Origin of the sequence: Bordetella genomosp. 13 (genome assembly GCF_002119665.1) — a bacterium.
Taxonomy (GTDB): Bacteria; Pseudomonadota; Gammaproteobacteria; order Burkholderiales; family Burkholderiaceae_B; genus Bordetella.
In genome coordinates this window covers 4,643,060-4,757,536 of sequence record NZ_CP021111.1, presented here as the reverse complement: position 1 = coordinate 4,757,536, position 114,477 = coordinate 4,643,060, and the positions used below count along the sequence as shown (strand labels likewise).

Genomic DNA, 114,477 nt, shown 5'->3' with positions numbered 1-114,477 from the left:
GGCCCAGCACGTGGTCCGCATCCAGGCCGAGCGCTGCGCCGTCGCCATCGACCAGGCCATGCCGGGCATCGGCGCGGTGGCGGCCGCGGTGCGCGATCCCGGCACCGGCGAACTGCGCGGCCTGTGCGTGTCCTTCGTGTCATTCCAGGCCGACGCCGCGCGCGTCGCCGAGCTGCGCCAGCTGGTCCTCGAACAGGTCGGCGGCCTGGGCCGCGACCTGCACGATCCTTTCTGGCAGGTGTAGGCGCGCCGAATCTTCCAGTCTGTACTCGCGGCCGCGCCGCGCACAACCGACGTTTCACTACGGAATTTCTCGATGAATCTTCTGCTCCTGAGCAACTCCAGCAGCGAGGCCGGCTACCTGGTCCACGCCTTGCCGGCCATCCGTGAACTGGGCCAGGCCCTGCCCGCGGACGCGTCCGCCGTCTTCGTGCCCTTCGCGGGCGTGACGCGCGACTGGGACGATTACGCGACGCTGGTGGGCGATGCGCTGGCGGACCTGGGTTGGAACATCCAGCCGCTGCATCGTGCCGAGGACCCGGTAGCGGCGCTGGAGGCGGCCTCCGTGATCATCGTCGGCGGCGGCAACACGTTCAATCTGCTGCGCGAGCTGCGCCGCCGCGAGCTGATGCCGCTGATGGCGCGCCGCGTGCGCGAGGGCGCGTCGTACCTGGGCTGGAGCGCGGGATCGAACCTGGCCTGCCCCACGATCTGCACCACCAACGACATGCCCATCGTCGATCCGGGCAGCTTCGACGCCCTGGCCCTGGTGCCCTTCCAGATCAATCCCCATTACACCAACGCCCATCCGCCCGGACATCGCGGCGAGACGCGCATGCAGCGCCTGGCGGAGTTCTGCGCGGCGAGCCCGGCCATGCCCGTGCTCGGCTTGCCGGAAGGCACCGGCCTGCGGGTGCGCGATGACGGAATGGAACTGGTGGGCCCGCACGACGCGACGCTGTTCCTGGGGCGGCGCGAGCCCGCCGTGCTGCGTCCCGGCAAGGTGGAGGTGTCGGCATGAAGCACGTCATAGACACCATCGAACTGCTGTCGTCGGCCTACGTCACGGGCGAGTCGGTCGCGCAGGTGCTGCGCGCCGCGGGCCGCTGCGAGGTCGAGGTCACCCGCCTGGAGCGCGGCGAGGCCGCCACGGACTTTCTGTCCATCGTCATTCCGGGCGCCGACGAGTCGGCTCCGCAGTTGGGCATCGTGGGCCGGCTGGGCGGCATCGGCGCGCGGCCGGCGGTTACCGGCCTGGTGTCGGACAGCGACGGGGCCGTGGTGGCAATCGCGGCCGCGCTGAAGATCATGGCCATGGCGCGGCAGGGCGACCTGATGCCGGGCACCGTGCGCATCCGCACGCACATCTGCCCGCGCGCCGGCACGCGTCCGCACCACCCCGTGCCGATGATGCGCTCTCCGTTCCCCATGCGCGAGATGATGTCCCACGAAGTCGACCCGCGCATGGAAGCCATCCTGTCCGTCGACACGACGCGCGGCAACCGGCTGGTGAACCAGCGCGGCGTCGCGCTGACCCCCGTGGCCAGACAAGGCTATCTGCTGCGCATTCCCGAAACCATGCTCGATGTGATGGGCTGGGTTAGTGGCCAGCTGCCCCTGACGCTGCCGCTGACCACGCAGGACATCACGCCGTACGAGAACGGCCTGTGGCACGTGAATTCGTTGATGCAGCCCACCATCGTCACCGATGCGCCGGTCGTCGGCGTCGCGCTGACGGCCCAGACCACTGTGCCCGGCTGCGCCACCGGCGTGACCAACGCCGTGGACGCCGACGTGGCCATGCGCTTCTGCATCGAGGTCGCCAAGCTCTACGGGCAGGGCGTGCTGAAGTTCTTCGACGAGCAGGAATGGGCCGCGCTTCAGCAGCGCTATGGTTCGCTGGCGCACCTGCAGACCGTCGGTCATGAGGTTCAGTCATGAGCGTGACGACGCGCCGCGTGGCGTTCTTCACCATCGGGCAGTCGCCGCGCAGTGACGTGGTGCCCGAGATGGCGCCGCTGCTGGGCCCGCACGTGGCCATCGACGAGTTCGGCGCCCTGGACGGCATGGACGAGGCGCAACTGCAGGCCATGCGGCCCAAGCCGGGCGCCTACCGCTTCGCGTCGCGCATGCGCGACGGCGCGCAGGTGGAACTGGACAAGCATGCCGCCGAGGCCAGGCTGGCGGAGATCATGGGCCGGGCCGATGCGGCAGGCTACGACGTGCTGGTGCCGCTGTGCACCGGCACCGCCATCGCGCCCATGCGCACCCTCGTGGTCGAGCCGCAGCAAGTGGTGGATCACCTGATCGCCGGGCTGGCTCGCCATTGCCGGCGCATCGGCCTGGTCGTGCCGCTGGCCGCGCAGGTGGATGCCTTCCATCTGGCCACGCCGCTGGGCTGCGAGACGCGCATCGTGCACGCCTCGCCTTATGAGGCCGATCCGGCGAAAGCGCAGGCCCGCTTCGAGGCCGCGGGCCGCGAACTGTCCGATTGCGATCTGATCGTGCTGCATTGCATGGGCTATGCCGAACGCATGCGGCGCGCCACCGCGGCCGCCTCGGGCCGGCCGGTGCTGCTGTCCAACCGCATGGTGGCCCAGGCGCTGTCGCAGATCCTGGAATGAATGAATAACGACGTCCGCGAGAAAAGAGCGGCGAGTGGAGACATGACAACTTCGTCAATGACTCACTGGAGAGTGTGATTATGTTTGTTCGTAACCTGCGATGCGCCCTGGGCGCAGTCCTCGTCGCCGGCACCGCGGCCGCCGCACCGGCGGTGGCCGCCGACGCCTGGAAGCCCACCAAGCCCGTGCGCCTGATGGTGGGCTTCGCCCCCGGCGGCTCGGCCGACACGCTGGCCCGCCTGCTGGCGGACCCCCTGTCTCAGCGCCTGGGCCAGCCCGTGGTGGTGGAGAACGTGGCGGGCGCCGGCGGCAACATCATGGCGATGCGCCTGTCCCAGGCGCGCCCCGACGGCTACACCATCGGCATCGGCGCCGCCGGCTCGATGGCCATCACGTATGTGCTGAACCCCAAGGGCACGCACTACAAGCCCACCGACTTCACTCCCATCACGCAGGCCGCGACGCAGCCCAACGTGCTGATCATCAACAAGGACGTGCCGGCCAATAATCTGACCGAGCTGAAGGAATACTTCCAGAAGACGCCCAGCGCCAGCTACGGCATCGCGGGCGTGGGCATCTCGAACCACCTCATCGCCGAGACCATGCTGCACCGTCTGGGCGTGAAGGTGCCGGTGGCCGCGTATCGCGGCGCCGCGCCGGTGATCACCGATCTGCTGGGCGGCCACATCGCGATGACCATGGACAACATCTCGACCGCGGCGCCCCTGGCGCAGCAGGGCAAGGTGAAGGCCATCGGCGTGGCGTCGCTCAAGCGCGCGGCGCAATTGCCCAACGTGCCGACCCTGGACGAGCAGGGCCTGAAGGGCTTCGACATGCCCACGTGGCAGGGCGTGTTCGCGCCGGCCGGCCTGCCGGCCGATGTGCTGGCCACGTATCAGGCCGCCTTCCGGGACGTGCTGGCGCAGCCGGCGCTGAAAGAGAAGATGGCCGGCCTGGGTTCCGAGCCCGTCACGGGCGTGACGTCCGAGCAGTTCGCGCAGTTCCTGGAGAAGGATCGCCAGCAGTGGGCCGACATCGTGAAGGCCGCGAACATCAGCATCGAGCAGTAAGCACGCAGCAGTATCGGCGCCGTCCCGCCCGTCATGGGCGCGACGGCGTTTTCACGTCCGGGCGCCGTGGCGGGGGAACGGGGCGAAGAGGCTCGGGCTGGCTTGCAGGCCATCGGCCGCGGGCATGCCCGGCAGTCCCGCCTCGAACAATCCTTCCAGCAGCTTCTTCACCGGCGCGGGCAGGGCGGTGGACGGCAGCTCGGCGGCAGCCATCCAGCGCGTCGCCACGCCCTCGGCCGCCGCATCGCGCAGCGCCGCCGGCGCCTGCACGTGCACGTACCACGGGCTGATGTTCAGCTTGTAATGCGTGAAGGTGTGCGAGAAGTCGGCCAGGCGATAGTGCGCCGCGGGCTCGTGTCCCAGCAGCCGGGCCGCATCCAGCGGGTCGCCTTCGGCGGCGAATTCGGGCAGGCTCCACAGGCCGCCCCAGATGCCCGACTGCGGCCGCTGCTGCAGCAGCACCGAGCCGGCGTGCTGCAGCACCAGCATGCCGGTCTGGCGCTGCGGCACGGTCTTGCGCGCCTTGGGGCTGGGCAGTTCCTGCTGCCGGCCCTCGCGGCGGGCCACGCAGGTGTCGGCCACCGGACAGCGCTCGCAGGCGGGCTTGCCCCGCGTACAGACCGTGGCGCCCAGATCCATCAGGCCCTGCGTATAGGCGCGCATGTCCAGTTGCGGCGCCGCGGCCACCTGCGCGTCGGCCAGCGCCCACATGCGCTGCTCGACCTCGCGCCGCGTCGGGTCGCCTTCCACGCCGAAGTGCCGCGCGAATACGCGTTTGACGTTGCCGTCCAGGATCGGCGAGCGCTCGCCGTAAGAGAACGCCGCGATGGCCGCCGCGGTGGAGCGGCCGATGCCGGGCAGCGTGGCGATCTGTTCGGCGGTAGCGGGAAAGCGGCCGCCCCAGTCGCTGACCACCTGCTGGGCGCAGCGATGCAGGTTGCGCGCGCGGGCGTAATAGCCCAGTCCGGCCCAGTAGGGCATGACCTCTTCCTGGCTGGCGGCCGCCAGCGCGGCCACATCGGGGAAGCGTTCGAGAAAGCGCTGGTAGTACGGGATGACCGTGGACACCTGCGTCTGCTGGAGCATGATCTCGGACAGCCAGGTGCGATAGGGGTCGGCAGGCCCCTGCCAGGGCAGTCCATGGCGGCCGTGTAGCGCCTGCCAGGCGGCGATGCGGGTGGCGAAGTCCATGCCGGATTATCGCATCGCCCTATTGCGGGGACGTATCCGGCCGGGTAAAAGGGAAAGAAAACAAAAGGCACCCCAGTGCCCGGGCCTGTCGCCGGCCGCTCCACAAGAGCTTTCTCGTGCGGCCGTCCCGGAGATCCCATACCAACGGAGTAGACATGAATGCCCCTCTTACGCCCGCGCAGCACGCGGCGCTTTCGTCCGTCCAGCTGGACGACAGATACACCCTCGAAACCGGCCGCGCCTGGATGAGCGGCATCCACGCCCTGGTACGCCTGCCCATCATGCAACGGCTGCGCGACGTGCGCGCCGGCCTGAACACCGCTGGCTTCGTATCGGGCTACCGCGGTTCGCCGCTGGGCGGCGTCGACCAGAACATGTGGAAGGCCGCCAAGTACCTGAAGCAGCACCACGTCGAATTCCAGCCCGGCGTCAACGAAGACCTGGCCGCCACCGCGGTATGGGGCTCGCAGCAGGTCAACCTGTTCCCGGGCGCGAAGTACGACGGCGTGTTCGGCATGTGGTACGGCAAGGGGCCGGGCGTGGACCGCTGCGGCGACGTGTTCAAGCACGCCAACGCCGCGGGCACCTCGAAGCACGGCGGCGTGCTGGTGGTGGCGGGCGACGACCACCCGGCCAAGTCCTCCACGCTGCCGCATCAAAGCGACCACATCCTCAAGGCCTGCATGATTCCGGTGCTGTTCCCGGCCAGCGTGCAGGAAGTGCTGGACTTCGGCCTGCACGGCTGGGCCATGAGCCGCTATGCCGGCGTCTGGGTCGGCCTGAAGACGATCACCGACATCGTCGAGGTGTCGGCTTCGGTCGACGTGGACGTCGATCGCGTTTCCATCGTGCTGCCGCAAGACGTCGTGCTGCCGGCCGACGGACTCAACATACGCCTGCCCGACACCCCCCTGGCGCAAGAGGCGCGCCTGCTCGACTACAAGCTGTACGCCGCGCTGGCGTACGCGCGCGCCAACAAGCTCAACCGCGAGATGTGGCACGTGCCGCAGGCCGACGCCCGCTTCGGCATCATCACGTCGGGCAAGTCGTACCTGGACACGCGCCAGGCCTTGGTCGACCTGGGCCTGTCCGAAGACGTATGCCGACGCATCGGGCTGCGGCTGTTCAAGGTGGGCATGGTGTGGCCGCTCGAGGCCGCCGGCATGCAGCAGTTCGCCGAAGGACTGGACGAGATCCTGGTGGTGGAAGAGAAGCGCCAGGTCATCGAGTATCAGCTGAAGGAAGAACTGTTCAGCTGGATCGGTTCGGGCAAGAAGATTCCCCGCGTCGTCGGCAAGTTCGACGACAAGGACGGCGGCGAATGGTCGGTGCCGCAAGGCAACTGGCTGCTGCCCGCGCACTACGAGTTCTCGCCCGCCATGGTCGCGAAGGTGGTGGGCCAGCGGCTGCTGCGCTTCGCGCTGCCCGACGACGTGCGCGCCGGCATCGAGGCGCGCCTGGCGTTCATCGATGCGCGCGAGAAGGCGCTGTCCAGGCCGCGCATCACCGAAGAGCGCAAGCCCTGGTTCTGTTCGGGCTGTCCGCACAACACCTCCACGCGGCTGCCCGAGGGATCGCGCGGCATGGCCGGCATCGGTTGCCACTACATGGTGACCTGGATGGGCCGCAATACGCAGGTCTTCACCCAGATGGGCGGCGAGGGCGTGCCGTGGCTGGGCCAGGCGCCGTTCACCGAAGAGAAGCACGTGTTCGCCAACCTGGGCGACGGCACCTATTTCCATTCGGGCCTGCTGGCGATACGCGCGGCCGTGGCGGCCAAGGCGCCCATCACCTACAAGATCCTGTTCAACGATGCCGTGGCCATGACCGGCGGCCAGCCGGTGGATGGGCCGATCAGCGTGCCCATGATCACGCGCCAGGTGGCGGCCGAAGGCATCGAGAAGATCATCGTCGTCACCGACGAGCCCGAGAAGTATCGCGACATGTCGGGCCTCGCGCCCAACGTGCCGGTACGGCACCGCGACGAGCTCGACGAAGTCATGCGCGAGCTGCGCGAATACGCCAACGTGTCGGTGCTGATCTACGACCAGACCTGCGCCACCGAGAAGCGGCGGCGCCGCAAGCGCAACGCGTATCCCGACCCGGCGCGCCGCGTGCTCATCAACGATCGCGTCTGCGAAGGGTGCGGCGACTGCTCCGAGAAATCGCACTGCCTGTCCGTCGAGCCGCTGGAAACCGAGTTCGGCCGCAAGCGCACGATCAACCAGTCCAGCTGCAATAAAGACTTCTCGTGTCTGAAGGGCTTCTGCCCCAGCTTCGTCACCATCGAGGGCGGCAAGCTGCGCAAGCCGCGCGCGCTGACGCAGCAGGGCGACATCGCCGCGGGCCTGCCCGAGCCCCGGCCCGCCGGGCTGGGCGAAGGCGGCGCCGACCATTACGGCGTGTTCATCGCCGGGGTGGGCGGCACCGGCGTGGTCACCATCGGGCAACTGCTGGGCATGGCCGCGCATCTCGAAGGCAAGGGCTGCTCGGTGCTCGACATGGCGGGTCTGGCCCAGAAGGGTGGGGCCGTGTACTCGCACGTGGTGCTGGCGCCGACGCCGGGCGGGCTGTTGAACACCCGTGTCGCGATGGGCGAGGCCGACCTGGTGCTGGCGGGCGACCTGGTGGTGGGCACGGGGCAAGAGGCCATCGCCCGCATGCTGCCGGGCCGCACGCGCGTGCTGCTGAACAGCGACGTCGCGCCCACCGCCGCATTCGTGAACAACCCCGACTGGAGCCTGCCCGGTTCGAACCTGCAGGCCGATCTGCAGACCGCCTGCGGCGCGGGCAACGTCGACACGATAGATGCGGCCGAACTGGCCGTGGGCCTGCTGGGCGACGCCATCTACGCCAATCCGCTGATGATGGGCTATGCCTACCAGAAGGGCTGGCTGCCGCTGGGCGAGGCGGCGCTGCGGCGCGCCATCGAACTCAACGGCCAGCAGGTGCCCAACAACCTGGCGGCGTTCGCCTGGGGGCGCCGCGCCGCGCACGACCTGGCCGAAGTGCAGCGGCTGATCGGCGCTCCGGCCGCTTCTGCGGGGCAGGCCGCCGACGACGGCATCGTCGAAGTGCGGCGAGGCCAGGGCGCGGTGGTCGACTTCAAGCGGCCCGCCGGCGAGCTCGACGAGCTGGTCGCCCGCCGCAAGGCGTTTCTCACCGACTACCAGAACGCCGCCTATGCCGACCGATACGCGGAGCTGGTGGAGCGCGTGGCGCGAGCCGAACGCGACGCGACCGGCACCACGCGGCTGGCGACGGCGGTGGCGCACTATTACTTCAAGCTCATGGCCTACAAGGACGAGTACGAGGTGGCGCGTCTGTACACCGACGGCGAATTCCTCAAGCGCGTCGAGGCGCAGTTCGAAGGCGACTGGAAGATCCATTTCCATCTGGCGCCGCCGCTGCTGGCCAAACGCGACGCCAAGGGTCACCTGGTCAAGCGCAGCTATGGCCCAGGCACGCTGCGCATGTTCCGCATGCTGGCGCGCCTGCGCGGTCTGCGCGGCACGGCCCTGGACGTGTTCGGCTATACCGCCGAGCGGCGCGCCGAGCGCGAACTGATCCGGCAGTACCGCGACGACATCACGGCCATTCTGCCCAAGCTGAGCCGCGGCAACCTGGAACGGGCGGTGGCGCTTGCCAGTCTGCCCGAGCAGATCCGCGGCTACGGTCACATCAAAGAGGCGGCGATGGAGAAAGCCGCCGCGCGGCGCGAGCAGTTGATGAAGGACTTCAGCGCCCAGGTGGTGTCGCTGGACGGAGCCCGGGCGGCGTAGCTCGCCCTGGTGCAGGAAGCCCGCGGGCCGGCTCATCGCCGGCTTCGCGCGGCATCGGCGGTTGACATGATGCGCTTCGCAGATATATCGTACGACATATCGTACGATATGCGAGGCACATGATGCATTTTCCTTTTCACGGTTTTGCGGTGGCCCATCGGGCCAAGCATTGGTTCGGCCCCGGCGGGCCGCGCGGCGGCCGGCCCGGTCGAGGCTGGATGGGCGGCTGGGAAGGCATGGGAGGCGAGGGCTTCACCCGCGGCCGCAAGTTCGGCGCCGACGAGCTCCAGCTGATGCTGCTGGCGCTGCTGGAAGAGCAGCCGCGCCATGGCTACGAATTGATCAAGGCGCTCGAAGCGCGCTCCAACGGCTTCTACAGCCCCAGTCCCGGAGTCATCTACCCCGCGCTCACCTATCTGGAAGAGCTGGACTACGCCACGGTCGAAGCGCACGGCAATCGCAAGCGCTATCACCTGGCCGAAGCCGGCCGCGCGCACCTGGACGCGCACCGCGAACAAGCCGAGTTGCTGTTTGCCGCATTGAGCCATGCGGCGCGCAAGATGGCGTGGATGAAGCAGGCCTGGGGCGGCGCGGACAGCCCCGACGGGGCGAAGAACGATGCTGACGCCGAGGCCGCGAGCGGCTGGCTGAAAGAACTGGTGGAGGCTCGCCACGCGCTGAAGCGGGCGCTGCTGCGCCGTACGGATGCGGATCACGCCGAGCAGCGGCGCATAGCCGCCATCCTGCGCCGCGCGGCGGCCGAGATCGAGCAACAACCGAACCGGACCTCCGGCCAGGAGGGCGAGGCATGAATGCGCCGATCGATTCGTCCGCCGCCGATGCGGTACGCCCCGCGGTGCGAAAGGTGCAGCATGCGTTGAAGGCGCGCCTGCTGCAGGTGCGCCGCAAGGTCATGCTTACGCCGCACATGGTGCGCATCACGCTGGCTGGCGAGGACCTGGCCGGGTTCGTGTCCGAGGGCTTCGACGACCACGTGAAGCTGTTCTTTCCCGCCCAGCCCGATGCGGCGGTGCAGTTGCCCACCTTCGGACCCAAGGGTCCGCAATGGCCCGAGCATGCTCCGCGCCCCGTTGCCCGCGACTACACGCCGCGCCGCTACGACGCGCAGGCGGGCGAACTGGACATCGACTTCGTGCTGCATGGCGAGGGGCCGGCCACCACCTGGGCCGCGCAGGCCCGGCCGGGCCAGTTCCTGGGAGTGGCCGGGCCGCGCGGTTCATTCGTCGTGCCGCTCGAGTACGACTGGCACCTGCTGATCGGCGACGAGACCGCCTTGCCCGCCATCGCGCGTCGCTTGCAGGAACTGCCCGCCGAGGCGCGTGCGATCGTGGTGGTCGAGACGCGCGATCCGTCTGCGCGACTGGCACTGGAAAGCGCGGCCAGCATGAAGCTGCAATGGGTGCATGGCGCCGCGGACGCGAACGACGGGCCCAGTGCCCTGGAGACCGCCGTGCGCGGCCTGCTGCTGCCCGAAGGCATGGGCTACGCGTGGGCGGCGGGCGAGTATTCGGTGATCCGCGGCATACGGGAACACCTGGTGCGCGAGCGCGGCATTGACAAGGCCTGCGTGCGCGCCGCGAGCTACTGGCGCCGCGGACCGGGCGCCTCGCACGAGGTGTTCGCCGACTGAATGGGTGATACAGTTTTCGGCTCGAGCAAGACTGAACCTACCTGAGCCTTCCTATGACCCAGGCGCTTGATGCCGAGCCGCGACACGCCGGTGCAGCGGATTTCCCCACGTTCGAATCCACGGACTTCGCCGGCGAGGGCTCTTTCTATTTCGACCTCGTCCGGCTGCAGAGCCGGCCCGAGATCCCGCGCGCGTTCCCGCATCGGCACGCGTACTACCACGTGCTCTGGATGACGCGCGCGCAGGGCAGCCACATGCTGGATTTCCAGACCCTGGAGGTGCGGGATCATTCCGTGTTCTTTCTCGCGCCCGGCCAGCTGCACGCCTGGACGTCGTCGGTGCCGCCGGAAGGCTACGTGATGAACATCAGTACGGCGTTCTTCACCCACATGTTTCCTCGCGCCGACGACATCGCCAAATTTCCGTTCTTCCATCCCACTAGCGGCCATCCCGCGCTGTACCTCAGCGCCGAGCAGCACGACGGCATGCTGCCGCTGCTGCGGGCGATGGAGCACGAAATGCGCGAGCGCCAGCTGGGGCGCTACGACGTCGTTCGCTCGTATCTGCTGATCCTGCTGACGCAGCTGCGGCGCCTGTATCCCGTCGACGAACGCACGCTGACGGCCGGTCCCAATTATTCGCTGGTCAAGCGCTTCACGCTGCTGGTCGAAGAGCGCTACCTGCAGTTCGGCAGCATCCGCGACTACGCGGACGCGCTGTTCGTCAGCGATCGGCAGTTGAACGAAGCGGTGAAGCGCACCATGGGCCGCACTGCCGGCCAGGTGATCCAGGATCGCGTGGTGCTCGAGGCCAAGCGTCTGCTGACGAACACCGAATCGGGAATCGCCGAGATCGCGTTCCAGCTCAACTTCGAAGATCCCGCCTATTTCACGCGCTTCTTCAAGAAGCACACGTCGATGACGCCAGGCGAGTTCCGCAAGACCGTACTGAGCCTGCGGCATTGAGCCAGCGCAATCGTGCGCGCGAAAAAGTGCAATTCAGGCACTGATACGTCCTAACGCTGCAGAGCGGTCCCTGCGTACAGTGTGTCCTGCGGCCGCCGCCTATGCCTTGCACGGCAATCGGCGCCGCATAGACCACACATCGCCATCCAAGAATGGCGAGACAGGAGACAGACATGAATCGGACCATGGGGCGCATGCTGCGTCCTTTGCTGGCCAGCGCGCTGGCTTTGTGCGGCACTTTGGCCAATGCGGCATTTCCCGACCATCCCCTGCGCATCATCGTGCCATTCGCGGCAGGCGGCGCCACCGACGTGATCGCGCGCACCGTTGCACAAGAGATGAGCAACCGGCTGGGGCAGCCGGTGGTCGTCGAGAACCGCGCCGGCGCCAACGGCAATATCGGAGCCTCGGCCGTTGCCCGCGCCGATGCGGATGGCTACACGCTGCTGATGGCCACATCCAGCCACGCCATCAACGCCACGCTGTATCGCAACCTCGACTACAGCCTCACCAAAGATCTGGTCGGGCTGTCGAACCTGGCTTCCGTGCCCTTGCTGCTGGTGGTCAATCCTCAGGTGCCTGTGAAGGACGCCAAGGCGATGTCGAACTATCTGCGCGAGAACGGATCGCGCATGGCATATGCATCGGGCGGCACCGGCACCGCGGCGCACCTGGCCGGCGCCCAGTTCAACTCCCTGTCCGGCGGCAAGGCCACCCACGTGCCTTACAAAGGCGGCGCGCCGGCGATGAACGACCTGATCGGCGGGCAGGTGCAGTTCATGTTCGCCAATCTGCCGGAAGTGTTGTCGCAGGTCCAGGGCGGACGCCTGACTCCCATCGCCGTGACGGGCGCGCAGCGGCATGCGGCCCTGCCGGACGTTCCCGCCTTCGCCGAGACTCCCTACCAGGAAATGATGGCGCGCTCGTGGTTCGGACTGTTCGTGCGCGCCGGCACGCCGCCGGACGTCGTGAAGCGTCTGTCCACCGCCATCGCCGAAAGCGTGGCGGCGCCGCCGGTGCAGACCAAGTTGAAAGAGCTGGGCGCCGACCCGGTCGGGGATGGCTATCCGGCGTTTCACCTGTACGTGCAGCAGGAAGTCGAGCGCTGGCGCACGCTGGTGCAGGCATCCGGCGCCTCCGTCGACTGAACTTTCCGGCACGCGCCTTTCCTTCGAGATGAACCGCCTGGCCGGCTCGGATGAGTCCGGGCAGGCCCCGACTCGTCCGCAGTTTCGCGGAACTCCTACCTGACAGATGATGAGTGACCATTCCAAGCTCCGCACCGGCGGACAACTGATCGCCGAGGCGCTGCTGGCGCAACGCGTGGACACCGTGTTCTGCGTTCCGGGCGAAAGCTACCTGGACGTGCTCAATGCGCTGTATGCCCACCAGGACGCCATACGCGTCGTGACCTGCCGCCACGAGGGCGCGGCTTCCTTCATGGCCGAGGCCCACGGCAAGCTGAGCGGCCGGCCGGGCGTCTGCCTGGTGACGCGAGGCCCCGGTGCGACCAATGCCAGCATCGGCGTGCATACCGCGTTCCAGGACTCCACCCCCATGGTGCTGCTGGTGGGCCAGGTCGGCCGCGACATGATGGAGCGCGAGGCTTTCCAGGAAATCGACTACCGGCGCATGTTCGGCCAGTTCGCGAAATGGGCGGCGCAGATCGACGACGCCGCCCGCATTCCGGAGTTCCTGGCGCGCGCATTTTCGGTGGCCCAATCCGGCCGTCCGGGGCCCGTCGTGCTGGCGCTGCCCGAGGACATGCTCACCGAATCCGCCTTTCCTGTCGAGACCGCCCAGGTTTCCGTGCCGCAGGCGCATCCTGCGCCCGACGCGATGCAGCGCATGCACGAGTGCCTTGCGCACGCGCAGCGGCCGCTGCTACTGCTTGGCGGCGTGGGCTGGGAGGCCGACGGCCGGGAAGCCATCACACGCTTCGCGCAGCAGAACGGCCTGCCCGTGGCATGCACTTTCCGCAGGCAGGACCTGTTCGACAACCGCCATCCCAACTATGTCGGCGAGGTCGGCATAGGCCTGAACCCGGCCCTGGCCAAGGCCGTGCGCGAATCCGACCTGCTGATCGCGGTGGGTACGCGGCTGGGCGAGATCGTCACCAGCGGCTACACGCTGCTCGACGTGCCGGCGCCGCGCCAGCGGCTGGTCCACGTGCTGGCCGCGCCGGAGGAACTGGGACGCGTGTACCAGGCGACAGTGCCTGTGCTGAGCCACATGAATCCATTCGCCCGGGCGGCCGCCGCGCTGGAACCCGCAGCGTATTCCGCGGCACGCGCGGACTGGCTGCAGACCCTGCGCGCCAGCTATGAGAGTTATGTCGAGCCGCCTTTGCGAGAGGCCAGAGTGGACCCTGCCCAGGTGATCGTCGCGCTGCGGGACACGCTGCAGCGAGACGCGATCCTGACCAATGGCGCCGGCAACTACAGCGCATGGGCGCATCGCTATTACCCGTTCTCGCATGCGCGCAGCCAGCTGGCGCCGACCAGCGGCGCCATGGGTTATGGCGTGCCGGCCGCCATCGCGGCCAAGCTGCGCCACCCCGAACGGCAGGTCGTCTGCCTGGCCGGCGACGGCTGTTTCATGATGACGGCGCAAGAGCTCGCCACCGTGAAACGCTACGGACTGGACATCGTGTTCATCGTGTTCAACAACGGCATGTACGGCACGATCCGCATGCATCAGGAAACGAACTACCCCGGCCGGCCCATCGGCACCGATCTGTGCAATCCCGATTTCGTGATGTACGCCCAGTCGTTCGGATTGCGTGCCGAACGCGTCTCGCGCAGCCAGGACTTCGCGCCCGTGCTGCAGCGGGCGCTGCAAACCGGCGGGGCGGCCCTGATCGAGCTCGAGATCGAGCCGGAGATACTGACCCCGCGCGCCACGCTGACCGAACTGCGAGAACGCGCATTGCGGCAGACCGCCTGACGACTCACAACGACGAGAACAGAGAGGAGACTCGACATGCAATCCAAACCCTATCGGCGGCTGGTACGCCTGGCGTTGGCGGCGGGCATGGCCCTGTCGGTCTGCGCGGCGGCGCAGGCCAAGACCACGCTGAAGTTGGCGCATTTCGCGGCGGAGTCGCACCCCGCGCATACCGCGGCGCTGCAATTCAAGAAGAATGTCGAGGCGCGCACCAACGGCGAGGTGATGATCGAACTGTATCCCGCCAATCAGCTGGGGTCGCCGCCTGACCAGCTGGAGCAGACGACGGTCGGCGTCATCGACATGAACCTTCCGACCCAGGGTGCGCTGGACAAGTACGAGAAGGCCTTCGCCACCGTCATGACGCCCTATGCGTTCGCAAGCTATGCGGACGCGCATCGCGTGCTGGACGGCCCCTTTTACGACTGGGTCGCCCCGCGGCTGGAGAAAAAGGGCCTGGTGCTGCTGTCGACCTGGGAATACGGATTCCGCAACGTCACCAACTCGCGGCGCCCCATCGACGGCCCGCAGGACATGAAGGGGCTGAAGCTGCGCACGCCGCCCGAACTGCAGATCATCGCCGCGCTCGAGGCCGCGGGCGCCTCCACGGCCCAGATCGCCTTTCCCGAATTGGTGGCCGCGCTGAACCAGGGCGTGGTCGACGGCCAGGAGAATCCCATCGGCGTCATCTATCACTTCAAGCTGCACGAGGTGCAGAAGCACCTGGCCTTGACGCAGCACGTCTACAACAGCATGACGCACGTCATCAGCCGCTCCACCTGGCAGAAGCTCAAGCCCGAGCAGCAGGCCGCGGTCCGCGAGGAAAGCCGCTCGGCCGGACTGCTGATGCGCAAGCTGGTGGCCGAGCAGGAGGCCGACGAACTCGCCAGGATGGAAGCGGCCGGCGTCGCCATCACCCGTCCCGACATCGCGAAGTTCCGCGCCGTCATGCAGCCGGCCTACGACCGCGTGTCCGCCTATGCGGGCAAGGAAAACATGAAGACCTTCCTCGACATGCTGGCGAAGTAAGCCATCTTGCGGGCGGGCCGGGGCGTCGCGCGCCGGCCCGCCTCGTGGCGACAAGAGAGAAAGCTATGCAAGCCATATTCGTCATGGGCGGACTGCTCGCCCTCATCATGTTCGGCGTGCCCATCGCCGTGGCCCTGGGCGCCACGGCGATCATCAGCTACGTGCTGGCTGGCGAAATGCAGGCCCTGACCATGCTCGCGCAGCGCATGTTCTCGGCTTCGTCCGGCTTCACCCTGCTGGCCATTCCCTTTTTCATCCTGGCCGGCAGCCTGATGAACACCGGCGGCATCACCGACCGCATCTTCCGTTTCGCCCACGCCCTGGTGGGCCACTTTACCGGTGGTCTGGCGCAGGTCAACGTGATGGGCAGTCTGATTTTCTCCGGCATGTCCGGCACGGCGGTCGGCGACGCGGCGGGCATGGGCCAGGTCGAGATCAAGGCCATGACCGACGCCGGCTTTCCGGCGCGTTTCTCGGCCGCGGTCACGGCCGCCTCGGCCACCATCGGGCCGGTGTTTCCCCCCAGTGTGCCGATGGTGATCTTCGGCGGCCTGACCGGCGTGTCGGTCGTGCAGCTGTTCATCGCCGGCATCATCCCCGGACTGGTGCTGACCGCGGCGCTGATGATCGCCGTGTGGGTGGTGTCGCGGCGGCGCGGCTATCCGGTCGAGCGTCGCGCCTCGCTGCGCGAACTGCGCGAATCCTTCATGGGCGCGCTGCTGCCCATACTGGCGCCGGTCGTCATCATCGGCGGGATGGCGAGCGGCCTGTTCACCCCCACGGAAGGCGGCGTGGTAGCGGTCTGCTACTGCCTGGTGCTGGGCATGTTCGTCTACAAGGAGATCCGCCTGTCGGACCTGCCCGGGGTGCTGTGGAATACGCTCCAGCACTCCATCCGCGTGCTGTTCATCATCGCCTCGGCAGGCTTTCTCACGTGGTTCCTGGTGCACAAGCGCATTCCGGACGCCATGATCCAGGGCGTCATGTCCCTGTCCACTGTGCCGTGGGAAATCACCGCCCTCATCATCCTGGTGCTGATCGCCATCGGCCTGTTTCTGGAAGGCGTGGCCGTCATCATCATCACCGTTCCGATCTTCATGCCCATCGTTACCCAGATCGGCATGGACCCGGTGCAGTTCGGCATGTTGATGGTGATGTGCTCGATGATCGGCCTGCTTACTCCGCCCGTGGGCATCCTGCTGTTCGCGGTCAGCGGAGTGTCCGGCGTCAAGGTCGGCGAGATCGTCGCTGAACTCTGGCCCATGCTGGTCGCCATCGTGATCGTCACGCTGATGGTCGCGTACTGGCCGGCCGTTTCCCTGTGGCTTCCAAGGACACTGCTATGAATCCCTCTTTGATCGCCCGTATCGACCGCTCATTGGGCATGGCCCTGCGCGCGTTCTCGATTGCCTGCCTGCTGGCGCTGATACTGCTGCTGCTGACCAATATCGTCAGCCGCGCCACCGGGTGGTTCGGCATGAACTGGTTCGACGAGGTCGTGACGACGATCTTTGCCTGGCTGGTGTTCATCGGCGCCAGCGCGCTCTGGCGCGAACGCGACCACTTCGCCATCACCTTGCTGGCGGAACGGCTGGCCGGCCGGAAGACGGAATGGCTGCACCAGCTTGCGATCGCGCTGCTGGGCCTGTTGTTCGCCGCGGTGCTGCTTGGCTATGGCGCGCTGTTCGTGTCGCGCACGACCGCCACCACGCCTGTGCTGGAGCTGCCGCAGGCATGGGCATACGCGTGCCTGCCCATCGCCGGCCTGCTGATGACGCTGTACGCGGTCCGCGACGTGTGGTGCGCGATCCGGGCCTCGCGGCCCCGCATGCCGGCCGTCGCGCCGCAAGGCCGGGTCCCGGCCCAGGCCCGGTGATCGGCACGCACTTTCATTCCTCCAAGGAGACTTCCATGCTTTACGACGTAAGAACCTACACTTGCTCGCCGGGCAAGATCAAGAAGCACCTCGCGCTGTATGCCGAGCATGGCTACGACGTGCAGCGCCGCCATCTCGGCGAGCCGCTGGCGTACATGCAGACCGAGACCGGCGACGTCAACAGCTATATGCACATCTGGGCCTACGCGGATGCGGCGGACCGCGCCCGCAGGCGAGCCGCGCTGCAGGCGGATCCGGAATGGGCGCAGTATCTGGCCCGCAGCAGCGAGGCCGGGTATCTGATTGCACAGCGCAATCAGCTGATGACCTCGGTGCCGTTCTTCGCTCCGCAGGCGTGACGCGCCTTCCACTTATCCAGCCCAACACGTTTCCACTATGCAGAACTATCGCCAACTCTTCGACCTGAGCGGCAGGATTGCCGTCGTGCTCGGGGCCGGCTCGGGCATCGGGCAGGCTTCCGCCCATGCGCTGGGCGCGCTCGGCGCGCACGTGATATGTGCCGATCGCGACGAGCAGGCCGTCCAGGCGACGGCCGGACAGATCGCACAGTCCGGCTCGGCCGAATGGCATGTGACGGACGGCGCCAGGGGCGAGGACATCGCCGCCCTTGCCGCGCGGGCGCTGGAGGCGCATGGCCGCGTCGACATCGCGGTCACCACGCCCGCGCTCAACATTCGCAAGCTCATCGTCGACTACACGGAAGACGAGTTCGATCAGGTGATGAACCTGAACCTGAAGGGAGCCTTCCGGTTCCTGCGCGCCTTCGGCGGCCCCATGATGAAGCAGGGCAGCGGCAGCCTGGTGCTGTGCTCGTCGATGCGAGCCGTCACCATCGAGCCGGGCCTGGGCGTGTATGCGGCATCCAAGGCCGGCATCGCGCAACTGATCAAGGGTTTCGCCGCCGAAGCGGGGCCTTACGGGGTGCGCGTCAACGCCGTAATGCCCGGCGTGATCGAGACGCGCCTGACCGCGCCGCTGAAGGAGCGCAGGAACATCTACGACACCTATGCGTCGCATACCGTCTTCAACCGCTGGGGCCAGGCGTCAGAGGTGGGTTCGGCCGTCGCCTTCCTGGCTTCGGATGCGGCGAGCTACATCACGGGCAGTTCGCTGTCTGTGGATGGCGGATGGACCGCGATCGACGGCGCGCCCACGGGGCTGACCGCGACGCGCCCGTCGGAGTAGGCGGCCGGCAGGCCGGTCAGCTCTTGTCGAAGCGCTCGACCCGCATGGGGCTGGCCGGCTTGTCGAAGCGTTCCACGCGCATGCCGGTGCCCGTTGCGGGCTTGTCGAAACGCTCGACCCGCATGCCCGAGCCCGCCGGCTTGTCGAAGCGCTCGACGCGCATGCCGCCCGTGGCGGGGTTGTCGAAACGTTCCACCCGCATGCCGGCGCCCGGTCTGTCGAACCGCTCGACGTGCTGCGGCGCGCGCGTTTCGGTCTGCGCGAACTGCGCGGCGATCTGCTCGCGCTTGGCGATGAGTTCCTCGGCCTTCTGGTGGTGCGGCGCCATCTTGCGCACCATCACCCGGCCGTCGCGCGGGAAGTAGTTGATGCGGCGCGCGTGCACGTCGCCCAGGTCTTGCGCCAGCACGGGAATGCCTTCCGTCTTCAGATAGTGCAGCACGAACTGGCCGTTGCGCTCGCCGATGTTCATCTGCTGCATGGCGCTGAGCACCGCGCCGCCGCCGAATACCTTGGCTTCGAGACGCTCGCGAGCCGCGCCGGCCTTCAGCAGTTCGTTGATCAGCACTTCCATGGCAAACGAACCATACCGCATGGTCGCCGAGGCGGGCGACGACGCATCGCCCTCGGGAAGCATGAAGTGATTCATGCCCCCGATGCCGTTGGCCGGATCGCGCAAACAGGCAGCCACACACGAGCCGAGCACGGTCGACAGCATCAGGTTCTCGCCCGCGCTGGTGACGTAATACTCGTTCGGCAGAATTTTGACGGCGTCGCTTTTGAAGGCGCTATCGAAATAATGGCGTGTGGCGCGGGCTTTGGAAGCGGAAGGCATGGGATGCGGAGTAGCGCGACCAGAAATTAAGCGACAGCAATTGGAAGGACTGGTTACGTATTTAACAGTTTATACCGCAAATGTTGCATCGCGCCCATCTTCGGTATGGCCACTGTACCGCTGCACGGACACTCCGATCCCGGGATTAGCGGACCTAAAAGCGCGTACTACGCGTGACTGACCAGCGGGCGGATAGGGCACCCAGCACGCCCGCCGCCGCCACGGCCAGCACCAGCACCGGGGCGCCGGGCAGGTGCAGCGCGAACTCGGCGCCATAGCTGCGCGCCAGGCCCAGCAGCGCGCCGTTGAGCGGTTCGAGCGCCAGCGCGGCGGCGCCGATGGCCAGCAGCGCGGCCACGACGCCGGTGAGGGCGCCCAGGTACAGGAACGGACGGCGGACGAAAGACTCGGTGGCGCCCACCAGCCGCGCGACCGCGATCTCCTCGCGCTGCGTCATCGCCTGCAGCCGCACGGTATTGAAGACCGTGGCCAGCACCACCACCGCCACGCAGAGCGCCAGGAAGCCCAGGCCGATGCGGCCGAAGCGCAACAGCGCCTCGAGCCGCTGGACCCAGGCGCTGTCCAGCTGGACCTGGTCGACATGGCTCCAGCCGCGCCATTGGGCGGCCAGCGCGTCGGCGCGCTGCGCAAGATCTTCGCCGTCGGCCAGCGTGGCCACCACGGCATCGGGCAGGGGATTGCCTTGCAGTACGGCCAGCGCTTCCTGCCAGGCGGGATTGTCGCGCAAGGCGTCGAGCGCTTCGCCACGCGGCACGACCCGTACCGCGGCGATCTGTTGCTTGAACTCGCTGTCGATGCGCTTGGCCACCGAAGCGGCGGCGTCGGCGGGCGCGCCGGGTTGCATGAACACGGTGAGTTCGGGAGCCACGGACACCTGTCGCGCGACGGGCTGCACCGAGACGAGAATGGCGGCGCCCAGCAGCGGCAGGGCCAGGGCCAGGGCCATGACGAGCAGGTTCGCCACGGAGGAGAAGGGCTGCGCCGCAAGGCGTCGCAACGTGATGATCAGCGCATAACGGTGCTGGCGCAGCCAGGCGCCGAACGAGGCGCTGTCGCGCTGGCCGCCGCGGAATTCGGTCCTGGGCCGGGCCTGCGCGCCCGCGGCCGAGCTGCCGGCCGCACTTGCCGCCGCACTTGCCGCCGCACTTGCCTCCGTGCGCGCGGCGCCGGTGTCTCCCAGGGAAAACTCGTTTCTGGAGCGATCCTGCGGCTTCTGGCTCATTGGCGGCCCCCGTGCGAATCCTGGAACCTGCCGGGTTCGATCAGCAGGACGCGGTTGGCGTAGCTGGCCATCAGCGCCTGGTCGTGCGAGGCGATCAGGGTGGTGACCCCGACGCGGTTGAAGTCGCGGAACACGTTCATGATCCGCTGCGCGTTGCCCTGGTCGAGGTTGGCGGTGGGTTCGTCTGCGATCAATATGGCGGGGCGGTTGACGATGGCGCGTGCGATGGCCAGGCGCTGCTGCTCGCCGCCGGACAGTTCAATGGGGTTGAGGTCTTCCTTGCCCGCCAGGCCGACCTTGTCCAGCGCCGCGCGGGCGCGGGCGCTGGCCGCGTCGTGTGGCTGGCCCACCACGGCCAGCGGCAGCATCACGTTCTGCAGCGCGCTGCGGTCGTACAGAAGATGGGTGTCCTGCAGGATGACGCCGACCGCGCGCCGCAGGTACGGCCGTGCGCGCGTGGGCAGCTTGTCCAGCCGTTGCCCGTTGACCTGGATGGAGCCCCGCGAGGGCGGCTCGAGGCCGCCTATGAGTTTGAGCAGGGTCGACTTGCCGGCGCCCGAAGGGCCGGATACGAAGACGAATTCGCCGGCCGTAACCCGGAAATTGATGTCGGCCAGGATGTTGCGGCCGCGTCCGTACGATTTGAAGACGTGCTGGAATTCGATCATGGCGGGGCAGAAGTGAAGCCGCAATAGTAACTCCCCGCGCCGCGCCGCTACACCCCCGTTTCAGGGCACCCGGGCGGCGGCCTCTGCGCCGATATGACGTGAAATATCGCGCATCGGCCGATATATGTCCCCCATTTGCCACAATTCTGCAAAGGGATTACCCCCATGTCCCCAAATTTAAGCAAACGCTACCATCGCGCCAAGCGTGTCCATCAGACGCGCGCAGCATCAGTCGTACCTACACGGGAGATCACATGAAAGTACTGAAACTCGCCGCACTCGGCGCCGCCCTCTTCGCAGCCGCATCCGCTGCGCACGCGGGTGCGACCTTCGATAACGTCAAGAAGAAAGGGTTCGTCCAGTGCGGGGTGTCCACCGGCATCACCGGATTCTCGATCGCCGACAGCAAAGGCCAATGGCAGGGCATCGACATCGACATGTGCCGCGCCATCGCGGCCACCATGTTCGGTGACGCCAGCAAGTTCAAGGTCACCCCGCTGAACACGCAGCAACGCTTCACCGCCCTGCAATCGGGCGAAGTCGACGTGCTCACCCGCAACACCACGCAGACCCTCACCCGCGACACCACGCTGGGCCTGATCGGCGCCGGCGTCAACTACTACGACAGCCAGGGCGTCATGGTCTCGAAAGACCTGGGCCTGAAGAGCGCGAAAGAACTGAACGGCGCCACCATCTGCGTGCAGCCGGGCACCACCACCGAACTCAACCTGGCCGACTGGTTCCGTGGCAACAAGATCGAATTCAAGCCGGTCGTGATCGACAAGTTCGACGAGATCGTGCGTGCCTTCGCCTCGGGCCGTTGCGACGCCTTCACCACCGACAAGTCGCAGCTCGCCTCGATCCGCACCACCCTGAACGAGCCGGACAAGTACGTCATCCTGCCGGAAGACTTCTCGAAAGAGCCGCTGGGCCCGATGGTCCGCCAGGGCGACGAGCAGTGGTTCAACGTGGTCCGCTGGTCGCTGAACGCGATGCTCGAAGCCGAGGAGTACGGCATCACCTCGAAGAACGTCGACGAGCAGACCAAGAGCGCCAACCCCAACATCCAGCGTCTGCTGGGCACGACCCCGGGCATGGGCAAGAACCTGGGCGTGGACGACAAGTGGGCCTACAACATCATCAAGCAAGTGGGCAACTATGGCGAGAGCTTCGAGCGCACGCTGGGCCAGGGCGGTCCGATGAAGCTCGAGCGCGGCCTGAACGCCTCGTACAAGCAGGGCGGTCTGATGTACGGCTGGCCGGTGCGCTAAGCTAGACGCGCCTGCCGCGCGCCATGGCCCGCGGGCCGGTGCGCGCGGCCCCGCCCCTGGCGGGAATGGCAGGCAAGGGCAGGGGCGGCGCATGGCGTCGCCCCTGCCGTGTTGTCCGACCTCTGTAGAAGCACATCATGGCAACTTCCCCAAAAAGCGCCCCCGTACAGGCTCCCGCGCGACGAATCAGCTGGAATGATCCCGGCGTGCGATCGGTGGTCTACCAAGTCGTGGCGTTGGCAGCCGTCGCCCTGGCGGTCTGGTTCCTGGTATCGAATACCCTGCACAACCTGTCCCAGCGCAACATCGCCACGGGCTTCGGCTTCCTGGGCCGCGAAGCCGGCTTCGCCATCGGCGAAACCGCCATCGCCTACTCGCCCGCCGACACCTATGGCAAGGCGATCTGGGTCGGCCTGTTGAATACCCTGCGCGTGGCAGTGCTCGGCATCATCCTGGCCACCATACTGGGCACCATCATCGGCATCTGCCGGCTGTCCAAGAACTGGCTCATCTCCAAGCTCGCCTCGGCCTACGTCGAGGTGATGCGAAACGTTCCGCTGCTGCTGCAGCTGTTCTTCTGGTACGCGATCATCACCGAAAGCATGCCGGGACCGCGCCAGGCGCACAATCCGCTGCCGGGCGTGTTCATCTCCAACCGCGGCCTGAAAGTGCCGGGGTTGACGGGCGATTCGTTCGACTGGATCCTCGTCGGCGTGGTGGCGGCCATCGTCGCCATCGTGCTGGCGCAGCGCTGGGGCGCCAAGCGCCAGCAGGCCACGGGCCGTCCGTTCCCGCTGGGACGATGCGCCATCGCCTTCCTCATCGGCTTCCCGGTGCTGGGCTGGCTGCTCAGCGGCGCCTCGCTCAGCCTCGACATGCCCGAGCTGCGCGGCTTCAACTTCACCGGCGGCTGGACGCTGTCGCCCGAATTCACCGCGCTGCTCGCAGGCCTGGTGATCTACACCGCGGCCTTCGTCGCCGAGGTGGTGCGCTCGGGCGTGCAGGCGGTCAACAACGGCCAATGGGAAGCGGCCGGCTCGCTGGGCCTGAGCCGCGGCCTGGTGCTGCGACTGGTGGTGCTGCCGCAGGCGCTGCGCGTGATCATCCCCCCGATGACCAGCCAGTACCTCAACCTCACCAAGAACAGCTCGCTGGCGGTGGCGATCGGCTATCCGGACATCGTCTCGGTGGTCAACACCACGCTGAATCAGACCGGACAGGCCATCGAAGGCATCCTCATCATCATGGCGGCGTATCTCACCGTCAGCCTGTCGATCTCGATTTTCATGAACTGGTACAACAAGCGCATCGCGCTGGTGGAGCGTTGACATGAGCGGTACTACGCACACTCCCACCGAAGCGCTGCCGCCGCCGTCCAGCCACGTCGGCGCGGTGGCATGGGTCAAGACGCGCCTGCTGTCGTCGCCGCTGAACATCCTGCTCACCGTCCTGGCGGTGTGGCTGGTGCTGCTGGCGGTGCCGGCCTTCATCGAATGGGCCTTCATCCAGGCGAACTTCACGGCCGCGTCGGCCCAGGAGTGCCGCGCCAGCGCGGGCGCCTGCTGGGCCTTCATCGCCGAGAAGCATCGCCTCATCCTGTTCGGCACCTATCCCTACGATGAACAGTGGCGCCCGCTGCTGGCCACCTTCGTGCTGCTGGCCGTGATCGTCTGCAGCGGCATGCGCCGCTTCTGGCGGCCCGTGCTGGGCCTGATCTGGCTGGTCGGTCTGACGCTTGTCGGCATACTGATGTGGGGCGGCATACTGGGCCTGGAGTATGTCGAGAACTCGCGCTGGGGCGGCCTGCCGCTGACGCTGATTCTCGCCACCTTCGGCATCGCCTTCGCCTTCCCGATCGGCGTGCTGCTGGCCCTGGGCCGGCGTTCGCGCATGCCGGCCATCAAGGCGCTGTGCGTCGTGTACATCGAGCTGATCCGCGGCGTGCCGCTGATCAGTCTGCTGTTCATGTCGTCGGTGATGCTGCCGCTGTTCCTGCCCGAGGGCTACTCGATCGACAAGCTGCTGCGCGCGCAGATCGCCATCATCATGTTCGCGGCGGCCTACATCGCCGAGACCGTGCGCGGCGGCCTGCAGGCCATTCCCAAGGGACAGTACGAAGGCGCCGACTCGCTCGGCCTGACGTACTGGCAGCAGATGCGCAAGATCGTGCTGCCGCAGGCCCTGAAGATCGTGATCCCGCCGCTGGTCAGCATCTTCATCGCGCTGTTCAAGGACACGTCGCTGGTGGTGATCATCGGCATTTTCGACCTGACCCTGGCGGCCAAGGCGGCGCTTTCGGATCCGGCCTGGCGCGGGTTCAGCGTCGAGGCCTACATCTTCATCGCGTTGATCTACTTCGTGTTCTGCTTCTCGATGTCGAAGTACAGCCAGAAGCTCGAGAAACGGCTGCAAACCGGCCATCGATAAAACAACAGCCGCGCCGCAGGGCGGCGCGGCCTCAGCAATTACGGGAGTACAGGCATGTCTGATGCCATCATCCGGATGCAGGACGTGAACAAGTGGTACGGCCAGTTCCACGTGCTGCGCAACATCAACCTCGAAGTCGCTCCGGGAGAGCGCATCGTGGTGTGCGGCCCGTCGGGCTCGGGCAAGTCCACCATGATCCGCTGCATCAACCGGCTGGAAGAACACCAGGCGGGCAAGATCATCGTCGACGGCACCGAACTGACCAACGACCTGAAGCAGATCGAGACCATCCGCCGCGACGTCGGCATGGTGTTCCAGCACTTCAACCTCTTCCCGCACCTGACGGTGCTCGAGAACCTCACGCTCGGGCCCACGTGGGTGTTGAAGAAGCCGCGCGCCGAGGCCGAAGCCACGGCCATGAAGTACCTGGAACGCGTGCGCATTCCCGACCAGGCCAAGAAATTCCCCGGCCAGCTGTCGGGCGGCCAGCAGCAGCGTGTGGCCATCGCGCGCTCGCTGTGCATGAGCCCCAAGATCATGCTGTTCGATGAGCCCACCTCGGCGCTCGACCCGGAAATGGTCAAGGAAGTGCTGGACGTGATGGTCAGCCTGGCCCAGGAAAGCGGCATGACCATGCTGTGCGTGACCCACGAAATGGGCTTCGCGCGCAAGGTGGCCAACCGCGTGATCTTCATGGACCGCGGCGAGATCATCGAACAGAACAGCCCCGACGCGTTCTTCGACAACCCGCAGAACGAGCGCACGAAGCTGTTCCTCAGTCAGATCCTGCACTGATTCGTTTCGATCCTAGTGCCTTCCAGGGGGCCGCCCTTGTTCGTGCATGGGCGGCCTTTTCAGTGCCGCGATGGTCGGCATTCTCGGCGTGCATCGGCGTGGCACACGCATGTTTCGCTGTCAGCCGCAAACAACGCCCGCCCGCTCCTGCTGCATAGGCAGAAGCTCCCGCCAACCGATCATTCAATAGAATCGAAGGCGCAGAAATCGAGATTCGTCGCAATATTTAGCTAATAAATAGGCGGTTCGATTCTGAGCCCTGCCAAAAACGACAAAAATGGCCGCCTCTGTAACTGAGTTATGCTGGCGCCGCTGATAACTGGAGACCTCCGCTCATGTCCCGTTCCGAAACCGTTCGTTCCACGGCTCGCCGCGCCCTGCTGGGCGGCGTCGTGGCCCTGGCCGCTGCCGTGTCCTCGCTGGCTCCGATGGCCGCCGCGCAGGCCGCCGAATTCCCCGGCAAGCCGCTGCGCTTCATCGTGCCCTATCCTCCCGGCGGTCCGCTGGACACCATGGCCCGCCTGCTGGCCGAGAAGGTGCGCGCGTCGCTGGGCCAACCGGTCATCGTCGAGAACAAGGCGGGCGCCGGCGGCAACATCGGCGCCGACCTCATCGCTCGCGCCGCGCCGGACGGCTACACCCTGGGCATGGCCGCGGTGGCCACGCACGCCATCAATCCGTGGCTCTTCTCGAACCTGCCCTACGATCCGGTGAAGGACTTCGCGCCCGTCACCATCGTGGCCTCGGTGCCCAACGTGCTGGTCATCAACCTGGCCTTCGCCGAAAAGAACGACATCAAGACGCTGGGCGACCTGATCGCCTACGCCAAGAAGAACCCGGGCAAGATGAACTATGGCTCGGGCGGCAACGGCAGCGCCGGCCATCTGTCGGGCGAACTGCTCAAGGCGCGCGCCGGCATCTCGGTCGAGCACATTCCCTACCAGGGCGCGGCGCCGGCGCAGCTGGCGCTGCTGTCGGGCCAGTCCGACTTCATGTTCGACAACCTGGCCGCCGCCGCTCCGCTGATCAAGGACGGCAAGGTCAAGGCGCTGGCCGTGACCACCGCCAAGCGTTCTTCGCTGCTGGCCGACGTGCCCACCGTGCAGGAGTCCGGCGTGCAGGGCTTCGACCTGGGCACCTGGTTCGGCGTGGTCACCACCGGCGGCGCGCCGGCGGACGTGGTCGCCAAGCTGAACAAGGCCTACTCCGAAGCGCTGAACCAGCCCGACGTGCGCCAACGCCTGCTGACCATGGGCTCGGAAGCCGCTCCGATGTCCTCGCAGGCCTTCGCCGACTTCGTCAAGAGCGAGAAGGACAAGTACCAGGAAATCGTCAAGCTGTCGGGCGCCACCCTGAACTGACGAGCTGTAGAGGCAAGTTGCAGTGGCCTGGTATCCCTCGCTGTTGATGCTGCACGTCGCGTTCGCCGCGACGTGGCTTGCCGGGATGCTGGTCGTTGCCGCGGCCTGCTTCCCGGCCGCCGAGCCGGCGGGGCCCACGCCTTTCCTGCGCGGGCTGGCGCGCTGGAACCGGCGTCTCATCTGGCCGGCCATGCTGCTGGCGGTAGGCGGCGGGGTGGCCCTGGCCACGCTGGCCGGCTGGTTCGGACAGGGCTGGCTGCATGCCAAGCTGGTCCTGGTGGCGCTGCTGGTGCTGCTGCAGGTCGGCCTGACCGTCGTGCTGCGGCGCCTGGCCAGCCGGGCGGCCTATCGGTCGCCGGGCTGGGTGCTGCCCGGGTGCATCGGCATCTTCATGGGCGGACTGGGCGTGATCCTGCTGGCGGCGGTCAAGCCGCAGTTCTAGGCGCCGCCTGCTCTCGCAGGCGGCGGCCGAAGCCACGGCGCGCGCTACCAGCTGTACCGGTATCCCACCTGTCCCAGCAGCCCGCGCCGTTCCTCCCCGCCGATGTTCTTCGACACCTTCACCACCGCGTACAGGTGGCCCGACGCTCCCACGCTGGCGCTCACGCCGCCACCCACTTCGAGCCAGGTGCGGCCCATGTCCGGCCGTATGGTCACGTCGTCCACGCGAACCTTGCGTGAGGGCAGCAGGTCGCGCAGCACGTCGACGGTCAGGTAGGGCGTGGCCTCGGCGGCCCCGCCCGCCGCGCCCAGGCCGGGCACGAACAGGCGCACGCCCAGACGGCCGCGCAGCGCGCTGCCGTCGCCGCCGGACACGCCCGAGATGCCATCGTCGAAGTCGTTCAGCCTCAGATACTGGTAAAGCAGCTGCGCCTGCGGCTCGATGGCCAGCTTGTCCATCAGCGCGAAGGGTTTGCCGACCTCCTGCGACAGCGCCAGGCCGTAGCCATTCTGCGTGGCGCTGCCGCCGTAAGCGTCGTAGTACTTGTTGCGATAGTGCGTGGCCTGCGCCACCGAGTCCCAGTAGGTTGCGTCCTGCCAGTACCGCGTGTAGTAGCCGCCGATGCTTTGCGCCTGCGTGGTGGTGCTGCCGGTATCGTCGGACAGCGTGTCGTTCAGGCTGCGCTGGCGGTCGCGGAATCTTGCCTTCGAGGTCCCCAGGCTCGCCGTCACGCCCGCGTGCGTGCTGCCGCCCTCGGGCTGCCGCGACAACGTCCAGTCGCGGCCGAACTGCATGAAAAACGTGTCCTGGTCGGCCGCGTAGCGGCTGCCCGAATCGACGTCCAGGCCGGCGCCGCCGATGCGGCCCCACACGCCATCGTGCCCGCCTTTCTGCCTGCGTTCGGTGCTGGCGATGTCGCCCACGCGCTCGTGCAGGCGGCCCATGTTCGAGAAGCCGTAGTCCAGGTTCAGGGCAGGCGTCAACGCGTAGCCCGTCACCGCGGGGCGGTATGCCACGGGCGACGAATCCGAGCCGTCCTGGCCCAGGTACGAGCGCAGGTAGAAGTCGTTTGGCGTGGCGGCGCCGCCGCGATACAGCAGGTATTCGTAGGGGCCGGACTGCACCGGCGAGGCCAGGCGGAAGGCCCCCGGCGCCGTCGTGCCGCCATTGATCATCTCGACCACGTTGATGCCGTCGCCGCTGGTCAGCACGCCATGGCGGCCGGTCTTCACGATCCGCAGCCCCGTCGTGCCCGTGGCCGTGCCGCCGTCGACCACCAGGCGGTCGCTGGGCCTGCCCCCGCCGTCCAGATAGGTATTCAACGCGATCGTGCCGCCGTTGCCCACATAGTTCGTCACCGTCACCGTCTTGTAGCTCGCGGGCTGCGCGGGGTCGCCGATGGGAGAGACGAACACGACCGCCCCCGCGTTGCTCAGGGTGGTGGCATCCGAGTCGGCCGTGACGTTCCAAGTGCTGCTTGTATCGATGTCCACGGCCACCGGATCGATGCGGCCGGTCAGCATCGAGCCCGCGCGCAGGTTCACTGTGCCGCGGCTGGCGGCGTCGGCGATCACATCGCCCACCAGCGTCGCGCCCTCCATGGTGAAGTCGACCAGGCTTGCCCGCGTCAGGCTGAGCAGGGTGCCCGATCCCGCGGTGATCTCCGCGCCCCGCACGGTGATGGCGGCGTGCGCGCCGTCCACGTCGATGGCGTTCCCCGTCCGCGCCGCGATGGACCCGCCCGTCACGTCCAGCCGCGATACCTGTCCGCCGCCGCCCGTGCCGGTAATGGCGATGCCGCTGGCCACGCCCTGTATCGTGGACCCTTCCAGCGAGACCTGGGCCCCGGCGCCCGATGAACGGATGCCCACGCCGCCGGGCGCCGTGGCCGTGACGGTGGTATTGGACAGTGCGATACGGGCGTCCGGCGCGCGGTTGTCGATCGCGGCGCCGGCGCCGTGTGCCTCGATGCGGCCTGCATGGCTGCTGATCGCGCCACCGGCATTGGTGTCGTCCAGCAGGACACCCGCCGCGCCGCCGTCCGCGCGGATCAGCCCATTGCCGCCGATGGCCACCGAGGCGCCGGCGCCGGTCAGGCGCACCGCGGCCGAGCCGTCGTCCGCCCGGATGAGGCCTTCGTTGACCAGCACGGCGCGCGCGCCGCGTACCTGCACGCCATCGCCGTCGGCGACGTGGACCAGACCGCGATTCAGCACCTGGCCGCGCGCGTCGGCCACCACGCCCACCGACGCGGCGCCCGACAGCGACACGGCGCCGTCGTTGACCAGCGTGCCCAGGTCGCGTGCCACGAAGCCGGTCACGCCGGCCGTCGATGACGTGATCCCGGCCTGATTGTCCAGCGTGGTGGCAACGGGCGTGCCCCGCGCCGCGCCCGTCAGGTCGTGTCCCTGGCCATCGACGATGCCGGCCGTCGCGCCCGCCGCCGACAGGTTGATCGTGGTGGACGCCTCGATGACGCCGGCCGCGCCGCCCTCGACCACGATGGCGGCCGCGCCGCCGTCGGCCCCCGCCGCGCCCGTCACGTCGTACGTGGACGCGCCGGTCGACAGCACGGTGCGGAGTCCCGTCGCCACCACGCCGCGCGCGTCCGTGCCGGCCACCGTCAGGCGCAGCGCGCCGCCCGTCGTCGTACCCGAGAACGCCGCGCCGTCGGCCACGCGGAACATGGTCGACCGGTCCGTGGTCACGCTCATGGTGCTGCTGTCCACGTCGATGGTCGAGCCCGCGCCGGAGGCGTAGAAGGCGATCTGGTCGGTGCCAGCCAGGAAGCGCGGCACCGCGCCGGCGGACACGTGTATCGTGCCGCCGTCCTGCGCGTGAATGCCGATGGCGCCGGTGCCCGACAGGTTCACCGCGCCTCCTATCCTGGCCACGCCCAGCGCGCCGTCCACCCACACGCCGAAGTTGCGCGTGCCGCTGGCGATGTCGACATCGCCGCTCACGTTGATCGTGCCCGTGGATTCGGCATTGGCCGCGGTGCCGGGGTTGGCGTTGACCATGATGCCGATGCCGTTGACGCCGTTGACGTTGATGATGCCCGCGTTGCGCGCGATGGCTCCCGTGCCCGCGGCGCCGTTGTCGTCCGCCATCATGCCGATGTTGGCGAAGGGAGTGCCGCCGGCCGCGCCCTCGATCGTGATGGTGCCGTTGTTCTGCAGCAGCGAGTCCAGCGGCGCGGTCGAGTACATGGCCACGGCGTTCTGCGTGAGCGACCCTATCGTGATCTGCCCGTCGTTCACCGCGCGGTCGCCGGTGTCCATGACGCGTATGCCGTAGCTGGGCCCGGCCGCGGCTACGTCCGGCGGAGCCTCGCCGGGTTCATACTGCGCGGCGCGGCCGATGTAGATGACGCCCGACGCCGAGTTGGCGAAGCTGCTGCCGCCGCTGACGTTCACGCCCACCACCTTGCTGACGTAGCCGGGATTCACGCCCACGTTGATGGCGCCATCGTTGTTGCCAGACGCGCCGGCGTCCAGTCCCATGCCGATCGATGTGTTGTGCGCGTGCGCGAAACCCGCGGTGTTGATGATGCCGCTGTTCTGCACGGTGCTGCCCGCGCCGGTGGCCAGGATGCCCGAGCCGGTGTAGTAGTAGGCCGGATCTTCCGCCGTGTTCAGCCTGTCGCCCGCCAGATAGCCCGACGAGACCACGCCGGTGTCCTCGTTGACGAAGCGCGCGCCGCTCTCCACGCGTACGACCTGCTGGACGATGTGGCCCGACAGCGTGCCGCGGTTGCTCGCCGTGGCGCCGTCCGTGGCCTTGATGGCTCCCGATGCCCGGACGACGTCGATCTGGGCATTGCGTTCGATGACGGCCGAGCCGTTCGCGCCATGGGCCAGGACGACGTAGCGGTCGCCGTTGGGCGTGCGCGCCAGATCGCCCGCGCTGGTGTTCGTCTGGTAGCGAACTTCCATGTCGGTGGTGGTGTAGGCCCGCGCGAAGGCCTGGTCGTACTCGGCCTGCGAGGTCAGCACGCCGCTTTTCAGCGCGGCCACCAGCGCATCGTTGTAGCGGGCCATCTCCGCGGCATTGGTCACGGTATAGGTCGTGCCGTTGAATGCCACCGATCCCGCGTAGGTGGTCACTGGCACTTGCACGGTGATGATGCCGTTCTCGTCCGGCGTGGGCAGGCCGGGATCGATGCCCATGTCGATCAGGTTGCGCGACTGCCAGTTCACCGAACTGGCAGCATCGCCGCTGCCGTCGGCCGAGGTCAGGTACGTCTGCTTGGACACCATCACGATGGCATTGTCGGCCGGCGCACCCATGGGGGCGTCGCCGAGCTTCACGTTCAGCGTTCCGCCGCTGGCCTCCACCTTGCCCAGCGACGCGCGGTAGTACATGTCTCCGTCGACGTCCTCGAACTGGTTCACAGGCGTGTTGGCATTCGAGCGTTCGACGAACGCGCTCGAGTCGTACACGCGATACACCACGTTGACGCCGGCTGCGTCGTTGGGCCCCGCCACCGCCACGCTTTGACCGCCCGTGACCAGCGCGCTGGACTGGAATGTGCCGGACACCACATTCACCGTGCTGCCGTCCACGGTGGTGTTGCCGCTGTAGCCGGTACTGATCGGCGACGTGCCATGCAGCGTGACGGTGTCGCCATCGGTCACCACCGCGCCGCCTAAGCCTTCGTTGCTGCCGGGCGGATGGTAAGGCGGTATGGCGCACTGTCCGCCCGAGGGAGCCGCCTGCGCGTTCGTTCCCGTGCGGCAGCTAGAGGCCTGTGCCGCCGCGCAGTGGATGAGCCCCGCCGCCAGCAGGGCGCACGACAGGGCCGACAGTTCGGCGGATCTACGCCGTTGCGGCGCGGCTTGCGGACCTCGCCCAAGCCGTGCGCCCGGCGTAGCGCGCGCGATGGAGGATGTGTTCGGCGCCGGCGCGTTGAATGGAGTCCGGCTGGCTGGGTTGCAGACGTTCTTGCGTAGTGCGTTCATGAAGTTGCCCGGTTTCTTCCACGATGTCGAAGCTGGCCGTGGGCGAAAGGCGGTGCTTGCCCGCGGCAGTGAGGGCATCATTCGTGTTAACCGGGTCGCGACCAATTGCCGATACGGGCTAAGGCGAAGCGGCGTCGTGGAGACGGCCTAGGCGGCGCGCATTAATGAAGGCGTGCGCCATGCGGCCGACCGGCGCGCGCGGTGCCGCATAGGTCGGACGCTACGAAGGCAGTAGGGAATCGGCGTCGCCGCCGAGGGAGATGCACGCATGGCGCATCATGCGTTGCGTGCGGGACATACAGCCTAGTGCGCGCTGACGAGGCCGCAGGACGAGCCGTCCATCGGCCCGCCATGCGGGGGAGCAGGGCGGTTCAACCGCGCTTGCCCCATCCTTTTGCATGCTCCACCGCCTGCCGCCAGCGCGCCATGCGCGCTTCGCGGCGGTCGGCCGACCACGCCGGATCGAAGCGGCGGTCGGCCTTCCACTGGGCGGCGAACTCTTCCTGCGAGGCCCAGAAGCCCGTTGCCAGGCCCGCGAGCCCCGCCGCGCCCAGCGCGGTGGATTCGGCCACGCGCGGGCGCACCACCGGCACGCCCAGCACGTCGGCCTGCATCTGCATCAGCAGGTCGTTGCGCGTGGCGCCGCCGTCGACGCGCAGCTCGGACAGGTCTATCCGGCTGTCGGCATTCATGCATGCCATGAGCTCGGCGCTCTGCAGCGCGATGGATTCGAGCGTGGCGCGCGCGACGTGGGCGCGCGTGGTGCCGCGCGTCAGGCCCACGATGGTGCCGCGCGCGTAAGGATCCCAATGCGGCGCGCCCAGGCCGGCGAAGGCCGGCACCATGAACACGTCGTCAGTGTCGTCGACCTGCGCGGCCAGGCTTTCGATGTCGGCCGAGCGCTGGATGATGCCCAGCCCGTCGCGCAGCCACTGCACCGCGGCCCCGGCCACGAAGATGCCGCCTTCCAGCATATAGGTGCATCGCGTGCCTGAGGGGTCGGGCAGGCTCCAGCCCAGTGTGGACAGCAGGCTGTTGGAAGAGGCCACGGGCCGGTCGCCCACGTTCATCAGCATGAAGCAGCCGGTGCCGTAGGTGTTCTTGGCCATGCCCGGCTCGAAGCAGGCCTGGCCGAACGTGGCGGCGTGCTGGTCGCCCGCGACGCCGGCGATGGGAATGGCGCCTCCCAGTAGCTCGGGCAGCGAGCGGCCGATCTCGCCGCTGCTGGGGGCGACCGTGGGCAACAGGCTGCGCGGAATGCGCAGCAGCTCGAGGATGTCGTCGTTCCAGTCCTGTGCGTGCAGGTCGTACAGCATGGTGCGCGAGGCATTGGTGGCATCGGTGCTGTGCACCGCGCCGCCGGTCAGCTGCCACACCAGCCAGGTGTCGATGGTGCCGAAGGCGAGCTCGCCGCGCTGCGCGGCTTGGCGCGCGCCGGGCACGTGCTCGAGCAGCCAGGCCAGCTTGGTGCCCGAGAAATACGCGTCCACCACCAGGCCGGTGCGCTGTTGCAGCCACTCGGCATGGCCGTCGCGGCGCAGCTGCTCGCACAGCGGCGCGGTGCGGCGGTCCTGCCACACCAGGGCGCGCGCCAGGGGACGGCCCGTGGCGCGGTCCCAGATCAGCGTGGTTTCGCGCTGGTTGGTGATGCCGATGGCGGCGATGTCCGCGGCGGCTGCGCCCGCGTTGCGCAGCGCTTCGCGCGCGACCTCGAGCTGGCTGGACCAGATCTCGCCGGCGTCGTGCTCGACCCAACCCGGCTGTGGATAGTACTGGCGGAATTCGCGCTGGCCCGTGCCGCGAACCGCGCCGTCGCGGTCGAACACGATGGCCCGCGAACTGGTCGTGCCCTGGTCCAGTGCCAGGATGAACTCATGTGTCGTCACGGCGCGCCCCCGCCTGGTTGAGTTGGGCGCCCGCGTCAGGCGACAGGCGCCGGAACGATATTACCGAAAGCATGCAGGCCATGCCGATGACGATGAAGCCCACCACGACGTCACCCACGACCAGGTGTTCGCCGCCGCGGGCCGACATGCTCAGGTTCAGCGACACTGCGGCCACGCCGACCCCCAGCGTGATGCCCAGTTGCTGCGCCATGGCCGAGAAACTGCTGGCGCTGCTCATGCGTTCGGGAGGGATGTCCGCGTACGCCAGCGTATTGACACCGGTGAATTGCAGCGAGCGGAAGAAGCCGCCCACCAGCAGCACCGCGATCATCACCCAGGCCGGCGTGGTCGGCGTGAAGGCGGCGCAGGCCACGATGAACAGGCCGGTCAGCAGCGCATTCACCGTGAGCACGCGGCGAAAGCCGTAGCGGTTGACGATGGGCGTGGCCACGAACTTCATCAACAGGGCGCCGGCGGCGCCTGCGAAGGTGATCATCCCGGCCTGGAAGGGCGACAGTCCGAACCCCACCTGGAGCAGCATGGCCAGCAGGAACGGCGTGCCGCCCACCGCGAAGCGGCACAGATTGCCGCCCAGCGTGGAGATGGAGAACGTGGGTATGCGCAGCAGCGACAGGTCGATGATCGGGTGGGCCGTGCGTCTGGCGTGCAGCACGTACAGAACGCCGGACAGCAGGCCGCCGCCCAGCAGCGCGGCGGTCATCCAGGCCGGCAGCAGGCCATGCCCCAGCGATTCGAAGCCGCTGACCAGCGATGCCAGGCTGACCCCGCTGAGCAGGAACCCCACCACGTCCAGGCCAGGCGTGTCGCGTTCGCGGATTTCGTCGACATAGCGCATCACGAGTGCGATGCCCAGGATGCCGACGGGAATGTTGATCAGGAAGATCCAGTGCCACGACATGTACGTGACCATGAAGCCGCCCAGCGGCGGCCCCACCACCGGCCCCAGCAGCGCCGGGATCGACAGGAACGATATGGCCTTGAGCAGGTCCTGCTTGGGCACCGTGCGCAGCAGGATCACGCGGCCCACCGGCACCATCATCGCGCCGGCCATGCCTTGCAGGATGCGCGCGGCTACCAGCTGGGACACGTTCTGCGCCAGCGCGCAGCCCACGGAACTGAGGGTGAACAGCACGATGGCGGCGACGAATACCCGGCGCGCGCCGTAGCGGTCGGCCGCCCAGCCGCTGACCGGCACGAACACCGCCACCGCCAGCAGGTACGAAGTGATCGCCACGTTCAGCCGTACCGGCGTCGATCCCAGGGCCGCCGCCATGGCTGGCAGAGCGGTCGCCACCACCGTGGAGTCCAGCATCTGCATGAACAGCGCGCATCCCACGATGAAGGGAATCATGCGGGCGGCGCGGGCGACGCGTACGGGATCGGAGGTCGGGGCGGCGGCTGAGGCGGCTTGGTCTGGGGGCATCGGGCGCGTGGCGCGGGGAGGGGTGTGGGCGTCGATCGATTGTAACGCCGGCCCTCCGGCGGGCTTTGCACGGCGGGCGAGGCCGAAGGCGGACCGGCCGACGAGAGGGCCGGCAAGCTGAAGTAAACTCTGCGACATACCAATCGAAGGTCCGCACCATCATGGCCAATTACGAATCCGACATCACCCGTTTCCTGAACGAATACAAGGCCAAGCACCCCGACGTCGAGGAGCGCCAGCGCGAAGGCCGCGGCCGCCTGTGGGACCGGCCCCAGGACACCGAGCTGCTCGAAGGGTTCCGGGCCGCGCGCGTGCCGCAGAAGCCCTACGTCTACCAGGCCGATTGATCCGCCGGCCCCCCGCGCGCGCCCGGCGATCCCATGTCGTCCAGTAAGTCCGCGATCCCGGGCGCCGACCTGGCCGCGCTGGTCGAGCCCCAGGTCGACAGCACGCCCGACGTGGTCGACAGCGTGGCGTTCGCTCGCCTGTACGGCGAACCGCTGTTCCAGCTGCCCAACGACCTGTACATTCCGCCGGACGCGCTCGAGATCTTCCTCGAGGCTTTCGAGGGGCCGCTGGACCTGCTGCTCTACCTCATCCGCAAGCAGAATTTCAACGTGCTCGACATCCCCATGGCGGATGTCACGCGGCAATATCTTTCCTACGTCGACCAGATCCGCACCCACAACCTGGAACTGGCCGCCGAATACCTGCTGATGGCCGCGCTGCTGATCGAGATCAAGTCGCGCATGCTGCTGCCGGTGAAGAAGTCGGATACCGGCGAAGAGCCCGAAGACCCGCGTGCCGAACTGGTGCGTCGTCTGCTCGAGTACGAGCAGATGAAGCTGGCGGCGCAGAAGCTGGACAAGCTGCCCCAGCTCGGCCGCGACTTCGTGCGTTCGCAGGCCGTGGCCGAGATCAGCGTCGAGCGCATGATGCCCGACGTCAGCGTCGACGACCTGCGCGCGGCCTGGGCCGACATCATGAAGCGCGCCAAGCTCAACCAGCATCACCACATCACGCGCGAGCAGCTGTCGGTGCGCGACCACATGACCCACATCCTGCGGCGCCTGAACGAAGTGCGCTTCATGGAGTTCGGCGAACTGTTCATGGAGCGCATCCGCGAGGGCGCGCCGGTGGCGGTGGTGGTCGTGCATTTCATCGCCATGCTCGAGCTTGCGCGCGAATCCCTGCTCGAAATCACCCAGCCCGAGCCTTACGCCCCCATCTACGTGCGCCTGGCCTACACCAGCGTGGCCGCCGCGGCCTGACCGCGACCGGCCGCGGCGTCCGGCGCCCCGAGCGGAGATTCCCGTGAAAGTCGTCCACACCATCCAGGAACTGCGTGACCACCTGCGCGGCCAGAACCGCGTGTCGTTCGTGCCCACCATGGGCAATCTGCACGAAGGCCATCTGGCGCTGATGAAGCTGGCGCGCCAGCACGGCGATCCCGTCGTCGCCAGCATCTTCGTCAATCGCCTGCAGTTCGGCCCCAACGAAGACTTCGACCGCTATCCGCGCACGCTGCAGGACGACATCGAGAAGATGGAAAGGCAGCGCGACGTGTACGTGCTGTTCGCGCCCGACGAGCGCGAGATGTACCCCGAGCCGCAGAACTACCGCGTGCAGCCGCCCGACGACCTGGGCGGCATCCTCGAGGGCGAGTTCCGGCCCGGCTTCTTCGGTGGCGTGTGCACGGTGGTGCTGAAGCTGCTGTCGTGCGTGCAGCCGCGCGTGGCGGTGTTCGGCAAGAAGGACTACCAGCAGCTGATGGTGGTGCGCAGCATGTGCCGCCAGTTCCAGCTGCCGGTGGACATCCTGGCGCACGAGACGGTGCGCGCGGAAGACGGCCTGGCGCTGTCCTCGCGCAACCGCTACCTCGGCGCGGCCGAGCGCGCCGAGGCGCCCGCCCTGTATGCGGCGCTGCAGGCCATACGCGACCGGGTGCGAGGCGGCGCGCAGGACGCCGCGGCGCTCGAGGCCGAGGCCGCGCGAGGCCTGGCGGAGCGCGGCTGGCAGGTGGACTATGTCTCGGTGCGCCGCCAGCGCGACCTGCAGGCGCCCACGGCCGCCGACATGCAGGCGGGCGAGCCGCTGGTGGCGCTGGGCGCGGCCAAGCTGGGCGCGACGCGCCTGATCGACAACCTGGAGCTTTGAGCGGGCGGCCGAAGGTAGGACTGGAACACCTGCCAAAATCGGCAGTTTCCGTCGCCTCGGCCTGCGGGCAAACTTGCCTGCAACAGCATATTGCACCGGAGGCAAGCATGCATTGCAGTGTCCGTTCCCAGGCCGATCCGCGGCCAGAGCTCACCCCGCGCGAACGCCAACTGGTGGGCTACATCGCCCAGGGGCGTCCCAACAAGGTCATCGCCATCGATTTCGGCATCTCCATGCGCACTGCGGAGGCGCACCGCGCGCGCATCTTTCGCAAGATGGGCGTGCGCAGCGCGCTCGAGCTCGCGTGCGCCCTGTGCCCGCATCGCGGGCAGCACTTTGGCGTCAGTGGCAGGCCGGGGCAGGTTGCTTGACCAGCTCGTCGATCGCGTCCAGGTCGGGCTGGCGCGTCAGGCTGTAGTCCAGCGTGGGGGTATTGCCCAGCACCGAGCGCACGCGCAGCACGTTGTTGGCCGTGGCCAGCAGTTCGGCGCGGGTATTGCCCGTGCTGTCCAGAAGCAGCACTCGTGCGGGCCGCTCGTTGGTCACGTTCCAGCAGCCTTGCTCGGCCACCGGCTTGGCCTGGCCGTCCAGGGCCACCGTGCGGGCGCGCCAGCGTCCGTTGGGCGCCAGCGTCAGCGTCACGCGCTGCGCGTCGGCCTGGCACTGCATCGACCGCGCAAAGCACGGGAACGTGCCCATGTAGGTCTGGGCCTGCGGCATGAACGCGTAGGCTTCGGGGTTGACCGGGTTGGCCGCATCGCCGGCGGGCGCCGCGGCCGCCGTGCGGTTGGGCACCATGCGTGCGTTGGCGCCGCCCGGAGGCACCGGCGGCACGGGCGTGTCGGCCAGCGCCGGGTTGGCCGAGGCGTCCAGCGGAGCGGCGGTGGACGGAGCTTGCGCGCCCTGGGCCTGGTCCGCTTGCGCGGCCTGGCGGCGGGGCGGGTCGGGCCTCAGGTCGATCTGCAGTTGCGAGGGCGCATGCACCACGCTGCGGTAGCCCGCGCCCTGGGCCTGGTATTGCGCGTCGGTGGTGCTGCTTTCGGCGGGCGGATCGTAGTAGCCGGCGCTGCCGAACTGGGCACAGCCTGCCGCCAGCAGAGGCGTGGCCAGCAGCAGTGCGGGGGCGGCCACGGGCCGAAGGCGCATAACGCGAGCAAAGGCGGAAGACATGGCAGCTCGTCCGGATGAGGCGATCAATGCAGGATACGGGGTCGTATACCTATGTCCGGGATTCTACGCACTTCTCGCAGGATCCGGTAATTCACAACTCCACTCCGTGGGGGCATTGCTCGTCCGCCGTGGCGTTTGATGAATCGCCGCGCAGCCGGAATAATGCGGCGTCCGTGCGCGGCAACTTTCCTTCACCATCAGCTGACCCATGTGGCATACCTATTCCGTGGATCCCGGCCTCGCGATTGCGCTGGCGGCCTTGTTCGGCCTGGCCGTGGGCGGGCTGCTGGGCGCGGTGGCGCATCGCCTGCCGCGCATCATGGAACGCGAGTGGCAGGCGCAGCTGCAGCAGGACGCGCCCGTGGTGCCCTCCGAGCCATACGGCCTGCTGCGGCCCGGCTGGCATTGCCCGGCCTGCCGCGCGCCGGTGCGCGGCAGGCGCGCGATCCCGCTGCTGGGCTGGCTGTCCCTGCGCGGCCGCTGCGGCGACTGCCGGCAGGAAATCGGCTGGCGCTATCCGGCCATGGAAATCGCCGCCGCGGTGTTGTTCGCCGCGTGCGCATGGCGCTTCGGACCCACGCCCATGGCCCTGTGCGCCATGGGGCTGGTGGCCGCGCTGCTGGTGCTCGCGTGGATCGACTTCGAAACGGGGCTGCTGCCTGACGCGATCACCCTGCCGCTGGCCTGGGCCGGCCTGCTGGTCAATTTGGATGGCGGCCTGGCGCCGCTGTCGCTGTCGGTGCTGGGCGCGGTGGCGGGCTACCTGTTCCTGTGGGTCGTGTTCCACGGTTTCCGCCTGATCACCGGGCGCGAGGGCATGGGCTATGGCGACTTCAAGCTGATGGCGGCGCTGGGCGCCTGGCTGGGGCTTGCCGCGCTGCCCTGGCTGCTGCTGGGGGCATCGCTGGCCGGCGTCGCGGTCGGCGTCACGCTGCGGCTGGCGGGCCGTGTACAGCAGGGCGAGCCGCTGCCCTTCGGCCCGTACCTCGCCGCAGGCGGTATCCTGATGCTGCTGGCCGCGGGCCAACCGCCGTGGCTGGGCGTCTATGGATGAAGCGACCCCTACTATGTACAGCATTGGATTGACCGGCGGGATCGGTTCGGGCAAGTCGCGCGTGGCGGACCTGCTGGGCGAATGGGGCGCGGCGGTCATCGACACGGACCAGATCGCGCACGCGCTTACCGGTCCGGATGGCGCGGCCATGCCGGCGCTGCGCGCCGCCTTCGGAGACCGTGCCGTCGATGCGCGGGGTGCGCTCGACCGGGCCTGGATGCGCGACCTGGTGTTCGCGCAACCCGCCGAGCGCGAGCGCCTGCAGGCCCTGCTGCACCCCATGATAGACACGCACACTCGCCAGGCGGCAAGCCAGGCGCGCGGGGCCTATGTGGTGTATGTGGTGCCGCTGCTGGTCGAGTCGGGCCGCTGGCGCGACCGGGTCGATCGCATCTGCGTGGTCGACTGCGACCCCGAGACGCAAGTCGCCCGGGTGCAGGCCCGCAGCGGGCTGACTCCTGACGCCATACGGCGTATCATGGCGGCACAGGCCGCGCGGGCGACCCGGCTGGCTGCCGCCGACGATGTCATCGTCAACGACGGCGCCACCACCCCCGACATGTTGCACGCGCGGGCGCGGCGCATGCACGATCGCTGGATCGAATTGGCGGCGGTCGCGGGCCGGCCTCCGGGCAATCCCGGGCACGCCGCCTGAAATCTTTTCCGGCCTCCCGGCCGGTCACCCACGGGCCTGCAGCGAGTGATTCTTTACGAATATCCTTTCAACGAGCGTATCCGGGCCTATCTCCGGCTGGAATATCTTTTCGACAGGTTGTTCTTCTTCGCGCGTGGCGACGACATCCGCCAGCATCAGATCGCGGTGTCCACGCTGTTCGACATCCTGGAAACCTGCGAACGCACCGACGTGAAGACCTCGGTGCTGCAAGACCTGGAACGCCAGCGGCTGGCCCTGGCCGGCCTGCGCGACCATCCCGATGTGGCCCAGCAGACGCTGGACGACATGCTGCGCGACATGGAGCGCGTGGCCGGCGCCCTGTCGGCGCAGGGCAAGACGGGCCAGGCGCTGCGCGAGAACGAATGGCTGGTCAGCCTGCGCGGCCGGCTGGCCGTGCCGGGCGGCGCCAGCCAGGTCGACATGCCTTCCTATCATGCGTGGCAGCACAAGCCCGCCGAGGTCCGCCACGCCGATCTCCAGGCCTGGAGCGCCCCGCTGCTGCCGCTGTGCGAAGGGTTGGCGATGGCCTTGCGCTTGTTGCGCGAATCGGGCCGCAAGGGCCCCATCACGGCAGAGCAGGGCGCCTATCAGCAAATGCTGGGCGGCAAGGTCCATCAGCTGCTGCGCGTCTGGGTCGACCCCGTGCACGGGGTGTTTCCCGAGATCAGCGCCAACAAGTACATGATCTGGATCCGCTTCTCCACCCAGGACGGCGAGCTCAAGCCTCAGCCCGTCTCGCGCGACGTGCCGTTCCAGCTGTCGCTGTGCTCGGCCTAGTCTCCGGAACCCGGGCCCCGCTTTTGCTGTCCGACTCCACGCCGACCCGTTCCCCGGGGTGGCGCCCCCCCTTGTGGCCGACTGACGGCGAAACGTGCGGGCCTCGGCCTCCAGCTGATTCCTGTTGCGTTTAATTTCAACTGCTCGTCCCCGGGCGGCGCCGTGTTGGACAATAGCGCCACTCGTCGTTCATGCCGGATGCCCTATGCCTGAGAATCACCCCGCCACCGCGCCGCGTCGCTCGCGTCGCCGCCTGCTCGCGACCATGCTCGTCATCATGGTCGCCGCCGTCGCGCTGTGGTGGTTCCTGCGGCCCACCGACGCGCCGCAGCAGGCAGGTCCCGGCGGCCGCATGCGCGGGCCCATGGCGGGCGGCCCCGCCGCCATGGCCGACCTGCCCGTGCCCGTCAAGGTGACCGCGGCGCGCTCGCAGGAGATCGAAGTTGTGCTGCGCTCGCTGGGCACGGTCACCGCCTACAACACCGTCACGGTACGCAGCCGCGTGGATGGCGAACTGGTCAAGGTGGCGTTCAAGGAAGGGCAGATGGTGAAGGCGGGCGACCTGCTCGCACAGGTGGATCCGCGGCCGTTCCAGGTGGCGTTGGCCCAGGCGCAGGGCAATCAGCAGCAGAACCGCGCCCAACTCGAGAACGCCCGGCGCGACCTGCAGCGCTATCAGACGCTGTTCAAGCAGGATTCCATTCCCCGGCAGCAGCTCGATACGCAGATCGCGCTGGTGCGCCAGTACGAGGGCACCCTGAAAAGCGACCAGGCCGCCGTCGACAACGCCCAACTGCAGTTGGACTATGCCCGCATCACGGCGCCCATCGACGGGCGCCTGGGCCTGCGCCAGGTCGACCAGGGCAACCTGATCTCCAGCGGCGACACCAATGGGCTCGTGGTCATCACGCAGACCCAGCCCATCTCGGTGCTGTTCACCCTGCCCGAAACCCAGCTGCCCCAGGTGCTGGCGCAGGTCCGCGCGGGCAACACGCTGCGCGTCGAGGCCTACGATCGCGCCGACACCACGCGCCTGGCCGTCGGCCAGCTCGAGACCATCGACAACCAGATCGACGTGACCACCGGCACGGTCAAGCTCAAGGCCCGTTTCGCCAACGCCGACCAGTCGCTCTTTCCCAACCAGTTCGTCAACGCGCGCCTGTTGGTCGAGACGCGGCCGCAGGTCACGGCGATTCCCACGGCGGCGGTGCAGCAAGGGTCCGCCGGCGCGTTTGTATTCGTCGCCAAGCCGGACAACACGGTCGAGGTGCGCCAGGTCGAGCTGGGGCCGGTCAACGGCGACTGGGTGGCGGTGAACAAGGGCATGCAGCCGGGCGAGAACGTGGTGGTCGAAGGCACCGACCGTCTGCGCGCCGGCGCCCGCATCGACATCGTCACGCCGCAGACGGCTATTCCGGCCACCCCCGGCAGCCAGACCGGCGCCGATGCCCCGGCCTCGGGCCAGCAGCGCAACGGCAACCGCCGCGTCCGGTGAGCGCGATGAGCCTGCCGTCGAGCCGCCCCGAGGGCGTATCCCCCAGTGCGCAGCGCGCGGGCTCCGTGAAGCGCGCGCCAAGCCGTCCCGGGGGCGAATACCGTAACGCGCCGCGCGGAGATCAGCGATGAACCTGTCGCGCCTGTTCATCCTGCGTCCGGTGGCCACCACGCTTTCAATGGTGGCCATCCTCATCGCCGGGTTCATCGCCTATCGCATGCTGCCGGTCTCGGCCCTGCCCGAGGTCGACTATCCCACCATCCAGGTGGTCACGCTGTATCCGGGCGCGAGCCCCGACGTGATGACCTCGCTGGTCACCTCTCCGCTCGAGCGCCAGTTCGGGCAGATGCCGGGCCTGAACCAGATGACCTCCACCAGCTCGGGCGGCGCGTCGGTCATCACGCTGCAGTTCAGCCTGGCGCTGGCGCTCGACGTGGCCGAGCAGCAGGTGCAGGCGGCCATCAACGCCGCCTCGAACCTGCTGCCCGGCGATCTGCCTGTGCCGCCCACCTACAACAAGGTCAACCCGGCCGATGCGGCCGTGCTCACGCTGGCCGTCACGTCGCCCACCATGGCGCTGCCGCAGGTGCGCGACCTGGTGGACACGCGCATGGCGCAGCGGCTGTCGCAGGTGCAGGGCGTGGGCCTGGTCAGCGTGGCGGGCGGGCAGCGTCCGGCGGTGCGCGTGCAGGTCAATCCGCAGGCCCTTGCGGCCGCCGGCCTCAGCCTGTCCGACCTGCGGGCGGCGGTGGTGGGGGCCAACGTCAACCAGCCGAAGGGCAACCTGGACGGCCCGCAGCGCTCCATCACCATCAACGCCAACGACCAGCTGCAGTCGCCCACGGCCTACAACGACCTCATCATTGCCTATCGCAACAATGCGCCGCTGCGGCTGTCCGACGTGGGGCGAGCGGTGCAGGGCGCCGAGGACGTGCGCCAGGCCGCGTGGGTGGGCGACCGGCCGGCCATCCTGGTCAACGTGCAGCGCCAGCCCGGCGCCAACGTCATCGACGTGGTCGACCGCATCCAGGAGCTGCTGCCCCAGCTGCGCGCGTCGCTGCCGGGCACGCTGGACGTGACCGTGGTGGCGGACCGCACGCAGACCATCCGCGATTCGGTGGCCGCCGTCGAACACGAGATGATGCTGGCCATCGCGCTGGTGGTGATGGTCACGTTCGTGTTCCTGCGCAGCCTGACGGTGACGCTGATACCGAGCGTGGTGGTGCCGCTGTCGCTGATCGGCACGTTCGGCATCATGTACCTGGCCGGCTTCAGCATCAACAACCTGACGCTGATGGCGCTGACCATCGCCACGGGCTTCGTGGTGGACGACGCCATCGTGATGATCGAGAACATCGCGCGCCACATCGAGGAGGGCGAGACGCCGATGGCCGCCGCGCTGAAGGGCGCCAGCCAGATCGGCTTCACGCTGATCTCGCTGACCTTCTCGCTGATCGCGGTGCTGATCCCGCTGCTGTTCATGACCGAGGTGGTGGGCCGGCTGTTCCGCGAGTTCGCCGTCACGCTGGCGGTGGCCATTCTCATCTCGCTGGTGGTGTCGCTGACGCTCACGCCGATGATGTGCGCTCGCCTGCTCAAGCCCGAATCCGAGCACCGCTACGGCCGCTTCCATCGCGCCACCGCCGCGTTCTTCGATGGCGTCATCGCGCGGTACGACCGCATGCTGGCCGTGGTGCTGCGCCACCAGCCGCTGACGCTGGTCGTGGCGCTGGCCACCTTCGCCCTCACGGTGCTGCTGTACCTGCTGATTCCGAAGGGCTTCTTCCCGCAGCAGGACAGCGGCATGATCCAGGCCATCACGCAGGCGCCGCAGTCGGTGTCGTTCAAGGCCATGGCCGAACGCCAGGAGTCGGTGGCGCGCATCGCCATGCAGGACCCCGCGGTGGCGTCGGTGTCATCCTTCATCGGGGTGGACGGCAGCAACGCCACGCTCAGCGCAGGCCGCATGCAGATCGCGCTCAAGCCGCACGCCGAGCGCGAGGATACCCTGGCGGAAGTCGTGCAGCGGCTGCAGAAGTCGTTCGAGGAAGGCCAGGCGAACATGCGGGTGTTCATGCAGCCGGTGCAGGACCTGACCATCGACGACCGCGTAGCGCGTACGCAGTACCAGATGACCTTGTCGAATCCCGACCTGGACGTGCTTGCCGAATGGGTGCCCCGGCTGGCCGAGCGCCTGAACCGGGTGCCCGAGCTGCGCGACGTGACGCACGACCTGCAGGACCAAGGGCTGCAGGCCTGGGTGGAGATCGACCGCGATGCGGCTTCGCGCCTGGGCATCACGGTGTCGGCGATCGACGAGGTGCTGTACGACGCCTATGGGCAGCGCCTGATCTCCACCATCTTCACGCAGTCGAACCAGTACCGCGTGGTGCTCGAGGTCGAGCCGCAGTTCGGCAACGGTCCCGCCTCGGTGGAGCGGCTGCACATTGCCACGGCCGACGGCCAGCTGGTGCCGTTGTCCAGCGTGGCGCGCGTGATCGAAGGGCGCTCGGTGCTGGCCATCAACCGGCTCGACCAGTTCCCCATGGTGACGCTGTCGTTCAACCTCGAGCAGGGCGCGTCGCTGTCGGCGGCGGTGGACGCCATCGCGGCGGTGCAGCAGGAGATCGGCATGCCGGCCAGCATCGAGACGCGCTACCAGGGCGCGGCGCTGGCGTTCCAGAACTCGCTGTCCAGCACGCTGTGGCTGATTCTTGCGGCCATCGTCACCATGTACATCGTGCTGGGCGTGCTGTATGAAAGCTACATCCACCCCATCACCATCCTGTCGACGCTGCCCTCTGCGGCCGTGGGGGCGCTGCTGGCCCTGATGATGAGCGGCACCGATCTCGACATGATCGGCATCATCGGCATCATCCTGCTGATCGGCATCGTGAAGAAGAACGCCATCATGATGATCGACTTCGCGCTGGATGCCGAGCGCAAGCGCGGCCTGTCGCCGCGCGAGGCCATCCATGAGGCCGCGCTGCTGCGCTTCCGGCCCATCCTGATGACCACGCTGGCCGCGCTGTTCGGCGCGCTGCCGCTGATGCTGTCGACCGGCACCGGCGCCGAGCTGCGGCAGCCGCTGGGCCTGGTGATGGTGGGCGGCCTGCTGGTCAGCCAGGTGCTGACGCTGTTCACCACGCCGGTCATCTACCTGATGTTCGACCGCCTGGGGCGCGGCCGCCGGCCGGCCGCGCAGCGCACGCCGGCGCAGCAGCCATGATCCTGTCCGCGCCCTTCATCGTCCGCCCGGTAGCCACCACGCTGCTGTCCCTGGCCGTGGTGCTGGTGGGCGGGCTGGCGTATTTCCTGCTGCCGGTGGCGCCGTTGCCGCAGGTCGACATTCCCACCATCTCGGTGTCGGCCACCCTTCCGGGCGCCAGCCCCGAGACCATGGCGTCCAGCGTGGCGACGCCGCTCGAACGCTCGCTGGGCAGCATCGCGGGCGTCACCGAGATGACCTCGAGCAGTTCGCAAGGGTCCACCCGCGTCACCCTGCAGTTCGACATCTCGCGCGACATCGACAGCGCGGCGCGCGACGTGCAGGCGGCCATCAACGCGGCGCGCTCGCTGCTGCCCACCAGCCTGCGCAGCAACCCCACGTACCACAAGTCCAATCCCTCGGACGCGCCCATCATGACGCTGGCCATGACGTCGGGCACGCTGACGCAGGGCAAGCTGTACGACCTGGCCACCACCATCGTGGCGCAGAAGCTCGCGCAGGTGAACGGCGTGGGCGAAGTCACGGTGGGCGGAAGTTCGCTGCCGGCCGTGCGCGTGGACCTCATCCCGGGCGCCCTGTCCAATCGCGGTGTGTCGCTCGAGGAAGTGCGGCAGGCCCTGTCGGCGGCCAATGCCAACCGCCCCAAGGGCATGGTCGAGAACGAGAGCTATCACTGGCAGATCATGGCCAGCGACCAGCTCGACAGCGCCGAGCAGTATCGCCCCCTGATCGTGGCATGGCGGGACGGCGCGCCGGTGCGGTTGTCGGACGTCGCCAGGGTGGAGGACTCGGTCGAGGACATCTTCCAGACGGGCTTCTACAACGACCGCCCCGCCGTGCTGCTGATCGTGCGGCGCCAGGCCGACGCCAACATCATCGAAACGGTGGACGCGGTGCGCGCGCAGCTGCCGCAGCTGGCGGCTTTCCTGCCCGGCGACGTCAGCCTCGGCGTCGCGCAGGATCGCTCGCCCAGCATCCGCGCCTCGCTGCACGAGGCCGAGCTGACGCTTGTCATCGCGGTGGGCCTGGTCGTGATGGTGGTGCTGCTGTTCCTGCGGCGCTGGCGCGCCGCGATCATCCCCAGCGTGGCGGTGCCGGTGTCCCTGGTGGGCACCTTCTGCGTCATGTACCTGTGCGGCTACACGCTCAACACCATTTCGCTGATGGCCCTGATCGTGGCCACCGGCTTCGTGGTGGACGATGCCATCGTGGTTCTCGAGAACATCATGCGCCACATCGAGCGGGGCGCCTCGCCCATGCGCGCGGCGCTGCGCGGCTCGCGCGAGGTCGGCTTCACCGTGGTGTCCATGAGCCTGTCGCTGATCGCGGTGTTCATTCCCATCCTGCTGATGGGCGGGGTGGTGGGCCGTCTGTTCCGTGAGTTCGCCGTCACGCTGTCCGCGGCCATTCTGGTGTCGCTGGTGGTGTCGCTTACCCTGACGCCCATGATGTGCGCCCGCCTGCTGCGCGCCGAACCATCCGGGGGGCGCGAGCGCGAAGCGCGCCAGCCCGGCCGCGTGGCCCGCGCGCTGGACGCCATGATGGGCGGCATGCAGCGCGGCTACGCGGGCAGCCTGCAATGGGTTTTGCGGCACGCCAGGCTGACGATGCTGGTGCTGGCCGGCACCATCGCCCTGAACGTCTACCTGTACACCGTCGTGCCCAAGGGCTTCTTCCCGCAGCAGGATACCGGGCAGCTGCTGGGGTTCTTTCGCGCCGACCAGGGCTCGTCCTTCCAGTCCACCGTGCCCAAGCTGGAGCACTTCCGCAAGGTGCTGATGCAGGACCCCGCGGTGGAAAGCGTCACCGCCTACGCCGGCGGCCGGGGCGGCAGCAACAGCAGTTTCGTGCAGGTGCAGCTGAAGCCGCTGGAGGTGCGCCAGGCCAGCGCGGACGAGATCATCAACCGGCTGCGCGCGCGGCTGCAGCGCGAACCGGGCGCCCGCATGTTCCTGGTGTCGCAGCAGGACATCCGCGTCGGCGCGCGCGCCACGCAGGGCTCGTACGAGTACGCGCTGCTGACCGGCGACCTGAACCTGCTGCGTACCTGGCTGCCGCGCGTGCAGCGGGCGATGGCGACGCTGCCGGAACTGACCGACGTGGACAACGCCGCCGAGGACAAGGGCCGCCAGGTCAACCTGGTGATCGACCGCGAGGCGGCCAGCCGGCTGGGCATCAGCATGGCGTCGATCTCCGCGGTGCTGAACAACTCGTTCAGCCAGCGGCAGGTGTCGGTGATGTACGGCCCGCTCAACCAGTACCGCGTGGTGATGGGCGTGAACCAGCAGTTCGCACGAGATCCCGATTCGCTGAAAGATGTGTATGTGATCACCGACGCGGGGCAGCGCGTGCCGCTGGCCGCGGTGGCGAGCTACCAGGTCGGCAATGCGCCGCTGCGCGTGTACCACCAGGGCATGTTCGTGGCCGACTCCGTGTCGTTCAGCCTGGCGCCCGGCGTGTCGCTGGGCCAGGCCACGGCGGCCATCGACGCGGCCGTGGCACGCATCGGCCTGCCCTCCGACCAGATACAGGCCGGCTTCCAGGGCACGGCGGCCGAGCTGCAGAAGACGCTGGCCCAGCAACCGTGGCTGATCTTGGCGGCGCTGGTCACCATGTATATCGTGCTGGGCATGCTGTACGAAAGCCTGGTGCATCCGCTCACCATTCTGTCGACGCTGCCGTCGGCGGGCATCGGCGCCTTGCTGGCGCTGATGGTGCTGGGCAGCGAGTTCACGCTGATCGCGCTGATCGGCGTGTTCCTGCTGATCGGCATCGTGAAGAAGAACGCCATCATGATGGTCGATTTCGCGCTCGAGGCCGAGCGCAGGCGCGGCCTGTCGCCGCGCGAGGCCATCTTCGAGGCCTGCCAGACGCGCTTCCGTCCCATCATGATGACCACGCTGGCCGCCATCTTCGGCGCGCTGCCTCTGGTGCTGGCCACGGGCCCGGGCGTCGAGATGCGCCAGCCCCTGGGCATCACCATCGTCGGCGGCCTGGTGCTCAGCCAGATTCTCACGCTGTACACCACCCCCGTGGTGTATCTGTACCTCGATCGTTTCCGCCTGTGGGCCGCGCGCCGCCGCGGCGGTCTCGACCATCACGCATCCCGCCCATGACCCGAGCCGTTCGTCATCGTCTTCTCCGTCCTGTGCTGCGCGCCGGCGCGCTGCTGCTTTGCGTGGCGCTGTCCGCCTGCGCGGTGGGCCCCGACTACCAGCGTCCGGCCATCGACGTGGGCATGGGCTACAAGGAAGGCCAGGAGCGGGTGCCGGGCTGGAAGCCCGCTCATCCTCGCGACGACGTGTCGCGCGGACTATGGTGGCGCGTCTATGGCGACGACGTGCTGGACGGCCTGATGGTGCAGCTGAATGCCGCCAATCAGGACGTGGCCGTGGCCGAGGCCAACTACCGGCAGGCGCAGGCGCTGGTGCAGTCGTCGCGCGCCGGCTTCTATCCCGCTGTCGGCGCCAGCGCCGGCGTCACGCGTTCGGGCGCGGGCAACGGCGGCTCGGGGTCGGGCAATTCGGTGGGCAACCAGTATGCGCTGACCGGCAGCGTCAGCTGGGAGCTGGACCTGTGGGGCCGCCTGCGCCGCGACCTCGAATCCAGCCGTGCCAGCGCGCAGGCATCCGCCGCCGACCTGGCCGCCACGCGGCTGAGCGCGCAGGCGGCGCTGGCGCAGAACTATTTCCAGCTGCGCGTGCTGGACGAGCAGAAGCGCCTGCTGGACGCCACCACCGTGGCCTACGAGAGGGCGCTGCAGCTGAACCGCAACCGGTACGACGCCGGCGTGGCGGGCAAGGCCGACGTGGCGGTGGCCACGGCGCAGCTGGAGAATGCGCGGGTCCAGTCGGTGGACCTGGACTGGCAGCGCGGGCAGCTGGAGCACGCCATCGCGGTGCTGACGGGCCAGCCGCCCTCGCGCTTCGCATTGCCGCCGCGGGACTTCGCGCAGCAGTTGCCCGAGATTCCGGTCGGCCTGCCTTCGGAGCTGCTGGAGCGCAGACCCGACGTGGCCGCCGCCGAGCGCCGTGCCGCCGCGGCCAATGCGCAGATCGGCGTGGCCGAGTCGGCCTGGTTTCCCGACCTGGTCCTGTCCGCCGATGGCGGCTTCCGCAACGGCAGCTTTGCCGACTGGCTTAGCGCGCCGGCCCGCTTCTGGTCACTGGGGCCGTCGCTGGCCATGACCCTCTTCGACGGCGGCGCGCGCCAGGCGCAGGTGGACCAGGCCCGCGCTGCCTATGACGCCCAGGCCGCCGCCTACCGCCAGTCGGTGCTGACCGCATTGCGCGAGGTCGAGGACTATCTGGTGCAGCTGCGCGTGCTGGCGCAGGAGCAGGTGGTGCAGGCGCGCGCGCTGGACGCGTCTCGCGAATCGCTGAGGCTGATCCGCAACCAGTACGAAGAGGGCCTGGTCGATTACCTGGACGTCGCGGCCATCCAGACCACGGCGCTCAGCAGCGAGCGCTCGGCCCTGTCGCTGATCGGCGACCGGCTGGTGGCCAGCGTGCAGTTGATCGCGGCGCTGGGCGGCGGGTGGGACGGGCTGGCGCCGGATGGGGGGCAGGCCGCAACGACGGCCGAATGACGCCACATTTGTTACTCCCACCACCGCATTTCCTGGCACAACACTATGTGCTGATCACGCCCCGCCCACAGGCAGCCGTCGCCTGCGCAGTCCATCGCAGTCCGCCGCGGGACGTGCGCATTCAGCCAGGAGGGCGAGAGCCATGACGACATCTGCAAGGAACGGACCGAAGGAAGGACAGGCCATCATGCGCACGCCGCCCGTGGTGTCCCCGCAGGAATGGGAGGCGGCGCGCCAGCAGTTGCTCGTGAAGGAAAAGGCCCTGACCCGGGCGCGTGATGCGCTGGCGGCCGAGCGCCGGCGCATGCCCTGGACGGCGGTGGACCGGCAATACGTATTCGAAGGGCCGGCGGGCCGGGCCAGCCTGATCGATCTGTTCGACGGGCGGCGGCAGTTGATCGTGTATCGCGCCTTCTTCGAGCCGGGCGTGTACGGCTGGCCCGAGCATGCCTGCCGCGGCTGCTCGCTGGTGGCCGACCAGGTGGCCCATGTCGCGCATCTCAACGCGCGCGACACCACGCTGGCCTTCGTGTCGCGCGCCTCGCAGGCCGACATCGCCCGGCTGAAGGCGCGGATGGGGTGGAGCATGCCGTGGTTCACGATCACGGACGGCTTCGATGCCGACTTCGGCGTGCACGAATGGCATGGCACGAACGTGTTCTTTCGCGAGGGCGACCGGGTGTTCCGCACGTACTTCCTGAACAACCGCGGCGACGAGCAGATGGGCAGTACCTGGAACTATCTCGATGTCACGCCGCTGGGCCGCCAAGAGCTGTGGGAGGACTCTCCGGAGGGCTATCCCCAGACGCCGACCTACAAATGGTGGAACTGGCACGACAGCTATGTGGCGGGAGCCGAGCCCGACAAAGAATGGGTAGCGGTGTCCGATGCCGGAGAGGCCACATTCCGCGAAGCGTCGCGCGCGCAGCGCGAGCAGTCAGCGGCGCAGCCGTGCCCGGGCTGCACGGGCAACGACGCGAGAGGCTGACTGCGCAGGCCTACACCAGCCCGCGTATCCCCGCGATGCCGTGCGCCCCATGCCGGCGCGCTTCGTTGCGGGTCTGTTCCGACTGCCCGCCCAGCGCGTACACCGGCAGTCCCGCATCGCGGATGCCCGCCGTGAACGCCGCCCATCCGATGCCGGGCTGGCCGGGATGCGTGGCCGTGGCCAGCACCGGCCCCAGCACCGCGAAATCGGCGTCCAGCATGCGGGCGCGCAACACCTCGGCATTGTCGTGCGCCGACACGCCCACCAGCGCGCCGGACGGCAGTTCGGGCCGGGCGTGCAGGGCTGCGGCGTCGGCGGCGCGCAGGTGCACGCCGTCGGCCTCGCGCCACCACGCATCGGGATGCGCGCTGTTGACCAGCAGGCGCGCGCCCGCCGCCCGGCACCGCGCCAGCACGGCCTGCATGGCCTGATGCAGCGAGGCGGCGGCAGCGCCGTCGGGCCATTGCGGCTCGCGCAGCTGCACCAGCTTCAGTCCGGCCGCCAGCGCGGCATCCAGCCGGGCCAGGTAGGCGGGCAGCGCGTCGGGCGAGCCGATGGCGCTGATGGCGTAGGTGGTCGGAAGCTGCAGCCAGCGCAGCGGCGGCAATGTGGCCGGCAGCAGGTCGCCCACCACGCCGGCGTGCGCCGGGTCGACCCACTGAAGGCGCTGGTTCTCGAGGCTGCGAGGCTCGCCTTCCCAGCCGGTGACCTGGCAGAACGCCAGCCGCACCGTGGTGTGCGGATAGGCGTGCACATAGGTTACCCACGGCCACGCCTCGGTGACGCGGATGCCGATCTCTTCGTGCAGTTCGCGCGCCAGGGCCTGCAGCACGGTCTCGCCCGGCTCGAGCTTGCCGCCGGGCAGTTCCCACCAGCCCGACCATGGCTTGCCTTCGGGCCGCTGTCCCAGCAGCAACTGCCCATCCGGACGCAGGATCAGGCCCGCGGCGACGTCGATGATCTTGTCGGTTCCGCGCGGCTCAGACATGGCGCGCGGCCCAGTCACGCGCAAACTGGTACGCCACCCGCCCCGAGCGCGAGCCGCGTTCCAGCGCCCATTGCAGCGCCTCGGTGCGCGAAGGCTCGATCTGGTCGGCCGGGCACTTCAGCTCGCGCAGCCAGTGGCGCACGATGTCCAGATAGTCGTCCTGCTTGAACGGGTAGAACGACAGCCACAGCCCGAAGCGCTCGGACAGCGAGATCTTCTCCTCGACGGTCTCACCGGGATGGATCTCTCCGTCGGGCTGGTGCCGGGCCTGCAGGTTCTCGCTCATGTACTCGGGCATCAGGTGGCGGCGGTTCGACGTGGCGTAGATCAGCACGTTGTCGCCCGAGGCCGACACCGAGCCGTCCAGCACCGACTTCAGCGCCTTGTAGCCCGCTTCGCCTTCCTCGAACGACAGGTCGTCGCAGAACACGATGTAGCGTTCGGGCCGGCCCGCGACCAGTTCGACGATGTCGGGCAGGTCGCCCAGGTCGGACTTGTCGACTTCCACCAGCCGCAGGCCCTGCTCGCCGTACGACGCCAGCATGGCCTTCACCAGCGAGCTCTTGCCGGTGCCGCGCGCGCCCGTCATCAGCACGTTGTTGGCCGGCTTCTTCTGCAGGAACTGGCGCGTGTTGCGGTCGATGATGTCCTTCTGGCGCTCGATGTGCTGCAGGTCGTCCAGTTCGATGCGCGCGACGTGGCGGACCGCGTCCAGCCAGCCGCGCGAGCCGCGCTTGCGCCAGCGGTAGGCATGGGCGGTCCAGTCGATGTCGGGCGGGGCGGGCGGCAGCCAGGCTTCGAGCTGCGCCAGCACGCGCTCGGCGCGCGCCAGCAGGCGGGACATGTCGGTGGGATTGGATTCCATCATCTTTCGGCGGGGTTGCGGGGCGGCGAGGCGATCACGAGCGATAGTCGGCGTTGATGCTGACGTACTCGTGCGAGAAGTCGCAGGTGTAGACCGTGTCGGCCACCTGGCCGCGGCCCAGCGCGATGCGCACGACGATCTCGGCTTCCTTCATCACGCGTTGGCCGTCCGTTTCCTGGTACGAGGGATTGCGCCCGCCGTCGACGGCCACCAGCACGTCGCCGAGCCAGAGGCGGATGCGCGAGACGTCCAGGTCATCGATGCCGGCGTAGCCGATGGCCGCCAGGATGCGGCCCAGGTTGGGGTCGGACGCGAAGAAGGCGGTCTTGACCAGCGGCGAGTGGGCCACCGCATACGCCACCTTCAGCGCCTCTTCGGTGCTGCCGGCTTCCTCGACGCGGATCGTCATGAACTTGGTGGCGCCTTCGGCATCGCGCACGATCTTCTGCGCCAGGTCGGCGGCGGCCTCGGTCAACGCCTGCACCACGGCCGCGTAAGCGGCATCGGATTCGGACGAGATGGCCACGCCCGACTTGCCGGTGGCGATCAGGATGAACGAATCGTTGGTGGAGGTATCGCCATCGACCGTGATGCGGTTGAACGACTGGTCGGCGATCTGCACGGCCAGTTTGCGCAGCAGCGGCTGCTCGATGGCGGCGTCGGTGGCCAGGAAGCTCAGCATGGTGGCCATGTTGGGGCGGATCATGCCCGCGCCCTTGCTGATGCCGGTGATGCTTACCATCTTGCCTGCCACGTCGATGCGGCGCGAATGGATCTTGGGCAGCGTGTCGGTGGTCATGATGCCGTGCGCGGCATCGAACCACTGGTCGGGCGCCAGCTTGGCGATCGCGCCCGGCAGGCCGGCCGTCAGGCGGTCCAGCGGCAGCGGCTCGAGGATGACGCCGGTGGAGAACGGCAGGATCTGTTCGGCAGGCACGTCCAGCAGGCGGCCCAGCGCGGAGCAGGTGTCCTGGGCGCGCTTCAGGCCGTCGGCGCCGGTGCCGGCATTGGCGTTGCCGGTGTTGATGACCAGCGCGCGCACCGGTCCGCCCGAGGCCAGGTGTTTTTCGCAGACCTGCACCGGAGCGGCGCGGAAGCGGTTGCGCGTGAACACGCCCGCCACGCTGCTGCCTTCGGCCAGGCGGAAGACCGTCAGGTCGCGGCGCCCTGCCTTGCGGATGCCCGCCTCGGTGACGCCGATTTCGACACCGGCGACGGGGAAAATTTCGGATTCGGAGGGGATCTGCAGATTGACGGCCATGGATGGTGACTCGGTGAAGGACGAAGGCGCCGGGCCTGGCGCCGGCGATACAGCCCTCTATTATCCACCGCCCGGCCTGCCGGCAAAGTGCGCGCCGGGGCAATAGTAAGCTTCCCCTCTTGGGCGCCGGGCCGATCCCGGCCAATATCGAGGAGTATCGCTATGGATCTGGGCATCGCCGGCCGCTGGGCTGTGGTGTGCGCGGCCAGCAAGGGGCTGGGCAAGGGCTGCGCCGCCGCCCTGGCGCGCGAGGGCGTGAACGTGGTCATCAACGCGCGCGGCGAGGCCGCGCTGAACCAGACCGCGGATGAGCTGCGCGCCCTGCGCGCGGACATCGAGGTGCGCTGCGTGGCGGGCGACGTCACGCAGGACGAGGTGCGGCAGGCGCTGCTGGACGCGTGCCCGCAGGTGGACATCCTGGTGAACAATGCCGGCGGTCCGCCGCCCGGCGACTTCCGCGACTGGGAGCGCGCCGACTGGCTGGCGGCGCTCGATGCCAACATGCTGGCTCCGATCGCCCTGATGCGGGCCACCGTGGACGGCATGGCCGAGCGCGGCTTCGGCCGCGTGGTCAACATCACGTCCGCGGCGGTCAAGGCGCCGATCGACGTGCTGGGGCTGTCCAATGGGGCGCGCAGCGGGCTGACCGGCTTCGTCGCCGGCCTGGCGCGACAGTCGCGGCTGGCCTCCCGCAACGTCACGCTGAACAATCTGCTGCCGGGCCCGTTCGACACCGACCGCCTGCGCAGCGCGTTCAAGGCGCCTGGGCAGCGCGAGAGCCGCCTGCGCGGCATTCCGGCGGGGCGTTTCGGCAGTGCCGACGAGTTCGGCGCCTTCTGCGCCTTCCTGTGCAGCGCGCATGCCGGATACATGACCGGACAGAACGTGCTGCTGGACGGCGGCGGGTACCCTGGAACGTTCTGAACCGCGCGCGCGGGGCGTCGCCGTCAGGGCCCGATCTGCATCGTCGCCACGTCCAGCACGCCGGCGTCGCGATTGCTCAACACGGAACGCACGGTGCCGTCCGGGGCCTGCACCACGGTGTTGCCCGACGCGATGTCGGGTTGGCCGGCGCGGCGCGCCGCGCGGCCGCGCGGCGGGCTGAACACCAGGTCGCCCGGCTGGGCCCCCCGCACGCCTGCGGCGCTGCCGGCGCGCGTGCCGGTGGGGTAGGTGAGATCGCCCAGCCTGAGCTCTTCGGCCAGCAGGCCCTCGAACGTCAGCAACTGGCGCTGGCTGTCCACCGAGATGTCCGCCTTCAGCAGCGCCAGGCCGGCTACCGTGGCCGGTTCGCTGCCTTCGACACGCAGCAGCCAGCGCTGCGGCATGGCTTGGCGTAGGTCGACCCAGGTGCCGGTGGGCAAGGGCAAGTTGCCCAGTGTATTGCCCGAGGCGAGATGACAGCTGTCGAAGCGCGGCCGGCCGTCTTCCATGATCAGTTCGGCGCGATGGCTGCGCGAGCAGCGCCAGCCGCCCTGCACGGACTGATCGGCCGCCAGCGTCACCGACCACGTCTCTTTGGCCGGGCCGTCGGGTCCGGCCGGCCGACGGTAGCGGAACAACTGGCTGGCCTGCAGGCCGCCCACCTCGACCAGCGCCGGAAAGTCGGCCTGCGTGAAAGATTCGAGGTCGCCGGGATGGGTGAGGCGCAGGGTGGTGCCCGCGGGCATGTCCACCCCGGCCAGGCGGCGCGCGGACTCCAGCACGGCGCGGCGCGCCTGTTCCTCGCGCGCGTCGCGCTGGGCGGCCAGCCACTGACCGATGTGCTGGTACGGGAAGATGCTGCCGGTGACGGCCAGGGCCGCCATCATGGCGGGCCCCAGCCGGCGATGTTCGCGCAGCCACATCCGGGATCGGCGGCTGATGGCCAGGCGGGCGAGCCAGGTCAGCAACGTGCTCAGGCAGATCAGCGAGAGCACGAGGGACGCGTAGTAATTGCCGCCAGGAATCGATACCGGGATCATGGCGGCAATTATGCGCCAATCCGGCGTCGTTCCAGGGACCGTCCGATGCGGACCGCGCCCATGGCAAGAGGCGTCCGCCGCGCCGGCGCGAATGGCGGGCCCCAGGGCCTGTTAACAGGCCCTAGCGTTCCTGCGCGCGCCGGGCGACCACCTGCAGCTTCAGTTCGCCCAGGGCCTTGAACAACGCATTGCGGCTGGACTCTGGCAGGTCGTCGAACATGCTTTTCACCCAGCCCTCGTGGGCCCGCGCCATGCGCGCGAAGGTCTTGCGGCCTTGCGGCGTGAGTTTGAGCACCGAGCTGCGGCGGTCGGTCTCGACCTTGGTGCGCACCACCAGGCCTTCCTTCTCGAGCTGATCGGTGATGCCCGTGATATTGCCGTTGGTCACCATCATGTGGCGCGACAGCTCGCCCATCTTCATGCCCTTGGGCGCGCGCTGCAACTGCGCCATCAGGTCGAAGCGCGGCAGTGTGGTGTCGAACTCGTTGCGCAGGCGGCCGCGGATCTCCGTCTCGATCAGGTTGCAGCAGGTCAGCATGCGCAGCCACAGGCGCAGCGCGTGATGGTCGTCGGGCGCGGCGCGGGTTTCGAGGTCGGGAGCGTCGATCATGAGGCGGTTCTTGAGGAAAAGGACAGGCCCATCTGCTCGAACACGGCGCCGGCCAGCGGGCTGCCGGGTTGGCCGAGCTCGAGCACGATGTCGAAATGGTTCAGGCCGGGCACCCGCACGTGCCGCGCGGGATGGCCGCGTGCCTGCCAGACGCGCAGGTAGTCGTCGCTCTGGCGCTTGAACTCGTCGGTCTCGTTGTCACCGTAGCTGACGATGATGGGGCAGCCATGCGCAGGCGCGATGCGGTCGGGACTGTTGCGCACGGCGTCGTCGTGGCTCATGCGCATCCATTGGTTGATGTGGGTGTGCACCAGAGGGGTCAGGTCGTACAGGCCGGACAGCAGCAGCCCGCCCTTGACCACGTCGGCAGGCACGCCGGCCTGGCTCTGCCAGCCGCCGGCCAGCAGCATGGCGCAGAGATGCGCCCCGGCCGAACTGCCGCCGATGTGCAGCCGGGCAGGATCGCCGCCGTAGCGGGCGATGTTGCGGTGAACCCAGGCCAGCGCTCGGCGCGTCTGGTCGACGATGCGGTCCAGCGTGACGGCCGGGGCCAGCGAGTAATCGATGGACACCACCACCGCTCCGGCCCGCGTGAAGGCGGGCGCCATCGAGCTGGAGTCGTCCTTGCCCAGCGCGCGCCAGTAGCCGCCATGCACATACATGAATACCGGAGCCGGGCCGCCATGGGCGGCCGGGAACACGTCTAGCGTTTCATCGGGATGATCGCCATAGGCCAGGCCGACGCTGCATGGCAGCGTCGCGCGCGCGTGGCGGCTTTTTTCGGCGTACTGCTTGAGTATCGCCTCGACGTCGGGTACTGTCGCGCGTGCGTTGTACTGGACGTCGAGCGCGTCCCGGTCGTAGTGGCGGTAGACAGTGCTCATCGATGTACCTTGGGGCAGGGCACCTGGGACAAACCCTAGACTTGTTTTGCGGAATACTTTAAACCTAAACTATGCCGCACGCCAGTTGATTTCTCATCCGCCGCGCGCCGCGCAGGAGCCCCCAGCATGCGTTTCCTATCTACCATCGTGGCCGCCGCCGCGTTCGTCCCCGTACTGGTCCACGCCGACACCATCAAGGTGGGTATCGCCAACGACATCTCCGGTCCGTTCGCGGCGCTGGGCGCCGAGGCGCGGGACGGCTTCAACCTGGCCATCAAGCAGCTCGGCGGCAAGCTGGGCGGCCAGCCGGCCGAGTTCCTGCAGACCGACATGGGCGGCAACCCCGATCAGGCGCGCCAGCTGGCCACGCGCTATATCCAGCGCGAGAAGGTCGACTTCTTCACCGGTCCCATCGGCTCCAACGTGGCGCTGGCCGTGGGCCCCGCGCTGTTCGCCGCCAAGGTGCCGTACCTGTCCAACAACCCCGGCCCCAGCCAGTACGCCGGCGCGCAGTGCAACAAGTTCTGGTTCGGCACTACTTATCAGAACGACGCCTTCCACGAAGTGGCCGGCAAGGTCGCGGCCGACCGCGGCTACAAGAAGATGTTCATCGTCGCGCCCGACTACCCGGCCGGCAAGGACGCGCTCACCGGCTTCAAGCGCGGCTACAAGAACCCCGTGGCCAACGAGCGCTACACCAAGCTGGGCCAGATCGACTACGCGGCCGAACTGGCCGAGATCCGGGCCGCCGCACCCGAGGCCGTCTACATCTTCCTGCCGGGCGGCATGGGCATCAACTTCGTCAAGCAGTTCGTCGCCGCCGGCCTGTCGCAGAACATCAAGCTGGTCGGCCCGGGCTTCTCGGCCGACGAGGACGTCATTCCGGCCGTGGGCGAGCCCATGCTCGGCATGGTCAACACCGCCCAGTGGGCGCACGACCTCGACGTGCCGCAGAACAAGCAGTTCGTCGACGCGTTCCGCAAGGAATACAACGGCCGCTATCCGTCGGTGTATGCGGCCCAGGCCTACGACGTGATCATGGCGATGGACGCCGCGGTCAAGCAGGCGGGCGGCAAGGCCAGCGACCGCGACGCCATCGTGGCGGCGCTCGAGAAGGCGGACTTCCCCTCGGTGCGCGGCTCGTTCACCTATGGCAGGAACCACTATCCGATCCAGGCGTACTACGCCCGCGAAGTCGGCAAGGACGCGCAGGGCCGCATCACCAACAAGCTGGTGGGCAAGGTGTACGACAAGCACCAGGACGTCTACGTCGGCGAGTGCAAGCTTTGATCCGGCGGCGCGTGGGCAGGGCACGGCCCTGCCCACGGCCGGTCCGCAGGGCAAAGACATATCGATGACCGCGATGGCACGACATACGCGGCGCGGGGGATGTTCATGACGTATACGCTGATCGTCGAGCAACTGCTGAACGGTCTGCAGTTCGGGTTGATGCTGTTTCTCATCGCCGCGGGCCTCACCCTGGTCTTCGGCATCATGGACATCATGAATCTGGCGCACGGTTCGCTGTACATGGCGGGCGCCTATGTGGCTGCCGAGACCATGCAGCGCACCGGCTCGTTCGCCGCGGCCGTGGCGGTCGCGGCGCTGGCCACCGGCCTGGTGGGCGCGGTGCTCGAGCTCGTGCTCATCCGCCGCCTGGCGGTGCGCGATCACCTGGCGCAGGTGCTGGGCACCTTCGCCGTCATCCTCATCGCCAACGACCTCGTCAAGATGATCTGGGGGCCGGCGCCCATGATGCTGAACACGCCGCCTGCGCTGTCGGGTCCGGTACGGCTGCTGCCCGACCTGATGTATCCCGCCTATCGCCTGATGATCATCGGCCTGGGGCTCGCGGTGGCCGTGGGCCTGTACTGGTTCGTCACGCGCACTCGCGCCGGGGTGCTGGTGCGCGCGGGGGCCTCCAATCGCCAGATGGCCACGCTGATGGGCGTGCGCGTGCCGCTGCTGTTCCTGGGCGTGTTCGCGCTGGGCGCGGTGCTGGCCGCGCTGGCCGGCGCGCTGCTCGGTCCGGTCACGGCGGTGCAGGTCGGCATGGGCGAAGAGATCCTCATCCTGGTGCTGGTGTGCATCGTCATCGGCGGCATCGGCTCCATACGGGGCGCCTTCGCGGGCGCGCTGCTGGTGGGCATGGTCGACACGGCGGGCCGCGCCTTCCTGCCGACGCTGCTGCGCAGCTTCTTTCCGCCCGACGTGGCGTCCAGCGTGGGTCCCACGCTGGCGGCCATAGCCATCTACGTACTGATGGCCGGCGTGCTGGTGTTCCGGCCCTCGGGCCTCTTCCCGGCGCGCGGCTGAGCATCATGACGGATACTCGCTCGCTCTTCTGGACGGGGCTGTTCCTGCTGGCCCTGGCTGCCTTTCCGCTGGTCGCGCCGCTGCTCGACCTGGACTTCTACGTGTCGTTCGTGCGGCGCATGCTGATCTATGCGCTGGCGGCCACCAGCCTCAATCTGGTGCTGGGCTACGGGGGCATGGTGGCCCTGGGCCACGCGGCGTTCTTCGGCGCCGGCGCCTATGCCGTGGGCATGCTGGGCGCCGCCGGAGTCACGTCGGGCCTGGTGGCCTGGCCCGCGGCCATGCTGCTGGCGGGCCTGCTGGCCGTGCTCACCGGGGCCATTTCGCTGCGCACGCGCGGCGTGTACTTCATCATGATCACGCTGGCCTTCGCGCAGATGATCTATTACGTCTTCATCTCGCTGCGGCAGTATGGCGGCGAGGACGGCCTGAACCTGCCCGGCTATTCCACGCTGCCGGGCATCGACCTGGCCGACGACCGATCGTTCTATTACCTGGTGCTGGCGCTGTTCGCGGTGCTGATGTGGTGCTTCGGCCGCCTGGTCGGCTCGCGCTTCGGCACGGCGCTGCAAGGCATACGCGAGAACGAGGCGCGCATGGAGGCGCTGGGCTATCCGGTGTACCGGATCAAGCTCGTGGCGTTCGGCCTCAGCGGCGCGGCGGCGGGCCTGGCCGGCGCGCTGCTGGCCAATCACAACCTGTTCATCTCCCCCAGCCTGATGCACTGGACCCAGTCCGCCAACCTGCTGATCATGGTGCTGGTGGGCGGGGTGGGCCTGCGCTATGGCGGCGTGGCGGGCGCGGTGGTGATGCTGGCGCTCGAAGAGATTCTCAAGCTCTGGACCGAGTACTGGCATCTGCCGCTGGGCATCCTGCTGCTGTGCGTGGTGTTCGGCGCGCCGCGCGGACTGGCCGGCCTGGTGGGACCCCTGTTCGGCGGTCGGCCCGCGGCGGGGCGGCGTCCGGCCGTCGCGCCGGGGTCTTCGGATGCCGCCAACCCTGCTTCACGGAGCGGAACATGATCCCCGCCGCACTGGCGCCGGCACTGCGCGCCGAAGGCCTGGTCAAGCGCTTCGGCGCGCTGCTGGCCACCGACCACGTCTCGCTGGACCTGCAGCCGGGCGAGATCCACGCCCTGATCGGGCCCAACGGGGCGGGCAAGTCGACGCTCATCCACCTGCTGTCCGGCACCTTGTCCGCCGATGCCGGCAAGCTCTGGGTGGGCGGAACCGACGTCAGCGGATCGAACGCGCACCAGCGCGTGGCCGCGGGCCTCTCGCGCTCGTACCAGATCACCAACATCTTCAAGTCGTTCAGCGTGCTCGAGAACCTGCTGCTGGCGGTGCAGGCCCATGCCGGCAGCAGTTTCCGTTTCTGGACGCCGCGCAACCGCGACGAGGCCCTGTACGAACAGGCCCGCGCGCTGGCCGCCCAGTGCGCGCTGGACGCGGCGCTGCTCGACCGTCCGGCCGGCACGCTGCCGCATGGCGAGCAGCGCAAGCTGGAGTTCGCGCTGGCGCTCGCGGCGCGTCCGCAGGTGCTGCTGCTGGACGAGCCCATGGCGGGCATGGGGCCCGACGAGACCCTGCGCCTGGCCGATCTCATCGAAAGCCTGCGCGGCGAGGCGGCCATGCTGCTGGTCGAGCACGACATGCAGGCGGTGTTCCGGCTGGCCGACCGCATCTCGGTGCTGGTCTATGGCCGAGTCATCGCCACGGGCACGCCCGACGAGATCCGCGCCAACCCCGAGGTTCGGCAGGCCTATCTGGGCGACGATGAGGCGCCCGCCACGGCGCTGGAGGAAGCATGATGCTGGAACTTCGAGGCATCGCCAGCGGCTACGGGCCCAGCCAGGTACTGTTCGGCGTCGACCTGAGCATAGGCGCGGGGCAGGTCGTCACGCTGCTGGGCCGCAACGGCATGGGCAAAACCACGCTGCTGCGCACCCTGTTCGGCCAGCTGCCGCTGCGCGCCGGCAGCATCGCCTTCGGCGGCCGCGACATCGGCGGCTGGCGCCCCGATCGCATCGCCCGCGCCGGGCTGGCCATCGTGCCGGAAGGGAGGCAGTGCTTTCCCAACCTGACCGTCCGCGAGCACCTGACCGCCTTCGTCGCGGCGCGCAATCCCGACATCGGCCAGCGCTGGACGCCCGAGCGCGTATTCGAACTGTTCCCACGCCTGGGCGAGCGCGCCCGCAACATGGGCAACCAGCTGTCCGGCGGCGAACAGCAGATGCTGGCCATCGGCCGGGCGCTGGTGACCAATCCGCGCCTGCTGGTGCTGGACGAGGCCACCGAGGGCCTGGCCCCGCGCATCCGCGAAGAGATCTGGACCTGCCTCGCCACGCTGCGCCAGGCCGGTCAGACCATCCTGGTCATCGACAAGTACGTCGAACGGCTGCTGGCCCTGGCCGACCGCCACGTCATCCTCGAACGCGGCAAGGTCGTCTGGACCGGCGACTCGCGCGAACTGGACTCCGACAGGGGGCTCTGGACGCGCTATCTGGGCGTCTGATCGACGCCGCGCGGGCGCCGGCCGCCCGCATCTATGCAAACGTTGTCAAATTGATACCGATCCCCTGCATTTCGGTGGGTGATTGTTGGTATTTGTTTTGTTTTGACCGTCCCTGACTCTACACTCTACCCCGCGCGCGACCTCCCGGCCGGCGACCCCTGGCGTTGTCCTCGCGCCGGCCGCCGCGGCAGCAGCTGCCGCGACCATCGCCATGTGCCGCACGCACGGCGCATCAACGATCTGTCAGGAACTGTTCAAACATGGCGAAATGGGGATTGAGGACCAAGTCTTTGCTGGCTTTGGCCCTGGCCTGCCTGATCGCGCTGATTCCGGCAGGGTTGATAGGGTGGCAGGTCTTCGACAGCGTCCGCGAGCATTTCGGGCGCGCCTACGCGGAAAACGTCACGATGCTCAACCGCCAGAAGATCGTCGCGCCGGTCTCGCGCGACCTGGCGCTGTCGCTGCGGCTGGCGGATTCGGAGGTCACCCGGCGCTTTCTGCTGAACGAGAACGACCCGGCGGCGCGCGAGTTGTTCTTCCGCGAGGCGGACGGATATCGCGGCGACCTGCGCAGCAAGTCTTATTTCGTCATCAGCGCGCTGAGCAACAACTACTACTACAGCGACCGCGCGCAGCCGACGCCGATGCCGCCGCGATACACGCTGTCGCCCCAGACGGCCGAAGACGCGTGGTTCTACGCCTCCGTGCGCTCCCAGGACGCCTACAACGTCAATGTCAATTCGGACCACCAGTTGAAGCTGACGCGGGTCTGGATCAATGTGCAGGTGCGCGACAAAGAGCGGGTGCTGGGCCTGGCGGGTTCCGGTCTGGACCTGAGCAGCTTCCTGCAGGAGTTCATCACCAGCGGCGACGAGGGCGTCACGCCCATCATCATTGACCAGGCGGGCGCCATCCAGGCCTATCACGACGAGTCCCGCATCGCCTACAACTCGGGCGCCATGGCGGGCCAGCGCCACAGCAGCGTGTTCGACCTGATCGACGCGCGCGACGACCAGCCCCTGCAGGCTGCCCTGCAGCGCGCGCTGGCCGATCCGCAGACCGTGCAGACCGTCTGGGCGGGGCTGGACGGCAAGCGCCAGCTGCTGTCCGTGGCATACATACCCGAATTGCGCTGGCACGTGCTGACGGCCGTGGATCTCGGCGCGGCGCGCGTCGTGGGTGCGGCTTGGCTGTGGCCCGCCGCCATCGGCGTGGTGCTGCTGGTGGCCGCCATGCTGCTGGGCTTCGGCTACGCCGTCGAGCGCCTGATGCTGCGGCCGCTGCGCCGCCTGCAGCAGTCGGCGCGCGCCATCGCCAACGGCAGCTACGACGTCACCCTGCCGTCCGCGGGCCAGGACGAGATCGGCGACCTCAGCCGCGCCTTCGGCGTGATGGCGCAGAAGGTCCGCACCCATACCGAGGAACTCGAGAGCAAGGTGCGCGAACGCACCCGCGAACTGGAAAACGCCAATCGCGAAATGGCCGCAGCGCAGAAGAAGATCGGGGACTCGATCGACTACGCCAGCCTCATCCAGCGCGCCATCCTGCCCGACCGCCAGCTGGTGCGCTCGCTGGGCGAACACCACTTCGTGTTGTGGAAGCCGCGCGACGTGGTCGGCGGCGACTTCTACGTATTCCGCTCCGATGGGCCCAACTGCCTGCTGGGCGTGGTGGACTGCGCCGGCCACGGGGTGCCGGGCGCGCTGATGACCATGCTGGCGCGGGCGGCCATCGATCTGGCGATTGCCGACGTGGGCCCGTCCGACCCGGCCGCGGTGCTGGCGGGCACCGACGCCGCCATCCGGGCGATGCTGGCCGACGCGCAATTGCCGCGCACGCTTGCCATCAACACCGATGCGGGACTGGTGTATATAGACTGGGCCGGCCAACGGCTGGTGTATTCCGGCGCCAAGATCTCGCTGTACGCCAGCAACGGCGAGGTCCTGGAAGAGCTGCCCGGCGCGCGCCGCGCGCTGGCGGACAAGCGGCCCGGCGAGTACGAGAACGTTGAATTGTCCCTGCGATCCGGCTGGACTTACTATCTGGTCACGGACGGATTCCTGGACCAGGCGGGTGGCGAACATGGCTTCGGATTCGGCAACCGCCGCTTCGCCGACATGCTGATGCGCCATGCGCGACAGCCGCTACCCGAGCAGGCGCTTGCCTTCAGCCAGGCGCTTGACGAATATCGGGGGGAAAGGCCGCAGCGCGACGACATCACGCTGCTGTCCTTCCGTTTCGAGTGAACCTGGCCGCCAAGGTGTGACCGTTATGAATGCTTCCGATCTATATGCCCTGCGCGAACGCTTCAACCAGGACCGCACGCTACTGTGCTTCAATGGCCCGATTTCGCGCAGCCTGATCGAAGAGATCGGCAACGCGCTGAAGAACTACCTCGAGGCCGAGCACACGCGGCCGGCCGAGGCGATGGACGTGTTCTCGGTCTACATCGAGATGATCCAGAACATCCGTCAATATGCACTGCAATGCAACGACGCCGAGGCATCCGCCACGGTGGTGATCAATCGGCGCGACGCGGGCGGCTACGTCGTCTCCGCGGGCAATGTGGTCGACACCGCGCACGGCGACCGCCTGGTGGCCATGGTCCAGCGCCTGGCCACGATGGACAAGCCGGCCCTGAAGGCCGAGTACAAGGCCCAGCTGCACAAACCCCGCGTGCCGGGCACGGCGACGGGCGCCGGCCTGGGCCTGATCGACATCGCGCGCCGCTCCAGCCAGCCGCTGCAGGCCAGCCTGCGCCCGCATGGCCAGGACGGCCGGTCGTTCTTCAGCCTCAGCGTCGCCATTTAGTACGTCGTGCGCATAGCTTTCGAGTTCGATATGAAAGATTTGAATCTGTCCGGGACGCAGTCCACCCCTTCCATCCTCACCGACCACAAGTCCGGTGTGCTGCGCATGGGAGGGGATTCCTATCCCGAGAACTCGTTCGAACTGTTCGGCCCCGTGCTCGAATGGGTGGAAACCTACCTCAAGGAAAGCGCGGAGCCGTTGCGCATCGAACTGGAACTGCTGTACCTGAATACCAGCAGCGTCAAGGCCGTGATGGAGATATTCGACCTGCTCGAGGCCGCCCACAACAAGGGCAGGGCGGTGTCGGTCGAATGGTTCTACGACACCCGCAACGAGCGCGTGGGTGAGCTGGCTGAAGAGTTCAAGGAAGATTGCACGTTTCCGTTTGCGGTGACAGGTCGGGAATGAAGCACAACCATGCCGATCTCGAACGGCGCGTCAGCGGCCTGCTGGCGGATCCTGCGCATGCCGGGCATCCGATGCGCCAGGCGCTGGACGATCTCTGGGAACATACCGCCGAGGTGCTGGAGCGCCTGGAACGCATCACGCAGCTGTCGGATGCCTTCCAGTCGATGGCGCGCGAACGCGAGATGGACGTGTGCCGGCGCTTCGACCGGCAATTGCGCAAGCTGCAGCGCATCGTGCGCATCTCCGACCATTACCAGAACATGATGCGCGAGCTGAACGCCGCGCTGAAAAGCGCGTCCATCCAGGATGAGCTGACCGGCCTGGCCAATCGCCGGGCCCTGATGGAAGTGTTGAAGGAAGAGACCGAGCGCGCCAGCCGCCACGACCGCCGTTTCGTGGTGGTGATGCTCGATCTGGACCATTTCAAGCAGATCAATGACAGATACGGCCACGACGTGGGTGATCGCGCGCTGATGGGCGTGTCGGGCCTGCTGCACGACGGCCTGCGGCAGTACGACGCGTGCGGCCGCTGGGGCGGCGACGAATTCCTGCTGCTGCTGCCGGAGGCCGGGCTGGAGGAAGCCCAGGCCATGCTCGAGCGCTTCGTGGCCCAGGTGCGCGCCCTGCGCATTCCCACGACCGGCGGCGACATCGGCTTGACGGTCAGCGTCGGCCTGGCCCAGTATCAGCCGGGGGAGACATTCAACGAAACGCTGACCCGTGCAGACCAGGCGCTGTATCGCGCCAAGCAGCTCGGCCGCGACTGCGTCGCGTCCATGCCGCCGGATCTGCTCCAGTTCGATTCGATCGCCCAGCGAGCGGAGTAGCCCGATGTCTCAAGAATTGAACATGGACGTGCCCTCTCGCGCAGACACCCTGCAATGGGGGGGCGACGCATATCTGCAGGCGCTGGATCGCTCGGTGCTCACATGCGATTTCGACGTCCGTGGCCAGGTCTTGCGGGCCAACGCCAACTTCCTGGCGCTGGTCGGCTACTCGCCCGGCGATGTCGACCTGCTGCGCCACGACATGCTTTGCGAGTCGGTGCACGACGGCAAGGCCGGCGTGGGCAGCGAGCGCCTCTGGACCCATCTGCGCCGCGGCCAGCCGTTCTCGGGCAACTGCAAGTTCCGCGCCCGCGACGGTTCGCCCATCTGGATAGAAGCCACGTATCTGCCGGTGCTGGAGGCCGACGGCACGGTCGGCCGCGTGTCCATCGTCGGGCGCAAGGCCATCGCCGACGCGGAGCGCCTGGAAGAGATCCGGTTGCTGCTGGGCGTCAATGACACTGGCAACGCCGTGGTGGTGTCCGGCGCCGATGGCCGCATCCTGTACGTCAGCGACAGCTTCCGCCGCATGTTCGGCTACACCGACGAAGAGGCGCGAAACCGCACGCTGGGCGAGGTGCTGGCGGGTTCGCGACCCGACCGCGCCACCATGGACGAGCTCGAGCGCCGCCTGGCCAACCCGGCTGGCTACCAGCGCGACCTGCTGGCCTATGATCGCAGCGGCAAGCCGCTGTGGGTCTCGGTAATGGCCAACCCGGTGTTCGACGACCGCGGCCAGCTGTGCAACGTGGTCGACGTGCTGGTCGACGTCACGCCCACCAAGGTGCATGACGTACCGCAGCGGCGCGTGCTGCAGGCCATGGTCAACGAGGTGTCGGTGGCCGAGGTCATGAGCATGGTCTGCCTCGAGGTCGAGCGCCTGGCTCCCGAGGTGGTCGCCAGCGTGCTGCGCGTCGACGCCCAGGGCTACCTGCGCCCGCTGGCCGGTCCCAGCCTGCCGCTGGCCTACCTGAACGCGCTGGACGGGCTGCCCATCGGGCCCGAGACCCTGTCCAGCGGCAGCGCGGCCTACCTGGGGCGGCCGGTCATGGTGCGCAACATCGTCACCGATCCGCTGTGGGCGGGGCATCGCCACCTGCCGCTGCCGCAAGACCTCGTGGCGTGCTGGTCCTCGCCGATCAAGTCCAGCGATGGCCAGGTGCTCGGCACCTTCGACCTGTATTTCCGCGAGCCGCGCTGGCCCGATGCCTTCCATCACCGCCTGGTCGGGGGCAGCGTCTACCTGTGCGCGCTGGCTCTCGAACGCGACGAGGCTCGTGCCCGCATCCGCCAACTGGCGTTCTACGACGAACTGACCGGCCTGCCCAACCGCAACCTGCTGCTGGCTCGCGCCCAGCAGGCGGTGTCGCACGTGGCCGCATCGGGCGGCGGCAAGCTGGCCGTGCTGTTCCTGGACATCGACCGCTTCAAGCAGATCAACGACACCCTCGGCCACCCGGTGGGCGATGCGCTGCTGCGCGAAGTGGCCGGTCGCCTGAGCCGGCTGGCGCGGCCGCGCGACGTGGTGGGGCGCCTGTCCAGCGATGAATTCGTGGTGGTCCATCCCGATTGCGAGGACGCCCGCCTGACGGCGGTGGCCGAACAGATGCTCGCCGCGCTGTCCGAGCCCTTTCACGCGGGCGAGGTCGCGCTCAAGCCGTCCGTCAGCATCGGCATCAGCGTCTATCCCGACAACGGCGAGGACATGGACACGCTGCTGCGCCACGCCGACCTGGCCATGTACCAGGCCAAGACCGCGGGGCGCGGCCGCATCTCGTTCTTCAGTCCCGAGATGAACCGCCAGGCGCACGAACGCATGGCCCTGGAAGCCGCGCTCGGCGACGCCCTGACCAACGGCACCCTGCACCTGCAATACCAGCCGCAGATCCGTCTCTCCGACGGCGAGCTGTACGGCGTCGAGGCGCTGGCGCGCTGGATTCATCCCGAGATGGGCGTGATCCCGCCCGCGCGCTTCGTGCCCCTGGCCGAAGAGTGCGGCCTGATCCACCAACTGGGCGTGTGGGCCATCCGCCAGGCCTGCGCGCAGCTGGCCGACTGGCGCATGGCCGGCGTGGCGGTACCGGCCGTCTCCGTCAACCTGTCGGCCACCAACTTCCACGATCCCGCCCTGACCGAGGTCATCGAGGAAGCGCTGGCCTACAACGGCCTGGCCGCACACGACCTCGTGCTCGAAATCACCGAGGGTGTGCTGCTGGACGCCACCCCCGATACGCTCAACACCATCTCGGCCCTGCACGCGCTAGGCATCCGCCTGTCGATGGACGATTTCGGCACGGGCTACTCCAGCCTGGGCCACCTGCGCCGCCTTGTGGTGGACGAACTCAAGCTGGACCGCAGCTTCGTGCTCGGCCTGGAAGGCGACGAGGCCGCCCGCGCCCTGACCAGCGCGGTCATCCGCATCGGCGAAAGCCTGAGCCTGCCGGTGGTGGCCGAGGGCGTCGAGAACGAGGAGCAGCGCCGCTTCCTGGTCGAACAGGGCTGCGCGGCGGCACAGGGATATCTGTTTTCCCCGGCCCTGCCCGCGCCCGAGTTCAGCGAGTGGCTGCGGGCGAGGCAGGTGGACTAGTTCTTCTCTGCTCCGCGCGCGATGGAAAGGACCGCCTTCGGGTGGTCTTTTCGTTTTTGGGGCGGTGAACATTGTTCCGTTGGATGTTTGCGCGGAGTGGCGTGCGTTGCTGCGGGTTGATTGATGGTTGGTGGCGCTGTATCGGGTTCTTCTGGCGCCGCGGACGTACCTGCGAAGTCTCGTACTCGCGCTGCCGCGCTCCGTGCGAGTCTTCTCCGGCACGTCCGCGGCTCGCATAAGAGCAATGCCGCGATACCGATCACAGTGCCCGTACTCGTGACGTGACTGCCTTCGTTCGGTGCCAAGCGCCGCGACGGCGGCTCACAGTGACGACAGGCGCACAGCAACGACCGGTACACCTCAACCGAGATCCTCCACGCATGGCGTACCGCAACCACCTCTCGCATGCCGCTTCAATGAGTCCTCGATCAGGGCTGCCCGCCCGTGACGGCCAATTGGAGAGAGGGCAGCCCCCGCAGGGGGCCGAGGGCGCCTGATGGCGCGCCCGAGCCGAACGACTTGGCCGGCGCGGGTGGGCAGCCCTGAGCGAGGACGCCCATCGAAGCGCCATCCGACGAGCCAGGCAACGGCCTATCCACCAAAAAAGAATCCCCCAGGGATTTCCCTGACGTAGAACACCGTATTGCACGCCCTTCGCCTTGCGGTATATAGTTCAAACCTAAACTATCTAGGTATATACCGTCCCTCGCCCGGCGTAACGTACGCCACTCCCGATGGGCACCACGGAGCGCGTCGCATCATGAAAATCGTATGCCTGGGCGGCGGTCCCGCCGGCCTGTACTTCGGCCTGCTGATGAAGCTGCAGAATCCCGCCAACGACGTCGTGGTGGTCGAGCGCAATCGTCCGTACGACACCTTCGGCTGGGGCGTCGTGTTCTCCGATGCCACCATGGAAAACCTGCGGCAGGCCGACCCGGTTTCCGCGCGCACCATCGGCGATGCGTTCAACCACTGGGACGACATCGACATCCACTTCAAGGGTCGCAGCATCCGCACCAGCGGCCACGGCTTCATCGGCATCGGGCGCAAGCACCTGCTCAACATCCTGCAGGCGCGCTGCGAAGAAGTCGGCGTCAAGCTCGTGTTCGAAACCTACGTGCAGGATGACCAGGCGCTGGCGCGCCAGTACGACGCCGACCTCGTGGTCGCGTCCGACGGCATCAACAGCGTCGTGCGCACCCGCTACGCCGACACCTTCCGTCCGGACATCGACCAGCGGCGCTGCCGTTTCGTGTGGCTGGGCACCACCAAGACGTTCGACGCCTTCACCTTCGCCTTCGTGCAGACCGAGCACGGCTGGTTCCAGGCGCACGCCTATCGCTTCGAAGACGGTTTGTCCACCTTCATCGTCGAGACCCCCGAAGAAACCTGGCAGGCCAGCGGCATCGAATCCATGAGCCAGGAAGAGGGCATCGCCTACTGCGAAAAGCTGTTCGCGCCCTGGCTGGACGGGCACAGGCTGATGAGCAACGCCTCGCACCTGCGCGGTTCGGCCATCTGGATCCGCTTTCCGCGCGTCATCTGTCACAACTGGGTCCACTGGAACACGCTGGACACCGATCGCGGCACGCGCAGCGTGCCCGTGGTGCTGATGGGCGATGCCGCGCACACCGCGCATTTCTCCATCGGTTCGGGCACCAAGCTGGCACTCGAAGACGCCATCGAACTGGCGCGCTGCCTGCAGACCGCGCTCGACCTGCCGGCGGGGCTGCAGCACTACGAACGGGTGCGCAGCGTCGAGGTACTGAAGATCCAGAACGCGGCGCGCAACTCCACCGAATGGTTCGAGAACGTGCAGCGCTACGCCGACCTGCCGCCCGAACAGTTCGCGTATTCGCTGCTGACGCGCTCGCAGCGCATCTCGCACGAAAACCTGCGGCTGCGCGACGCGGCCTGGCTCGAAGGCTATGAAGCCTGGATCGCACAGCACTCCGGCGCCGAGGCGGCGCCAGGCCGGCGTCCGCCGCTGCCCATGCTCACGCCCTACCAGGTGCGCGGCGTGCGGCTGCCCAACCGCGTGGTGGTGTCGCCCATGGCCATGTATTCGTGCCAGGACGGCGTGCCGGGCGAATTCCACCTGGTGCACCTGGGCGCCCGCGCGCTGGGCGGCGCCGGCCTGGTCATGGTCGAGATGACCTGCACCTCGCCCGACGCGCGCATCACCCCGGGGTGCCCCGGGCTGTGGAACGACGAACAGGCCGAGGCCTTCGCGCGCATCGTGCGCTTCGTGCACGGCAACAGCCAGGCGCGCATCGGCATGCAGCTCGGTCATGCCGGCCGCAAGGGTTCCACGCAGCTCGGCTGGCAGAAGATGGACCATCCGTTGCCCGAGGGCAACTGGCCGCTGCTGTCCGCCTCGGCTCTGCCCTACCTGCCCGGCATCTCGCAGACGCCGCGCGCCATGACGCGCGCAGACATGGACCGCGTGCGCGACGACTTCGTCGCCGCGGCCAGGCGCGCCGCCCAGGCTGGATTCGACTGGCTCGAACTGCACTGCGCGCACGGCTATCTGCTGTCCAGCTTCATCTCTCCGGTCACCAACCAGCGCGACGACGAGTACGGCGGCAGCCTGGCCAACCGGCTGCGCTATCCGCTCGAGGTCTTCCGCGCCGTGCGCGCCGTGTGGCCCCAAGACCTTCCCATGTCGGTCCGCATCTCGGCGCACGACTGGGTAGAGGGCGGCATCGACGGCGACGATGCGGTGGAAATCGCGCGGGCCTTCAAGGCCGCGGGTGCCGACATGATCGACTGCTCGTCCGGCCAGGTCAGCCCCGACCAGCAGCCCGTGTACGGCCGCATGTACCAGACGCCGTTCGCCGACCGCGTGCGCAACGAGGCGGGCATCCCCACCATCGCCGTGGGCGCCATCTTCGAGGCGGACCACGTCAACGGCATCATCGCCTCCGGTCGCGCCGACCTGTGCGCACTGGCCCGCCCGCACCTGGCCGATGCGTCATGGACCCTGCGCGAAGCGGCGCGCGTGGGCTTTCGCGGCATCGACTGGCCGCAGCAGTACGCGGCTGGCAAGCGCCAGCTCGAAACCAACTTCGAACGCGCCGCCAGCATGGCGCAACAGGACGCCAAATGAATCCGACTCCGCAACCCCTGGCTGGCCGCCACGCGCTGGTCACCGGCGCCGCCCGCGGCATCGGCCTGTCGTGCGCCCGCGCGCTGCTGGCGCGCGGCGCGGCCGTCACGCTGCTGGGCCGTGACGCGGACTCCCTGCGGGCGGCGGCCGACGGGCTAGGCCCCTCGGATCGCGTCGCGGTAGCCAGCGCCGATGTCGCCGATCCCGCCGCCGTGCAGGCAGCGTTCGCGCAGGCGGCGCAGCGTCATGGTCCCATCCACGTCCTGGTCAACAATGCCGGGCAGGCGGTCAGCCAGCGCTTCGACCGCACCGACGCCGCGCTGTGGCAGACCATGCTCGACGTCAACCTGGGCGGCACCTTCCACTGCATGCAGGCCGCGTTGCCCGGCATGCTGGAGCAGGGCTGGGGCCGCATCATCAATGTGGCCAGCACGGCCGGCCTGGTGGGCTACGCCTACGTCAGCGCCTATTGCGCGGCCAAGCATGGGGTCATCGGCCTGACGCGCGCCGTCGCGCTCGAAACCGCGCGCAAGGGCGTCACCGTCAACGCCGTGTGCCCCGGCTTTACCGAAACCGACATCGTGCGCGTTGCGGTCGCCAACATCATGCAGAAAACCGGCATGGGCGAGGCCGACGCGCGCGCCAAGCTGGCCGAACGCAATCCGCAGGGTCGGTTGGTCGATCCCGACGAGGTGGCCGAAACCGTCGCATGGCTGGCGCTGCCCGCGTCGGCGTCCATCAACGGCCAGGCCATCGCCGTGGACGGGGGCGAAGTGGCTTCGTAGGCGTCGTGCCGCCCCCTCCATCCCGCAGACCCGCCCGCCATCCAGCCTGCCATCCAATCCGATACACCGCCGGCCCACGACAGATCAAAGGAGACGACACGCATGTCCGCAGACACCGAACACACCATGAAGCACCACAAGCGTCCGTATGCCGGCTATTCGGCCCGTACGTTCCTGTGGCAGGCGTCGGATGATGGCAAGGTCGGCACCATCACGCTGAACCGGCCCGATCGCAAGAACCCGTTGACCTTCGATTCGTACGCCGAGCTGCGCGACCTGTTCCGCGGCCTGGTCTACGCCACGGATATCAAGGTGGTCGTCATCACGGGCGCGGGCGGCAACTTCTGCTCGGGCGGCGACGTGCACGAGATCATCGGGCCGCTTACCAGGATGAGCATGCCCGAGCTGCTCGACTTCACGCGCATGACCGGCGACCTGGTCAAGGCCATGCGCGCCTGCCCGCAGCCCATCGTGGCGGCGGTGGACGGCGTGTGCGCCGGGGCGGGCGCCATGGTGGCGCTGGCCTCCGACATGCGGCTGGGCACGCCGTCCGCGCGCACGGCCTTCCTGTTCACGCGAGTGGGCCTGGCCGGCGCCGACATGGGCGCCTGCACGCTGTTGCCGCGCATGATAGGGCAGGGCCGCGCCAGCGAGCTGCTGTACACCGGCCGCGCCATGAGCGCCGACGAGGGCCTGCAGTGGGGCTTCTTCAACGCGCTGCACGAGCCGCAGGCGCTGGGCGAGGCGGCGGCGCAGCTGGCCGCCCAACTGGCCGCGGGGCCCACCTTCGCCCACGGCGTCACCAAGAAGCTCCTGCACCAAGAGTGGAACATGGGCGTGGACGAGGCCATCGAGGCCGAAGCCGAGGCGCAGGCCATCTGCATGCAGACGCGCGACTTCCACCGCGCCTACGAGGCCTTCGTCAACAAGCGCAAGCCCGAGTTCGCCGGAGACTGAGCCATGCGCGACGCTTCCTGGCTGGACTGGCCCTTCTTCGACGACAGCCACCGCGCCATGGCGCACGAGCTCGATGCCTGGTGCGGCCAGGCGCTGGCCGACATCGACCACCACGACACCGATGCGGCCTGCCGCGGCCTGGTGCGGGCGCTGGGCCAGGCGGGCTGGCTGCGCTATTGCGTGGCCGCCGGACCCGACGGCGCCTGGGGCGGCAAGCTGCCCCAGGTGGATTCGCGGTCGGTGTGCATCCTGCGCGAGACGCTGGCCCGGCACGAGGGGCTGGCCGATTTCGCCTGCGCCATGCAGGGACTGGGCAGCGGCGCCATCTCGCTGATGGGTTCGGAAGACCTGCGTCGCCAGTACCTGCCCAAGGTGGCGCGCGGCGAGGCCATCGCGGCCTTCGCGCTGTCCGAACCCGAGGCCGGCTCCGACGTGGCCGCGATGGCCTGCGAGGCGCGCGCCGACGGCGACGCCTATGTGCTCAATGGCGAGAAGACCTGGATTTCCAACGGCGGCATCGCCGACTTCTACTGCGTGTTCGTCCGCACCGGCGAGGCGCCGGGGGCACGCGGCATCAGCGCGTTCGTGGTCGATGCCGACACCCCCGGCTTCGAGATCGCCGAACGCTTCGACCTGATGGCGCCGCACCCGCTGGCACGGCTGCGTTTCGACAATTGCCGCATTCCGGCCAGCCAGCGGCTGGGCGAGCCCGGCCAGGGCTTCAAGCTCGCCATGATGACGCTGGACATCTTCCGCGCCTCGGTGGCTGCCGCCGCACTGGGCTTTGCCCGGCGCGCGCTGGACGAAGCCTTGGCCCGGGCGCGCGGCCGCCGCATGTTCGGCCAGACGCTGGCCGACCTTCAGCTGACTCAGGCGGCGCTGGGCGACATGGACACCGCCATCGACGCGGCGGCGCTGCTGACCTATCGCGCGGCATGGCTGCGCGACGTCAAGGGCGCGCGCACCACGCGCGAGGCGGCCATGGCCAAGATGGCGGCCACCGAATCCGCCCAGTCGGTCATCGATCGCGCGCTGCAGATGTTCGGCGGCGCCGGCGTGGTGTCCGGCCAGCCGGTCGAAAAGCTCTACCGCGAGATCCGCGCGCTGCGCATCTACGAAGGCGCCACCGAGGTGCAGAAGCTGATCATCGCAAGGGAACTGCTCAAGACTTGAATACGGCTGTACCGACAACAAGGGGAATCACCATGGAAGCATCCGCGCACGTCGACACCTTCGCCAGAGACCACCTGCCGCCGCCCGACCAGTGGCCCGAGTTGCTGCTGGACGGGCCCGACGTAGCCTATCCCGCGCGTTTCAATTGCACGGTGGAACTGGTCGACGCGATGGCCAGGGGCGGACACGGCGATCGCGTGGCGCTGCGCTGGCTGTCCGAGGCCGGGCCGGCCTCGATGACCTACGAAGAACTTCGCATCCTGACCAACCGCATCGCCCACGTGCTGGTGGACGACATGGGCCTGGTGCCGGGCAACCGCGTGCTGCTGCGCGGGCCCAACAATCCCATGATGGCAGCCTCGTGGCTGGCGGCCATCAAGGCCGGCCTGGTCACCGTGCCCACCATGCCGCTGCTGCGCGCCAAGGAACTGCACCAGATCATCGAAAAGGCGCAGGTGCAGGCCGTGCTGTGCGATGCCCGCCTGAAGGACGAGGCCCTGTTCTGCAAACAGGACGGACACGAGCACCATTGCGACAGGCTGGGTCCGGTGATGCTGTTCAACGACCCGGCGCCGGATGCGCTGGACGCGCTGGCGGCCGCCAAGCCCTCGGAGTTCCAGGCGTGCGACACCGCGGCCGACGACGTGTGCCTGATCGCCTTTACCAGCGGCACCACGGGCGCGCCCAAGGGATGCATGCATTTCCACCGCGACGTGCTGGCCATGTGCGACCTGTTTCCGCGCCACGTCATCCGCCCCACGGCCGACGACGTGTTCTGCGGCACGCCGCCGCTGGCCTTCACGTTCGGCCTGGGCGGGCTGCTGTGCTTTCCGCTGCGCGCCGGCGCCAGCGTGGTGCTGGCCGAAAAGCTGTCGCCAGACCTGCTGCTGCAGACCATCCAGCATTTCCGCGCCACCATCGTCTTCACCGCGCCGACCTTCTATCGCCAGATGGCGGCGCTGGCCGACAAGTACGACCTGTCGTCGCTGAAGAAAAGCGTGTCGGCCGGCGAGGCCCTGCCGGACGCCACGCGCCAGCTGTGGAAGCGCGCCACGGGCATCGAGATGATCGACGGCATCGGCGGCACCGAGATGATCCACGTGTTCGTCTCCAGCCCGCCCGAGAGCGTGCGGCCCGGCGCCATCGGCAAGGTCGTTCCCGGCTACGTGGCGCAGGTCGTGGACGACGAGATGCGCCCCGTGCCCAATGGCACGCCCGGCCGGCTGGCCGTGCGCGGCCCCACCGGCTGCCGCTACCTGGCCGACGACCGCCAGCGCAAGTTCGTGCAGCAGGGCTGGAATCTGCCTGGCGACACGTTCATCCAGGATGACGACGGCTACCTGTTCTACCAGGCGCGCAACGACGACATGATCATCTCGGCCGGCTACAACATCGCCGGCCCCGAGGTGGAAGACGCGCTGCTGCGCCACGAGGCCGTGGCCGAGTGCGGTGTGGTGGGCATGCCCGACGACGAGCGCGGCCAGCTGGTGAAGGCCTTCGTGGTGCTCAAGCCCGGCCGCAACGGGTCGCCCGAACTGGCGGCCGCGCTGCAGGAGTTCGTGAAGTCCACCATCGCGCCCTACAAGTATCCGCGCGCGATTGAGTTCGTCGCTTCGCTGCCGCGCACCGAAACCGGCAAGCTGCAGCGCTTCGCGCTGCGCCAGATGGCGGGGAAGTAGCATGGCGGCGCCGTTCGTAAGCCAGGTCGAGGTGCGGTTTCGCCATTGCGATCCGGCGGGCATCGTGTTCTATCCGCGCTACTTCGAGATGATCAACGATTTCGTCGAAGAGTGGTTCGACAAGGGCATGGGGCTGCCATTCCACACGCTGCACGTCGAACAGCACGTGGGCACGCCGCTGGCCTCGGTGCAGTGCGATTTCAGCGCACCCAGCCGCTGGCACGAAAAACTGCGCCAGGTGCTGGCGGTGCGGCGCATCGGCGGGGCTTCGTTCCGGGCCGAGGTGCGCTTCGAAGGGGAGGACGGTCAGCTGCGCCTGTCGGCGCTGCTGACCATCGTGACGGTGGACTTGCGCACCATGCGATCCATGCCGCTGCCGCAGGCGCTGCGCGATCGCATGGCGGCGTACCTGCTGCCGCAGGACTGAGGTTTTCTACAAAAGGATGATGAACATGAAGATTCTGCAACCGCCCGACTGGATGCCGCCGCGCGGCTATTCCAACGGCATGCTGGTCGAGATGGGGCCGGGCACGCGCCTGGTGTTCGTGGGGGGGCAGATCGGCTGGAACGGACAGCAGCAGTTCGAGACCGACGATTTCGCGCTGCAGGTGCGCCAGACCCTGGCGAACATCGTGGCCGTGCTGGCCGAGGGCGGCGCCCGGCCCGAGCACATCGTGCGCATGACCTGGTACGTGAAGAACAAGCAGGAATACGTGGCCGCCTATCCCGAGATCGGCAAGCACTACCGCGAACTGATCGGACGGCACTATCCGTCCATGACGGCCGTCGAAGTGGCGGACCTGGTCGAGGATCGGGCAAAAGTCGAGATCGAGGTCACCGCGGCCGTGCCGGCCGCCTGAACGTCGCCGCTGCTCATCGCGCCGTACCGGTTTTTCCGGTACTTTTGACTTGTCCGCAGGCGACCCCGGTTTCCGGGGTCCACTTCGGGGGCAAGCGATGAAGCAACTATCGACGGTGTTCACCGCCGAGCGTCGACACCTGCTCGAAATCATCGACGGCCTGGTCGAAGGCATACTGCTGCTCGACCTGAATCGTCATATCGCCTGGGCCAACGATACCGCGCTGGCCATGCATGGAGCGGTCCGGCTGGCCGACCTGGGCGGCACGGCTGCCGGCTATCGCAAGGCCTATACGCTGCGCTATCGCAATCAGCGCAAGCTGCTGGCCAGCCAGTATCCGATCGACCGCGCGCTGGCGGGCGAGCCGTTCAAGGACGTGGTGGTGGAGGTCGCCAAGCGCAATGCGGACTTCTGCCGCGTCCATCAAGTACGAAACCTCGTGCTGAACGACGCGCAGGGCCTGCCGGAAGGCGCAGCTCTCATCCTGCTGGACGTCACCGAGCGGTATGGCGCGGAGGAGCGCTTCGAGAAGACCTTCAACGCCAACCCCGCTCCCGCGCTGATCTGTTCGCTGCACGACATGCGCTACGTCAAGGTGAACCAGGGCTTTCTGCACATGACCGGATACGCGCGACAGGACGTCTTGGGGCACAGTGTGAGCGAAGTGGACGTGCTGGGCGATGCCCCGCAGCGCGACGAAGCCGCGCTGCGCCTGAAAGAAGGCCGCACCATCGCGCAGATGGAAACCTGCATACGCTTGCCGAACGGCGCGGACAAGCTCGTCGTCGTCGCCGGGCAGCCCATCGAGATCGGCGAGATGCCGTGCATGCTTTTCACCTTCAATGATCTCGAGCCTCGCCGGCGGGCCGAGAACGCGCTGCGCGACAGCGAGGAACGTTTTTCTAAGGCGTTTCGCCTGGCGCCGGTTCCCATGGTGTTCAGCACAACCGAAGGCCGGGTGGTCGAGGTGAACGACGCGTTCGTCGAAACCACCGGCTACACGGTGGAGATTCTCCAGGAACTCGGCGCCCCGCTGGCCCGCTTGTGCAGCGACCCCGCCAGCTGCGAGGCGATGATGCGCAAGCTCGCCGCCGGCGCCGGCATGCGCGGCGAGGAAATGCAGCTGCGTACCCACGATGGCGTGTTGCTGGATTGCATGGTCTCGGCCGACACGGTGGTCATCCAGGGCCAGCAGTGCATTCTGTGCGTGATCCAGGACCTTACCGAGCGCAAGCGCAGCGAGACGGAGCTGATGGCGGCCATCGAAGCGGTGATGCAGGACACGTCGTGGTTCAGCCACACCGTGATCGAGAAACTGGCCCAGATCCGGCAGCCGCAGGGTGCGTCCGGGCCGGATACGCGTCTGGCGGACCTTACGCCGCGCGAGCGCGAAATCCTGGGCCTCATGTGTCAGGGCCTCGACGATCCGGGCATCGCGCAGGCGCTCAGCGTCTCGCGCCACACCGTGCGCAACCACGTCGCCTCGCTCTACAACAAGCTGCAGGTGCACCGGCGCAGCGCAGCCATCGTCTGGGCGCGCGAGCGGGGGATCGTCGGATACGACAAGCCGGCGCGGCGCCGCCGTACGGAACAGTAACGCCGTACTAGACGAATTAGTATTTCTGTCGCTTATATCCGATCCCTCTCCCTGCCATAGTGAAGTCGTCCGGCCCCGCTTCCGGCAAGCATGCGAAGCCCGCGCACGGACGCTCGAACGCTTCATCAAGGAGGGAGATCATGGACAACGACCGCATCAAGGGCGCCGCCAAGGAAGTGAAAGGCTCCATCAAGGAGGCGGCCGGCAAGGTCACCGGCAGCCGCCGCACCGAAGCCGAAGGACAGGCCGAGAAGGGAATGGGCAAAGTCCAGCGCAACGTCGGCGAAGCCAAGGACCATGCGCGCGATGCCGTGAAAGGCAAACCGTGATCCGTCCGGCGCCTGACGGCTTGGCCGTGCGCGGATCTTCCGCGCACGGATGTCAACGAAGAAAGGACATGCGATGCAGAACATTCAGCCTACCTCTGTTGGATCGATGCCTCCCGCCGGCGTGGCGGCTTCGGATGTGGCCGTTTCCTGGGGCGCGATCTTCGCCGGCGCGGTCATCGCGATAGCGACCTCGGCGATGTTGGTAACGGGCGGGACGGGACTGGGCTTCCTGTCCATGTCTCCGTGGCAGGACGAAGGCGCGTCGGGCGAGGCGCTGGCCATCGGCACGGTCATCTGGCTGCTGTTCAGCCAGATCGTCGCATATGGCCTGGGCGGCTACGTCGCCGGCAGGCTGCGCGCCAAATGGCATGACGCTCCGGGACACGAAGTGCACTTCCGCGATACCGCGCACGGTTTCGCGGTGTGGGCACTGAGCGCGCTCGTCGCGATGACGCTGCTGGGCTCCACGGTGGCGTCGGTGGTCTCCGGAACGGCCAAGATGGGCGCCCAGTTGGCCGGCGCGGGCGCGGGAGCGATGACCGCGGCCGTGGGCGGCGCGGCGGCCGGAGGCGCCGCTTCCGGCGATGGCATGCCCTCAGTGGACTATTTCACCGATGCGCTGCTGCGGCCCGACACTCCGTCGCCAGCCACCGGGCAGGGCGATGTCCGCCAGGAGGTCTCGCGCATCCTCACGCGCAGCGCCACGCAGGGCGAACTGACCGAGGCGGATCGGAACTATCTGGTGAAGTTGATCTCGCAGCGTACCGGCGTGGATGAAGCCACCGCCCAGCAGCGGATCAAGCAGATAGCGGACGAGGTTCGCAAGACGGTCGACGAGACGACACAGAAGGCCCGCGAGGCCGCCGATACGGCGCGCAAGGCCGCGGCCGCGTTCGCGCTATGGGCGTTTGCTTCGCTGCTGGTCGGTGCGTTCGTCTCGATATTCGCGGCCGCCATGGGCGGACGCGCGCGCGAGCGCTCTTTCTGAAGCGCAGCCAGCGCCCGGGCTCGCGGCATGCATGGGTGCCCGAGCCCTGGCGCGGTATTTACCGGATGACGATCTCGCCGTTCTCGAGGCCGGCGCGTCCGCCGATCTGGTCTTCGATGAACTCGGTGCGGCGGCCCGCGATGAACAGCTTCACGCCGCCGTAGAAGCGCTTCTTGGCCGTGATGGTGGCCGTCAGCAGCGGCAGCAGGTCGCGTTGCAGCTGCTCTTCGCGCTGATGCAGGTCGTGCAGCCCCGCGAGCACTTGGTCCAGCGTGTTGCGGGCGCGGTCGCCCACCCCGTTGACGTTCTTGTGCGGGTTGGCCTGCAGGAACAGCACCAGCTTTTCCAGCTTGTCCTTCTTGTCTTCCAGGTCGCGGCGTTCTTCGGCCAGCGCCGCGCGCTTGGCGCCGGCGTGCGGGTCGTGCCCCACGCGCACTTCGGTGGGCGCGCCCGCCATGGAACCCAGAGAGCCCGACTGCACCGACTTCAACGCGTGTATCTCGCCACCCGTGATGACGCCCTGCTGCGATCCGGGCGGGCCCACCAGCACGCTTTCGCCCGCGCTGATGGTGCATAGGCGGATTTCGCGTTCGACGGCCACGTTCTTGCCCGCGCTGATCTCGGCGTTGGCGATGTAGCGCGCCTTGACCGTGCCGCTGCAGGTGATGCGCGCGTGGCGATTGTTGCCGCGCGCATCGCGCACGAAGCTGTCGGCCATGCCGACGATGCCGCCGTTGACGGTGATGTTGCCGCCGGCATGCACGTGCGCGGCTTCGATGGTGCCGTTGACCAGCACGTCGCCCGTGACGCGCACCAGCATGCCCATCGTGATGTCGCCCTTCACGCGCAGGGTGCCGTCGAACTCGATGTTGCCCGAGGTCAGGTCGACCGCGTCGACCTCGACCAGCGAGTTCACCAGCACGCCCTGCGGCACCACCATGGGCACGCCGGCAATGGCGGCCAGCAGCAGGTCGGGATCGTCGGGCGCGGTTTCCACGCCGGAGAGGTTCGAAGCGAACGGCACGTCGGGCAGGGGCGGCGGCTCGATCGCGCGTCCCAGCACGTCTTCGCCGGGCTCGCCGGGAATGGTGGGGATGCGGCGCATCAGCGGCTCGCCCGGCGCCACCAGCGTCAGGTTGCCCATGTTGCGGTAGTCGATCACCGCGTTCTCGTCGTCTTCCTGCTGGCGCTCGGTGAGTGCGTCCAGCAGGCTTTCGAAGTGCCCCAGGCGGCCCGGGGTAGGGGGGCGGCCTTCGGCGATGATTTCGTTCTGGCATTCGCCCCGGGCGACGGCCGCGCGCAGCACGTCGTCCTTGATGCCGGATACGATGCCGCGCGCCCCGAGGGTGTCGCGCACGGCCTCTTCGGTGACCGGATTGCCGCCGCGCGGCGGCGTGATGGTAAGCAGCGCGGACATCAGGTCGGGCGTGACGTCGAGCTCGAACGAACCATGGACGACGATGGCGCCGACCGCCAGGCGTACGCTGCCGTCCGCCTCGCGGCAGGCGCTGAGGAAGGATTCGACGAGATCGTCGTCGAGCACTTCGGGATCCCAGCCCTGCGCCTCGACCGCCGCGACCAGCGCTTCTCGCGTGGGCGGTGTCGGATCGACGCCGTCCGGCTGATAGATGGCCGACAAGGCCTGCGTGGCCTCATCAACGACCAGCTGGATCGGGTTTTCGGCAGACATGGAGTCCTCTCCTTCAGAGAACGGGAGCCCGGCTCATGCGCGCAAAGCCACGCGCACGGCGACGATCAGTGCGGAAATAAATAGAAATATCAAGACATATTACGCGAAGATCGACGTCGCGTGTACGGGAAGAGGCCGGAAAATGCCGCCTATCTTGCTGATATCGCTCGTGAAATGAGCAGGGAAGCAGCAACGCCGGCAGCGCGTTCCGGCGGCGAGTCCGCAGTGGGACTCGCCGCGCCGCACCGGAATCAGCGGGCCATGGCGGCGAAAGCCAGTTCGGCTGCCTCCAGCGTGGCGTGTATCGTTGCGTCGTCGTGGGACGCGGAAACGAAGCCTGCTTCGAATGCGGAAGGGGCGAAGTGTACGCCGGCCAGCAGCATCGCGTGGAAAAAATGTTTGAAGGCGGCCGTATCGCAGGCGGAAACCTCGGCGAACGACGTGGGAACCTGTTCGGCGAAATACAGGCCGAACATGCCGCCGATCGCGTCGGCGCAGAATGCCAGGCCGGCCGCGCGGGCGCGCTCTTGCAGGCCGTCCGCCAGCTTGCGGGTCTGGGCCGCCAGGTGCTCGTAGAAGCCTGGCGCGCCGATCAGGCGCAGCGTGGCCAGGCCTGCGGCCACGGCCACCGGATTGCCCGACAGCGTGCCCGCCTGGTAGACGCCGCCCAGCGGGGCGATGTGCTGCATCAGGTCGGCGCGGCCGCCGAAGGCGCCGACGGGCATGCCGCCGCCGATCACCTTGGCCAGGGTCGTCAGGTCGGGCCGGATGCCGGTCAGGCCCTGCACGCCTTGCGGTCCGACGCGAAAGCCCGTCATCACTTCGTCGAATATCAGCACGGCGCCGTGGCGGGTGCACAGTTCGCGCAGGCCCTCGAGAAAGCCGGCGGCGGGCTTGATCAGGTTCATGTTGCCGGCCACCGGCTCGACGATGACGCAGGCGATGTCCGCGCCGTGTTCGTCGAACGCCATCTGCACGGCTTGCAGGTTGTTGTATTCCAGCGTGAGCGTATGCGCCACGAACTCGGGCGGCACGCCCGCGGAGCTGGGATTGCCGAAGGTGAGCAGCCCCGATCCGGCCTTGACGAGCAGGCTGTCGGAGTGGCCGTGGTAGCAGCCCTCGAACTTGATGATCTTGGCCCGCCCCGTGGCGCCGCGCGCCAGGCGGATGGCCGTCATGGTGGCTTCGGTGCCGGAGCTGACCAGGCGCACCTGCTCGAGCGAAGGCAGGCGCTGGATGAGCAGCTCGGCCAGTTCGACCTCGGCCTCGGTGGGCGCGCCGAACGACAGGCCGCCGGTGGCGGCGTCCTGCACGGCCTTCACCACCTCGGGATGGGCATGGCCCAGGATGGCCGGACCCCAGGAACCGACGTAGTCGATATAGCGGGTGCCGTCGGCGTCCCACACATAGGGGCCTTGCGCGCGCGCGATGAAGCGCGGCGTGCCGCCCACGGAACGGAAGGCGCGCACGGGGGAATTGACGCCGCCGGGGATGCTGAGGCAGGCACGTTCGAAGAGTTCGGCGTTACGGGACATGATGCGGGCTAACGGGTGGTCGCCGGGTGGCGGGGAGGATCGGCGTACGGCGCGGCGCAGGCGCGCGCGGCCGCACGAATGTCGGGAGCCTCGAACAGGCCGGTGATGACGGCGAGCGCATCGGCGCCCGCCTGGGCGGCCAGCGCGGCGTTGTCCGGCGTGATGCCGCCGATCGCCACGACCGCGGGCCGCGGCAGCGGCTGCTGCCGGGTCAGTTCGCTGGCTTCGGTGAGCAGAGACAGCGGCGCTTGAACGGCCTGGGGTTTGGTCGGCGACGGAAACACCGCGCCGAACGCGATGTAGTCCGCGCCGGCGGCCAGCTGGCGCCGCGCGCGTTCGAGTTCGTTGTAGCAGGAGGCGCCGATGAGGAGGTCGGGCGCCTGCCTGCGGACCTGGGCCACGTCGCCGTCGTCGCGGCCCAGGTGCACGCCGTCCGCGCCGACTTCGAGAGCAAGCTGCCAGTGGTCGTTGATCATCAGCACCACGCCCAGTTCTCGGCACAGCGGCGCCAGGGCGCGCGCCTGGGCCGCCCGCACCGCGTCGGGCACATCCTTGCGGCGCAGCTGCAGCGCGCGCATGCCGGCCCCGGCCGCCTGTTTCACGGCGCGCAGCAGGCGCTCGGTGTCATCCCATTCGGGGGTGACGCCGTACACCCCGCGGGGAAAACGCAATGCGGTCATGGAAGCGTCCTTGGAGTCTCGGTGCGGCGCCGGCGTGCGCCGATCGGCGCCGCGACCTGCTGGCGCGGGCTCATGCCGCGTCGCCCATCGAGGTGCCGCTAAACGGATTGCCGCCCAGGCGATTGGGAATGCGCCGGCCCATGCCGGGCAGGAAGCTGGATGCCAGGGTCAGGTCGGCATGCGCCAGGGCCATTTCGACCGCGCGAGGCATGGGCAGGCCCTGCGCCAGCATCGCCGCGGCCGCGGCGGCCGCGACGCCGCCGGTATCGCCGTTGCGCTCGGGGGGCGCCTGCCAGGGCCAGGATGCGGTTTCGCCTTCAGGCCCGATCAGCGTGTTGGCCAGATGCCCGGGACGCAGAGGCGCGCCCAGCACCAGCGCCCATTCGGCTCCGCCGGCCAGCAGCGCCTGCGCGGCGCTGGGAGCGCCCGAGGTGTCGATGCTGCCGTCGGCCTGCCAGTGCGCCAGGCGCATGTGCTCGACCACCACCAGGTTGGCCTGGGGGAGCACCAGTTCCAGCGTGGCCGACAGCAGGTCGTCGGCATCGTCCTGCGAGGCGGCGTCCTGCGGCAGGGGCCCACGCGGGCCCAGGTGCAGCACCAGCGGCACCTGGCTGTAGTCGGCCGCGATCTGCGCGACGACGCTGGCGGCCTCGGTGGAATACAAGCCGCCCACCTTGATGGCTTGCACCGGCATGTCTTCGAGCAGGCAGCGGGCCTGGTCGTCGAGCAGGTCGGCCGACACGGGATGGATTTCTTCGATGCCGGCGGTGTCCTGCACCGTGAGCGCGGTGACCGCCGCCAGGCCATGGCAGTTCAGGCGCGCGCACGTGACGGCGTCGGCCGGCAGGCCATCGGCGCCGGACGGATCGAGCGGGCCGATGAGAAGCACGAGGGAAGGAATGACGGGAGCCACAGAAATAGAAACGACGCAGAACCGGGACGCCTGTCCACAGCGGGAAATCGGGCAGCCCCTATTGGGTTTTCGGTAAGATGTCCCCATTCTAATGGATGCGTTGCGCCACCGGCCCGAAGGGCGGGCCGGGTCCCCGCGACGCCGAGCACGAGAGAACCATGCGTACCTGGATGTGTCTGATTTGCGGTTGGGTCTACGATGAAGAGGCGGGCTTGCCGGAAGAGGGCATTGCGCCGGGAACCCGCTGGGAGGACGTCCCTCCCAACTGGGTCTGTCCCGAATGCGGCGCACGCAAGGAAGATTTCGAATTGATGGAAATCTGACGGGCGCGCGTCCGTCGGATCCCGCATCACAGAGGGCCGCCATGAGCGATACGCAGCATTCCGACGACGAGCACAAAGGCGCCCAAGGCAGCGCCGATTTCTCCAACCAATTCCTGATGGCCATGCCCGGCATGGTAGAGGGCACGCTGGCCGGAACGGTCATCTACATCTGCGAGCACACGCCGCGCGGCGCGCTGGGCCTGGTCATCAACCGGCCCACCGACCTCACGCTGGCCACGCTGTTCGAACGCATCGACCTCAAGCTCGAGATCGCGCCGGCCAAGGACGAGATCGTATTCTTCGGCGGTCCGGTCCAGACGGATCGCGGCTTCGTGCTGCACGCGCCCGCCGGCGAATACAACTCCAGCATCAAGCTGGGGGAGCTGGCGTTGACCACGTCGCGCGACGTGCTGCAGGCCGTGGCCGACGGCAACGGCCCGGCCCGCATGCTGGTCACGCTGGGCTATGCGGGCTGGGGCGCCGGCCAGATCGAGCGCGAGATGGCGCAGAACGCATGGCTGAGCGTGGGCGCCGACCCGCGCATCATCTTCGATGTACCGCCCGACGACCGCTACCCCGCCGCGCTGAAGCTGCTGGGCATCGATCCCGTCATGCTGGCGGGCGACGCGGGCCATGCCTGACGAAACGCTGCTGGGGTTCGATTTCGGAGAAAAGAAGCTGGGCATCGCGATCGGCAATACGCTGACGCGACAGGCCCGGCCGCTCGAGATCATCTTTTCCGAAACCCGCGCCGCGCGCTTCGGCCGCATCGCCGAACTGCTGCAGGAGTGGCAGCCGCAGCGCGTGGTGGTGGGCCTGTCGCTGGCCAGCGACGGCGGCGAGCAGCCCGCCACGGCGCGCTGCCGTCGTTTCGCCAACCAGTTGCACGGCCGCTTCGGCCTGCAGGTCGAGCTGGTCGACGAACGTGGCTCCAGCATGGAGGCGCAGCAACTGCTGGGCACGAATGCGCCCGACGACGCGGTCGCCGCCGCCGTCATCCTGCAACGCTATCTGGATGCGCTGCCATCGGCCGGGGCTTCCGGTTCGCGGGTATGATGCTGCCCGCTCCCATCCGCGCGCCTGCCGCCAGGGGGCGTACCCCGGAGACCCTGTCTTGAACCTGCTGCGTTTCATCATCCGGCTGGCCATGGTGCTGCCGCTGATCATCTTCGCTCTGCTGTGCGTAGGCCTGGTCTATCCCTGGCTGGGCGCCGGGCCGCGCGCCTGGCTGAATCGCAACTGGTCGCGCTGCCTGTTGCGGGCATGCGGCATCCGCCTGTCCGTCAGCGGCGAACCGCGTCTGCAGGGCGCGGTGCTGTGGGTGGCCAACCACGTCTCGTGGATCGACATCTTCGTGGTCAACGCGGTGCGTTCCACGTCCTTCGTCGCCAAGGCCGAGATCCGCTCGTGGCCGCTGGTGGGCTGGCTGGCCGTGGGCGCCGGTACGCTGTTCATCGACCGCGGTCAGCGCCATGCCGTGCACGACATGGGACAGGCCATCCACAAGTGCTTCGCGCGCGGCGACGCGGTGGGGCTGTTTCCCGAAGGCACGACCAGCGAGGGCTTCAGCCTGCGGCCCTTTCACGCCAGCCTGTTCGAGCCGGCCCGCCAATCGGGCGTGGCCATCCAGCCTGTGGCGATGCGCTTTTTCCACAAGGGCCAGCGCAGCGGCTTCGCTTCATTCGTCGGCGAGGAAACACTGGTGGCCAACATGTGGCGCGTGCTCGGCGGCACAGGCGTGGCGGTGGAACTGGTGTTCCTGCCGGTGCTGCCCGCCACGGCCGAGGGCGGCGAGCCGCCGACGCGGCTCGAACTGTCGCGCATGGCGCGCGACGCCATCGCCAGCAAGCTCTGAGCATCGCGGGGCGCGGGCGCGAGCATCGGCTCGCCCCAACAAAATGGGCGCACAGTGTGCGCCCTGCATTCCGTCAGACGGACGGGATCATTCCAGCGTGATCTTCGCGTCCTTTGCGACCTTCTGCCACTTCGCGATCTCGGCCCGGCGGAAGACATCAAGTTCGGCGGGCGTCGAACCTATCGTCTCGGCGCCGATGCCGGCCAGGCTGCGCGCGACGTCCGGATCCTTCAGGACTTCGGCCAGGGTCCGGGACACCTGCTCGATGATCGGCGCGGGCGTGCCGGCCGGCGCGAACACTGCGTTCCACTCGTAGCTCTCGTAGCCCTTCACGCCTGATTCAGCGATGGTGGGCAGTTCGGGCACGGCCGGCGAGCGCGTGCCGCCGCCCACCGCCACCGCGCGCAGCTTGCCGTTCTTGATGTGCGGCCACGACGAGCCCAGGCTGGCGAACATCACGGGCACCTGGCCGGCCATCACGTCCACCATGGCGGGGCCGCCGCCCTTGTAGGCGACGTGTTCCAGGTGCGTGCCCGCCTGCAGGTTGAACAGCGCACCCGCCAGGTGCTGCGCCGAACCCGGGCCGGCGGAAGCGAAGTACACCGGCTTGTTCATGTCCTTGCCCAGCCGGATCAGGTCGGCCACGCTCTGCACTTCGTACGAGGGCGTCACGACCAGGACGTTGGGCACGCGCAGCAGCAGCGAGACCGGCGCGAAGTCGGCCAGGGTGTCGAACTGCATGCGGCTGTGCAGCGCCGGGTTCTGGGCGTGATTCGAGGCGTCCAGCATCAGCGTGTAGCCGTCGGGTTTGGCCTTCGACACGGTCGCGCCGCCTATCATGCCGCCCGCGCCGCCCCGATTTTCGATGACGACGGGCTGGCCCAGCTTCTCGGCCAGCTTCGGTCCGATCAGGCGCGCCACCACGTCGACGGTGCCGCCCGGCGGATAGGTCACCACCAGCGTGACGGGCCGCTCGGGCCAGGCGGCCGCGGCGGTGCCGGCGGCCAGGGCCAGCAGGGCGGCCGCGCCGGCGCGGACCAGGCCGCGGGCCAGGCGCGCGGGATGATTCGTGGTCTTCATGCGTCTTCTCCTTCGACTTCGAATTGGAATAGGTCCAGCGGGGTGTCGGCCAGTACGCCGCGCCGGTCGGCGGCGTCTTCCAGCCAGTCGTCCAGCCATGCGAGGCTGGACGTGTAATCGGTGCGTTCGCGATGTTCGGTATGGGGCCAGTCGCTGCCCCACATCAGGCGCCCCGCGCCGTAGGCGTCAAGCAACTGGCGCGCCGCGTGGCGGCTGGCGGCCGCGCATTCGGCGTCGGTCCAGTTGCGATAGGCGGCCGACAGCTTGATCCACACCTGTCGCGTCCCGGCGTATGCAAGCACGTGGCGCAGGTCGTCGGCGCAGGTAGGCCGCCCGAAGTGGTCGACGACCACGCGGCAGCCAAGCTCGAGGAGCGACGGCATGATGTCGGGCAGGCGATCGGCGGCCGCATGCACCTCCACGTGCCAGCGCAGGCCGTTGGCCTGCTCGAGCAGCGCGCGCCAGGCGGACGAGGCCAGTTCCGGCGTCGGCACGCCCATCAGGTTCAGCCGCATGCCGACCACGCCGGCGTCGGCAAGCGCCCGCAGGGTCTGCGCGTCGAACTGCGGATCCACCACCGCTACGCCGCGCAGCCGGCCGGCGCTCGCCTTCAGGGCCCGCACCATGTAGCCGTTGTCGGTGCCCAGGAAACTGGGCTGCACCAGCACGCCATGGCGCAGGCCGTGCCGGTCCAGCAGCATCAGGTATTCGTCCAGGGTGGCGTCGTAGCCGGGGGCGTAGCGGCGCTGCCGCGCCAACGGCAGGCCGCGTTCGAATACGTGCGCGTGGGCGTCGACGGCCGCGATGGGGCGGGGGGCCTGCGTCAAGAGTGTCTCCGTGTCGTTGCGCGCCGGAACGGCCGCGCATATTGGGCGGAATTCTAGGTACGCTTTCCATACTGTTCTATAGTCCAGAATCGCTTTATTCATATCGAATCAATATGGAAACCCGGCATCTCCGCCATTTTCTGGCCGTCGTCGATCAGGGCAGCGTCAGCCGCGCGGCGGCCTGGCTGGGCATGGCGCAACCGGCGCTCAGCCAGTCTCTGGCACGCATGGAGAAGGAACTGGGCGTGGCGTTGTTCGAGCGCTCCCGGCGCGGCGCGCAGCCCACCGCCGCGGCCCGCGCCATACTCGAAGACGTGCGCGTCAGCGTGGCGCGCATCGATGCGGCCGCACGCCACGCGCGCCTCATCGCGCATGGCAGCGCGGGCCAGCTCACCATCGGCCTGGTGTCGTCGGCGCTGTTCGAGATGTTGCCGCGCGCGCTTCGCGCACTGCGCGAGAAGGCGCCCGGCGTGAAGGTGGTGCTGCGCGAGATGAGCAACGCGGAGCAGGCCGAGGCCCTGCAGGCGGGCGAGATCGACATCGGCCTGATGCACACGCCTGTCGCCGTGGGCGGACGCATGCGTGAAAGGCTGCTGCTGCGCGATCGCCTGGTGGCGGCCGTGCCCGACGAGTTCGAATGCGGCGCCGACGGCAAGGTGTCGCTGGCCCAGATCGCCGCCGCGGGACTGGTGCTGTTTCCGCAGAATCAGTTGCCGGTGCTGTACGCCGGGATACTGGATGCCATGCGCAAGGCTGGGCTGGAGACCCATGTGGCGCAGGAAGCCAATCGCACGCTTACCGTGCTGGCCTGTGTGGCCGGAGGCTGCGGCGTGGCGCTGCTGCCCAGCTGGATCCGGGCGCTGGATTTTCGCGGCGTGCGCTTCTGCGAAGTGCGAGATGGGCGCGGGCTGCCGGGCTTCGACCTCAGCGCGATATGGCCAGCGCGATCAGTGCCCACGCTGGCGGACCTGTTCGCGGGACTGGACCTGGGAACCTTGGGCCGCCAGCGCCAGGGCGCGGACTGAAGTACCGCGCCCGCTACTTGCCCATCGGGTCGCGGAACTGCGAGCAGCGTATCTGCACCAGCTTGCGGTCCTGCAGGCGCACCGCGCTGAGCGCGCCGCCCCAGATGCAGCCCGAGTCCAGGCAGATGACGTCGTCGCGCATCAACAGGCCCAGCGTCGACCAGTGCCCGAACACCACGGTGACGTTGCGCGTGGCGCGCTTGGGCACGTCGAACCACGGAATCAGGCCGCTGGGCCAGGCGCCGGGCGCTACCTTGGTGTCGAACTCCATGTGACCCTGCTGCGTGCACAGGCGTATGCGCGTCAGCGCATTGATGATCACGCGCAGCCGCTTGCCGCCGCTGTGGTCTTCCTTCCACATGACCGGCTCGTTGCCGTACATCTTCTGCAGCGACTTCTGCCAGTTGGCGCCGCGCAGCGCGTCCTGCACCTCGCCGGCCAGCGACAGGGTCTTGGCCACGTCCCATTTGGCCAGCACGCCCGCATGCACCAGCAGGTGGTCGTGTTCGAAATGGGCCAGCGGGCGAAAGCGCAGCCAGTCGATCAGCTCGTCGGCGTCGGGCGCCTCGAGGATCTCGTCCAGCGTGTCCGACTTGGAAGGCTTGCGCACCCCGGCCGCGGCGGCCAGCAGGTGCAGGTCATGGTTGCCCAGCACCGCGATGCTGCGGTCTTCCAGCGCCATGATGCGGCGCAGAGAGGCCAGCGACTGCGGTCCGCGATTGATCAGGTCGCCCGCGAACCAGAACCGCGACTCGGGCTCGCCCGCCAGGTCGGGGTGGGCAAGAAGTTGTTCGAGCGGCTCGCAGCATCCCTGCACGTCGCCGATCATCCAGATACTGCCTTTCATGCTGGCGCTCTTCTCCACGGCCAGCGGCGTTCGACCAGGCGGGCCGTCACGTGCCGGTACTCCATGAGGGACAGGGCGCCGAAGGCCAGCAGCAGCGCGCCGACGTTCGGCCCCAGCGCCGTCAGCCAGGGCGGCCAGCGGCTGAGCATGCCGACGTTCAGGGCCAATTGGTTCAGCATGAAGAAGCCCACGCCCAGCAGGATGCCGATGAACACCTTGGCGCCCACGCCGCCGCGGCGCGTCTGCATGAAGCTGATCGGCGCCGCGATGGTGATCATGACCAGCAGCGTGAACGGATAGACCGCCTTGCGCCACAGCGCGACGATCTGCCGGTCGGCCGAAAGCTGGTTGTTGTGCAGGTAGTCGATATAGTCGAGCAGCGTGACGAGGGACATGCGCTCGGGCGTCAGCACGCGCGCCAGCAGGCGTTCGGGGCTGAGGGTGGTGGTGAGTTCGAGCTCGGGCAGGCGCGTGACGTGTGCCGGCGGCTGTTCGGGCGGCCGCGCATTGGCCAGCGCCTGCGGCGCGCTGGGGTCGATGCGGGTCTGCACCACGTCGGTCAGCGTAAGCGCGCCGTTGCCCAGCACCCCGGATGCGGCTTGCCACGTAGCGGCCAGTTCGAGGTCCTGCTTGAACTCGTACATGGTGATGCCGCCGACCTGGCCGCTGGCGAACAGCTTCTGTATGTTGATGATGCGCGTGCCGCCCTCGCGCGTGGGTTCTTTGAACCAGTAGCCGCTTTCCATGCGGCCGCCGCCCGCCTTGCCGCGCAGCATCAGGTTGGCCTCGCCGGTGCGTATCTCGGCCGCGGGCGTGATGAACTCGGACAGCAGCAGCGCAAGCACCATCACCGGCACGGTGATGAGCCACAGCGTGCCCAGCAACCGCATGCCGCTGACGCCGGAGACCCGCAGGATGACCAGTTCATTGCGTTGCGCCAGCCCGGCCAGGGCAAGAATGGAGCCGATGAGCAGGCCGATGGGCAGCAGATCGTACAGCCGGGTGGGCAGCGCCAGCCCCTGCAGATAGAAGAGCGCCAGCATGGTGAACTGCTTGCCGACGTTGTCCAGGTCGTCGACCAGCGCGAAGAACGTGAACAGCCCCAGCAGGGCCAGCAGGACCACTGCGCAGGAGCGATAGATCTCGCGAGCCAGGTAGCGGCGGGCGGTACGCATGGGATCGAAGAGGGTCGGACGTCTAAACGTGAGAGCTTAACAAATATGTGCGCGCATTCGGGCCCGGCTTTCGCGTCCGCTTATGGGATTTCCGCATGGCGCATGCGCGCCGCGATGGTGGCCGTGCGCGAATTGAGATAGCCGGTGCTGCGGTGGCGGTCGTAGTAGCGCGGATTGGGCAGCATCGCCGCCAGCCGCGCGGCCTGGTAGGCGCCCAGCCCCGCGGCGCTCATCTTGTAGTAATGCCGCGCGGCGGCCTCGGCGCCGAACACCCCGTTGCCCCATTCGGCCACGTTCAGGTATAGCTCGAGGATGCGCTCCTTCGGCATCACGTGTTCGATCATGTAGGTCAGCACCAGCTCCTGGCCCTTGCGCAGATAGGTGCGCGATCCGGACAGGAACAGGTTCTTGGCCAGTTGCTGCGTGATGGTGGATCCGCCGCGCCGGCGGCTGCGGCCCAGTTCTTCCTGGCGCTGGTTGTATTCCCAGGCCTTGCGCACGGCCTCCCACTCGACGCCGTCGTGTTCGATGAAGTTGGCGTCTTCCGACGCCACCACCGCGCGCTTGAGCGAGCTGCTGATGCGGTCGTAGGGAACCCATACGTACTGCAGCTCGGCCTTCGGGTCGTCCTCGCGCAGGCGCGACAGCTCCTGGCGCATCACGGCGCTGCTGCCGGGATCGCGATAGGCATACCAGACCACCATGCAGAACAGCCACAGCTGGTACAGCAGCACCAGGCACAGGAGCGCCATGGCGGCCATCGCGGCCAGGCGCCATCCGGACATGCGCCGCGCCGGGCGGCCGGTCTTCGCCATGGCCCTCAACCCTCGGCCAGCAGCGCTGCCCGCAGGGTGACGAGCACCGGCGACGGATCGGGCCGCACACCGTGCCAGATGAAAAAGCTTTCGCAGGCCTGTTCCACCAGCATGCCCAGGCCGTCCGCGCGGCGCGCCGCGCCATCGGCCTCGGCCTGCCGCATGAAAGGCGTGGCGCGCGCGCCGTACACCATGTCGTAGGCCATGGCATCGGGCGCGTACAGGCCGCCGGGCAGTTGCGGGGCGGCATTCTGCAGACCGCTGGCCGTGGCGTTGATGACCACGTTCCAGCCGCCCGGGCTGGCGGCCTGGTCCAGGCCGCTTGCGCTGACGCGGGTCGGCCCCGGCAGGGCCGCGGCGGCCCAGGCCTGCGCCAGTTCCTCCGCGCGCGCGGCGGATCGGTTGACGATGTGGATGCGCGCGCAGCCGGCCTCCGCCAGCGGCTGCAGCACGCCGCGCGCCGCACCGCCCGCGCCCACCAGCAGCACGCGCGCGTCGCGCAGCGGCACGCCCAGGCGCATCAGATCGCTAACCAGGCCCACGCCGTCGGTATTGCAGCCATGCCATTCGCCGTCGCGCAGCCACAGCGTGTTGACGGCTCCGGCCAGCCGGGCGCGCGACGAGACGCGCGGGCCGGCCAATGCCCAGGCCTCCTGCTTGAACGGCACGGTCACGTTCGCGCCCAGCCCGCCCGCCTCGCGAAAGGCCTGCAGCGTGGCGGCGAAGCCGTCGACCGGGGCCAGCAGGCGTTCGTATTGGAGCGGCCGGCCGGTCTGCGCCGAGAACATCGCATGGATCTGCGGCGACCGGCTGTGCGCGATGGGATTGCCGATGACGGCGTAGCGGGGCAAGGACGAACTCATTGTGATGGACCTCGGTGCGGCGCACTGCGGTATTTGCCCTCGATGCGTCTTTGCAGGCTCATGGCGCCGCGGTCTCCAGCGTATCGTTCACGAAATGCCAGGTGCGTGTGATGACCAGTTCGTCCGTGTCGCGCGCCAGTTCGGGCGGGAAGGGCGCGAAGGGCGTGGCCAGTTGCACGATGCGCCGCGCCGCCTGGTTCAGCACCGCATGCGGCGAGGGCTGGTCGATCTCGAAATTGGCCAGGCTGCCGTCGGCGCGCACGGTGATGGTGACGCGCAGCGACCCATAGATGCGGCCGCGCGCCTCTTCGGGATAGTGCTGGGTGCCGATCGATTCGATGCGGCGGCTCCAGCCGTCGAGGTATGCGGCGTAGCGGGACTCGGCCGTGGACGGCGCCACGAAGGCGCGGCGCGGCTGTGCGTTGTAGGCCTGAACGCGCTCGGACAGCGCGGCGATGCGCGCGTTCTGCACCACGCCAGGCTGCTGCTGCGTATCGTCGCCGGGCTCGGAGGCCTCGGGCCAGGGGTGCACGGGCTGGCGCTCGGCGCCGGTGCTCTGCGTGGACTCTAGCTGCGTCAGCAGCCGCGCCTGCTCGGCTTCGAGCTGCAGCTGGCGTTGCCGCATTGCCTGCAGCACGATGGTCTGCGCCGACTCGCCGGTGCGCGGCAGCGGCGATCGGGCCATGCCGCTGTCGGCTTCGCCGCCGCCGTCCATCTGCTGCTGCGCCAGCGCCTGCGGCTGCACGGGCGCCGATTCGCTGCGGGCATTGACCAGCACGACCTCGAGCGACTGCGCCGGCGCCCGCGAGGCGGAGCCGGGGCCGAAGCGCCACGCCAGCACGCCCGCATGGACGAGCAGCGAGACGGCCAGGCCGACCAGCAGATAGTGCTGGGCCGGGGCGCTCAGCCAGTGCCAGAAGCGGCCAGGCGGGGAAGGTGGGACGGACGTTTGCACCAGGGCATTTTAGGCCCAGTCCGGGCCGGGCTGCCGTGAAAGCGCGGGTCGGCCCGCCGGGCAACCCGCCCTGGCTATCGTCTTTTCGTGCCGCCCGTGGCGTCAGGCCGCCGGGCCGACGTAGCGGCAATCCAGTTCCAAGGCCAGTTCGTCGCGGCCAAGGATGTCGATCTCCACCGCCGTGCCGCGCTCGAGTTCGGGCAGCCCGCCCACCCGCGTGACCAGCGGCGCCTGGGCCAGGCGCACCAGGTCGTCGCGCAGCACGTGCGCCACCGCGCGGGTCAGGCCCTGCTGCTTGATCCAGCGCAGGCACCAGTAGCGTTCCATGGCGCTCTGGAATTCCGCCCAGGCCGCGTACTGCGCATCGAAGGCGCCGATGATGGCGAACAGGTCGGCGTCGCGCGGCTTGAAGGGCGCCACCAGGCGCGCCGATACGCCGTTGTCGACGGTGGCGATCAGTTGCCACTGGTTCACCAGGTCGACGTAGCGCCGCAGCGGCGACGTGCTCCAGGCGTACTGCGGCACGCCGATGGCCTCGTGCGGCAGCGACTGCGTGCTCATGCGCACGCGGCCTGCCTGCTGCGACCGGTAGATGCCCGGCACGCCATGCTGGTTCAGCAGGCCGCCCCACAGGTTGTTGGCCAGGATCATGTACTCGGCGACCATGCGGTCCAGCGGCGCATTGCGCTGGCGCGGAACCAGGCGCACCGGAGTGTCCGGGTCGTCGGGACTGCCGTCCAGATAGAAGCTGTACTCGACGCGGCTGTTGTTCTCGGGCTTGCCGCGCACTTCGTCGCGCCTGGCCGACAGGGCCTGCGCCAGCCGCCACAGCGGTCGGAGCCAGTGCGCGTACGGCACGTCGGCCTGCGGGTCGGACAGGGCCTCTTCGGTGATCTGCGTGTCGAGCTGGTTGTGGCGCAGGTTCTCGCGCACCACGATGCGTTCCAGCCTGGTTTCGGATTCGGCGATCTCGCCGGTGGCCGGGTCGGCGGTCACGTACAGCGACAGCGCCGGCACTTCGCGGCCGGCGTCCAGCGAGAAAGCCTGGATGACGCTGTCGGGCTGCATGGGGATCTTGTCCCCGGGCATGTACACGGTGGACAGCCGGGCGCGCGCCAGCTTGTCCAGCTCGCTGTCGCGCGTCACCGACAGGCCCGGTGCGGCGATGTGCACGCCGACGCGCACGCGGCCGTCGGGCAGTTCGACCACCGACAGCGCGTCGTCGATCTCGGTGGTGGTCACGTCGTCCACCGAATAGATCTCCGCGTCGGACAGCGGCAGGTCGCGGGCGATGGGCGGCACCTCCACAGCGGGGAAGTCCAGGCCGCGCGGGAAGTGCACCGCCAGGAAGCGGCGCTTGTGCAGGGCCAGTGCGCTGGGCCACGCACCCAGTTCGAGCAGCAGGCGGTCGGGCGTCTTGTGCAGTTGCGCGCAGGCGGCGTCCAGCGCCTTCCAGGCCTGCGAGTTCTTGTCGGGGCGCACCAGCAGCGAGTCGGCGGCCTGCGCGATGGCCTCGGGAAGCCTGCCCTGCGCCATCTCGTCGACCCAGCGCTGCTGCTGTTCGGCCTGCAGCCGCTTCTTCTCGATAGCGGCCAGGGCGGCCGCCAGGATGTCCGGCGGAGCGGGGCGATAGCGGCCGCTGCCGCGCCGGTGGAAGTACGCCGGCGCGCCGTGCAGGCGCATCAACAATGCGGCGTGTTCGACCGGAGTGGGCGCGTGGCCGAAATACTCGGCAGCCAACGTCGGCGTGTCGAATTCCTCCTGCGGGGCGCATTCCCACAGGAACTGCAGGTCTATCTCTTCGGCAGCCGCGGCCGCCTGGGCCAGCAGCGAGGCCGGCTCGGGCGAGGCGAAAGTGAACAGCGTGCTGTTGCGCTTGATCTTGCTGCGCTTGCCGGATTCCGCCTCGACCTGCAAGGTGGCGTCCGTTTCGGACATGATGTTGGCGGCCTTGAAGCTGCCGTCATCTTCGTAAAACACGTACATATTGCGATCGATCCATCTGGCGCCGTCAGGCGCGCCGCCGGCAGGCCGCGGCCTGCCGCAAGGTGAACAATTCGGGTTTGCTAATCGGGGTCGCGCAGGGCGAAGTCCAGCACCTCGGGCATCCATTGCGCGAAATCGGACAGGCCGTGGTCGCTGCCCTGCACGATGCGCTGCCGGCAGCCCGCGTAGCGGTCGCGCATCTCGCGCCAGTCCAGCACTTCGTCGCCGGTGGCCGCCACCAGGAAATAGCGTTCGTGATGAGTGAGCTCGGGCACCGCCATGTCCGCCAGCTCTTGCACGTATTCGGGCAGGAACACGAACGGCGCGTCCGAATGATACATGTGGTGCTCGCCGACCTGCGTGGCCAGATCGCGCGGCGCATGCACCGCGGGATTCAGCAGCACCGCCCGGCAATCCAGCCGCTCGGCCAGCCAGGTGGCGTAATAGCCGCCCAGCGAAGAACCGACCACGGTCAGGCCGCGGGGCCCGGCCAGGGCGCGCAACTGGTTCGAGGCGATCTCGAGGATCAGTTCGCCGGCGGCGCGCGGGCTGGCCGGCAGCTGCGGGCAGGCCCACGCATGCGCCAGGCCGCGCTCGGCCATGGCGTGCTCCATCATGCGCGCCTTGAACGACGCGGGCGCGGACCGGAATCCGTGCAGGTACAGGATGGCGCGCGCGGTCATTGCGCGATCCCGCCGGCGCGGCAATGCGCGTTGCGGCGTGGGCCTGAGCCCAGGGCGCTGAGCGCGGAACTCATTTCGCCAACGCCTCGAGCAGCTTGCCGTGCACGCCGCCGAAGCCGCCATTGCTCATCACGACCACGTGGTCGCCCGGGCGCGCGGCGGTGGCCACAGCGGCGACCAGCGCCTCGAGATCGTCGAAGCTCTTCGCGCGCTCGCCCAGCGGCGCCAGCACCTGCGCCGGATCCCAGCCCAGCGCCTGCTTGCCCTCGCGCGCGCCGAAGCAGAACACCAGGTCGGCCCGTTGCAGCGACTCGGGCAGGCGCGCGGCCATGGTCCCCAGCTTCATGGTGTTCGAGCGCGGCTCGAGCACGGCCAGGATGCGCGCATCGCCGACCTGCCGGCGCAGCCCTTCGAGCGTGGTGGCGATGGCGGTGGGGTGGTGCGCGAAATCGTCGTAGACCTTGATGTCCCGCACCGTACCGCGCAGCTCCATGCGCCGCTTCACGCCGCCGAAGCGGGACAGCGCGGCCAGCCCCTGTTCGGCCGGCACGCCCGCATGCTCGGCGGCGGCCAGCGCCGCCAGCGCGTTCATGCGGTTGTGTTCGCCGCCCAGCCCCCAGCGCAGCACGCCGACCTCGCGGCCATCGCGCAGCACCGCGAAGGCGCCGTTGTCGTCCGGCTCGCCGGCCTGCCATGCGCCGCCCGGGCCGAAGCGCACGGTTTCGGACCAGCAGCCGCGCGCGAGCACGCGGTCGAGCGCTTCGCTGGAGGCGGGCGCCACGATGCGGCCGCTGGCCGGAATGGTGCGCACCAGGTGATGGAATTGGGTCTCGATGGCCGCCAGATCCGGGAAGATGTCCGCGTGGTCGTATTCCAGGTTGTTCAGGATGGCGGTGCGCGGCCGGTAATGCACGAACTTCGAGCGCTTGTCGAAGAACGCCGTGTCGTACTCGTCGGCCTCGATCACGAAGGTAGGGACGGCGGGATCGAAACGCGCCGACACCTGCAGGTCGGGCGCGATGCCGCCGATGAGGAAGTTGGGCCGCAGGCCGGCCGCCTCGAGTATCCAGGCCAGCATCGAGCTGGTGGTGGTCTTGCCGTGGGTGCCTGCCACGGCCAGCACGTGGCGGCCCGGCAGGATGTGGTCGCCCAGCCATTGCGGGCCCGATACATAGCGGGCCCCGCTGTCGAGGATGGCTTCCATGAGCGGATTGCCGCGGCTGACCACGTTGCCGACCACGTAAAGATCGGGCTTGAGCGCCAGTTGCTCCGCCCCGAAACCCTCGATCAGGTCGATGCCCTGTTCGGACAGTTGAGTGCTCATGGGGGGATAGACGCCGGCATCGCAGCCCGTGACCTTGTGGCCGGCCGCGCGCGCGATCAGCGCCAGCCCGCCCATGAATGTGCCGCAGATGCCTAGAATGTGCAGGTGCATGGGGTGATCTCCTGGCGGCATTGTAGAGGCTGCCGCGTTCCCCCGCCGGGCGCTTGCGGTTATGATTCGCCGCATGAATCGCCGTCTCTTCCTGCATGCGGGCGCCGCATCGGCCCTGGTCATGGCTGGCGCGCACCGCGCGCTTGCCCAGGGCGCTGCCGTCTCGTCCGATGCGCTCAAGGCCTTGTTCGAACAACCGCTGCCCGACCTCGAAGGCCGCTCGCACACGTTGTCCGAATGGCGGGGTCGCCCCATGGTGGTCAATTTCTGGGCCACCTGGTGCGCGCCATGCGTCAAAGAGATGCCCGAGCTCGACGCCATGCAGAAAAGCCATCCCAAGGTGCAGTTCGTCGGCATCGGCGTCGATAGCACCGAGAACATGCGCAAATTCGTCCAGCGCGTTCCCGTGTCGTATCCGCTGCTGGTCATGGGCACCAGCGCCATCGACGTGCTGCGCAAACTGGGAAATCCCGCCGGCGGCCTGCCGTTCACGCTGGTTTTCAACGCAGATGGCCGCCTGAACCGCAAGGTACTGGGCCAGATCGATGCAGCCGACCTCGAACGTACCGTGACCGGGCTCGCCGCCTGACGCAAGTGCCCGTTCCAGTTGGACAAATACGGTTAATTGGCGTAAAAAGTCGGTTTATATTTAGTTTTTGCCGACGTTCATAGCAAATCCATGGCGCGACGCATTCTTGTATTGCATGGCCCCAATCTGAATCTGCTCGGCACGCGTGAACCCGGCATCTATGGCAGCCGCACGCTGGCGCAGATCGATGCGGGCCTGGCCGAAGTGGCAGCTGAACTGGGCGTTGCGTTGACGGCCTGGCAAAGCAACCACGAGGGCGCGCTGGTCGACCGCATCCAGGCGGCCGCCGCTGACGGAACCGACTTCATCATCATCAATGCCGGCGCCTATACGCACACCAGCGTGGCGATCCGCGATGCGCTGGCCGGGGTGGCAATCCCCTTCGTCGAAGTACATTTGTCCAACCTGTTCAAGCGCGAGCCATTCCGTCACCACTCGTACCTGTCTGACATCGCCGTCGGGCTGATCAGCGGCCTCGGGCCCGACGGCTACGAAGCCGCGCTGCGTTACGCGGCCCGGCACTGACCGACGCACCGGCCACGGTTTTTCCAATTTCCAGTAAATGGCGCAGGCCCGTCTCGGGCGCGCCGCCGACAAATTAATCGGGAAGCAGCTTCTTATGGACCTCCGAAAACTCAAGACCCTGATCGACCTGGTGGCGGAGTCGGGCATCGCCGAGCTCGAAATCACCGAAGGCGAAGGAAAGGTTCGCATCGTCAAGTTCTCACAGTCGGTGCAGCCGGTCGCCTACCATGCGCCCGAGGCCGTCGCCGCGCCCGCGCCGGCGGCCGCCGCGGCGCCCGCCGCTGCGGCTCCGGCCGCCGCGCCCGCCGTGCAGGGCCACGTGGTCAAGGCGCCCATGGTCGGCACCTTCTACCGCGCGCCCAACCCGGGCGCCGCGCCGTTCATCGACGTGGGCCAGTCGGTCAAGGAAGGCGATCCGCTGTGCATCATCGAAGCGATGAAGCTGCTCAACGAGATCGAGGCCGACAAGGCCGGCGTCATCAAGGAAATCCTGGTCGAGAACGGCGAGCCGGTCGAGTACGGCCAGCCGCTGTTCGTCATTGGCTGAGAGCGGATCCGCTGAAACTTATGTTCGAAAAAATCCTGATCGCCAATCGCGGCGAGATCGCCTTGCGCATTCAGCGCGCCTGCCGCGAACTGGGCATCAAGACCGTGGTCGTGCACTCCGAGGCCGACCGCGACGCCAAGTACGTGCGCCTGGCCGACGAGTCCGTGTGCATCGGGCCCGCGCCTTCGCGCGAAAGCTACCTCAACATGCCGGCCATCATCTCGGCCGCCGAGGTGACTGACTCCGAGGCGATCCACCCGGGCTACGGATTCCTGTCCGAGAACGCCGACTTCGCCGAGCGCGTCGAGAAAAGCGGCTTCGTGTTCATCGGTCCGCGTCCCGAAACCATTCGCCTGATGGGCGACAAGGTCAGCGCCAAGCGCGCCATGATCGAGGCCGGCGTGCCGGTCGTGCCGGGCTCCGAAGGCGCGTTGCCCGAGGATCCGCAGGAGATCCTGCGCATCGCCCGCGAAGTGGGCTATCCGGTCATCATCAAGGCCGCTGGCGGCGGCGGCGGGCGCGGCATGCGCGTGGTGTACACCGAGGCGGCCCTGTTGAACGCCGTCAACATGACGCGCTCCGAGGCGGGCGCCGCGTTCAACAATCCCGAGGTCTACATGGAGAAGTTCCTCGAGAACCCGCGCCATGTCGAGATCCAGGTGCTGGCCGACGGCGGACGCAACGCCGTGTGGCTGGGCGAACGCGACTGCTCCATGCAGCGTCGCCACCAGAAGGTCATCGAGGAAGCGCCGGCGCCCGGCATCACGCGCCGCCTGATCGAGCGCATCGGCGACCGCTGCGCCGACGCCTGCCGCAAGATGGGCTACCGTGGCGCGGGCACGTTCGAGTTCCTGTACGAGAACGGCGAGTTCTACTTCATCGAGATGAACACGCGCATCCAGGTGGAGCATCCGGTCACCGAACTGATCACGGGCATTGACCTGGTGCAGCAGCAGATCCTCATCGCCGCGGGCGAGAAGTTCACGCTGCGCCAGCGCGACATCGCGCTCAAGGGCCACGCCATCGAGTGCCGCATCAACGCCGAGGATCCGTTCCGCTTCGTGCCCAGCCCCGGCCGCATCACCAACTGGCACACGCCGGGCGGCCCGGGCGTGCGCATCGATTCGCATGCGTTCAACGGCTACTTCGTGCCGCCGAACTATGATTCGATGATCGCCAAGGTCATCACCTACGGCGACACGCGCGAGCAGGCCCTGGCGCGCATGCGCACCGCGCTGTCCGAGATGGTGGTCGAGGGCATCTCCACCAACATCCCGCTGCACCGCGAACTGATGCAGGACGCGCGCTTCATCGAAGGCGGCACCAGCATCCACTATCTGGAAAACAAACTCGCCCAGCGGCCCTGAGCGGGCCGTTCGGCGAGGCCCTAGTCAGCAGGAACAGGCCCCAGCCATGCGTGAACTCGTGCTCCACTGCCTCGAGGCGCAGGCCGAGGCGCTATCCGATGCCTTGCTCGAGGCCGGCGCGCTGTCGGTCTCCGTCGAGGATGCCGACCTGGGCACCGCCGACGAGAAACCCCTGTTCGGCGAACCCGGCACCGAGCCGGACGTCCAGGCCTGGGACCGCAATCGCGTCGTCGCGTTGCTGCCCGACGGCGCCGATCCCGCCCAACTGGTAGAGCAGGCGATGGCCGACAGCGGGCTCGATCCCGCGCTGGCCAGCGGCTGGTCGCTGCGCGAAGTGCCCGATGCCGACTGGGTGCGCCTGACGCAGTCCCAGTTCAGCCCCATCCAGATCGCGTCGCGGCTGTGGATCGTACCCAGCTGGCATCGTGACGCGCCCGAAGTCGCCGCCGACGCCGGCGCGGCCGACGCCATCCACATCGAGCTGGATCCGGGCCTGGCCTTCGGCACCGGCAGCCATCCCACCACCCATCTGTGCCTGGCATGGCTCGAGGCCGAACTGCCTGCCGATGCCGCCGTGCTGGACTATGGCTGCGGATCCGGCATCCTGGCCATTGCCGCACGCAAGCTGGGCTCGGGCCCTGTCACCGCCGTGGACATCGATCCGCAGGCGGTGCAGTCCACGGCCGACAACGCTCGCATCAACGCGGTCGAGCTGCAGGCCATGCTGCCCGACGCGCTGCCCGCCGGCACGTTCCGCGTCGTGGTGGCCAACATCCTGTCCAATCCGTTGAAGGTGCTGGCCCCCATGCTGGCCGCGCGCGTGGCGCCCGGCGGCGACCTGGTGCTGTCCGGCGTGCTCGAACGCCAGGCCGAGGAAGTGGCCGCGGCATATGCGCCGTGGCTGGCCATGTCTGTCTGGCGCGAACGCGACGGCTGGGTGTGCCTGCACGGTCGCCGCGCCTGAATTTTTCCGTCGTTGCGCCATGCCCATCACTCGCTGCCCGCAATGTCGTACCGCCTTCCGGGTGGTAGCCGACCAACTGCGCGTGCGCAATGGGCTGGTGCGTTGCGGGGTCTGCAATACGGTGTTCGACGGGCGGGCCGCTATCGAAGATGCGGCGGCCGCGCAAGCCCCGGCCCGGCCTGCGGCCGTTCCGCCCGCGGCCGCGCCGGCGGCGCCGCCCGCCCCGGTGACTCGCGCGCCGGCAGCACAGCCGGCCCAGCCCGCCGCGCCCGAATTGCCCGTGGCTGCCGTCGTGGACGTGCCCCCGCCAGCGGTGCTGCGCGGCCGGGCGCGGAATGAGAGTCCGGTCTCTCCGACGCCCGCGGAACATCCCTCTCGACAGGATCGCATCCTGCACGCGCAGCGTCCTGCCGCCGCGCCGCCCGCCTGGCAAGCCGGCCGCACGCCCGACGAACCTCCCGCGGTCCTGCGCGGCCGCGCCAGTCATCGCCATGAGCCCGGCATGGCCGCGGAACCCTCGCCTGCGCTTCACGATCGCGCGGACGAGCGGCACGACGATCCGGAAGACGAGGACGGATGGACCGCCGAACCGGTGATGCGCGAGCGCGGCATCCATGCTCCGCCGCCTTATCGCGGGCCGGGCCGCAGCGAGCCCGGCCTGGCCAACGCGCACGCCGACGACGACGAGGACGCCGAACCGGCTGAAGAGCCGGTCTACGGCGATTCCCGCACCCGCTATTCCAGCGCCACCGACAGCGGGCGCGCGCCGCCCGACTTCCTGGACCAGGACCGCATCGACTCGCAGCGCATCTGGCGGCGCGCCTTGGGGTGGGCCTGCGCGCTGGGCCTGCTGGCGCTGGTGTTGCAACTGGTCTACGTCTATCGCACGCCCATCGCGCTGTCCGCGCCCACGCTGCGGCCGGTATTGTCCGGCGTGTGCCAGGTGCTGGGCTGCACCGTGGGCTATGCGCGCCGCATCGAGCGCATCTCGATCGTGTCGTCCTCGCTGCGCCCGCCCACCGGCGCCTCGCAGGCCGAGGACGATGGCCGGTCGCGCCTGGTCCTGACGGTGGTGATACGCAACCGCTACGATCGCGAGCAGCACTGGCCCGCGCTGATGCTGGATCTCACCGACCTGTCCGATACGGTGGTGGCCCGCAAGGCGATCCTGCCCGAGCAATACCTGCCGCCCGGCCAGGCCGACGGGCCGCTCGGGGCGGGCGCTGAAGTGACGCTCACCATTCCCATCCAGGTGAACGCCCTGCAGGTCAACGGTTATCAACTCGACAAATTCTTTCCTTGAAGGATGAAAGCATGACGGCTCCCGTACTGATCTGCGGCTCGATGGCGTTCGACACCATCGCGGTGTTCGAAGGGCGCTTCCGCGAGCACATCCTGCCCGAGCGCGTCCAGTCGCTCAGCGTGTCGTTCCTCGTGCCCAGCATGCGTAAAGAGTATGGCGGCTGCGCCGGCAACATCGCCTACAACCTGAAGTTGCTGGGCGGCAATCCCGTGCCCGTGGCCACCGTCGGCGAGGATGCCGGCGAGTACGTCGAACGGCTTGCGGGCCTGGGCATCGACGTCTCGCGCCTGCGCGTGATGCCGGGCACGTATACCGCGCAGTGCTTCATCACGACCGACCTGGACGACAACCAGATCGCCGCCTTCCATCCCGGGGCCATGGAATTCTCGGCGCAGAACGATCTCAGCGACGCCAGCGCCGCGTGGGGCGTGGTCGCGCCCGACTCGAAGGCCGGCATGTTCGCGCATGCCGAGCGCCTGCATGCCAAGGGCATTCCGTTCGTGTTCGACCTGGGCCAGGCCATGCCGCTGTTCGAAGGCGCCGACATCGAGCGCATGCTGGGCCTGGCCCAGGTGCTGACCGCCAACGACTACGAGGCCGGCATCATCGAGCAGCGCACCGGCCGCTCGCTGGCCGACATCGCCGCAGGGCTGCAGGCCGTGGTGGTGACGCGCGGCGGGCAGGGCGCCACGCTGCTGACCGAAGGCCAGACTGTCGAGATTCCCGCGGTCAAGCCCGAGGCCGTGGTCGATCCTACCGGCTGCGGCGACGCGCACCGTGCCGGCCTGCTGTATGGCCGGACCACCGGCATGAGCTGGCTGGACAGCGCGCGCCTGGCCAACCTGATGGGCGCGATCAAGATCGCGTCGCGCGGTCCGCAGAACCATGCGCCCTCGCGCCAGCAGATCGACTCGCTGATGCGCGCGGCCTATGGCGTCGGCCTGCCGGGGTGACCCGGCCGGGTTCCGCTTGCCGTGGCATCGTCCGCGGCAGGGCGCCGCCGGCCACCTGATACCGGCTATCCGCTTAAGGCCCGCAAGTAGCTGTTGCACCCTGTTTCGCGCGGAGCGCCAATCTATCGTGGCCGGGGGTATGATCACCCCATCGCGTAGTTTGGTACGAGGAGCCTCAATGACTAGCGCCAATTCCCTTTCCCTTTCCATGCCGCGTGGGCGCCGCTGGGTTGCCGTCGCCGCGGTTGCCGTATCCATGGCCACGCTGGCCGGCTGCGCCAATCGCAGCGCTTCCAGCGGTGTCTACTCCTACGACCAGGCACAGCGCGAACAGATCGTGCGCACGGGCACCGTCGTCGGCGTTCGCCCCATCACGCTTCAAGAAGACAAGTCCAGCGGCGTCGGCCTCATCGGCGGCGCGGCGCTGGGCGGCGTCGCGGGCAATGCCATCGGCGGCGGCTCGGGCCGAGCCATCGCCACGGTGGGCGGCGCGCTGCTGGGCGCCTTGGCCGGCAACACGGTCGAGAACCGCGTGAACCGCAACTCGGGTCTCGAGATCACCGTCCGCCTCGACAACGGCGAAACCCGCGTGGTGGCCCAAGAGGCCGATCTGCCGGTCAGCGTCGGTCAGCGCGTGCAGGTCATCAGCGGCGCCGGCCCCACTCGCGTGGCCCCCATGTAATCCGATCATGCCCGGCGCCAAGGCGCCGAGCACGAAAAAGCCCGCCTTCGAGGCGGGCTTTCTTTGTCCGGGCTGTTTCAATTTGTGGAGTTGATATCCACTTCTTTGCCGGGCGGGCTTATATGATCCGCCGATGCATCACACCCCGACCATGCTGTAGGTGATGCGCGCCAGCATCATCAACAGGACCTGCGCGATGACCAGCAGCACCAGCGGCGAGAAGTCTATGCCGGTGCGCGGCAGGATCTGCCGGATGGGGTCGAGCAGCGGCGCGGTCAGCGTCTGCAGCAGCGGCATCAGCGGCGCCATGGGATTGACCCACGACAGCACGGCCTGGATCAGCGTCATCCACACGATGAGGTTCAGCGCCCATTTGCACGCCATCAGCAGCGCCGCGCCCGCGGTGGCGGGCAACAACGCCAGCGGCACCAGCGAGCCCACCGTGACCAGCCACATCAGCAGCATGTAGACCAGGGCGGTAAGCCATGCCGCGAGCAGGCTGGCCCAATCGATCTTGCCGGTGGAAGGCAGGATTTTGCGCAGCGGCACCACCAGCCAGTTGGTGCCTTGGTATACGGCCCGGGCAAGCGGGTTGAACGGATGCAGGCGGACCGCATGGATCCAGGCGCGCAGGATCAGCGCCGCACCGAACAGCGTGAAGATGATTTCTAGCAGAAAGCGGAGGATGTCGCCGAGCATGGACGGTTTGCCAAGGTGGTCAGGAATTGGCCGGCGCACAGGCCGGCCGGACGATAAGGCGGTTTATTGTCTCACGCCGGAATATAAAGGAATCGTCTTGCGGTGGGCGCGGCGTGCACGCGCTTGCCTGAAATGAAAAGCCGCCTGGCGATGCCAGGCGGCTTGGTACGGCTGACGCGGTGACGCGTTCCGATTAGGACGGACGGCCGCCGGTCGGGAAGGGCCAAGCGGCCGCGGGGTTCAGCGCGGGCTTCGCAGCGGGAGCAGCAGCGGTCGAGGGGGGCGTAGCGGGCTTCTTCGGGGCAGCCTTCTTGGCCGGAGCCTTTTTGGCAGCGGCAGCCTTCTTGGCCGGAGCCTTCTTGGCGGCAGCGGCCTTCTTCGCCGGAGCCTTCTTGGCGACTGCCTTCTTGGCAACGGCCTTCTTGGCGGCTACTTTCTTGGCCGGAGCCTTCTTGGCAGCGGCTTTCTTGGCCGGGGCCTTCTTGGCGACGGCCTTCTTGGCGGCTACCTTCTTGACCGCGGTCTTCTTGGCAGCGGCTTTCTTGGCCGGGGCCTTCTTGGCGACGGTCTTCTTGGCTGCTACCTTCTTGACTGCGGTCTTCTTGGCTGCAGTCTTCTTCACCGCGGTCTTCTTCGCGGCGACCTTCTTGACGGCTACTTTCTTGGCCGCAACCTTCTTGGCCGGCGTAGCCTTCTTTGCAGTCGCCTTCTTGACTGCGGTCTTCTTCGCCGCCTTCTTGGCGGCCTTCTTGGCGGTTGCCATGGTCATGCTCCTTAGGTTCAGGGGTCCCAGAACATAAACCCGCGCCGCAATCCGCCGGATGGCGTATTGCACGTCGGGCTATTCATCGGCGCATGCCGCTGTCCGGTACGGGCGACAGCTACTACGGCTTGCGCTAATGAATTCAGCACGGCCATTTGATATGGCCCCCGCTCATAGGCGCGAGCCATTTCAAATGGCGCCGGTAGGCGGCCTTCCGGCCGCCTACCGCTTGGTCTTGCGTATCTCCAACCTTACCGGAACAGCCATGGCGCGAAGCCCGATGCTGCCGGGCTTCGAACGCCGTCGGGCCGAGGGAAGGCTATTCCCAGTTCAGCGTGCCGCCGGTTTGGTATTCGATCACGCGCGTTTCAAAGAAATTGCGTTCCTTCTTGAGGTCGATCATTTCCGCCATCCACGGGAAGGGATTCTCTTCCTGGGGATACAGCGGTTCGATACCGATCTGCTGGCAGCGCCGATTGGCGATGAAGCGCAGATAAGACTTGAACATGGGAGCATTGAGGCCCAGCACGCCGCGCGGCATGGTGTCCTCGGCGTAGGCGTACTCGAGTTCGACGGCCTGGCGGAACAGGTCGCGGATCTCTTCGCGGAATTCCGGCGTCCAGAGATGCGGGTTCTCGAGCTTGATGGTGTTGATGAGGTCGATGCCGAAATTGCAGTGCATGGATTCATCGCGCAGGATGTACATGTACTGTTCGGCGGCGCCCGTCATCTTGTTCTGCCGGCCCAGCGCCAGGATCTGGGTGAAGCCGACGTAGAAGAACAGGCCTTCCATCAGGCATGCGAAAACGATCAGCGACTTCAGCAGCGTGCGATCGGCTTCGGGCGTGCCCGTCTTGAAGTCGGGATCCGCGATGGCTTCGATGAACGGGATCAGAAACTCGTCCTTGGCCCGGATGGACGGCACTTCATTGTAGGCATTGAAGATCTCGCCTTCATCGAGGTCGAGGCTTTCGACGATGTACTGGTACGCGTGGGTGTGGATGGCTTCTTCGAATGCCTGACGCAGCAGGAACTGGCGGCATTCGGGGGCCGTGATGTGGCGGTAGGTGCCCAGCACGATGTTGTTAGCGGCCAGCGAGTCGGCCGTGACGAAGAAGCCCAGATTGCGCTTGACGATGCGGCGCTCGTCCTCGGTGAGCCCGTTCGGGTTCTTCCAGAGGGCGATGTCGCGCGACATGTTGATTTCTTGCGGCATCCAGTGGTTCGCGCAAGTGGCCAGGTATTTTTCCCAGGCCCACTTGTACTTGAACGGCACCAGCTGGTTGACGTCGGTCTGGCCGTTGATGATGCGTTTGTCGGCCACGCGAACGCGGCGCTCGGCGCCTTCGCCGGTCGGCTCGGCCCCGGCCTGGGCCGCCGTGGGGGCGGGCAGGGCCGAGTCGCCGAACACGCCGGTGGCGGCGCGCACCGGCTCGCTTGCCGGCGCGCCCGCCGGCGTGGCCGGCGATTGCGTCGGTTGCAGCGCGGTGTTGTCGTCTTCCCAATTCAGCATGATTGAATTCTCCGGTAGCGGCTTATTGGCAGGCTTCGCACTCTTCGAAGCCAGGGTCGCCCGGCTTCATGGTGCAAACCGCTCCGACGATTTCGGGTTCAGGCAGGTTGGGGGCCTGAGTGCTGCTGGCGGCAACGGCGGCAGCCGGTGCTGCGCCGGCGCTGACGGCGTTGAGTTCGCCGCCGCGGCCGGTGGATTTCTCGGCGCTGGTGGCGCCCAGCGTGCGCAGGTAGTAGGTGGTCTTCAGGCCACGCAGCCACGCAAGCTTGTAGGTCTCGTCGAGTTTCTTGCCCGAGGCGCCGGCCATGTAGATGTTCAGCGATTGGGCCTGGTCGATCCACTTCTGGCGACGCGCCGCGCACTCGACCAGCCATGCCGGTTCGACTTCGAACGCGGTGGCATACAGTTGGCGGAGTTCAGCAGGCACGCGATCGATACGGGACAGGCTGCCGTCGAAGTACTTGAGGTCGGCGACCATGACTTCGTCCCAGAGACCGAGTTTCTTCAGGTCACGCACGAGGTAATCGTTGACGACCGTGAACTCGCCGGAGAGATTCGATTTGACGTACAAGTTCTGATAAGTAGGTTCGATGCACGCAGATACGCCAATGATATTGGAAATCGTCGCCGTTGGGGCGATTGCGATGCAGTTCGAGTTGCGCATGCCATGTTCTTTGATGCGCGCGCGCAACGAGGACCAATCGAGTTTGCTCGACTCATCGACATCGACGTTGCCGCCACGAGCATCGCGCAGCATCGCGATGGAGTCTTGCGGCAGGATGCCGCGCGACCACAGCGAGCCTTCATACGAAGGATAGCGGCCGCGTTCCTGCGCGAGTTCGCTCGATGCCCAATACGCTTGATAGCACACGGCTTCCATCGATTCGTCGGCGAACTGGATCGCGGTCTGCGAAGCGTACGGCACGCGCATCATGTGCAGGCAGTCCTGGAAGCCCATGATGCCCATGCCCACCGGACGATGGCGTTCGTTCGACCGCTTCGCCTTCTCGACGGCGTAGTAGTTGATGTCGATCACGTTGTCGAGCATGCGCATGGCGATGCCGATGGTGCGCTTGAGCTTGTCGTGGTCGAGCTCGTAGCCGCCGTTGGCCGAAGGCTTCATGTGCGCGGGCAGGTTCACCGAACCCAGGTTGCACACGGCGATCTCGGATTCGTTGGTGTTCAGCGTGATCTCGGTGCACAGGTTCGAGCTGTGCACCACGCCGACGTGTTGCTGCGGCGAGCGGATGTTGCACGGATCCTTGAACGTGATCCACGGATGGCCGGTTTCGAACAGCATCGACAGCATCTTGCGCCACAGCGAGATGGCCGGCATTTTCTTGAACAGCTTCAGTTCGCCGCTGGCGACCTTGGCTTCATAGCCCAGGTAGGCCGTTTCGAATTCCTTGCCGTACTTGTCGTGCAGGTCGGGGCAGTCGGAGGGCGAGAACAGCGTCCACTCGGCGTTGTCCATGACGCGCTTCATGAACAGGTCGGGAATCCAGTTCGCCGTGTTCATGTCGTGCGTGCGGCGGCGCTCGTCGCCGGTGTTCTTGCGCAGTTCCAGGAACTCTTCGATGTCCAGGTGCCACGTCTCCAGGTACGTGCACACCGCGCCCTTGCGCTTGCCGCCCTGGTTGACCGCCACGGCGGTGTCGTTGACGACCTTCAGGAACGGCACGACGCCCTGGCTTTCGCCGTTGGTGCCCTTGATGTGGCTGCGCAGCGCGCGCACAGGGGTCCAGTCGTTGCCCAGGCCGCCGGCGTACTTGGCCAGCAGCGCGTTTTCCTTGATGGCTTCGTAGATGCCTTCCAGGTCGTCGGAGACCGTGGTCAGGTAGCACGACGACAGCTGCGAGTGCAGGGTGCCCGAATTGAACAGCGTGGGCGTGGAGCTCATGAAGTCGAACGAGGAGAGGATCTCGTAGAACTCGATGGCGCGCGCTTCGCGATCGGTCTCGCGCAGCGCCAGGCCCATGGCCACGCGCATGAAGAACACCTGCGGCAGTTCGATGCGGGTGCCGCGGATGTGCAGGAAGTAGCGGTCGTACAGCGTTTGCAGGCCGAGGTAGCCGAACTGCAGGTCGCGGCGCGCGTCCAGCGCGGCGCCGATGCGGGCCAGGTCGTACTCGGCCAGCTTGGCATCCAGCAGGCCGCCTTCGATGCCGCGCTGGATGAAGGTGGGGAAGTACTCGGCGTAGCGGGTCAGCATGCCGGCCTGCGAGACTTCCTCGCCCAGCACTTCCTTGCGGATCGTGTGCAGCAGCAGTCGCGCGGTGACCTGGCTGTAGGCCGGGTCTTTTTCCACCAGGGCACGGGCAGACAGAATGGCGGACTTGTAGACCTCGTCGACGGGCACGCCGTCGTACAGGTTCTTCACCGTTTCCTTCAGGATCGCTTCGGTGTCGATGTACTGCGTCAGGCCTTCGCCGGCGGCTTCGATGGTGGCGCGCAGCGCGGCCATGTCCAGCGGACGGCGCACGCCGTTGTCGTTGACGTGCAGCGCCGGTTCCTGCGGGGCGGCCGGGGCGGCCTTTTCATGTTCGTGCGCGGCGGCGCGCTCTTGCGAACGCTTTTCGCGGTACAGCACGTAGGAGCGCGCCACGTCGTGCTGGCCCGAGCGCATCAGCGCCAGTTCGACCTGGTCCTGCACGTCCTCGATGTGGACGGTGCCGCCGTTGGGGCGGTTGCGCACCACGGCGTTGACCACCTGGGCGGTCAGTTGCTCGACCAGCTCGCGCACGCGCGCCGAAGCCGCGCCTTGCCCGCCATTGACGGCCAGGAAGGCCTTGGTCATGGCGATGGCGATCTTGCTGGGCTCGAAGCCCACCACCGATCCGTTGCGGCGGATCAGGTGGTAGCTGGACCACTGGCCGGCCGAGGCGGCGTCGGCGGGCGCGTCGTTGGAGGAGGGCGGCACGGCCGAGGGCCGAGTCACAGAGGCGATCGTAGTCTGCATGGAAGCTCCTGTGCGAAAGCGGATGGGGACATGGCTTTCCGCCAGGTCCGGGAAAAATGGGTACGTATGAGGAGAGGTCGCTGGGCCAGGACTGCCGGCCTGATGCGCGGCCGGTGGATGCAGCGGGTAATGCGACCACTATATGTAGTGTACCACCCCCCAAAGTGCCACTAATTCTAGTGGCGCGACTTAGGTGGAACAAGCAGGGAATACGGTAAGGGCCGGACTTAGTTGTTACCAATGGAAACGGCGCCCGCAGGCGCCGTCGAAGCTGCGTGACGAGATGCTTTTCTCGTGATCACGCCATTTTACGCTGCTCCGGTGCGGACATCCGGTCCGGTGCCGCATGGTAGGCAAGCATGCGTTGTTGCATTTCGTCGCGGTACTTGGCGACATTAGCCAGCTTGACGTGGCCATACCCGCGGACGGTCTCCGCCAGGGCGGCGATGCGGGCGGCCTCGGGCAGCTTGGCGGGGGTCAGGCCGTCCAGCAGCGCCTGCACCGTCGCGCGGTATTCCGCGATCAGGGCGCGTTCGGTACGGCGTTCGGCGGTGTGGCCGAACGGATCGAACCAGGTGCCGCGCAGGCCCTTCAGCCGGCGCAGCAGGCGCATGGCGCGCTCGGTGCCCGGACCCAGCGCGATCTTGCGCGGCACGCCCGTGCGCGGATCCTTGCGCGCGAACAGCGGCGGGGCCATGTGGAATTGCAGCGTGTAGTCGCCTTCGAACTGGGCTTCGAGCTGCGCGCGGAACGCGCCGTCGGTATACAGCCGCGCGACCTCGTACTCATCCTTGTAGGCCATCAGATTGAACAGGCTGCGGGCCACCGCCATTGCCAGGCGCGGGGTGCGGGCCGAGGGATCCAGCTCTCGCTCGCGCGCGGCCACGCGGTCCACCAGTTCGCGATAGCTGCGCGCGTAGCCCGCATTCTGATAGGCGGCCAGGTCGCGTTCGCGCCGTTCCACGGCCTTGTCGAAGGATTCGGGCACGTGCAGCTGCACCACCTGCGCGCGCGGACGCAGCACGCTTTCCAGCGCCTGCGGCTCGTGCGCGGCCAGCCGGCCGGCATCGAAAGCGGCGCGGTTGGATTCGACCGCCACGCCGTTCAGCTCGATGGCGCGGGCCAGGGCGGCCAGGCCGATGGGCACGTCGCCGCGCTGCCACGCGTAGCCCAGCATGAACATGTTCGAGAGAATGCTGTCGCCGAACAGGGCCAGCGCCGCTTCATGGGCGTTGATCGCCGCGGTGCGCGCTTCGCCTGCGGCGTGGCGGATCTTGGCCAGCAGCGCCTCCTGGTTCAGCGGCGCATCGGGGTTGCGGGTGAAGTCAGAGACCGGCGCCACATACGAGTTCACGGTGACGCGCGTGTGGTCGCGGCGCAGCGCGCCCAGCGAATCGGGCGCCACCGAGGCCACTGGGTCGCACAGGATGGCGGCATCGGCCTGCTGCCAGTCCAGCCGCACCGGGCCGGCCGGCGCGCCGGCCCGCGCCAGACGGATGTGGCTGACCACCGTGCCGCCCTTCTGCGCCAGGCCGGTCAGGTCGAGCACGGCGGCCGACAGGCCCTGCAGATGCGCGGCCATGGACACGATGGCCCCGATGGTGATG

At 68.2% G+C, this 114,477-nt stretch carries 101 protein-coding genes (2 of these 101 only partly in view); 68 read left to right on the top strand and 33 right to left on the bottom strand.

Going from position 1 to position 114,477, the window contains the following annotated elements:
* From CAL15_RS21450 to CAL15_RS21430, 5 genes are all read left to right on the top strand, one after another.
* Positions 1-244: the final stretch of an IclR family transcriptional regulator gene (locus tag CAL15_RS21450; protein ID WP_086080347.1), read on the top strand. The gene continues 524 nt to the left of window position 1, outside the view; the window shows 244 of its 768 coding nt (coding positions 525-768); its start codon lies beyond the left edge, outside the window; it ends in the stop codon at positions 242-244.
* Between the two features lie 72 nt (positions 245-316).
* Positions 317-1,021, top strand: coding sequence for a dipeptidase PepE (gene pepE / locus CAL15_RS21445; RefSeq protein ID WP_086080346.1), 705 nt, complete (start codon positions 317-319; stop codon positions 1,019-1,021).
* Positions 1,018-1,941: a DUF1177 domain-containing protein gene (locus CAL15_RS21440; RefSeq protein WP_086080345.1), complete on the top strand. Its 924-nt coding sequence runs from the start codon at positions 1,018-1,020 to the stop codon at positions 1,939-1,941. Before pepE ends, CAL15_RS21440 begins: the two co-directional genes overlap by 4 nt.
* On the top strand, positions 1,938-2,624 hold the full coding sequence (locus tag CAL15_RS21435; RefSeq protein WP_086080344.1) for an AroM family protein: 687 nt from the start codon (positions 1,938-1,940) through the stop codon (positions 2,622-2,624). The genes CAL15_RS21440 and CAL15_RS21435 overlap by 4 nt, the downstream gene beginning before the upstream one ends.
* A gap of 80 nt (positions 2,625-2,704) precedes the next feature.
* On the top strand, positions 2,705-3,694 hold the full coding sequence (locus CAL15_RS21430; protein WP_086080343.1) for a Bug family tripartite tricarboxylate transporter substrate binding protein: 990 nt from the start codon (positions 2,705-2,707) through the stop codon (positions 3,692-3,694).
* Between the two features lie 51 nt (positions 3,695-3,745).
* On the opposite strand, the gene mutY is transcribed toward CAL15_RS21430, so the two are convergent.
* Positions 3,746-4,885, bottom strand: coding sequence for an A/G-specific adenine glycosylase (gene mutY, locus CAL15_RS21425; protein WP_086080342.1), 1,140 nt, complete (start codon positions 4,883-4,885; stop codon positions 3,746-3,748).
* A 155-nt stretch (positions 4,886-5,040) separates the two neighbouring features.
* On the opposite strand from mutY, the gene CAL15_RS21420 reads away from it, so the two are divergent.
* From CAL15_RS21420 to CAL15_RS21370, 11 genes are all read left to right on the top strand, one after another.
* Positions 5,041-8,667 (top strand): indolepyruvate ferredoxin oxidoreductase family protein, encoded by a 3,627-nt coding sequence (locus CAL15_RS21420; RefSeq protein ID WP_086080341.1) that lies wholly within the window; start codon positions 5,041-5,043, stop codon positions 8,665-8,667.
* Between the two features lie 122 nt (positions 8,668-8,789).
* Complete coding sequence (locus tag CAL15_RS21415; RefSeq protein WP_232468255.1) at positions 8,790-9,479, top strand: PadR family transcriptional regulator; 690 nt, start codon at positions 8,790-8,792, stop codon at positions 9,477-9,479.
* Positions 9,476-10,318 (top strand): siderophore-interacting protein, encoded by an 843-nt coding sequence (locus tag CAL15_RS21410; protein WP_086080339.1) that lies wholly within the window; start codon positions 9,476-9,478, stop codon positions 10,316-10,318. The genes CAL15_RS21415 and CAL15_RS21410 overlap by 4 nt, the downstream gene beginning before the upstream one ends.
* Before the next feature lie 53 nt (positions 10,319-10,371).
* Entirely contained in the window at positions 10,372-11,283 is a 912-nt protein-coding gene (locus CAL15_RS21405) for a helix-turn-helix domain-containing protein (RefSeq protein WP_086080338.1), read from the top strand.
* Positions 11,284-11,456: 173 nt separating this feature from the next.
* Positions 11,457-12,431 (top strand): Bug family tripartite tricarboxylate transporter substrate binding protein, encoded by a 975-nt coding sequence (locus CAL15_RS21400; protein ID WP_086080337.1) that lies wholly within the window; start codon positions 11,457-11,459, stop codon positions 12,429-12,431.
* A 106-nt stretch (positions 12,432-12,537) separates the two neighbouring features.
* Positions 12,538-14,229, top strand: a complete 1,692-nt coding sequence (locus CAL15_RS21395; protein WP_198299096.1) for a thiamine pyrophosphate-binding protein — start codon at positions 12,538-12,540, stop codon at positions 14,227-14,229.
* A gap of 36 nt (positions 14,230-14,265) precedes the next feature.
* Complete coding sequence (locus CAL15_RS21390; RefSeq protein ID WP_086080336.1) at positions 14,266-15,258, top strand: TRAP transporter substrate-binding protein; 993 nt, start codon at positions 14,266-14,268, stop codon at positions 15,256-15,258.
* 65 nt (positions 15,259-15,323) lie between these two features.
* Positions 15,324-16,604: a TRAP transporter large permease gene (locus CAL15_RS21385; protein ID WP_086080335.1), complete on the top strand. Its 1,281-nt coding sequence runs from the start codon at positions 15,324-15,326 to the stop codon at positions 16,602-16,604.
* Positions 16,601-17,134 carry a TRAP transporter small permease gene (locus CAL15_RS21380; protein ID WP_086080334.1) on the top strand — a complete coding sequence of 178 codons (534 nt, stop codon included), beginning with the start codon at positions 16,601-16,603 and terminating at the stop codon, positions 17,132-17,134. Before CAL15_RS21385 ends, CAL15_RS21380 begins: the two co-directional genes overlap by 4 nt.
* A 35-nt stretch (positions 17,135-17,169) precedes the next feature.
* Positions 17,170-17,493, top strand: coding sequence for an NIPSNAP family protein (locus CAL15_RS21375; RefSeq protein WP_086080333.1), 324 nt, complete (start codon positions 17,170-17,172; stop codon positions 17,491-17,493).
* Positions 17,494-17,530: 37 nt separating this feature from the next.
* Positions 17,531-18,340: an SDR family NAD(P)-dependent oxidoreductase gene (locus CAL15_RS21370; protein ID WP_086080332.1), complete on the top strand. Its 810-nt coding sequence runs from the start codon at positions 17,531-17,533 to the stop codon at positions 18,338-18,340.
* 16 nt (positions 18,341-18,356) lie between these two features.
* Here the strand turns inward: CAL15_RS21370 and cheD are convergent, their stop codons facing one another.
* The 3 genes from cheD to CAL15_RS21355 all read right to left on the bottom strand — a co-directional run bounded on the left by cheD (position 18,357) and on the right by CAL15_RS21355 (position 21,086).
* Complete coding sequence (gene cheD / locus CAL15_RS21365) at positions 18,357-19,175, bottom strand: chemoreceptor glutamine deamidase CheD (RefSeq protein ID WP_086080331.1); 819 nt, start codon at positions 19,173-19,175, stop codon at positions 18,357-18,359.
* A 154-nt stretch (positions 19,176-19,329) separates the two neighbouring features.
* Positions 19,330-20,418, bottom strand: a complete 1,089-nt coding sequence (locus CAL15_RS21360; protein ID WP_232468055.1) for a cell division protein FtsX — start codon at positions 20,416-20,418, stop codon at positions 19,330-19,332.
* Positions 20,415-21,086: a cell division ATP-binding protein FtsE gene (locus CAL15_RS21355; RefSeq protein ID WP_086080330.1), complete on the bottom strand. Its 672-nt coding sequence runs from the start codon at positions 21,084-21,086 to the stop codon at positions 20,415-20,417. Before CAL15_RS21355 ends, CAL15_RS21360 begins: the two co-directional genes overlap by 4 nt.
* 254 nt (positions 21,087-21,340) lie before the next feature.
* Here CAL15_RS21355 and CAL15_RS21350 point away from each other — a divergent pair, with 254 nt between their 5' ends.
* From CAL15_RS21350 to CAL15_RS21325, 6 genes are all read left to right on the top strand, one after another.
* Positions 21,341-22,357: an amino acid ABC transporter substrate-binding protein gene (locus CAL15_RS21350; RefSeq protein ID WP_086080329.1), complete on the top strand. Its 1,017-nt coding sequence runs from the start codon at positions 21,341-21,343 to the stop codon at positions 22,355-22,357.
* 137 nt (positions 22,358-22,494) lie between these two features.
* Entirely contained in the window at positions 22,495-23,685 is a 1,191-nt protein-coding gene (locus CAL15_RS21345; protein ID WP_086080328.1) for an amino acid ABC transporter permease, read from the top strand.
* A gap of 1 nt (position 23,686) precedes the next feature.
* Entirely contained in the window at positions 23,687-24,784 is a 1,098-nt protein-coding gene (locus CAL15_RS21340) for an amino acid ABC transporter permease (RefSeq protein ID WP_086080327.1), read from the top strand.
* Positions 24,785-24,838: 54 nt separating this feature from the next.
* Positions 24,839-25,579 carry an amino acid ABC transporter ATP-binding protein gene (locus CAL15_RS21335; RefSeq protein ID WP_086080326.1) on the top strand — a complete coding sequence of 247 codons (741 nt, stop codon included), beginning with the start codon at positions 24,839-24,841 and terminating at the stop codon, positions 25,577-25,579.
* 335 nt (positions 25,580-25,914) lie between these two features.
* Positions 25,915-26,940 (top strand): Bug family tripartite tricarboxylate transporter substrate binding protein, encoded by a 1,026-nt coding sequence (locus CAL15_RS21330; protein WP_086080325.1) that lies wholly within the window; start codon positions 25,915-25,917, stop codon positions 26,938-26,940.
* 22 nt (positions 26,941-26,962) lie between these two features.
* Positions 26,963-27,382, top strand: a complete 420-nt coding sequence (locus CAL15_RS21325; protein ID WP_086080324.1) for a CopD family protein — start codon at positions 26,963-26,965, stop codon at positions 27,380-27,382.
* Between the two features lie 44 nt (positions 27,383-27,426).
* On the opposite strand, the gene CAL15_RS21320 is transcribed toward CAL15_RS21325, so the two are convergent.
* The 3 genes from CAL15_RS21320 to CAL15_RS21310 all read right to left on the bottom strand — a co-directional run bounded on the left by CAL15_RS21320 (position 27,427) and on the right by CAL15_RS21310 (position 35,601).
* Positions 27,427-32,019 carry an autotransporter outer membrane beta-barrel domain-containing protein gene (locus tag CAL15_RS21320; RefSeq protein ID WP_157666706.1) on the bottom strand — a complete coding sequence of 1,531 codons (4,593 nt, stop codon included), beginning with the start codon at positions 32,017-32,019 and terminating at the stop codon, positions 27,427-27,429.
* A gap of 695 nt (positions 32,020-32,714) precedes the next feature.
* The gene (gene glpK, locus CAL15_RS21315) at positions 32,715-34,229 is read right to left on the bottom strand and encodes a glycerol kinase GlpK (protein WP_086080322.1); all 1,515 of its coding nucleotides are present in this window, start codon (positions 34,227-34,229) and stop codon (positions 32,715-32,717) included.
* Positions 34,216-35,601 carry a DHA2 family efflux MFS transporter permease subunit gene (locus tag CAL15_RS21310; RefSeq protein ID WP_420042519.1) on the bottom strand — a complete coding sequence of 462 codons (1,386 nt, stop codon included), beginning with the start codon at positions 35,599-35,601 and terminating at the stop codon, positions 34,216-34,218. The genes glpK and CAL15_RS21310 overlap by 14 nt, the downstream gene beginning before the upstream one ends.
* Positions 35,602-35,831: 230 nt before the next feature.
* Between CAL15_RS21310 and CAL15_RS21305 the strand changes: the two genes are divergently transcribed.
* The 4 genes from CAL15_RS21305 (at position 35,832) to CAL15_RS21290 (ending at position 38,201) form a co-directional block, all read left to right on the top strand.
* Positions 35,832-36,020, top strand: coding sequence for a DUF3460 family protein (locus CAL15_RS21305; protein ID WP_086081228.1), 189 nt, complete (start codon positions 35,832-35,834; stop codon positions 36,018-36,020).
* Positions 36,021-36,053: 33 nt separating this feature from the next.
* Positions 36,054-36,944: a segregation and condensation protein A gene (locus CAL15_RS21300; RefSeq protein ID WP_086080320.1), complete on the top strand. Its 891-nt coding sequence runs from the start codon at positions 36,054-36,056 to the stop codon at positions 36,942-36,944.
* Positions 36,945-36,987: 43 nt separating this feature from the next.
* Positions 36,988-37,830, top strand: coding sequence for a pantoate--beta-alanine ligase (panC, locus tag CAL15_RS21295; RefSeq protein WP_086080319.1), 843 nt, complete (start codon positions 36,988-36,990; stop codon positions 37,828-37,830).
* A 107-nt stretch (positions 37,831-37,937) separates the two neighbouring features.
* Positions 37,938-38,201, top strand: coding sequence for a LuxR C-terminal-related transcriptional regulator (locus tag CAL15_RS21290; protein WP_086080318.1), 264 nt, complete (start codon positions 37,938-37,940; stop codon positions 38,199-38,201).
* Here CAL15_RS21290 and CAL15_RS21285 read toward each other — a convergent pair.
* On the bottom strand, positions 38,173-39,000 hold the full coding sequence (locus tag CAL15_RS21285) for a hypothetical protein (protein WP_086080317.1): 828 nt from the start codon (positions 38,998-39,000) through the stop codon (positions 38,173-38,175). The two genes, CAL15_RS21290 and CAL15_RS21285, sit on opposite strands and share 29 nt — an antisense overlap.
* 208 nt (positions 39,001-39,208) lie before the next feature.
* Here CAL15_RS21285 and CAL15_RS21280 point away from each other — a divergent pair, with 208 nt between their 5' ends.
* The 8 genes from CAL15_RS21280 (at position 39,209) to CAL15_RS21245 (ending at position 51,807) form a co-directional block, all read left to right on the top strand.
* Positions 39,209-40,054, top strand: coding sequence for a prepilin peptidase (locus CAL15_RS21280; RefSeq protein ID WP_086080316.1), 846 nt, complete (start codon positions 39,209-39,211; stop codon positions 40,052-40,054).
* 13 nt (positions 40,055-40,067) lie between these two features.
* Positions 40,068-40,709 (top strand): dephospho-CoA kinase, encoded by a 642-nt coding sequence (gene coaE / locus CAL15_RS21275; protein WP_086080315.1) that lies wholly within the window; start codon positions 40,068-40,070, stop codon positions 40,707-40,709.
* Positions 40,710-40,754: 45 nt separating this feature from the next.
* A complete protein-coding gene (gene zapD / locus CAL15_RS21270; RefSeq protein ID WP_269768290.1) occupies positions 40,755-41,507 on the top strand; it encodes a cell division protein ZapD in 753 nt (250 codons plus the stop codon).
* A gap of 205 nt (positions 41,508-41,712) precedes the next feature.
* On the top strand, positions 41,713-43,002 hold the full coding sequence (locus CAL15_RS21265) for an MdtA/MuxA family multidrug efflux RND transporter periplasmic adaptor subunit (RefSeq protein ID WP_086080313.1): 1,290 nt from the start codon (positions 41,713-41,715) through the stop codon (positions 43,000-43,002).
* 127 nt (positions 43,003-43,129) lie between these two features.
* Positions 43,130-46,231, top strand: a complete 3,102-nt coding sequence (locus tag CAL15_RS21260) for an MdtB/MuxB family multidrug efflux RND transporter permease subunit (RefSeq protein ID WP_086080312.1) — start codon at positions 43,130-43,132, stop codon at positions 46,229-46,231.
* On the top strand, positions 46,228-49,347 hold the full coding sequence (locus CAL15_RS21255; protein WP_086080311.1) for a multidrug efflux RND transporter permease subunit: 3,120 nt from the start codon (positions 46,228-46,230) through the stop codon (positions 49,345-49,347). The genes CAL15_RS21260 and CAL15_RS21255 overlap by 4 nt, the downstream gene beginning before the upstream one ends.
* A complete protein-coding gene (locus CAL15_RS21250; RefSeq protein WP_086080310.1) occupies positions 49,344-50,819 on the top strand; it encodes an efflux transporter outer membrane subunit in 1,476 nt (491 codons plus the stop codon). Before CAL15_RS21255 ends, CAL15_RS21250 begins: the two co-directional genes overlap by 4 nt.
* Positions 50,820-50,961: 142 nt before the next feature.
* On the top strand, positions 50,962-51,807 hold the full coding sequence (locus CAL15_RS21245) for a DUF899 domain-containing protein (RefSeq protein ID WP_232468054.1): 846 nt from the start codon (positions 50,962-50,964) through the stop codon (positions 51,805-51,807).
* Positions 51,808-51,817: 10 nt separating this feature from the next.
* Here CAL15_RS21245 and CAL15_RS21240 read toward each other — a convergent pair whose 3' ends face one another.
* Genes CAL15_RS21240 through argJ form a run of 3 tightly spaced genes read right to left on the bottom strand, consistent with a single transcriptional unit; the run spans position 51,818 to position 54,921 of the window.
* The gene (locus tag CAL15_RS21240) at positions 51,818-52,795 is read right to left on the bottom strand and encodes a Nudix family hydrolase (RefSeq protein ID WP_086080308.1); all 978 of its coding nucleotides are present in this window, start codon (positions 52,793-52,795) and stop codon (positions 51,818-51,820) included.
* The gene (locus tag CAL15_RS21235; protein ID WP_086080307.1) at positions 52,788-53,660 is read right to left on the bottom strand and encodes an ATP-binding protein; all 873 of its coding nucleotides are present in this window, start codon (positions 53,658-53,660) and stop codon (positions 52,788-52,790) included. The genes CAL15_RS21240 and CAL15_RS21235 overlap by 8 nt, the downstream gene beginning before the upstream one ends.
* A 34-nt stretch (positions 53,661-53,694) precedes the next feature.
* A complete protein-coding gene (gene argJ, locus CAL15_RS21230) occupies positions 53,695-54,921 on the bottom strand; it encodes a bifunctional glutamate N-acetyltransferase/amino-acid acetyltransferase ArgJ (protein ID WP_086080306.1) in 1,227 nt (408 codons plus the stop codon).
* Between the two features lie 162 nt (positions 54,922-55,083).
* On the opposite strand from argJ, the gene CAL15_RS21225 reads away from it, so the two are divergent.
* Positions 55,084-55,845 (top strand): SDR family oxidoreductase, encoded by a 762-nt coding sequence (locus CAL15_RS21225; protein ID WP_086080305.1) that lies wholly within the window; start codon positions 55,084-55,086, stop codon positions 55,843-55,845.
* Positions 55,846-55,868: 23 nt separating this feature from the next.
* Here the strand turns inward: CAL15_RS21225 and CAL15_RS21220 are convergent, their stop codons facing one another.
* The 3 genes from CAL15_RS21220 to CAL15_RS21210 all read right to left on the bottom strand — a co-directional run bounded on the left by CAL15_RS21220 (position 55,869) and on the right by CAL15_RS21210 (position 58,379).
* The gene (locus CAL15_RS21220; protein ID WP_086080304.1) at positions 55,869-56,885 is read right to left on the bottom strand and encodes a hypothetical protein; all 1,017 of its coding nucleotides are present in this window, start codon (positions 56,883-56,885) and stop codon (positions 55,869-55,871) included.
* A 121-nt stretch (positions 56,886-57,006) separates the two neighbouring features.
* A complete protein-coding gene (locus tag CAL15_RS21215; RefSeq protein ID WP_086080303.1) occupies positions 57,007-57,495 on the bottom strand; it encodes a MarR family winged helix-turn-helix transcriptional regulator in 489 nt (162 codons plus the stop codon).
* Positions 57,492-58,379, bottom strand: coding sequence for an alpha/beta hydrolase (locus CAL15_RS21210; RefSeq protein WP_086080302.1), 888 nt, complete (start codon positions 58,377-58,379; stop codon positions 57,492-57,494). Before CAL15_RS21210 ends, CAL15_RS21215 begins: the two co-directional genes overlap by 4 nt.
* A 126-nt stretch (positions 58,380-58,505) precedes the next feature.
* Between CAL15_RS21210 and CAL15_RS21205 the strand changes: the two genes are divergently transcribed.
* From CAL15_RS21205 to CAL15_RS21110, 20 genes are all read left to right on the top strand, one after another.
* Positions 58,506-59,669, top strand: coding sequence for an ABC transporter substrate-binding protein (locus tag CAL15_RS21205; RefSeq protein ID WP_086080301.1), 1,164 nt, complete (start codon positions 58,506-58,508; stop codon positions 59,667-59,669).
* 105 nt (positions 59,670-59,774) lie between these two features.
* Positions 59,775-60,695, top strand: a complete 921-nt coding sequence (locus tag CAL15_RS21200; protein WP_086081227.1) for a branched-chain amino acid ABC transporter permease — start codon at positions 59,775-59,777, stop codon at positions 60,693-60,695.
* Positions 60,696-60,700: 5 nt separating this feature from the next.
* Complete coding sequence (locus tag CAL15_RS21195; RefSeq protein WP_086080300.1) at positions 60,701-61,717, top strand: branched-chain amino acid ABC transporter permease; 1,017 nt, start codon at positions 60,701-60,703, stop codon at positions 61,715-61,717.
* Positions 61,714-62,505, top strand: a complete 792-nt coding sequence (locus CAL15_RS21190) for an ABC transporter ATP-binding protein (RefSeq protein ID WP_086080299.1) — start codon at positions 61,714-61,716, stop codon at positions 62,503-62,505. The genes CAL15_RS21195 and CAL15_RS21190 overlap by 4 nt, the downstream gene beginning before the upstream one ends.
* Positions 62,505-63,209, top strand: coding sequence for an ABC transporter ATP-binding protein (locus CAL15_RS21185; RefSeq protein ID WP_086080298.1), 705 nt, complete (start codon positions 62,505-62,507; stop codon positions 63,207-63,209). The genes CAL15_RS21190 and CAL15_RS21185 overlap by 1 nt, the downstream gene beginning before the upstream one ends.
* A gap of 275 nt (positions 63,210-63,484) precedes the next feature.
* Positions 63,485-65,455, top strand: a complete 1,971-nt coding sequence (gene siaA / locus CAL15_RS21180) for a biofilm regulation protein phosphatase SiaA (protein ID WP_332455552.1) — start codon at positions 63,485-63,487, stop codon at positions 65,453-65,455.
* Positions 65,456-65,480: 25 nt separating this feature from the next.
* Entirely contained in the window at positions 65,481-66,020 is a 540-nt protein-coding gene (gene siaB, locus CAL15_RS21175) for a biofilm regulation protein kinase SiaB (RefSeq protein ID WP_086080296.1), read from the top strand.
* Positions 66,021-66,050: 30 nt separating this feature from the next.
* On the top strand, positions 66,051-66,428 hold the full coding sequence (gene siaC / locus CAL15_RS21170) for a biofilm regulation phosphoprotein SiaC (protein WP_086080295.1): 378 nt from the start codon (positions 66,051-66,053) through the stop codon (positions 66,426-66,428).
* The gene (gene siaD, locus CAL15_RS21165) at positions 66,425-67,255 is read left to right on the top strand and encodes a biofilm regulation diguanylate cyclase SiaD (protein WP_086080294.1); all 831 of its coding nucleotides are present in this window, start codon (positions 66,425-66,427) and stop codon (positions 67,253-67,255) included. The genes siaC and siaD overlap by 4 nt, the downstream gene beginning before the upstream one ends.
* A 4-nt stretch (positions 67,256-67,259) precedes the next feature.
* A complete protein-coding gene (locus CAL15_RS21160) occupies positions 67,260-69,842 on the top strand; it encodes a sensor domain-containing protein (protein ID WP_086080293.1) in 2,583 nt (860 codons plus the stop codon).
* 760 nt (positions 69,843-70,602) lie between these two features.
* Positions 70,603-72,951, top strand: coding sequence for a bifunctional salicylyl-CoA 5-hydroxylase/oxidoreductase (locus CAL15_RS21155; protein WP_086080292.1), 2,349 nt, complete (start codon positions 70,603-70,605; stop codon positions 72,949-72,951).
* Positions 72,948-73,736 carry an SDR family NAD(P)-dependent oxidoreductase gene (locus CAL15_RS21150; RefSeq protein WP_086080291.1) on the top strand — a complete coding sequence of 263 codons (789 nt, stop codon included), beginning with the start codon at positions 72,948-72,950 and terminating at the stop codon, positions 73,734-73,736. The genes CAL15_RS21155 and CAL15_RS21150 overlap by 4 nt, the downstream gene beginning before the upstream one ends.
* A 102-nt stretch (positions 73,737-73,838) precedes the next feature.
* Positions 73,839-74,693 (top strand): enoyl-CoA hydratase family protein, encoded by an 855-nt coding sequence (locus tag CAL15_RS21145; RefSeq protein ID WP_086080290.1) that lies wholly within the window; start codon positions 73,839-73,841, stop codon positions 74,691-74,693.
* Positions 74,694-74,696: 3 nt separating this feature from the next.
* Positions 74,697-75,866, top strand: a complete 1,170-nt coding sequence (locus CAL15_RS21140; RefSeq protein WP_086080289.1) for an acyl-CoA dehydrogenase family protein — start codon at positions 74,697-74,699, stop codon at positions 75,864-75,866.
* Between the two features lie 32 nt (positions 75,867-75,898).
* Positions 75,899-77,545, top strand: coding sequence for an AMP-binding protein (locus CAL15_RS21135; protein WP_086080288.1), 1,647 nt, complete (start codon positions 75,899-75,901; stop codon positions 77,543-77,545).
* Position 77,546: 1 nt separating this feature from the next.
* Positions 77,547-77,972, top strand: a complete 426-nt coding sequence (locus tag CAL15_RS21130) for an acyl-CoA thioesterase (RefSeq protein ID WP_086080287.1) — start codon at positions 77,547-77,549, stop codon at positions 77,970-77,972.
* Between the two features lie 25 nt (positions 77,973-77,997).
* Entirely contained in the window at positions 77,998-78,405 is a 408-nt protein-coding gene (locus tag CAL15_RS21125) for a RidA family protein (protein WP_086081226.1), read from the top strand.
* 97 nt (positions 78,406-78,502) lie between these two features.
* Complete coding sequence (locus CAL15_RS21120) at positions 78,503-80,002, top strand: helix-turn-helix transcriptional regulator (protein ID WP_086080286.1); 1,500 nt, start codon at positions 78,503-78,505, stop codon at positions 80,000-80,002.
* A gap of 140 nt (positions 80,003-80,142) precedes the next feature.
* Positions 80,143-80,331: a CsbD family protein gene (locus CAL15_RS21115; protein WP_086080285.1), complete on the top strand. Its 189-nt coding sequence runs from the start codon at positions 80,143-80,145 to the stop codon at positions 80,329-80,331.
* Between the two features lie 73 nt (positions 80,332-80,404).
* Positions 80,405-81,319, top strand: coding sequence for a hypothetical protein (locus CAL15_RS21110; RefSeq protein WP_232468053.1), 915 nt, complete (start codon positions 80,405-80,407; stop codon positions 81,317-81,319).
* 58 nt (positions 81,320-81,377) lie between these two features.
* Here the strand turns inward: CAL15_RS21110 and CAL15_RS21105 are convergent, their stop codons facing one another.
* From CAL15_RS21105 to CAL15_RS21090, 4 genes are all read right to left on the bottom strand, one after another.
* Entirely contained in the window at positions 81,378-83,009 is a 1,632-nt protein-coding gene (locus CAL15_RS21105; RefSeq protein ID WP_086080283.1) for a DUF342 domain-containing protein, read from the bottom strand.
* 251 nt (positions 83,010-83,260) lie between these two features.
* Positions 83,261-84,544, bottom strand: a complete 1,284-nt coding sequence (gene hemL / locus CAL15_RS21100; protein WP_086080282.1) for a glutamate-1-semialdehyde 2,1-aminomutase — start codon at positions 84,542-84,544, stop codon at positions 83,261-83,263.
* Positions 84,545-84,552: 8 nt separating this feature from the next.
* Entirely contained in the window at positions 84,553-85,224 is a 672-nt protein-coding gene (thiE, locus tag CAL15_RS21095; protein ID WP_086080281.1) for a thiamine phosphate synthase, read from the bottom strand.
* A 70-nt stretch (positions 85,225-85,294) separates the two neighbouring features.
* Positions 85,295-86,143: a bifunctional hydroxymethylpyrimidine kinase/phosphomethylpyrimidine kinase gene (locus CAL15_RS21090; protein WP_420042567.1), complete on the bottom strand. Its 849-nt coding sequence runs from the start codon at positions 86,141-86,143 to the stop codon at positions 85,295-85,297.
* Between the two features lie 152 nt (positions 86,144-86,295).
* On the opposite strand from CAL15_RS21090, the gene CAL15_RS21085 reads away from it, so the two are divergent.
* Genes CAL15_RS21085 through CAL15_RS21070 form a run of 4 tightly spaced genes read left to right on the top strand, consistent with a single transcriptional unit; the run spans position 86,296 to position 88,315 of the window.
* Entirely contained in the window at positions 86,296-86,460 is a 165-nt protein-coding gene (locus CAL15_RS21085) for a rubredoxin (protein WP_066632200.1), read from the top strand.
* 41 nt (positions 86,461-86,501) lie between these two features.
* Positions 86,502-87,101 (top strand): YqgE/AlgH family protein, encoded by a 600-nt coding sequence (locus CAL15_RS21080; protein ID WP_086080279.1) that lies wholly within the window; start codon positions 86,502-86,504, stop codon positions 87,099-87,101.
* The gene (ruvX, locus tag CAL15_RS21075; RefSeq protein ID WP_086080278.1) at positions 87,094-87,516 is read left to right on the top strand and encodes a Holliday junction resolvase RuvX; all 423 of its coding nucleotides are present in this window, start codon (positions 87,094-87,096) and stop codon (positions 87,514-87,516) included. Before CAL15_RS21080 ends, ruvX begins: the two co-directional genes overlap by 8 nt.
* 58 nt (positions 87,517-87,574) lie before the next feature.
* Entirely contained in the window at positions 87,575-88,315 is a 741-nt protein-coding gene (locus tag CAL15_RS21070) for a lysophospholipid acyltransferase family protein (RefSeq protein ID WP_086080277.1), read from the top strand.
* Positions 88,316-88,402: 87 nt separating this feature from the next.
* Here the strand turns inward: CAL15_RS21070 and CAL15_RS21065 are convergent, their stop codons facing one another.
* Both CAL15_RS21065 and CAL15_RS21060 read right to left on the bottom strand, forming a co-directional pair.
* Positions 88,403-89,395: a tripartite tricarboxylate transporter substrate binding protein gene (locus CAL15_RS21065; protein ID WP_086080276.1), complete on the bottom strand. Its 993-nt coding sequence runs from the start codon at positions 89,393-89,395 to the stop codon at positions 88,403-88,405.
* Entirely contained in the window at positions 89,392-90,222 is an 831-nt protein-coding gene (locus CAL15_RS21060; protein ID WP_232468051.1) for an amidohydrolase family protein, read from the bottom strand. The genes CAL15_RS21065 and CAL15_RS21060 overlap by 4 nt, the downstream gene beginning before the upstream one ends.
* Before the next feature lie 113 nt (positions 90,223-90,335).
* On the opposite strand from CAL15_RS21060, the gene CAL15_RS21055 reads away from it, so the two are divergent.
* Positions 90,336-91,247 carry a LysR family transcriptional regulator gene (locus CAL15_RS21055; protein WP_086080274.1) on the top strand — a complete coding sequence of 304 codons (912 nt, stop codon included), beginning with the start codon at positions 90,336-90,338 and terminating at the stop codon, positions 91,245-91,247.
* Positions 91,248-91,260: 13 nt separating this feature from the next.
* Here CAL15_RS21055 and CAL15_RS21050 read toward each other — a convergent pair whose 3' ends face one another.
* The 8 genes from CAL15_RS21050 to mpl all read right to left on the bottom strand — a co-directional run bounded on the left by CAL15_RS21050 (position 91,261) and on the right by mpl (position 100,006).
* Positions 91,261-92,094, bottom strand: coding sequence for a symmetrical bis(5'-nucleosyl)-tetraphosphatase (locus CAL15_RS21050; RefSeq protein WP_086080273.1), 834 nt, complete (start codon positions 92,092-92,094; stop codon positions 91,261-91,263).
* The gene (gene lptG / locus CAL15_RS21045; RefSeq protein ID WP_086080272.1) at positions 92,091-93,269 is read right to left on the bottom strand and encodes an LPS export ABC transporter permease LptG; all 1,179 of its coding nucleotides are present in this window, start codon (positions 93,267-93,269) and stop codon (positions 92,091-92,093) included. The genes CAL15_RS21050 and lptG overlap by 4 nt, the downstream gene beginning before the upstream one ends.
* Before the next feature lie 80 nt (positions 93,270-93,349).
* Entirely contained in the window at positions 93,350-94,054 is a 705-nt protein-coding gene (mtgA, locus tag CAL15_RS21040; RefSeq protein WP_420042566.1) for a monofunctional biosynthetic peptidoglycan transglycosylase, read from the bottom strand.
* Positions 94,055-94,089: 35 nt separating this feature from the next.
* On the bottom strand, positions 94,090-94,947 hold the full coding sequence (aroE, locus tag CAL15_RS21035) for a shikimate dehydrogenase (protein ID WP_420042518.1): 858 nt from the start codon (positions 94,945-94,947) through the stop codon (positions 94,090-94,092).
* A 58-nt stretch (positions 94,948-95,005) separates the two neighbouring features.
* The gene (locus CAL15_RS21030) at positions 95,006-95,902 is read right to left on the bottom strand and encodes an energy transducer TonB (protein WP_420042517.1); all 897 of its coding nucleotides are present in this window, start codon (positions 95,900-95,902) and stop codon (positions 95,006-95,008) included.
* Between the two features lie 102 nt (positions 95,903-96,004).
* Positions 96,005-97,888 (bottom strand): ribonuclease catalytic domain-containing protein, encoded by a 1,884-nt coding sequence (locus tag CAL15_RS21025; RefSeq protein ID WP_086080269.1) that lies wholly within the window; start codon positions 97,886-97,888, stop codon positions 96,005-96,007.
* 80 nt (positions 97,889-97,968) lie between these two features.
* Entirely contained in the window at positions 97,969-98,571 is a 603-nt protein-coding gene (locus CAL15_RS21020) for a YqiA/YcfP family alpha/beta fold hydrolase (protein ID WP_086080268.1), read from the bottom strand.
* 70 nt (positions 98,572-98,641) lie between these two features.
* A complete protein-coding gene (gene mpl, locus CAL15_RS21015) occupies positions 98,642-100,006 on the bottom strand; it encodes a UDP-N-acetylmuramate:L-alanyl-gamma-D-glutamyl-meso-diaminopimelate ligase (RefSeq protein WP_086080267.1) in 1,365 nt (454 codons plus the stop codon).
* A 73-nt stretch (positions 100,007-100,079) separates the two neighbouring features.
* On the opposite strand from mpl, the gene CAL15_RS21010 reads away from it, so the two are divergent.
* The 8 genes from CAL15_RS21010 (at position 100,080) to CAL15_RS20975 (ending at position 106,936) form a co-directional block, all read left to right on the top strand.
* Positions 100,080-100,595 carry a TlpA family protein disulfide reductase gene (locus CAL15_RS21010; RefSeq protein ID WP_086080266.1) on the top strand — a complete coding sequence of 172 codons (516 nt, stop codon included), beginning with the start codon at positions 100,080-100,082 and terminating at the stop codon, positions 100,593-100,595.
* Positions 100,596-100,685: 90 nt separating this feature from the next.
* On the top strand, positions 100,686-101,120 hold the full coding sequence (aroQ, locus tag CAL15_RS21005) for a type II 3-dehydroquinate dehydratase (RefSeq protein WP_086080265.1): 435 nt from the start codon (positions 100,686-100,688) through the stop codon (positions 101,118-101,120).
* Positions 101,121-101,214: 94 nt separating this feature from the next.
* Positions 101,215-101,667: an acetyl-CoA carboxylase biotin carboxyl carrier protein gene (accB, locus tag CAL15_RS21000; RefSeq protein WP_086080264.1), complete on the top strand. Its 453-nt coding sequence runs from the start codon at positions 101,215-101,217 to the stop codon at positions 101,665-101,667.
* 20 nt (positions 101,668-101,687) lie between these two features.
* On the top strand, positions 101,688-103,034 hold the full coding sequence (gene accC, locus CAL15_RS20995; protein ID WP_086080263.1) for an acetyl-CoA carboxylase biotin carboxylase subunit: 1,347 nt from the start codon (positions 101,688-101,690) through the stop codon (positions 103,032-103,034).
* Positions 103,035-103,080: 46 nt separating this feature from the next.
* Positions 103,081-103,998 (top strand): 50S ribosomal protein L11 methyltransferase, encoded by a 918-nt coding sequence (prmA, locus tag CAL15_RS20990; RefSeq protein ID WP_086080262.1) that lies wholly within the window; start codon positions 103,081-103,083, stop codon positions 103,996-103,998.
* A 19-nt stretch (positions 103,999-104,017) separates the two neighbouring features.
* Entirely contained in the window at positions 104,018-105,301 is a 1,284-nt protein-coding gene (locus tag CAL15_RS20985; protein WP_086080261.1) for a DUF3426 domain-containing protein, read from the top strand.
* Between the two features lie 11 nt (positions 105,302-105,312).
* Positions 105,313-106,254: a carbohydrate kinase family protein gene (locus CAL15_RS20980; protein ID WP_086080260.1), complete on the top strand. Its 942-nt coding sequence runs from the start codon at positions 105,313-105,315 to the stop codon at positions 106,252-106,254.
* Positions 106,255-106,432: 178 nt separating this feature from the next.
* A complete protein-coding gene (locus CAL15_RS20975) occupies positions 106,433-106,936 on the top strand; it encodes a glycine zipper 2TM domain-containing protein (protein WP_086080259.1) in 504 nt (167 codons plus the stop codon).
* Between the two features lie 138 nt (positions 106,937-107,074).
* Here CAL15_RS20975 and CAL15_RS20970 read toward each other — a convergent pair whose 3' ends face one another.
* The 5 genes from CAL15_RS20970 to CAL15_RS20950 form a co-directional block, all read right to left on the bottom strand.
* Entirely contained in the window at positions 107,075-107,635 is a 561-nt protein-coding gene (locus CAL15_RS20970) for a YggT family protein (RefSeq protein WP_086080258.1), read from the bottom strand.
* A gap of 193 nt (positions 107,636-107,828) precedes the next feature.
* The gene (locus CAL15_RS20965) at positions 107,829-108,398 is read right to left on the bottom strand and encodes a histone H1-like DNA-binding protein (protein ID WP_086080257.1); all 570 of its coding nucleotides are present in this window, start codon (positions 108,396-108,398) and stop codon (positions 107,829-107,831) included.
* A 319-nt stretch (positions 108,399-108,717) separates the two neighbouring features.
* Positions 108,718-109,911, bottom strand: a complete 1,194-nt coding sequence (locus tag CAL15_RS20960) for a ribonucleotide-diphosphate reductase subunit beta (protein ID WP_086080256.1) — start codon at positions 109,909-109,911, stop codon at positions 108,718-108,720.
* Positions 109,912-109,933: 22 nt separating this feature from the next.
* A complete protein-coding gene (locus CAL15_RS20955; RefSeq protein ID WP_086080255.1) occupies positions 109,934-112,870 on the bottom strand; it encodes a ribonucleoside-diphosphate reductase subunit alpha in 2,937 nt (978 codons plus the stop codon).
* Between the two features lie 298 nt (positions 112,871-113,168).
* Positions 113,169-114,477, bottom strand: partial view of an indolepyruvate ferredoxin oxidoreductase family protein gene (locus CAL15_RS20950; protein WP_086080254.1) — the 3' end only. The gene runs 2,204 nt beyond the window's last position; the window shows 1,309 of its 3,513 coding nt (coding positions 2,205-3,513); its start codon lies off the right edge, out of view; it ends in the stop codon at positions 113,169-113,171.

Coding starts and splice junctions, on each gene's coding strand:
- pepE (WP_086080346.1), top strand. CDS start 317: ATGAATCTTCTGCTCCTGAGCAACTCCAGCAGCGAGGCCGGCTACCTG.
- CAL15_RS21440 (WP_086080345.1), top strand. CDS start 1,018: ATGAAGCACGTCATAGACACCATCGAACTGCTGTCGTCGGCCTACGTC.
- CAL15_RS21435 (WP_086080344.1), top strand. CDS start 1,938: ATGAGCGTGACGACGCGCCGCGTGGCGTTCTTCACCATCGGGCAGTCG.
- CAL15_RS21430 (WP_086080343.1), top strand. CDS start 2,705: ATGTTTGTTCGTAACCTGCGATGCGCCCTGGGCGCAGTCCTCGTCGCC.
- mutY (WP_086080342.1), bottom strand. CDS start 4,885: ATGGACTTCGCCACCCGCATCGCCGCCTGGCAGGCGCTACACGGCCGC.
- CAL15_RS21420 (WP_086080341.1), top strand. CDS start 5,041: ATGAATGCCCCTCTTACGCCCGCGCAGCACGCGGCGCTTTCGTCCGTC.
- CAL15_RS21415 (WP_232468255.1), top strand. CDS start 8,790: ATGCATTTTCCTTTTCACGGTTTTGCGGTGGCCCATCGGGCCAAGCAT.
- CAL15_RS21410 (WP_086080339.1), top strand. CDS start 9,476: ATGAATGCGCCGATCGATTCGTCCGCCGCCGATGCGGTACGCCCCGCG.
- CAL15_RS21405 (WP_086080338.1), top strand. CDS start 10,372: ATGACCCAGGCGCTTGATGCCGAGCCGCGACACGCCGGTGCAGCGGAT.
- CAL15_RS21400 (WP_086080337.1), top strand. CDS start 11,457: ATGAATCGGACCATGGGGCGCATGCTGCGTCCTTTGCTGGCCAGCGCG.
- CAL15_RS21395 (WP_198299096.1), top strand. CDS start 12,538: ATGATGAGTGACCATTCCAAGCTCCGCACCGGCGGACAACTGATCGCC.
- CAL15_RS21390 (WP_086080336.1), top strand. CDS start 14,266: ATGCAATCCAAACCCTATCGGCGGCTGGTACGCCTGGCGTTGGCGGCG.
- CAL15_RS21385 (WP_086080335.1), top strand. CDS start 15,324: ATGCAAGCCATATTCGTCATGGGCGGACTGCTCGCCCTCATCATGTTC.
- CAL15_RS21380 (WP_086080334.1), top strand. CDS start 16,601: ATGAATCCCTCTTTGATCGCCCGTATCGACCGCTCATTGGGCATGGCC.
- CAL15_RS21375 (WP_086080333.1), top strand. CDS start 17,170: ATGCTTTACGACGTAAGAACCTACACTTGCTCGCCGGGCAAGATCAAG.
- CAL15_RS21370 (WP_086080332.1), top strand. CDS start 17,531: ATGCAGAACTATCGCCAACTCTTCGACCTGAGCGGCAGGATTGCCGTC.
- cheD (WP_086080331.1), bottom strand. CDS start 19,175: ATGCCTTCCGCTTCCAAAGCCCGCGCCACACGCCATTATTTCGATAGC.
- CAL15_RS21360 (WP_232468055.1), bottom strand. CDS start 20,418: ATGAGCCAGAAGCCGCAGGATCGCTCCAGAAACGAGTTTTCCCTGGGA.
- CAL15_RS21355 (WP_086080330.1), bottom strand. CDS start 21,086: ATGATCGAATTCCAGCACGTCTTCAAATCGTACGGACGCGGCCGCAAC.
- CAL15_RS21350 (WP_086080329.1), top strand. CDS start 21,341: ATGAAAGTACTGAAACTCGCCGCACTCGGCGCCGCCCTCTTCGCAGCC.
- CAL15_RS21345 (WP_086080328.1), top strand. CDS start 22,495: ATGGCAACTTCCCCAAAAAGCGCCCCCGTACAGGCTCCCGCGCGACGA.
- CAL15_RS21340 (WP_086080327.1), top strand. CDS start 23,687: ATGAGCGGTACTACGCACACTCCCACCGAAGCGCTGCCGCCGCCGTCC.
- CAL15_RS21335 (WP_086080326.1), top strand. CDS start 24,839: ATGTCTGATGCCATCATCCGGATGCAGGACGTGAACAAGTGGTACGGC.
- CAL15_RS21330 (WP_086080325.1), top strand. CDS start 25,915: ATGTCCCGTTCCGAAACCGTTCGTTCCACGGCTCGCCGCGCCCTGCTG.
- CAL15_RS21310 (WP_420042519.1), bottom strand. CDS start 35,601: ATGATTCCCTTCATCGTGGGATGCGCGCTGTTCATGCAGATGCTGGAC.
- CAL15_RS21300 (WP_086080320.1), top strand. CDS start 36,054: ATGTCGTCCAGTAAGTCCGCGATCCCGGGCGCCGACCTGGCCGCGCTG.
- CAL15_RS21290 (WP_086080318.1), top strand. CDS start 37,938: ATGCATTGCAGTGTCCGTTCCCAGGCCGATCCGCGGCCAGAGCTCACC.
- CAL15_RS21285 (WP_086080317.1), bottom strand. CDS start 39,000: ATGTCTTCCGCCTTTGCTCGCGTTATGCGCCTTCGGCCCGTGGCCGCC.
- CAL15_RS21280 (WP_086080316.1), top strand. CDS start 39,209: ATGTGGCATACCTATTCCGTGGATCCCGGCCTCGCGATTGCGCTGGCG.
- coaE (WP_086080315.1), top strand. CDS start 40,068: ATGTACAGCATTGGATTGACCGGCGGGATCGGTTCGGGCAAGTCGCGC.
- CAL15_RS21265 (WP_086080313.1), top strand. CDS start 41,713: ATGCCTGAGAATCACCCCGCCACCGCGCCGCGTCGCTCGCGTCGCCGC.
- CAL15_RS21260 (WP_086080312.1), top strand. CDS start 43,130: ATGAACCTGTCGCGCCTGTTCATCCTGCGTCCGGTGGCCACCACGCTT.
- CAL15_RS21255 (WP_086080311.1), top strand. CDS start 46,228: ATGATCCTGTCCGCGCCCTTCATCGTCCGCCCGGTAGCCACCACGCTG.
- CAL15_RS21250 (WP_086080310.1), top strand. CDS start 49,344: ATGACCCGAGCCGTTCGTCATCGTCTTCTCCGTCCTGTGCTGCGCGCC.
- CAL15_RS21245 (WP_232468054.1), top strand. CDS start 50,962: ATGACGACATCTGCAAGGAACGGACCGAAGGAAGGACAGGCCATCATG.
- CAL15_RS21240 (WP_086080308.1), bottom strand. CDS start 52,795: ATGTCTGAGCCGCGCGGAACCGACAAGATCATCGACGTCGCCGCGGGC.
- CAL15_RS21235 (WP_086080307.1), bottom strand. CDS start 53,660: ATGGAATCCAATCCCACCGACATGTCCCGCCTGCTGGCGCGCGCCGAG.
- argJ (WP_086080306.1), bottom strand. CDS start 54,921: ATGGCCGTCAATCTGCAGATCCCCTCCGAATCCGAAATTTTCCCCGTC.
- CAL15_RS21225 (WP_086080305.1), top strand. CDS start 55,084: ATGGATCTGGGCATCGCCGGCCGCTGGGCTGTGGTGTGCGCGGCCAGC.
- CAL15_RS21220 (WP_086080304.1), bottom strand. CDS start 56,885: ATGATCCCGGTATCGATTCCTGGCGGCAATTACTACGCGTCCCTCGTG.
- CAL15_RS21215 (WP_086080303.1), bottom strand. CDS start 57,495: ATGATCGACGCTCCCGACCTCGAAACCCGCGCCGCGCCCGACGACCAT.
- CAL15_RS21210 (WP_086080302.1), bottom strand. CDS start 58,379: ATGAGCACTGTCTACCGCCACTACGACCGGGACGCGCTCGACGTCCAG.
- CAL15_RS21205 (WP_086080301.1), top strand. CDS start 58,506: ATGCGTTTCCTATCTACCATCGTGGCCGCCGCCGCGTTCGTCCCCGTA.
- CAL15_RS21200 (WP_086081227.1), top strand. CDS start 59,775: ATGACGTATACGCTGATCGTCGAGCAACTGCTGAACGGTCTGCAGTTC.
- CAL15_RS21195 (WP_086080300.1), top strand. CDS start 60,701: ATGACGGATACTCGCTCGCTCTTCTGGACGGGGCTGTTCCTGCTGGCC.
- CAL15_RS21190 (WP_086080299.1), top strand. CDS start 61,714: ATGATCCCCGCCGCACTGGCGCCGGCACTGCGCGCCGAAGGCCTGGTC.
- CAL15_RS21185 (WP_086080298.1), top strand. CDS start 62,505: ATGCTGGAACTTCGAGGCATCGCCAGCGGCTACGGGCCCAGCCAGGTA.
- siaB (WP_086080296.1), top strand. CDS start 65,481: ATGAATGCTTCCGATCTATATGCCCTGCGCGAACGCTTCAACCAGGAC.
- siaC (WP_086080295.1), top strand. CDS start 66,051: ATGAAAGATTTGAATCTGTCCGGGACGCAGTCCACCCCTTCCATCCTC.
- siaD (WP_086080294.1), top strand. CDS start 66,425: ATGAAGCACAACCATGCCGATCTCGAACGGCGCGTCAGCGGCCTGCTG.
- CAL15_RS21160 (WP_086080293.1), top strand. CDS start 67,260: ATGTCTCAAGAATTGAACATGGACGTGCCCTCTCGCGCAGACACCCTG.
- CAL15_RS21155 (WP_086080292.1), top strand. CDS start 70,603: ATGAAAATCGTATGCCTGGGCGGCGGTCCCGCCGGCCTGTACTTCGGC.
- CAL15_RS21150 (WP_086080291.1), top strand. CDS start 72,948: ATGAATCCGACTCCGCAACCCCTGGCTGGCCGCCACGCGCTGGTCACC.
- CAL15_RS21145 (WP_086080290.1), top strand. CDS start 73,839: ATGTCCGCAGACACCGAACACACCATGAAGCACCACAAGCGTCCGTAT.
- CAL15_RS21140 (WP_086080289.1), top strand. CDS start 74,697: ATGCGCGACGCTTCCTGGCTGGACTGGCCCTTCTTCGACGACAGCCAC.
- CAL15_RS21135 (WP_086080288.1), top strand. CDS start 75,899: ATGGAAGCATCCGCGCACGTCGACACCTTCGCCAGAGACCACCTGCCG.
- CAL15_RS21130 (WP_086080287.1), top strand. CDS start 77,547: ATGGCGGCGCCGTTCGTAAGCCAGGTCGAGGTGCGGTTTCGCCATTGC.
- CAL15_RS21125 (WP_086081226.1), top strand. CDS start 77,998: ATGAAGATTCTGCAACCGCCCGACTGGATGCCGCCGCGCGGCTATTCC.
- CAL15_RS21120 (WP_086080286.1), top strand. CDS start 78,503: ATGAAGCAACTATCGACGGTGTTCACCGCCGAGCGTCGACACCTGCTC.
- CAL15_RS21115 (WP_086080285.1), top strand. CDS start 80,143: ATGGACAACGACCGCATCAAGGGCGCCGCCAAGGAAGTGAAAGGCTCC.
- CAL15_RS21110 (WP_232468053.1), top strand. CDS start 80,405: ATGCAGAACATTCAGCCTACCTCTGTTGGATCGATGCCTCCCGCCGGC.
- CAL15_RS21105 (WP_086080283.1), bottom strand. CDS start 83,009: ATGTCTGCCGAAAACCCGATCCAGCTGGTCGTTGATGAGGCCACGCAG.
- hemL (WP_086080282.1), bottom strand. CDS start 84,544: ATGTCCCGTAACGCCGAACTCTTCGAACGTGCCTGCCTCAGCATCCCC.
- thiE (WP_086080281.1), bottom strand. CDS start 85,224: ATGACCGCATTGCGTTTTCCCCGCGGGGTGTACGGCGTCACCCCCGAA.
- CAL15_RS21085 (WP_066632200.1), top strand. CDS start 86,296: ATGCGTACCTGGATGTGTCTGATTTGCGGTTGGGTCTACGATGAAGAG.
- CAL15_RS21080 (WP_086080279.1), top strand. CDS start 86,502: ATGAGCGATACGCAGCATTCCGACGACGAGCACAAAGGCGCCCAAGGC.
- ruvX (WP_086080278.1), top strand. CDS start 87,094: ATGCCTGACGAAACGCTGCTGGGGTTCGATTTCGGAGAAAAGAAGCTG.
- CAL15_RS21065 (WP_086080276.1), bottom strand. CDS start 89,395: ATGAAGACCACGAATCATCCCGCGCGCCTGGCCCGCGGCCTGGTCCGC.
- CAL15_RS21055 (WP_086080274.1), top strand. CDS start 90,336: ATGGAAACCCGGCATCTCCGCCATTTTCTGGCCGTCGTCGATCAGGGC.
- CAL15_RS21050 (WP_086080273.1), bottom strand. CDS start 92,094: ATGAAAGGCAGTATCTGGATGATCGGCGACGTGCAGGGATGCTGCGAG.
- lptG (WP_086080272.1), bottom strand. CDS start 93,269: ATGCGTACCGCCCGCCGCTACCTGGCTCGCGAGATCTATCGCTCCTGC.
- mtgA (WP_420042566.1), bottom strand. CDS start 94,054: ATGTCCGGATGGCGCCTGGCCGCGATGGCCGCCATGGCGCTCCTGTGC.
- aroE (WP_420042518.1), bottom strand. CDS start 94,947: ATGAGTTCGTCCTTGCCCCGCTACGCCGTCATCGGCAATCCCATCGCG.
- CAL15_RS21025 (WP_086080269.1), bottom strand. CDS start 97,888: ATGTACGTGTTTTACGAAGATGACGGCAGCTTCAAGGCCGCCAACATC.
- CAL15_RS21020 (WP_086080268.1), bottom strand. CDS start 98,571: ATGACCGCGCGCGCCATCCTGTACCTGCACGGATTCCGGTCCGCGCCC.
- mpl (WP_086080267.1), bottom strand. CDS start 100,006: ATGCACCTGCACATTCTAGGCATCTGCGGCACATTCATGGGCGGGCTG.
- CAL15_RS21010 (WP_086080266.1), top strand. CDS start 100,080: ATGAATCGCCGTCTCTTCCTGCATGCGGGCGCCGCATCGGCCCTGGTC.
- aroQ (WP_086080265.1), top strand. CDS start 100,686: ATGGCGCGACGCATTCTTGTATTGCATGGCCCCAATCTGAATCTGCTC.
- accB (WP_086080264.1), top strand. CDS start 101,215: ATGGACCTCCGAAAACTCAAGACCCTGATCGACCTGGTGGCGGAGTCG.
- accC (WP_086080263.1), top strand. CDS start 101,688: ATGTTCGAAAAAATCCTGATCGCCAATCGCGGCGAGATCGCCTTGCGC.
- prmA (WP_086080262.1), top strand. CDS start 103,081: ATGCGTGAACTCGTGCTCCACTGCCTCGAGGCGCAGGCCGAGGCGCTA.
- CAL15_RS20985 (WP_086080261.1), top strand. CDS start 104,018: ATGCCCATCACTCGCTGCCCGCAATGTCGTACCGCCTTCCGGGTGGTA.
- CAL15_RS20980 (WP_086080260.1), top strand. CDS start 105,313: ATGACGGCTCCCGTACTGATCTGCGGCTCGATGGCGTTCGACACCATC.
- CAL15_RS20975 (WP_086080259.1), top strand. CDS start 106,433: ATGACTAGCGCCAATTCCCTTTCCCTTTCCATGCCGCGTGGGCGCCGC.
- CAL15_RS20970 (WP_086080258.1), bottom strand. CDS start 107,635: ATGCTCGGCGACATCCTCCGCTTTCTGCTAGAAATCATCTTCACGCTG.
- CAL15_RS20965 (WP_086080257.1), bottom strand. CDS start 108,398: ATGGCAACCGCCAAGAAGGCCGCCAAGAAGGCGGCGAAGAAGACCGCA.
- CAL15_RS20960 (WP_086080256.1), bottom strand. CDS start 109,911: ATGCTGAATTGGGAAGACGACAACACCGCGCTGCAACCGACGCAATCG.
- CAL15_RS20955 (WP_086080255.1), bottom strand. CDS start 112,870: ATGCAGACTACGATCGCCTCTGTGACTCGGCCCTCGGCCGTGCCGCCC.